At 63.3% G+C, this 115,343-nt stretch carries 88 protein-coding genes and 1 pseudogene (1 of these 89 running past the window's edge); 32 read left to right on the top strand and 57 right to left on the bottom strand.

From position 1 onward, the window contains the following. Positions 1-1,095, bottom strand: the 5' portion of a protein-coding gene (locus PCO31010_RS00435; RefSeq protein ID WP_150662503.1) for a mechanosensitive ion channel family protein. It extends 630 nt beyond the left edge of the window; only the first 1,095 of its 1,725 coding nucleotides appear in the window; the start codon lies at positions 1,093-1,095; its stop codon lies off the left edge, out of view. Between the two features lie 295 nt (positions 1,096-1,390). On the opposite strand from PCO31010_RS00435, the gene PCO31010_RS00430 reads away from it, so the two are divergent. Further along, on the top strand, positions 1,391-3,511 hold the full coding sequence (locus PCO31010_RS00430) for a putative bifunctional diguanylate cyclase/phosphodiesterase (RefSeq protein ID WP_150662502.1): 2,121 nt from the start codon (positions 1,391-1,393) through the stop codon (positions 3,509-3,511). A 25-nt stretch (positions 3,512-3,536) separates the two neighbouring features. Here PCO31010_RS00430 and PCO31010_RS00425 read toward each other — a convergent pair whose 3' ends face one another. The 3 genes from PCO31010_RS00425 to PCO31010_RS00415 form a co-directional block, all read right to left on the bottom strand. Beyond that, positions 3,537-4,097 (bottom strand): winged helix-turn-helix transcriptional regulator, encoded by a 561-nt coding sequence (locus PCO31010_RS00425; RefSeq protein ID WP_150662501.1) that lies wholly within the window; start codon positions 4,095-4,097, stop codon positions 3,537-3,539. A 221-nt stretch (positions 4,098-4,318) separates the two neighbouring features. Further along, complete coding sequence (locus PCO31010_RS00420; protein ID WP_150663421.1) at positions 4,319-5,863, bottom strand: DHA2 family efflux MFS transporter permease subunit; 1,545 nt, start codon at positions 5,861-5,863, stop codon at positions 4,319-4,321. Positions 5,864-6,009: 146 nt separating this feature from the next. Continuing rightward, positions 6,010-7,155: an HlyD family secretion protein gene (locus PCO31010_RS00415; RefSeq protein WP_150662500.1), complete on the bottom strand. Its 1,146-nt coding sequence runs from the start codon at positions 7,153-7,155 to the stop codon at positions 6,010-6,012. Between the two features lie 131 nt (positions 7,156-7,286). Here PCO31010_RS00415 and PCO31010_RS00410 point away from each other — a divergent pair, with 131 nt between their 5' ends. Beyond that, a complete protein-coding gene (locus PCO31010_RS00410; protein WP_150662499.1) occupies positions 7,287-8,828 on the top strand; it encodes an efflux transporter outer membrane subunit in 1,542 nt (513 codons plus the stop codon). An 18-nt stretch (positions 8,829-8,846) separates the two neighbouring features. On the opposite strand, the gene PCO31010_RS00405 is transcribed toward PCO31010_RS00410, so the two are convergent. Continuing rightward, positions 8,847-9,887, bottom strand: a complete 1,041-nt coding sequence (locus PCO31010_RS00405; protein ID WP_150662498.1) for a DNA-binding protein — start codon at positions 9,885-9,887, stop codon at positions 8,847-8,849. Between the two features lie 149 nt (positions 9,888-10,036). On the opposite strand from PCO31010_RS00405, the gene PCO31010_RS00400 reads away from it, so the two are divergent. From PCO31010_RS00400 to acuI, 4 genes are all read left to right on the top strand, one after another. After that, complete coding sequence (locus tag PCO31010_RS00400; protein WP_150662497.1) at positions 10,037-11,149, top strand: site-specific integrase; 1,113 nt, start codon at positions 10,037-10,039, stop codon at positions 11,147-11,149. Positions 11,150-11,349: 200 nt separating this feature from the next. Then, positions 11,350-12,483, top strand: coding sequence for an NAD(P)H-dependent flavin oxidoreductase (locus tag PCO31010_RS00395; protein ID WP_150662496.1), 1,134 nt, complete (start codon positions 11,350-11,352; stop codon positions 12,481-12,483). A gap of 14 nt (positions 12,484-12,497) precedes the next feature. Continuing rightward, complete coding sequence (locus tag PCO31010_RS00390) at positions 12,498-13,610, top strand: NAD(P)H-dependent flavin oxidoreductase (protein ID WP_150662495.1); 1,113 nt, start codon at positions 12,498-12,500, stop codon at positions 13,608-13,610. Between the two features lie 90 nt (positions 13,611-13,700). Next, positions 13,701-14,687, top strand: a complete 987-nt coding sequence (acuI, locus tag PCO31010_RS00385; protein ID WP_150662494.1) for an acrylyl-CoA reductase (NADPH) — start codon at positions 13,701-13,703, stop codon at positions 14,685-14,687. A 72-nt stretch (positions 14,688-14,759) separates the two neighbouring features. Here the strand turns inward: acuI and PCO31010_RS00380 are convergent, their stop codons facing one another. The 8 genes from PCO31010_RS00380 to PCO31010_RS00345 all read right to left on the bottom strand — a co-directional run bounded on the left by PCO31010_RS00380 (position 14,760) and on the right by PCO31010_RS00345 (position 30,039). Next, complete coding sequence (locus tag PCO31010_RS00380; protein WP_150573976.1) at positions 14,760-15,482, bottom strand: ABC transporter ATP-binding protein; 723 nt, start codon at positions 15,480-15,482, stop codon at positions 14,760-14,762. 28 nt (positions 15,483-15,510) lie between these two features. Next, on the bottom strand, positions 15,511-17,499 hold the full coding sequence (locus PCO31010_RS00375; protein WP_246184367.1) for a branched-chain amino acid ABC transporter ATP-binding protein/permease: 1,989 nt from the start codon (positions 17,497-17,499) through the stop codon (positions 15,511-15,513). 2 nt (positions 17,500-17,501) lie between these two features. Next, complete coding sequence (locus PCO31010_RS00370) at positions 17,502-18,380, bottom strand: branched-chain amino acid ABC transporter permease (protein ID WP_150662493.1); 879 nt, start codon at positions 18,378-18,380, stop codon at positions 17,502-17,504. A gap of 229 nt (positions 18,381-18,609) precedes the next feature. After that, entirely contained in the window at positions 18,610-19,836 is a 1,227-nt protein-coding gene (locus PCO31010_RS00365; RefSeq protein WP_150662492.1) for an ABC transporter substrate-binding protein, read from the bottom strand. A gap of 436 nt (positions 19,837-20,272) precedes the next feature. Beyond that, the gene (locus PCO31010_RS00360) at positions 20,273-24,097 is read right to left on the bottom strand and encodes an FtsK/SpoIIIE family DNA translocase (RefSeq protein ID WP_246184366.1); all 3,825 of its coding nucleotides are present in this window, start codon (positions 24,095-24,097) and stop codon (positions 20,273-20,275) included. 279 nt (positions 24,098-24,376) lie between these two features. Next, entirely contained in the window at positions 24,377-25,399 is a 1,023-nt protein-coding gene (locus PCO31010_RS00355) for a hypothetical protein (protein ID WP_150662490.1), read from the bottom strand. Between the two features lie 508 nt (positions 25,400-25,907). Continuing rightward, positions 25,908-28,922, bottom strand: a complete 3,015-nt coding sequence (locus PCO31010_RS00350) for a putative bifunctional diguanylate cyclase/phosphodiesterase (RefSeq protein WP_150662489.1) — start codon at positions 28,920-28,922, stop codon at positions 25,908-25,910. A gap of 217 nt (positions 28,923-29,139) precedes the next feature. Then, positions 29,140-30,039 (bottom strand): hypothetical protein, encoded by a 900-nt coding sequence (locus PCO31010_RS00345; RefSeq protein ID WP_174984125.1) that lies wholly within the window; start codon positions 30,037-30,039, stop codon positions 29,140-29,142. Between the two features lie 390 nt (positions 30,040-30,429). Here PCO31010_RS00345 and PCO31010_RS00340 point away from each other — a divergent pair, with 390 nt between their 5' ends. Both PCO31010_RS00340 and PCO31010_RS00335 read left to right on the top strand, forming a co-directional pair. Next, the gene (locus PCO31010_RS00340; protein ID WP_150662488.1) at positions 30,430-30,927 is read left to right on the top strand and encodes a MarR family winged helix-turn-helix transcriptional regulator; all 498 of its coding nucleotides are present in this window, start codon (positions 30,430-30,432) and stop codon (positions 30,925-30,927) included. A gap of 112 nt (positions 30,928-31,039) precedes the next feature. Beyond that, entirely contained in the window at positions 31,040-32,584 is a 1,545-nt protein-coding gene (locus tag PCO31010_RS00335) for an MDR family MFS transporter (protein ID WP_150662487.1), read from the top strand. A 45-nt stretch (positions 32,585-32,629) separates the two neighbouring features. On the opposite strand, the gene PCO31010_RS00330 is transcribed toward PCO31010_RS00335, so the two are convergent. Beyond that, complete coding sequence (locus PCO31010_RS00330) at positions 32,630-33,019, bottom strand: hypothetical protein (RefSeq protein ID WP_150662486.1); 390 nt, start codon at positions 33,017-33,019, stop codon at positions 32,630-32,632. 168 nt (positions 33,020-33,187) lie between these two features. On the opposite strand from PCO31010_RS00330, the gene PCO31010_RS00325 reads away from it, so the two are divergent. Beyond that, positions 33,188-35,893, top strand: coding sequence for an autotransporter family protein (locus PCO31010_RS00325; protein WP_150662485.1), 2,706 nt, complete (start codon positions 33,188-33,190; stop codon positions 35,891-35,893). An 82-nt stretch (positions 35,894-35,975) separates the two neighbouring features. On the opposite strand, the gene PCO31010_RS00320 is transcribed toward PCO31010_RS00325, so the two are convergent. The 11 genes from PCO31010_RS00320 to PCO31010_RS00270 form a co-directional block, all read right to left on the bottom strand. Next, entirely contained in the window at positions 35,976-37,241 is a 1,266-nt protein-coding gene (locus tag PCO31010_RS00320) for a GGDEF domain-containing protein (RefSeq protein WP_150662484.1), read from the bottom strand. Between the two features lie 409 nt (positions 37,242-37,650). Then, complete coding sequence (locus PCO31010_RS00315) at positions 37,651-38,511, bottom strand: IclR family transcriptional regulator (RefSeq protein ID WP_425494992.1); 861 nt, start codon at positions 38,509-38,511, stop codon at positions 37,651-37,653. Between the two features lie 108 nt (positions 38,512-38,619). Next, positions 38,620-40,218 (bottom strand): AMP-binding protein, encoded by a 1,599-nt coding sequence (locus tag PCO31010_RS00310; RefSeq protein ID WP_246184365.1) that lies wholly within the window; start codon positions 40,216-40,218, stop codon positions 38,620-38,622. Between the two features lie 98 nt (positions 40,219-40,316). Continuing rightward, entirely contained in the window at positions 40,317-42,068 is a 1,752-nt protein-coding gene (locus PCO31010_RS00305; RefSeq protein ID WP_150662482.1) for an ABC transporter permease subunit, read from the bottom strand. A 41-nt stretch (positions 42,069-42,109) separates the two neighbouring features. After that, entirely contained in the window at positions 42,110-43,198 is a 1,089-nt protein-coding gene (locus PCO31010_RS00300) for an ABC transporter ATP-binding protein (RefSeq protein WP_150662481.1), read from the bottom strand. A gap of 46 nt (positions 43,199-43,244) precedes the next feature. Further along, entirely contained in the window at positions 43,245-44,327 is a 1,083-nt protein-coding gene (locus tag PCO31010_RS00295; protein WP_150662480.1) for an ABC transporter substrate-binding protein, read from the bottom strand. A 155-nt stretch (positions 44,328-44,482) separates the two neighbouring features. Continuing rightward, the gene (locus PCO31010_RS00290; protein ID WP_039398566.1) at positions 44,483-45,283 is read right to left on the bottom strand and encodes an enoyl-CoA hydratase/isomerase family protein; all 801 of its coding nucleotides are present in this window, start codon (positions 45,281-45,283) and stop codon (positions 44,483-44,485) included. Between the two features lie 397 nt (positions 45,284-45,680). Continuing rightward, positions 45,681-46,115 (bottom strand): F0F1 ATP synthase subunit epsilon, encoded by a 435-nt coding sequence (locus PCO31010_RS00285; RefSeq protein ID WP_150662479.1) that lies wholly within the window; start codon positions 46,113-46,115, stop codon positions 45,681-45,683. 128 nt (positions 46,116-46,243) lie between these two features. Further along, the gene (locus PCO31010_RS00280) at positions 46,244-47,296 is read right to left on the bottom strand and encodes an Ldh family oxidoreductase (RefSeq protein WP_150662478.1); all 1,053 of its coding nucleotides are present in this window, start codon (positions 47,294-47,296) and stop codon (positions 46,244-46,246) included. Between the two features lie 36 nt (positions 47,297-47,332). Further along, the gene (locus tag PCO31010_RS00275) at positions 47,333-48,823 is read right to left on the bottom strand and encodes a DASS family sodium-coupled anion symporter (RefSeq protein WP_150662477.1); all 1,491 of its coding nucleotides are present in this window, start codon (positions 48,821-48,823) and stop codon (positions 47,333-47,335) included. Between the two features lie 400 nt (positions 48,824-49,223). Then, positions 49,224-49,748 (bottom strand): hypothetical protein, encoded by a 525-nt coding sequence (locus tag PCO31010_RS00270; RefSeq protein WP_150662476.1) that lies wholly within the window; start codon positions 49,746-49,748, stop codon positions 49,224-49,226. Between the two features lie 533 nt (positions 49,749-50,281). Between PCO31010_RS00270 and gor the strand changes: the two genes are divergently transcribed. Then, positions 50,282-51,643, top strand: a complete 1,362-nt coding sequence (gene gor / locus PCO31010_RS00265) for a glutathione-disulfide reductase (protein WP_150662475.1) — start codon at positions 50,282-50,284, stop codon at positions 51,641-51,643. 83 nt (positions 51,644-51,726) lie between these two features. On the opposite strand, the gene PCO31010_RS00260 is transcribed toward gor, so the two are convergent. From PCO31010_RS00260 to PCO31010_RS00215, 10 genes are all read right to left on the bottom strand, one after another. Further along, complete coding sequence (locus PCO31010_RS00260) at positions 51,727-53,115, bottom strand: sodium-dependent transporter (RefSeq protein ID WP_150662474.1); 1,389 nt, start codon at positions 53,113-53,115, stop codon at positions 51,727-51,729. 231 nt (positions 53,116-53,346) lie between these two features. Further along, a complete protein-coding gene (locus PCO31010_RS00255; RefSeq protein WP_150662473.1) occupies positions 53,347-54,108 on the bottom strand; it encodes a phytanoyl-CoA dioxygenase family protein in 762 nt (253 codons plus the stop codon). 151 nt (positions 54,109-54,259) lie between these two features. Then, entirely contained in the window at positions 54,260-54,628 is a 369-nt protein-coding gene (locus PCO31010_RS00250; RefSeq protein ID WP_039398577.1) for a hypothetical protein, read from the bottom strand. 183 nt (positions 54,629-54,811) lie between these two features. Continuing rightward, positions 54,812-55,063, bottom strand: coding sequence for a hypothetical protein (locus PCO31010_RS00245; protein WP_039398579.1), 252 nt, complete (start codon positions 55,061-55,063; stop codon positions 54,812-54,814). A gap of 84 nt (positions 55,064-55,147) precedes the next feature. Continuing rightward, positions 55,148-55,381, bottom strand: a complete 234-nt coding sequence (locus tag PCO31010_RS00240; RefSeq protein WP_150662472.1) for a formate dehydrogenase subunit delta — start codon at positions 55,379-55,381, stop codon at positions 55,148-55,150. 33 nt (positions 55,382-55,414) lie between these two features. Further along, positions 55,415-56,347 carry a formate dehydrogenase accessory sulfurtransferase FdhD gene (fdhD, locus tag PCO31010_RS00235; RefSeq protein WP_246184462.1) on the bottom strand — a complete coding sequence of 311 codons (933 nt, stop codon included), beginning with the start codon at positions 56,345-56,347 and terminating at the stop codon, positions 55,415-55,417. 41 nt (positions 56,348-56,388) lie between these two features. Then, the gene (gene fdhF, locus PCO31010_RS00230; protein WP_150662471.1) at positions 56,389-59,274 is read right to left on the bottom strand and encodes a formate dehydrogenase subunit alpha; all 2,886 of its coding nucleotides are present in this window, start codon (positions 59,272-59,274) and stop codon (positions 56,389-56,391) included. 60 nt (positions 59,275-59,334) lie between these two features. Then, entirely contained in the window at positions 59,335-60,969 is a 1,635-nt protein-coding gene (locus PCO31010_RS00225; RefSeq protein ID WP_150662470.1) for a formate dehydrogenase beta subunit, read from the bottom strand. Continuing rightward, positions 60,962-61,444: an NAD(P)H-dependent oxidoreductase subunit E gene (locus tag PCO31010_RS00220; RefSeq protein WP_150662469.1), complete on the bottom strand. Its 483-nt coding sequence runs from the start codon at positions 61,442-61,444 to the stop codon at positions 60,962-60,964. Before PCO31010_RS00220 ends, PCO31010_RS00225 begins: the two co-directional genes overlap by 8 nt. A gap of 258 nt (positions 61,445-61,702) precedes the next feature. Then, entirely contained in the window at positions 61,703-62,776 is a 1,074-nt protein-coding gene (locus tag PCO31010_RS00215; RefSeq protein ID WP_150662468.1) for a substrate-binding domain-containing protein, read from the bottom strand. A gap of 235 nt (positions 62,777-63,011) precedes the next feature. On the opposite strand from PCO31010_RS00215, the pseudogene PCO31010_RS00210 reads away from it, so the two are divergent. The 7 genes and pseudogenes from PCO31010_RS00210 (at position 63,012) to PCO31010_RS00180 (ending at position 71,663) form a co-directional block, all read left to right on the top strand. Beyond that, positions 63,012-65,325: pseudogene (locus PCO31010_RS00210) on the top strand (FdhF/YdeP family oxidoreductase). Next, positions 65,318-65,605, top strand: coding sequence for a helix-turn-helix domain-containing protein (locus tag PCO31010_RS00205; RefSeq protein ID WP_246184364.1), 288 nt, complete (start codon positions 65,318-65,320; stop codon positions 65,603-65,605). The pseudogene PCO31010_RS00210 and the gene PCO31010_RS00205 overlap by 8 nt, the downstream one beginning before the upstream one ends. Before the next feature lie 252 nt (positions 65,606-65,857). After that, a complete protein-coding gene (locus PCO31010_RS00200; RefSeq protein ID WP_174984121.1) occupies positions 65,858-66,910 on the top strand; it encodes a fatty acid desaturase family protein in 1,053 nt (350 codons plus the stop codon). Positions 66,911-67,245: 335 nt separating this feature from the next. Next, positions 67,246-67,524, top strand: coding sequence for a hypothetical protein (locus tag PCO31010_RS00195; RefSeq protein WP_150662466.1), 279 nt, complete (start codon positions 67,246-67,248; stop codon positions 67,522-67,524). Next, positions 67,514-67,768, top strand: coding sequence for a hypothetical protein (locus PCO31010_RS00190; protein ID WP_150573939.1), 255 nt, complete (start codon positions 67,514-67,516; stop codon positions 67,766-67,768). The genes PCO31010_RS00195 and PCO31010_RS00190 overlap by 11 nt, the downstream gene beginning before the upstream one ends. A 10-nt stretch (positions 67,769-67,778) precedes the next feature. Further along, positions 67,779-69,359, top strand: a complete 1,581-nt coding sequence (locus tag PCO31010_RS00185; protein ID WP_174984119.1) for a PepSY-associated TM helix domain-containing protein — start codon at positions 67,779-67,781, stop codon at positions 69,357-69,359. Between the two features lie 60 nt (positions 69,360-69,419). Next, entirely contained in the window at positions 69,420-71,663 is a 2,244-nt protein-coding gene (locus tag PCO31010_RS00180; protein ID WP_150662464.1) for a TonB-dependent siderophore receptor, read from the top strand. Positions 71,664-71,791: 128 nt separating this feature from the next. Here PCO31010_RS00180 and PCO31010_RS00175 read toward each other — a convergent pair whose 3' ends face one another. The 6 genes from PCO31010_RS00175 to PCO31010_RS00150 all read right to left on the bottom strand — a co-directional run bounded on the left by PCO31010_RS00175 (position 71,792) and on the right by PCO31010_RS00150 (position 79,591). Then, complete coding sequence (locus PCO31010_RS00175) at positions 71,792-72,562, bottom strand: ferredoxin--NADP reductase (protein WP_150662463.1); 771 nt, start codon at positions 72,560-72,562, stop codon at positions 71,792-71,794. A gap of 276 nt (positions 72,563-72,838) precedes the next feature. Next, positions 72,839-73,861, bottom strand: a complete 1,023-nt coding sequence (gene galE / locus PCO31010_RS00170; RefSeq protein ID WP_150662462.1) for a UDP-glucose 4-epimerase GalE — start codon at positions 73,859-73,861, stop codon at positions 72,839-72,841. A 139-nt stretch (positions 73,862-74,000) separates the two neighbouring features. After that, the gene (gene pelG, locus PCO31010_RS00165) at positions 74,001-75,377 is read right to left on the bottom strand and encodes an exopolysaccharide Pel transporter PelG (protein ID WP_150662461.1); all 1,377 of its coding nucleotides are present in this window, start codon (positions 75,375-75,377) and stop codon (positions 74,001-74,003) included. Next, positions 75,377-77,143, bottom strand: coding sequence for a GT4 family glycosyltransferase PelF (gene pelF / locus PCO31010_RS00160; RefSeq protein ID WP_425494991.1), 1,767 nt, complete (start codon positions 77,141-77,143; stop codon positions 75,377-75,379). The genes pelG and pelF overlap by 1 nt, the downstream gene beginning before the upstream one ends. Positions 77,144-77,148: 5 nt before the next feature. After that, complete coding sequence (locus PCO31010_RS00155; protein WP_150662460.1) at positions 77,149-78,300, bottom strand: tetratricopeptide repeat protein; 1,152 nt, start codon at positions 78,298-78,300, stop codon at positions 77,149-77,151. Beyond that, complete coding sequence (locus PCO31010_RS00150) at positions 78,293-79,591, bottom strand: PelD GGDEF domain-containing protein (RefSeq protein ID WP_246184363.1); 1,299 nt, start codon at positions 79,589-79,591, stop codon at positions 78,293-78,295. Before PCO31010_RS00150 ends, PCO31010_RS00155 begins: the two co-directional genes overlap by 8 nt. Between PCO31010_RS00150 and PCO31010_RS26815 the strand changes: the two genes are divergently transcribed. Further along, on the top strand, positions 79,590-79,853 hold the full coding sequence (locus tag PCO31010_RS26815; RefSeq protein WP_246184362.1) for a hypothetical protein: 264 nt from the start codon (positions 79,590-79,592) through the stop codon (positions 79,851-79,853). The two genes, PCO31010_RS00150 and PCO31010_RS26815, sit on opposite strands and share 2 nt — an antisense overlap. A gap of 180 nt (positions 79,854-80,033) precedes the next feature. Here the strand turns inward: PCO31010_RS26815 and PCO31010_RS00145 are convergent, their stop codons facing one another. Beyond that, on the bottom strand, positions 80,034-80,858 hold the full coding sequence (locus PCO31010_RS00145) for a phosphodiesterase (RefSeq protein WP_150662458.1): 825 nt from the start codon (positions 80,856-80,858) through the stop codon (positions 80,034-80,036). Positions 80,859-81,331: 473 nt separating this feature from the next. Between PCO31010_RS00145 and PCO31010_RS00140 the strand changes: the two genes are divergently transcribed. Beyond that, positions 81,332-81,610: an HU family DNA-binding protein gene (locus PCO31010_RS00140; protein WP_039398613.1), complete on the top strand. Its 279-nt coding sequence runs from the start codon at positions 81,332-81,334 to the stop codon at positions 81,608-81,610. A gap of 412 nt (positions 81,611-82,022) precedes the next feature. Further along, positions 82,023-82,934: a CHAD domain-containing protein gene (locus PCO31010_RS00135; RefSeq protein ID WP_174984118.1), complete on the top strand. Its 912-nt coding sequence runs from the start codon at positions 82,023-82,025 to the stop codon at positions 82,932-82,934. Between the two features lie 27 nt (positions 82,935-82,961). Here PCO31010_RS00135 and PCO31010_RS00130 read toward each other — a convergent pair whose 3' ends face one another. After that, the gene (locus tag PCO31010_RS00130) at positions 82,962-85,112 is read right to left on the bottom strand and encodes a heavy metal translocating P-type ATPase (protein ID WP_246184461.1); all 2,151 of its coding nucleotides are present in this window, start codon (positions 85,110-85,112) and stop codon (positions 82,962-82,964) included. Between the two features lie 383 nt (positions 85,113-85,495). Between PCO31010_RS00130 and PCO31010_RS00125 the strand changes: the two genes are divergently transcribed. The 6 genes from PCO31010_RS00125 (at position 85,496) to PCO31010_RS00105 (ending at position 92,377) form a co-directional block, all read left to right on the top strand. Beyond that, positions 85,496-85,984 carry a Cd(II)/Pb(II)-responsive transcriptional regulator gene (locus tag PCO31010_RS00125; RefSeq protein ID WP_150662456.1) on the top strand — a complete coding sequence of 163 codons (489 nt, stop codon included), beginning with the start codon at positions 85,496-85,498 and terminating at the stop codon, positions 85,982-85,984. A 421-nt stretch (positions 85,985-86,405) separates the two neighbouring features. Further along, complete coding sequence (locus tag PCO31010_RS00120; RefSeq protein ID WP_150662455.1) at positions 86,406-87,656, top strand: NAD(P)/FAD-dependent oxidoreductase; 1,251 nt, start codon at positions 86,406-86,408, stop codon at positions 87,654-87,656. Positions 87,657-87,855: 199 nt separating this feature from the next. Beyond that, positions 87,856-87,999: a hypothetical protein gene (locus PCO31010_RS26525; protein WP_174984116.1), complete on the top strand. Its 144-nt coding sequence runs from the start codon at positions 87,856-87,858 to the stop codon at positions 87,997-87,999. Then, positions 87,996-89,330, top strand: coding sequence for a putative bifunctional diguanylate cyclase/phosphodiesterase (locus PCO31010_RS00115; protein WP_052252903.1), 1,335 nt, complete (start codon positions 87,996-87,998; stop codon positions 89,328-89,330). The genes PCO31010_RS26525 and PCO31010_RS00115 overlap by 4 nt, the downstream gene beginning before the upstream one ends. 141 nt (positions 89,331-89,471) lie before the next feature. After that, positions 89,472-91,031: a sensor domain-containing diguanylate cyclase gene (locus tag PCO31010_RS00110; protein WP_150662454.1), complete on the top strand. Its 1,560-nt coding sequence runs from the start codon at positions 89,472-89,474 to the stop codon at positions 91,029-91,031. Between the two features lie 47 nt (positions 91,032-91,078). Beyond that, positions 91,079-92,377: a phospholipase A gene (locus PCO31010_RS00105; RefSeq protein WP_150662453.1), complete on the top strand. Its 1,299-nt coding sequence runs from the start codon at positions 91,079-91,081 to the stop codon at positions 92,375-92,377. Positions 92,378-92,381: 4 nt separating this feature from the next. Here PCO31010_RS00105 and PCO31010_RS00100 read toward each other — a convergent pair whose 3' ends face one another. After that, positions 92,382-92,804, bottom strand: a complete 423-nt coding sequence (locus tag PCO31010_RS00100) for an EamA family transporter (protein WP_174984390.1) — start codon at positions 92,802-92,804, stop codon at positions 92,382-92,384. A gap of 161 nt (positions 92,805-92,965) precedes the next feature. Between PCO31010_RS00100 and PCO31010_RS00095 the strand changes: the two genes are divergently transcribed. Next, the gene (locus tag PCO31010_RS00095; protein ID WP_150662452.1) at positions 92,966-93,181 is read left to right on the top strand and encodes a DUF1289 domain-containing protein; all 216 of its coding nucleotides are present in this window, start codon (positions 92,966-92,968) and stop codon (positions 93,179-93,181) included. Here the strand turns inward: PCO31010_RS00095 and PCO31010_RS00090 are convergent. Continuing rightward, positions 93,162-94,595 carry an aldehyde dehydrogenase family protein gene (locus PCO31010_RS00090; protein WP_150662451.1) on the bottom strand — a complete coding sequence of 478 codons (1,434 nt, stop codon included), beginning with the start codon at positions 94,593-94,595 and terminating at the stop codon, positions 93,162-93,164. The two genes, PCO31010_RS00095 and PCO31010_RS00090, sit on opposite strands and share 20 nt — an antisense overlap. 151 nt (positions 94,596-94,746) lie before the next feature. Further along, positions 94,747-96,342: an ABC-F family ATPase gene (locus PCO31010_RS00085; protein ID WP_150662450.1), complete on the bottom strand. Its 1,596-nt coding sequence runs from the start codon at positions 96,340-96,342 to the stop codon at positions 94,747-94,749. Positions 96,343-96,543: 201 nt separating this feature from the next. On the opposite strand from PCO31010_RS00085, the gene PCO31010_RS00080 reads away from it, so the two are divergent. Further along, positions 96,544-97,068: a cupin domain-containing protein gene (locus tag PCO31010_RS00080; protein WP_150662449.1), complete on the top strand. Its 525-nt coding sequence runs from the start codon at positions 96,544-96,546 to the stop codon at positions 97,066-97,068. Positions 97,069-97,148: 80 nt separating this feature from the next. Here the strand turns inward: PCO31010_RS00080 and PCO31010_RS00075 are convergent, their stop codons facing one another. From PCO31010_RS00075 to PCO31010_RS00060, 4 genes are all read right to left on the bottom strand, one after another. Further along, positions 97,149-98,297 carry a BMP family ABC transporter substrate-binding protein gene (locus tag PCO31010_RS00075; protein WP_150662448.1) on the bottom strand — a complete coding sequence of 383 codons (1,149 nt, stop codon included), beginning with the start codon at positions 98,295-98,297 and terminating at the stop codon, positions 97,149-97,151. Positions 98,298-98,386: 89 nt separating this feature from the next. Further along, the gene (locus tag PCO31010_RS00070; RefSeq protein ID WP_150662447.1) at positions 98,387-99,316 is read right to left on the bottom strand and encodes an ABC transporter permease; all 930 of its coding nucleotides are present in this window, start codon (positions 99,314-99,316) and stop codon (positions 98,387-98,389) included. A 10-nt stretch (positions 99,317-99,326) separates the two neighbouring features. Then, complete coding sequence (locus tag PCO31010_RS00065) at positions 99,327-100,433, bottom strand: ABC transporter permease (protein ID WP_150662446.1); 1,107 nt, start codon at positions 100,431-100,433, stop codon at positions 99,327-99,329. A gap of 113 nt (positions 100,434-100,546) precedes the next feature. After that, a complete protein-coding gene (locus PCO31010_RS00060; protein WP_150662445.1) occupies positions 100,547-102,094 on the bottom strand; it encodes an ABC transporter ATP-binding protein in 1,548 nt (515 codons plus the stop codon). 239 nt (positions 102,095-102,333) lie between these two features. On the opposite strand from PCO31010_RS00060, the gene PCO31010_RS00055 reads away from it, so the two are divergent. Continuing rightward, complete coding sequence (locus PCO31010_RS00055; protein WP_039398644.1) at positions 102,334-103,272, top strand: LysR substrate-binding domain-containing protein; 939 nt, start codon at positions 102,334-102,336, stop codon at positions 103,270-103,272. A gap of 215 nt (positions 103,273-103,487) precedes the next feature. On the opposite strand, the gene PCO31010_RS00050 is transcribed toward PCO31010_RS00055, so the two are convergent. Together PCO31010_RS00050 and PCO31010_RS00045 are read right to left on the bottom strand one after the other, a co-directional pair. Beyond that, positions 103,488-104,846 carry an 8-oxoguanine deaminase gene (locus tag PCO31010_RS00050; protein ID WP_150662444.1) on the bottom strand — a complete coding sequence of 453 codons (1,359 nt, stop codon included), beginning with the start codon at positions 104,844-104,846 and terminating at the stop codon, positions 103,488-103,490. Continuing rightward, a complete protein-coding gene (locus PCO31010_RS00045; RefSeq protein WP_039398648.1) occupies positions 104,846-106,219 on the bottom strand; it encodes a nucleobase:cation symporter-2 family protein in 1,374 nt (457 codons plus the stop codon). Before PCO31010_RS00045 ends, PCO31010_RS00050 begins: the two co-directional genes overlap by 1 nt. A gap of 437 nt (positions 106,220-106,656) precedes the next feature. Here PCO31010_RS00045 and uraH point away from each other — a divergent pair, with 437 nt between their 5' ends. The 3 genes from uraH (at position 106,657) to PCO31010_RS00030 (ending at position 110,071) form a co-directional block, all read left to right on the top strand. After that, entirely contained in the window at positions 106,657-107,007 is a 351-nt protein-coding gene (uraH, locus tag PCO31010_RS00040; RefSeq protein ID WP_039398651.1) for a hydroxyisourate hydrolase, read from the top strand. Between the two features lie 40 nt (positions 107,008-107,047). Then, the gene (locus tag PCO31010_RS00035) at positions 107,048-108,253 is read left to right on the top strand and encodes a urate hydroxylase PuuD (protein ID WP_150662443.1); all 1,206 of its coding nucleotides are present in this window, start codon (positions 107,048-107,050) and stop codon (positions 108,251-108,253) included. Between the two features lie 447 nt (positions 108,254-108,700). Beyond that, positions 108,701-110,071: an MATE family efflux transporter gene (locus tag PCO31010_RS00030; RefSeq protein ID WP_150662442.1), complete on the top strand. Its 1,371-nt coding sequence runs from the start codon at positions 108,701-108,703 to the stop codon at positions 110,069-110,071. A 54-nt stretch (positions 110,072-110,125) separates the two neighbouring features. Here PCO31010_RS00030 and PCO31010_RS00025 read toward each other — a convergent pair whose 3' ends face one another. The 5 genes from PCO31010_RS00025 to PCO31010_RS00005 form a co-directional block, all read right to left on the bottom strand. Further along, positions 110,126-110,974 (bottom strand): proteasome-type protease, encoded by an 849-nt coding sequence (locus tag PCO31010_RS00025; RefSeq protein ID WP_150662441.1) that lies wholly within the window; start codon positions 110,972-110,974, stop codon positions 110,126-110,128. A 56-nt stretch (positions 110,975-111,030) separates the two neighbouring features. Further along, positions 111,031-111,831 carry a transglutaminase family protein gene (locus PCO31010_RS00020; protein ID WP_150662440.1) on the bottom strand — a complete coding sequence of 267 codons (801 nt, stop codon included), beginning with the start codon at positions 111,829-111,831 and terminating at the stop codon, positions 111,031-111,033. A gap of 4 nt (positions 111,832-111,835) precedes the next feature. Further along, on the bottom strand, positions 111,836-112,834 hold the full coding sequence (locus PCO31010_RS00015) for an alpha-E domain-containing protein (protein ID WP_150662439.1): 999 nt from the start codon (positions 112,832-112,834) through the stop codon (positions 111,836-111,838). Between the two features lie 22 nt (positions 112,835-112,856). Next, positions 112,857-114,281: a circularly permuted type 2 ATP-grasp protein gene (locus tag PCO31010_RS00010; protein ID WP_174984114.1), complete on the bottom strand. Its 1,425-nt coding sequence runs from the start codon at positions 114,279-114,281 to the stop codon at positions 112,857-112,859. Between the two features lie 579 nt (positions 114,282-114,860). Then, a partial coding sequence (locus PCO31010_RS00005; protein ID WP_150662438.1) for an ureidoglycolate lyase occupies positions 114,861-115,343 on the bottom strand: 483 nt, incomplete at its 5' end.

Genomic DNA, 115,343 nt, shown 5'->3' with positions numbered 1-115,343 from the left:
GCTCGATCCCAGCGTCACCATCAGACCGAGCAGGACCGACAGACCTTTGAAGACGTCGCTCTGCGCGCCCGGCATGTAGGGGTAGGCAAATGTCAGCGCCAGCCCCCAGACCACAACCGAGACCAACCGCCGTGTTGCACCGGCGGTCTCGGGGTGCATGCCGGGAATGGACAGACGTCCGCTTTGCACCGCGTCGAAGACATTGTTGACGAGGCTCTGCAACGCGCGCGTGAGAAGAAAGATCACGATGACGGTGAGGATGCCCGGGATGGCAGCGGCCACCCCGATGCCGAAACGGTCGACAAGCGTCCACAGGAAGTCCGACAGGCGACCGGCCAGCGGCTGACTGGCCGGGAACTGCATCAGCACGAAGATGAGGTAGAGGTAAGCGACGGCCAGCGCGAGACATACAGCCCCGATCTGCACGATCTGGTGCACAAGGTGGACGGCCGACCCTGTCCAGTCGAAGGTGCGGGCCGTGCGTTGCAGGACACGCTTTTCGAAGGCGGTCTGAAGGCGGGTCTCAAGTCGGGTCCGCATGCGCCCGATGCCGATCACGAACATCGCCAGCACCACGGCACCGAGCGCACTGAGCGCGATGCCGCGCAAAATTGTCGGCCAGTGAAGCTGCTCGCGTCGCGCGGCGAAGGCCGCCTGAAGATTCGTCTGCACCTCGGCTACGACGGCGTCGAACGGACGCGGGTCGCCCGGCGCGAGGTCGTCGGTCGTGAGTGCAAAGAGGATTCGGTCGCGCACGCGAAATGCCACGCCGGACACGCCGCCGAGCGATGCGTGCAGCACGTCGACAGGCAAATCGAAGGCGCGCCCGGGCAGACTGTCGAGTACCGCCTGCGCCCGAGCCACCCGCACTTCGGGGGTTGCGCCACCCAGCGTGCCACGGAACGTGGCGACCGGCCGGTCCATGAAGCGAAGCTCGGCCCCGTCGCTCGGGGCGTTGGCGGATGCGGCCGCAGCCCCCGAAGAGGCCTCCGGCGAAGCGGCAACCGCAGATGTCGCTGATACCGCAGCCGTGAACGGCGCGACGGCTATTCCAACTACCACCAGCACTTGCAACAGCCCCATGCGAATGCGCATATCACGGCTCCTGCGGGCACGTTGGCCACCAAGATTGCACTCAGTGAGAGGAAATCCCAAGGAAATCAGGCAAAATCTAGGGCTGCTGTATTTCGCCCCGCGCGGGCGGGTATGGACGGATTATTCACTATGGCATCGGCACTGTCGAGCATCGACGCCGCAGGCGCGAAGACGCGCGCGCGGGATGTGGGCAGTCGCAGGTTCCCAGATTCTCGGAAATATTCCACCGCAATCCTCAACTATTGGCGATGCGTGCCGATAACCAGTTAAGCGGGACTTTTCGGTCGGTTTTCATATGTCCAGTTCGTACAGTGGTTGGCTTGTTGCGCTATCGCTCGCAGTGGCAGTACTGGCGTCGTTCACGGCGCTCGACCTCTCAGGTCGCATCTATCTTATGACCCACCGTGGCATGCGCCACGCGTGGCTTGCCGTGGGCGCGACCGCCATGGGCATCGGCATCTGGTCGATGCACTTCATCGGCATGCTCGCCCTGTCGCTGTCACCTTCGTGGTCGCCGCTCGACTCGAAAGCCACGCTTGCGCTCGGTTACGACCCGGCCATCACGGCGGCGTCGCTCGGTATTGCAATCGCGATTTCATGGGCGGCGCTCTGGCTCGTCGCCAGCGAACGCTTCACTCGGTGGCGCCTCGGATGCGCGGGCGTCACGCTGGGCATCGGCATCGCCGCCATGCATTACTCAGGCATGGCCGCCATGAAGATGGACCCGGACATCAGCTACGATCCGTTGCTCTTCGCCGCGTCGATCGCCATTGCCATTGCGGCCGCCACGGCGGCGTTGTGGATCGCCCGGACGTTGCGCGACGGCAGCCTGCGCTTTGTCATGGCCAAGCGCGTGGGCGCCGCCATCGTCATGGGGCTCGCCATCACGGCGATGCACTACACGGGCATGTCGGCCGCCACGTTCGCCGCAGGCGCCGTCTGTGGCGCCGCCAACGGCGTGAGTTCGCCGTGGCTGGTCACGACCGTGAGCCTGTTCACCTTCCTGATTCTGGTCACCACCCTGCTCGTCTCCCGTCTGGATGCACGCACGAGCTTCCTGGCCAACTCCGTCCTGCAACTGAACACCCAGATCGCCCGCATGGCGACGTACGACGCGCTGACGGATCTGCCTAACCGCCGCGCCCTGCATGACGCCGCCGCGCGCATGCTGATCAACTCGCGTCGCGACCAGCGCCGGTTTGCGGTGCTGTTCATGGATCTGGACGGCTTCAAGACGATTAACGATTCGCTGGGCCATAACGTGGGCGACGACGTGCTGCGCGCCTTCGCCAAGCGACTGCGCAAGAACGTGAACGGCGACGACGTAGTGGCCCGACTGGGCGGCGACGAGTTCGTGGTGCTGCTCGGTTCGCTGTCGTCACCCGAAGTTGCGGGACGCGTGGCGCAGCGACTGCTCGACGACATGCGAGACGGCCTGAAGGTCGGCTCCCAGTCGCTGCACGTCATGCCCAGCATTGGCGTGGCACTCTTCCCGGACGACGGCGACAGCATCGACCTGCTGCTCAAGCACGCCGACACCGCCATGTACGAAGCCAAGCGCGCGGGCCGGGGCATCTTCCGGTACTTCGAGCCGCGCATGAACGCGGCAGCCCAGCGCACCTGGGAGATCCAGCAAGCGCTGCACGACGCCGAGAGCGAACAGTACTTTTCGCTGCATTTTCAGCCGAAGTATCGCGGCGACACGGAGGCGCTGGCAGGTGCCGAGGCCCTGCTACGCCTCACACACCCGACCTTCGGCGAGTTGCAGCCGGCCGACTTCATCCCGGTCGCCGAGCGCACGGGTCAGATCGTGCAGATCGGTTACTGGGTGGTGCGTGCCACCTGCAAGCACATCAAGGAGTGGGATGCGGCCGGGTTGCCGCCGGTGAAGGTTGCGATCAATCTGTCGCCGCGCCAGATGGCGCAGTCGCAACTCGTAGAGAACATCGTGGAAATCGTGCAGGACGCTGGCATCGCTTGCACGCGCCTGATGTTCGAGATTACGGAGACGGTGGCGATGTTCGATGCACAGCACACGATCGATGTGATCCGCGCCTTCCAGGATCACGGTTTCGAGGTGGCAATCGACGATTTTGGGACGGGCTATTCGAGTCTGGCGTACTTGCAACGCTTCCGCGTCAAGCAACTGAAGATGGACCGCTTCTTCACCAACGGACTGGATACTTGTGGACGCGAAGGCAGTGCCGTGGTGTCTGCGATCATTGCGCTGGCGCACTCGCTCGACATGGACGTGGTTGCCGAAGGCGTCGAGACGGCTTCCCAACGCGAGGCACTGAAGACACTCGATTGCGACGAGTTGCAAGGCTTCCTGCTGGGCAAACCGCTCACCGGTGACGCCTTTGCGCGCCTGCTTGCGTCGCTTCCGGGCATCCCCGGCGCCCCCATGATGGCGTGAGCCGCCATCACAATACCAAGCAAAATCAACGATCAGCCGCCGCTTCCTCAGAACCGACTTCCGCTTTTCCTTCTGCGCCCGCCACAGGCTGTCCCGTCGCAAACGCCGCGGCGCGCGCCAGGCGCGCACGCATGCTCTCGGTCGCCACCGGCCCTGCGGTCGGCACGTGTCGCTTCGGGTCCAGACGCACCCCCGTCACCGCATCGACCACGACTGGCTCGACCACTTGCCCTGTCTCCCGGTCCACCAACTGAGCCGCAATGCCTTCCGGCGCAAAGTGACGGTTGCCCCACGCGAGCAAGGCCCACAGCACCGGACGGAAATCCCGACCGGCGTCGGTGAGCACATATTCGAAGCGCGGCGGGCGGTCGCAGTACTGACGACGCGCAAGCAAGCCTTCTTCCACCAACGCATTCAGACGTCGGGTCAGCATGTTCGGCGCGATATCCAGACGACGCTGAAAATCGTCGAAGCGCGTGGTGCCGTAGCCTGCCTCGCGCAAGATCAGAATGCTCCACCATTCGCCCACACGCTCAAGGCTGCGGGCGATGGGGCACTGCATATCGCGGAATGTCTTTCGTTGCATACGGATTCCTCCTGTTCAGCGCCGTCGATGACGACAGCGCTGCCTATTACCATGCAAGTGAGCATAAGCGCGTCGACACCGACGGGCAAGCCGCTCGTGCCTCGAGCACTTCACATTTCACTTTAACAACGAGGCGCCATCGCCACCCATCATTTAAAATCAATGACTTACGAACGATTTACAACGCAAATAGTTTGAAGTGAATTCTCTGACCGATATCCTCAATGCGCATCTGCGCTCGGCGCTTTGGGCGGTGCAACCCGTCGCATGAGCGGCACCATTAGCGTCACGCCCAGGAAGATCAACCCCAACCCGCCGAAGATGTCGCCGAACGTAATCGTCTGTGCTTCACGCAACGTCAACAGCCAAAGTTGACGAAGCGCCGCCGTCTGCGCATCCACCACATCGAGTCCAGTCGCGCCCAGCCGGGCGCCCACGCTCGCCAGCCACTGACCGACCGCCGGATTGCCCTCACCCATGTGCTCGGCCAGCCGGAAGAAATGCAGATTCGTCCGGTCGTTAAGGACGGTCGTGCAGACGGCAATCCCGATAGCGCCGCCGAGGTTGCGCATCAGATTGAAAAGCCCCGACGCCAGACGCAATCGTGCAGGCGGAAGGCTGCCCAGCGTCAGCGTGACAATCGGCGCCACCGCGAATTGTTGCGACGCACCGCGCAGCGCCTGCGGAAGCATCAGTTGCAACGATCCCCAATCATGCGTGATGGGCGCGAACTGCCACATCGACAAGGCAAAACCGCCAATTCCGAGCATCATCAAGATGCGCAAATCGATCCGGTTGGCCAACATTGCGTAGATAGGAATCGACAACAACTGGAAGACACCCGTGGAGAACACAGCCATCCCGATCTCGAACGCCGAAAATCCACGCACGCGCCCAAGAAACAGCGGCGTGAGGTAAATCGTCGCGAAGATGCCGATGCCCGTTGCAAACGAGAAGAAGCACCCGAGCGCGAAGTTCCTCTGCTTGAGCGCTCGCAGATCCACAATCGGCTGCGAATACACCAGACTGCGCCAGATGAACGCCACGCCGCACAGCCCCGCGAGCCATGCCGTCGCACGGATGGTGTCGTCACCGAACCAGTCCCAGCGCGGCCCCTCTTCCAGCGTGTATTCGAGACACCCAAGGCTGACCGCCATCAGGACCATGCCGAGGTAGTCCGCACCACGCAGCAGCGAGAAGTCGGGCCGGTCGATGCGTACCATCAGCGGCACCATTACCGTCACGAAGATGCCCGGCACGATGTTGATGAAAAACAGCCAGTGCCACGAGTAGTTATCCGTGATCCACCCGCCGATGGTCGGCCCGAGTGTCGGCGCGAGTGACGAGAGACCGCCGATTACCGCCGCTGCTACCACGCGCTGCGGCCCACTGAAGAAGGCGAACGCCGTGGTGAAGACCAGTGGAATCATCGAACCGCCGAGAAACCCTTGCAGCGCACGGAACGCGATCATGCTCTGGATGTTCCACGCCGCGCCGCACAGCAAGCTCGCCACGGTAAAGCCCGCCGCCGAAGCAGCAAAGATCCAGCGCGTCGACATCACGCGAGACAGCCAGCCCGAGAGCGGGATCACGATGATCTCGGCAATCAGGTAGCTGGTCTGCACCCAGGCCGTTTCGTCCGCACCCGCCGAGAGCCCACCGCCGATATCGCGCAACGATGCCGACACGATCTGAATGTCGAGCAACGCGATAAACATGCCGACGACCATCGTGCCGAAGGCAATGATCTTGGCGGGCGTCGACATGGCGTCGACCGAGAAGCCGCCACCCGCCGCTGCCGGTGCCGGGGCCGCCGTCAATCGCGGTCGTTCGTCGTTCGCGGAGTGACCCGGCGATCCGCCGCTGTCACCACTGGCAGGTAGCGGTTGCGCTGCCCCCGAGTTCGCGGCGCTCATCGTGCGGCTACCTTGGCGGGTGCCGGGGCCGACGACTTGTCGCCACTGCCATCGCCACGCGCATCCACCTCGGCCGTCACCGAGAGGCCGGGGCGCAGCGTCCCCAGACGTGCGTCCGCATCGTCAAGCTGCACCCGCACCGGCACGCGCTGCACGATCTTGGTGAAGTTGCCCGTCGCGTTTTCCGGCGGCAACACGCTGAATTGCGCGCCCGTCGCAGGGGCAAGACTCGCCACGCGACCGTGGAAGACGCGACCGGGCAACACATCTGCCTCGATCTTCACCGGCATGCCGGGACGCAGATGCGCCACCTGCCCCTCCTTGAAGTTCGCGTCAACCCAAAGACCGTGCGCGGGCACGACGGCCAGCAGTTGCGTGCCCGCCTGTGCATACGCGCCCGGACGCGCCCGGCGGTTACCGATCGTGCCGTCGACCGGCGCGCGCAGCACCGTGTATTCGACGTTGAGTTTGGCGATGTCGCGCTCGGCAACGGCCTGTGCCAGTGCCGCCTGCGCCTGCTGCTTCTGCGTGGCGATCACGTCCAGTTGACGCTCGGCTGCCACAGCCCCCGCCTCCGCCCGCTCGCGATTCGCGGCAATCTGCTTGTAATCGGCGTCCGCCTTCTGCGCACTCTGCACCGACACCGCCGCCTTGGCGACGAGATCCTGATAGCGCACTTGATCATCGTGTGCGCGCCGCGCGTCGGCGGTCACCGCCACCACACTGGCGCGCGCCTGTGCAATGACCGCTGCCTGCAACTTCGTCGTCGCATCGAGATTCGCGATCAGCGCCTGTTGCGCGGCAACAGCCCCTTCGGCCTTTGCCAACGCGGCCCGGTAATCGCGGTCGTCCAGCCGCACCAGCACGTCGCCCGCATGCACCATCTGGTTATCCGTCACCAGGACTTCTGCGATGTACCCCGGCACTTTGGGGCCGAGCACGGTGACGTCGCCACCCACATAGGCATCGTCCGTCGATTCGAGATAGCGCGCCGTCGTCCACCAGTAAGTCCCGTAGCCGAGCACCGCAATCGCCGCGACGACAATCGCGCCACGCATGGCGAAGCGGCGCGGGAACTTGCGCTTCTCAGAGGGACCGTCCGGTTGGCTGGCGTGTTGGGCGGGAGTGCTTGGGGATGTCATGGGTCGATCCTTCTTCGCGCTTAAGGCGGTGATGAGACAGAGAACGGGAAATCGCAACCCGGGGGTTGCTTTCATAATGGAAGTGAGTATAGAGTTGCAACTATCATCTTGCAAGTAACTCGTTAAATTCCATGAATGCAACCCTGCTCTCGGTGTCCAGCGTTACCCCGTCGATTCTGCGCAATGCCTTACTGGCGCTATCTGTCAGCGCGATGGCCGGGTGCGCCGTCGGCCCCGATTACGTCGCACCGAAGGCCGATTTGCCGACGCATTTCCAGGGCAGCGCAGCCCTTGCGCAACGCGATGCGAGACACGGGCTGGCGGGCACGCCGCCAGAAAACAGCGTGGCATTGGATCGCTGGTGGACGAGCTTTCGTGACCCGGTACTGACGGAGATCGTCGAACAGGCGCTCGCCCAGAACCTCGATTTGCAGGCCGCCATGGCACGCGTCGAACAGGCCCGGGCGCAAGCGCGTGCGGCCGGGGCGCAACGACTGCCCTCGCTCACACTGGACGGCAGCGTGACGCGCGAGCACCAGTCGCTGGAAAGCCCGCTTGGTGTCGTGGCGCGCAACCTCCCCGGCTACAACCGCAACATGACGATCTACGACATCGGCGCGGGCGCAAGCTGGGAACTGGATCTGTTTGGTGGACTGCAACGCTCGGCGCAGGCCGCAGGTGCGTTGGCACAGGCGGCGCAAGCACAGCGTGACGGCGTGCGTGTGAGCATCGTGGCCGAAGCCGCCGATGCCTATTTCCGCGTCAGGGCCGCCCAGCGGCGACTGGCCATTGCGCAGGACCAGATCGACACAGACGCCCGGTTGATGGAAATCGTCCGATTACGGCTGAAGGATGGCCTGGCGACGGCGCGCGAACTGGCGCAATCGGAAGCGTTGCTTGCACAAGCACGCACGACGCTGCCGCCGCTGCGTATCGAGCGCGAGACGCAACTCAATCGGCTCGATGTGCTGATGGGCGCCGCACCGGGAACGTATGCACGACGCATGAGCGTGGCAACGCAGGATGACGACCTGAAGGCGCGTGCGCTGACGATTCCCGCTATCGGTGACGCCAGCGCCCCCACCGATTTGCTGCGACGCCGACCGGATGTCATCGCCGCCGAACGCAAACTGGCGGCGTCGAACGAACGGATTGGCGTATCGCTCGCGGAGTATTACCCCAAGCTGTCGCTCTCGGGGGTGCTGGGATTCGACACGCTCGCTGGCGCACGCGTACCGAGCGTCGCAACGTTCCAGCCGCTCGCCGCGCTGGGCCTGCGCTGGCGCCTGTTCGATTTCGGACGCATCGACGCCGAAGTCGCGCAGGCGCGCGGTGCAAATGCACAAGCTTTAGCGGAGTACCGGCTGTCGATGCTGCACGCCACGGACGATGTCGAAAACGCCATCGTCACACTGGTGGAATTGGAGCAGCAACGCAAGGATCTGGCGAGCGCCGTCGACGCACAGACACGCGCGCGCGACAGCGCGCAGGAGGCGTACACGGGCGGGACCGTCAGTCTTTACGAAGTGCTCGACGCCGACCGCCAGTTATTGACAGTGCGTGACGCCGATGCCCGTGCACAGGCAGACAACGCGCGGGCGGCCGTTGCGACGTTCCGCGCGCTCGGCGGTGGATGGGAGGCAGATGCGCCGACAGTGGCGCAGGTGAAGTGAAGGTCGGCGTCACACCGATCAAGGACGTCGCGCCCGACGCAACACTGAAGCCGTCGGCGCGACGGCGCTGCTCAGACGCCGCTTGACGCCCTGCGTCATGCCGCGTCCAGCAACCGAACCCGACACCGCCGGTGCCGCCAACATCGACTGATAAGTCGAGGCCAATGCTTCCTGCGTACTGACCTGCTCGCGCAGTCGGGCGATCACTGCATCCTGCAACGCTTTGGCCGAGCGCATTTCGTGCTGCGCTTCGGTCATCGTCGCGAGACTCGCCTCAGCCTCCTGCATTTGACGTTGCGCCTGCTTGCGCTCCTGCTGCAACGACTTGATGGATTCGCGCGCCGCATCCAGCTCCAGCATCAATCGGCGCTCGTTGGCATCGGCACGCTCCGCAAGCTTCGACCGCTCGGCATCCCAGTCCGCACGATGCGAGGCATGCGCCTCCTGCATCGCTTGCGCCGCGTCGCGTGCCGAGGCAAGCGACTGACGTGAGGCAACGGCATCCGCCTGCGCATCGATGAGCAACGCTTCGGCACGACGTGCCTGTGCCTGCGCTTCATCGCGCGCCTGACGCGCATCCGCCGCCGCCGTCTCCGCCGAAGCAATCCGCTCGTGCAACACGGCGCGGGCTTGCTCCAGCGCTTCGCGATCTGCCGCCAATTCGGCCGCCCGCGCATCGAGCGCCGCTCGCTGTACAGCGGCCTCCTCGGCCAGCGCCGTGCGGGCTTCGTGGATCGCCAACGCCCACAAATCCAATGCAGCGCGGGCCACCGGCTCCGGCATTGGCACACCGTCCGGCAAACTCGCTAAACCGCCATTGGCACCGCCCCCACCGTTCAGACGCGCCCCCAATCCCGCAAACCACGCATCCAGATACGGACTTACGGTGTTCGGCGATCCGCGCCCCAATTGCTGGCGAATCCGCTCAATCGTCGGACGCTGCCCCGACATCAATAACGTGTCGGCGGCCGTCCACACGTCGTGCTCGGAAATGCCGCGACCGCCCTGTCGAGGCGACGGTGCGAGCGTGACGGATTTGGGGGTTTGGGACGCAGTCATCGCGAACACTCCTTGAAATCGACGGCATTGCCAAATAAGTCACGATAATGGAAGATTATCGATACTTATTTATGACATACGTTATATTTACTACATATTACATATGAATTCATATGTTCGGTAGGATAATTACGTTTCAAGGCGATTCAATGCGCAAAAGCAACGCTGGCGATATCGTGAAAATCGTGGACGCCTCCCACCTCCCCGCGCCGCTGAACCCGGCAACACTGGATGCCGATGCCCGGGAAGCCGCACAGGCGCTCGTTCATGAAGGCGACTCGGCAAATACGCGTCAGAGTTATCAGTCGGCCATGCGTTACTGGATGGGTTGGTATCGGTTGCGCTACGGTGCGCCGCTGATCCCGCCGCTATCGGCCGCCGTGATCGTGCAGTTCGTCGTCGATCACGCACAGCGTCAGGGCAAGCATGGGCTGACGACGGAGATGCCCGAGGTACTCGATGCGGCGCTGGTCGCACAAGGGCTCAAAGCGCGCGCCGGTCCGCCCGCGCTCGCGACGCTGCTTCACCGGATGAGCGTCATCGCCAAGCTGCATACGTCGCGCGATCTGCCTAATCCCTGTGCGGAACCGGCGGTAAGGGAGTTGCTCGCGAAGACACGTCGCGCCTATGCGAAACGCGGCGTGCGGACCGCCAAGAAAGATGCCCTCACCCGCGAACCGTTGCGCGCGCTGCTGGCCACCTGCGACGACACGCTGCGCGGCAAGCGTGACCGGGCATTACTGCTCTTTGCATGGGCGAGCGGCGGACGCCGACGCTCCGAAGTCGTTCGCGCAACGTGCGAGAACGTGCGACGCAGCGGACCGGAACATTACGTCTATACGCTGGGCTGGTCGAAGACGAACCAGCAAGGGGCCGACCGTCCGGAGAATGAAAAGCCGGTGACGGGTGCAGCCGCCGCCGCGCTCACCGACTGGCTGGCGGCGTCCGGCATCGAAGACGGTCCGATCTTCCGGCGTGTGCGGCGCGGGGGCCATATCGGAGAAGCGCTTTCGGAGGCCGCAGTGCGCGATATCGTGCGCGACCGCTGCGCACTGGCAGGCCTCGACGGCGATTTCTCTGCGCACTCGTTGCGCGCAGGCTTCGTGACGGAAGCGGCACTTCAGCAAGTGCCACTGGCGGAAACGATGTCGATGACCGGACACACCAGCGTGGCCACCGTTGTCGGATACTTCCGTCGGGCAGACATGCAACGCTCGCGTGCCGCCGATCTGATGGGCGCCGACGACGGCGCGCAAGAATAGGCATTACGTGAGCGATGCTCAGTTATCGCCTTGACTCCCGAGCACCACCGCAAGATGCCCCGACAGCACCAAAGGTGGCTGGCATAAAGATGCATTTCAGTGGTATCTTTTGTCGCCATAGGCGTATGCCATAGTGAACATACCGCCTGCTGTGACTGCCGCTGTTCCCCCCCATTGAACACTCTTAGGTGCAGATCGTCATGCCTAGCTCCCTCGCTTCCCAATCCCGTAATCGCGCGCTCATCGAGCGACTCGGCCTGCTCACGCCAATCATTCAGGCACCGATGGCGGGCACGTCCACACCGGCGCTTGCGGCTGCCGTCTCCAACGCAGGCGGGCTCGGCTCCATTGGCGTAGCGGCGGTAAATGCGGAAGCGGCTCGTAAAGCCATTCACGAGACGCGCGCCCTCACGCGCAAACCGTTCAACGTCAACGTGTTCTGCCACGCACCGGCCAAACTCGACGCCGCGCGCGATGCCGCCTGGCTTGCCTATCTGGCGCCGGAATTCGCACGCTTCGACGCCACGCCGCCCGCCACGCTCAGCGAGATTTACAAGAGCTTTGTCGCCGACGACGCGATGTACGCGATGCTGCTCGAAGAGCGTCCGGCCGTCGTCAGCTTCCATTTCGGTTTGCCGTCGCAAGAGAAGATCGACGCGCTGCACGCCGCTGGCATCATGCTGTTCGCCACGGCGACGAACCTCAACGAAGCGCGCGCCATCGAAGCGGCCGGTGTGGACGCCATCGTCGCGCAGGGATATGAGGCCGGTGGCCATCGCGGACGCTTCGAAGATCTCGGCGACCGCGTGCCGACCGACGACGAGCAGCTCGGCACCCTCGCCCTCGTGCGGTTGATCGTGACGCACACGTCCGTTCCCGTGATCGCCGCTGGCGGCATCATGGACGGCGCGGGTATCGCTGCGGTGCTCGCGCTCGGCGCGCAGGCCGCACAACTCGGCACGGCCTTCGTCGCATGCCCGGAATCGTCGGCCGACGCTGCTTACCGGGAACGACTCACCGGCCCGAATCCGCCGCGCACCGCCCTCATTCGCGCCATCTCCGGGCGCCCCGCTCGCGGCTTCGTCAATCGGCTCTATGCGCTTGAACAAACCGCCGAGCGTCCTGACTTGCCTGCCTATCCTGTGACGTACGACGCAGGAAAGGCCATCAACGCCGCAGCCAAGGCCAAGGGCAACAGCGACTACGCCGCACAATGGGCCGGTCAGGCCGCACCGCTCGCGCGTGCGATGCCAGCCAGTGAGCTCGTGGGCGTGCTGCGCGCGGAAGTGCACGAGACGTTCGACGCGCTGCGCGATCTCGCCGCCAGCTTCTGAGACGGGGCCAGACCATGACTACGAAAGTCTCCGCCTCGACCCGCATCACTCAACGTCTCGGTATGACGACGCCGATCATTCAGGCACCGATGGCTGTTGCATCGACACCGGCGCTTGTCGCGGCCGTCTCCAACGCTGGCGGGCTCGGCTCGCTCGCCGTCGGCAATATGGATGCCAGCGCCGCGCGCGATGTGATCCGCCAAACCCGCGCGCTGACCTCCCGTCCGTTCAACGTCAATGTCTTCACGCACATGCCCGCGCAAGCCGACGCCGCGCGTGAAGCGGCGTGGCTCGCCTATCTCGCACCGGAATTCGCGCGCTATGGCGCAAAGCCACCGGAGGCGCTGCGCGAGATCTATCTGAGCTTTGTCGAAGACGTCGCGATGTATCAGATGTTCCTCGAGGAGCGCCCGGCTGTCGTGAGCTTTCATTTCGGCCTTCCGTCGCAGGACTGGATCGACGCATTGAAGACCGCAGGCATCGTGCTCTTCGCTTCAGCCACGAATGAAGCGGAGGCCGATGCCATCGAAGCTGCGGGTATCGACGCTATCGTGGCGCAGGGCTGGGAAGCCGGTGGGCATCGCGGACGCTTCAACGACGAAGGCGACCGCCGGGCGAGCGAAGACGAGCAACTCGGCACCTTCGCGCTGGTGCGGCGTCTGGTGGCACGCACGTCGCTGCCAGTGATTGCAGCGGGCGGCATTATGGATGGAGCAGGCATCGCCGCCGTCCTCGCCCTCGGTGCGCAAGCGGCCCAAATGGGAACGGCGTTCGTCACCTGCCCGGAGTCGGGTGCCGACGCGGCTTATCGAGACGCGCTGCTCAGCGGACATCCACCGCGCACGGCGCTCATTCGCGCCATCTCGGGACGCCCGGCACGCGGACTCGCCAATCGCTTCTGGGCATTGGAGCAAGTGCCCGGACGGCCCGCCATTCCGGACTATCCCATCACCTACGACGCGGGCAAAACGCTCAACGCGGCCGCAAAGGCACACAAGGAAAGCGGCTATGCGGCACAATGGGCCGGTCAGGCGGCACCGCTTGCGCGTGCACTTCCCGCAGCGGAACTAATCGACTTTCTCACGCGAGAAACACGCGACGCCATCGCAGAGGCCATCTCTGGCTGACGCAACTTCGTAGCGACGGTTGTCTCGCATCCGGTGAGGACCGTCGCTTGCGCCTGCCCCACAGCCCACCCGCTTCGGAGACTTCAAGGCATGTTCAATGCAATCCTGTTGACGCAGTCGGACGGTGTCACCCACGCTCAGGTGACCGAACTGCAAGACGATGCACTGCCTGCCGATGGCGACGTACTCGTCGGCGTCGATTACTCGACCATCAATTACAAGGACGGCCTCGCCATCACCGGCAAAGCGCCCGTCGTACGCTCGTGGCCGATGGTCGCTGGCATCGATGGGGCAGGCACTGTGCTCGAATCGTCGCACCCCTCGTGGCGTAAGGGGGATCGCGTGGTGCTCAATGGCTACGGTGTGGGTGAAACACACTGGGGATGTCTCGCGCAGAAGGCCCGACTGCGCGGCGACTGGCTCGTGCGGTTGCCCGAACGCTTCACTCCGCGCGACGCCATGATCATCGGCACGGCGGGCTACACGGCTATGCTCTCGGTCATGGCACTTGAGCGCGGCGGTGTGCTGCCGCATCACGGCGATGTGCTCGTGACAGGCGCTTCGGGCGGGGTCGGGTCGGTGGCCATCGCGCTCCTCAGCTCGCTCGGCTATCGCGTCGTGGCGTCCACCGGCAAATTGCATGAGACGGAGTATTTGCAGGCGCTCGGCGCCTCGGAGGTCATCGACCGTCGTCTGTTGTCGGACCCGGGTAAGCCGATGCAGAAGGAACGTTGGGCGGCGGTGGTCGATTCCGTCGGCTCGCACACGCTGGTCAATGCCATCGCACAATTGCGTTATGGCGGTGTCGCGACGGCATGTGGTCTCGCGCAAGGCATGGACTTTCCGGCCAACATGGCGCCGTTCATTCTTCGCGGTGTGACGTTACACGGTATCGACAGCGTGATGGCGCCGCGCGAGTTGCGCGAGGAAGCGTGGCAACGGCTTGCGCGCGATCTCGAACCGCAAAAGCTCGGCGGCATTTCCCATGACGTCAGCCTTGCGGACGCCATCGCCATCGGTCAACGCATCGTCAAAGGCGAGATCCACGGCCGCGTGGTCGTGAATGTGAATCGCTGATATCTCCGCCGCAACGACAAAGGGCAGCCAACTGGCTGCCCTTCAAACTGACGTCCACCTGCAACGTTCGCGTCAGTGACTTCCTCCCAGATACGCCGCGCGCACCTTGTCGTCGTTGCGCAGACTCTCCGCCGGGCCGTGCACGGAAATGCTGCCGTTCTCCAACACGTAGCCATAGTCGGCCACAGCCAGTGCGGCGGCCGCGAACTGCTCCACGAGCAGCATCGTCACACCTTCCGCTTTCAGGTTGCTGATGATGCGGAAGACCTCGTCGACCAGAATCGGCGCCAGACCCATTGACGGCTCGTCGAGCAGCACGATGTCCGGGCGCAGCATGACCGCGCGCGCCATCGCCAGCATTTGCTGCTCACCGCCCGAAAGCGTCCCCGCCAATTGATTGCGACGCTCCTTCAGGCGCGGGAACAAGTCCATTGCGCGGTCCAGATCCGCCGCCACATCGCCGCGCGGGCGGCTGCCCGTCAGACGCGGAAACGCGCCCAGACGCAGATTGTCCGTCACCGACATCGTGGCGAACACACGGCGGCCCTCCGGCGAATGCGCCAGACCGAGCTTCGCAATGCGATGTGAGTCGAGTCCGTCGATACGCTTCTCGCCGAGCGTGATTTCTCCCGACGACGGTTTGATCATGCCGGACACGGCACGCATGGTGGTTGTCTTGCCCGCGCCGTTCGAGCCGATGAGCGTGACGACCTGACCGCCCGGCACATCGATATCGATGCCGTGCAGCACCTGCACCTTGCCGTATCCCGCTTGCAGATTACGAATGGAAAGCATAGTGGTCCCGTTTGTCCGTCTATCCCGGTCAGTGCGCGGTCGATGCGCCGCCCAGATACGCCTCGATCACCTTCTCGTCGGCCTGAATCTGCGCGGGCAGCCCTTCGGCAATCTTCTGCCCGAAGTCCAGCACCGACACCGTCTGGCAGGTGCTCATCACCACGTCCATGTGGTGCTCGATCAGAATCACCGTGATGCCATGATCGCGAATCTTGCGGATGATGGCGAGCAACTCGCGAATGTCGGGGGCCGTCAGACCGGCCGCCGGTTCGTCGAGCAACAGCAGACGCGGATCGAGCGCGAGCGCACGGGCGATTTCGAGCAGACGCTGTTTGCCGTACGGCAGGTTGCGCGCCTCCTCGTCGGCCAGCGAAGCCAGCCCCACGAACTCCAGCAGACGCATGGCACGCGCACGCGCGCCGTCTTCTTCGCGCTTGTATCGCGGCAGACGCAGCGAGACGTCCACCAGCGTCGAATGGAACGTGTGGTGCAGACCGACCAGCACGTTTTCGAGCGCCGTCATTTCACCGAAAAGCTGCACGTTCTGGAACGTACGCGCCACGCCCGAGAGCGCAATGTCGGCGGACGTGCGTCCGGCCAGCGACTCACCGGCAAACTCGATGCTGCCGGCCGTGGGCACGTAGATGCCCGTCAGCACGTTCATCATCGTGCTCTTGCCCGAGCCGTTCGGGCCGATCAGGCCGTGAATCGTGCCACGCTTGACCGTCAGGTCCACCTGGTTGAGTGCCTTCAGACCGTCGAACTGCATCAGCAACTGGCGCACTTTCAGCAACTCTTCCGGACCGCTAGCCGCAGCCATGAGCACCGGGTCGTTGCTGCTGGCGGCCGCTTCGTCCACCTGCGTGGCCGACGCCGTGAGCGTGCGACGGCGATGCAGAACGCGCGAGCGCAGAAAACCGATAATGCCGTCCGGCAGGTAGTACACGACGAACAGAATCATCAGACCGAAGATCGTCAGACGCCAGTCGGTGATGCTGTCGCGCCACCAGGTCACACCGGCCAATGCGATGGTGCCGATCACCGGCACGGCGGCCTTGGCGAGTGTGGTCCGTCCGCGTGCGACCGCAGCGATCGCTGCCACCGTCGTGACGGCAGCGATGGCCGACGCGACAATGCGGAAGATGTTGATGTCGTCGAGCAACTGCGGCAGCAACACGATAATCGCCGCGCCCAGCAACGAGCCGCTGCGCGTCTTGCGTCCGCCCATGATGACGGCCAGCAGGAACAGAATCGTCAGCTCGAAGTTGTACGTGTTCGGCGAGATGTACTGCTCGGAATAGGCATACAGGCTACCGGCCAGACCGGCAAACCCGGCGCTGATCACGAACGCATACACCTTATAGCGGTACACCGACACACCCATACAATCCGACGCCACCGGTGAATCGCGCAACGCTTCGAAGGCGCGACCGAGGTGCGACTTCAGAATGCGATGGGCGACGAGCATGCTCACCAGCAGCAGCACGGCGACGATCCAGTAGTACTCGACTTCATCGATCGGATGACCGCCGATGACCGGCTTCGTGAGCTTGATACCCATTGGACCGGACGTCAGGAAGTCCATCTCGTTGATCAGGATCTGGATGATCGTGCCGAAGGCCAGCGTCACCATCGCCAGATACGGCCCGATCACGCGCAAGGCGGGCAACGCGAGCACGGCACCGAAGGCGGCGGTGACGAGCACTGCGGCAGGCAGTGCGAGCCAGAGCGAGAGTCCCAGCTTGGTGAAGAACACACCCGCAACGTAAGCGCCGATGCCGAACAGGCCCGCGTGGCCGAGCGACACCTGCCCCGTATAACCCACCACGATATCCAGCCCGAAGAGCAGGATCGCGTAGATCATGATCGTCTCGATCATGTGGATGTAATACGGGTTGCCGATGGCCAGAGGAAAGCCGAATAGCGCGACGATGCCGAGCACGGCAGCGATCTTGGTCAACGCGCGCGTGCCGCCGAGATCGCCGGCTCCGCGTGCAGTGGAGGTCTGTGCGGTCATGGTTACACCTTCTTGATGGCGGTCTTGCCGAACAGGCCTGCCGGCTTCACAGCCAGCACGAGCAGCAGCAGTACGAGACCCGGCACATCTTTGTAGCCGGTCGAGATGTAGAACGCAGTCGTGGTTTCGGCCACACCGAGGATCACGCCGCCAACGAGTACCCCCATGCCGCTCGACAGACCGCCGATGATCGCCACGGCGAATGCCTTGAGGCCAAGCACGGCACCCATCGTGGCGCCAGTCAGCGTGAGCGGTGCGACCAGCACACCGGCAAACGCTGCGGCCATCGACGACAGCGCGTACGAGAACGTAATCACCAGACTGGTGTTGATACCCATGAGCCCTGCGGCGTCGCGATCGTTCGCGGTGGCCACCACGGCCTTGCCGTAGATCGAGCGACGGTTGAAGAACTCGACAGCGGCCATCATGAGCAGCGCGCCCACGACCACGAGCAGCTCCATCGGCAGCACGTTCGCGCCTAACAGACTGATCGGGGCTTCGGGCAGCGGCGACGGAAATTTGAGGTCGTCACGGCCCCAGAGGTTTTCCGCAACGTTCTTGAAGATGATGCCCAGCGCAATCGTGGACATGATCCAGCCGAATTCCGACTTGATCCGCAAGGCGGGTTTCACACCGATGCGTTCGACGAACGCGCCTTGCAGGAGACCGAACAGGCAGACGATGGGAATCATCAGCCAGTAGTTCAGCCCGAGGGTGTCGACGAGCGTCAGGCCGACCAGTGCGCCGAGCATCAGCGCTTCGCCCTGGCCGAAGTTCAGGGTGCCGGACGTCGCAAACGTCAGTTGGTAACCGAAGGCGATCACGGCGTAGATCATCCCCAGCGCGATACCGCTGTAGATGAGTTGAATCAGGATGGTCATGCGGTCCTCTCTCGCGAGTGCGAGCCTACGAGCGATGCTCGGGAGGCATTCGGTACTTGTGCCGCGCACCGGTCCCGAGTGCCGGCGGCAGGCGACAGTTGCGTGAAGACGGCACGCGCGCCTCGCCCGGAGGCCCCGAAGCCGATGGCTCGGGGCGCAGGCGTGAGAGGCAACGCGCGCCGTCGTTCACCCGTCATGGCTGCAACGGCAGCCCAGGCAGAGGTGCGGCTTACTTGGAGGCCGTCGTGCCCGCCTTCTCGCGGACCTTGCTGCCCGCCTTCAGGTCGCTGTCGTAGGCATACACGACACGACCGCCCTTCACTTCGCCGAACACCGGAATGTTGGCCGTGATGGCGTCGTGATCGTCATGCGTGAACGGGCGATCGTACGTCGTGACCACGCCTTCGACCGGCGTCTTCAGGTCTTCCAGTGCTGCGCGCACCTTCGGGCCGTCCGTGCTATTGGCCTGCTTCATGGCCGCCGCCAGCAGGTAGATCGAGTCGTAGCCTTGCGCAGCCGACACCGCCGAGTCGATGCGGTTGTTCTTCGGCTTGAACATGGCCAGATAGCCGTCGATGAAGGCTTTGCGCTTGGGCGTGTTGGGTTCCTGAATGAACGTCTGCGGCATGCGTGCCCCTTCGCCGTTCGCGCCCGAGTTGTCGATGTAGTTCGCCATCGCGAGCGTCCAGCTACCGACGATCGGCAGCTTCCAGCCGAGCTTGCCCATGCCGTTGGCGATCTGTGCCAGTTCCGGGCCGATACCGTACGTGAGGATCACGTCGGCGCCAGCCTGCTTGGCCTTGAGCAACTGGGCCGTCATGTCGACGTCCTTGATGTTGAACTTCTCGACGGCCACCGGCGTGATGCCCTTGGCCTTGAGCGCTTTTTCGAGGTCTTCACGACCGAGCTGACCGTAGTTGGTCGAGTCGGCGAGAATCGCGGGTTTCTTGAAGCCGCGACGCGTAATGGCTTCTTCCACGATCATCGGCGCCTGAATGCTGTCCTTGGCCGAGTTGCGGAAGACGTAGTTGTCCGGGTACTGAGGCGGTTTGAACTGGTCGGTAATGACCGTGCCCGTGGCCACGTTGTTGAACACCGGAATTTTGGCGTCCTGATAGAAGCGCTGCGACGCGAGCGCCACGCCGGTATTGATGAACCCGACGGTGGCCACCACCTTTTCCTTGTTGATCAGTTCCTGAGCGACTTGCACGCCGCGCTCGTTCTTGGCTTCCTCGTCGCGCTCGACGAGCTGGATCTGACGGCCGAGCACACCGCCCGACTTGTTGATCTCCGCAGCGGCGAGACGCACGCCGTCGCGCATGGAAACGCCCATCGACGACGAGCCGCCGGTGAACGGGCCGGACACGCCGATCTTGATCGGATCGGCCGCGATGGCCATCGAGGCGGACAGGGCGAACGCGACAGCGCCAGCCATGAGCTTGAATCGGAATTGCATAAGGGTCTCCTTCGGTGCGATGCGTTTCGATATGACGCTTTTTTGCTGCGATTTCCTTGGTGTCGCAGGCCCTGCCGTGGATGCGCGAATCCCGGGATGTCTCCCCCCCGTCGCACCGCCCCGGTCCTTGTAATTCGTATCAGGGCGATACCGTCAAGCACGCGTCGAACGACCAACCTAGCGCGCCGATTATGTGATCGCTGAGTTTCGCCCGCAAAGGCGGGAATACCCCTACGGGGACGCGGGTTTGCGCCCCGTTATCGCCATTTGGCGCGGGTTTCCAAGGGGTTTTGTGTCACGCGCCCATGTACGGCGCGTGTCAGGAGAACGGCACGGAGTGCCAAAGAGTTCGACTCGTATGACGGGTCGTAAGGGAGTTGTAAGCGAAAGCGATTATTCAGCGCGCAAGCGACGAGCGATCTGCGCGCCAGACGCGCTATTCGCCCGGCGCGACCACTTCGCGCGTGCCGTTGCGCCCCATCGGCGTGACGAGTCCGGCCGCTTCCATCTGCTCGATCAGACGCGCCGCCCGGTTGTACCCGATGCGCAATTGCCGCTGCACGGCGGAAATCGACGCGCGCCGCGAATTCAGCACGAAGGCCGCAGCCTCGTCGTACAGCGGGTCGGCTTCGACGTCCCCCGTCGTGTCGCCGAACAGATCGGCGGACGCCGCATCGGCCGGATCGCCCGCGAGGATGGCCTCGTCGTAGTCCGGCTCGCCGTACTGCTGCCAGTGCTGCACCACGCGGTGCACCTCGTCGTCGGCGACGAACGCGCCGTGCACGCGCTGCGGATACCCTGTACCCGGCGGCAGGAACAGCATGTCGCCCTGCCCCAGCAACGACTCTGCCCCCATTTGATCGAGGATCGTACGCGAGTCGATTTTCGACGATACCTGGAAGGCAACCCGCGTAGGAATGTTCGCCTTGATGAGACCCGTGATGACGTCGACTGACGGGCGCTGCGTCGCCAGAATCAGGTGGATACCGGCAGCACGCGCCTTCTGGGCCAGACGCGCGATCAGTTCTTCGATCTTCTTGCCCGCCACCATCATCAGATCCGCCAGTTCGTCGATGACTACGACGATGAACGGCAAACGGTCCAGCGGCTCGGGAGCGTCCGGCGTCAGCGAAAACGGGTTGCTGACCTTCTCGCCAGCGGCACGCGCAGCATCGATCTTGTCGTTGTAGCCCGCCAGATTACGCACGCCGAGCGCCGACATCAGGCGGTAGCGCTTCTCCATTTCCCCAACGCACCAATTCAGCGCATGGGCAGCTTGCTTCATGTCGGTGACGACCGGGGCAAGCAGATGCGGAATGCCGCCGTAGACGGACAGTTCCAGCATCTTCGGATCGATCATGATGAGGCGAACGTCGTCCGGCGTCGCTTTGTAGAGCAGCGACAGGATCATGGCATTCACCGCCACCGATTTGCCCGAGCCCGTCGTACCGGCCACGAGCAAGTGCGGCGCACGTGCCAGATCGGCCACGATCGGCTCGCCCGTGATGTCCTTGCCCATCGCCAGCGCGAGGCGCGAGCGATGCGCATCGAAGACCGGCGCGTTCAGAATTTCCGAAAGGCGGATCATCTGACGCTGTGCATTCGGCAACTCAAGCCCCATGCACGTCTTGCCGGGAATCGTCTCGACCACGCGGATGGACGTGACGCCCAGCGCGCGCGCCAGATCCTTCATGAGACCGACGACCTGCGCGCCGCGCACACCGACGGCTGGCTCCACTTCGAAGCGCGTGATGACCGGACCGGCAGATGCGCCGACGACCGTCACCGGCACCTTGAATTCGGCAAGGCGCTGCTCGATCAGTTGGCTTACTGCGGCAAGCGCCTCGTCCGAAACGACGTTGGCATGGTCGCTGGCCGTGGCCGGTGCCAGCAGGTCCAGCGCAGGCAGATCGTAGTCGATGGCAACACGCGGCGGCGGTAGCTCGTAAGGCGTGTCTGCGGTGAAGCTTGCCGTTTGCGACGCAGCGGAAGGCGCTGCACCGAAGGGTGCTGACGGTGCCACGGATGTGGCACCGAACGACGGGATCGCGGGGATTACCGGCGTGACGGGCGGCAGGTGTTCGGGCGTGGGCTGTGCGAGCGATGTCGTATCGTCGTCCGACGTCAGCGGCAACCCGTCCGCCCTCGCCCACGTGCCATCGGCGCGCAGAACGTAATGCGGCTTAGCGGAAGGCTCAAGACCTTCGTCGATGTCCATTGGGACGACGCGCTCGGAGACTTCGAAAGTCTCCGCCCCGTCGGCCAATGTCGACGCTGCTTCATGGACGAACGGCGCAAACGCAGGAGCAGGAACGTCAGCAACGTCGACAACATCGGTGGCACCCGAAACGTCGAAAGGCGGAAGTGCATCGTCTTCATCCGATGCTTTGGCGGCAATCTCCGCCGACGCGACAGCGGTTTCTGCGGTGACGGTTTGCGTTGCGGGTGCCGTGACGGTAGCGTCATACGCTTCAACGCTCGCCAGCACGTCGGCGAAGACAAACGGACGCGGCGGTACAGCGAAGGGCATCGCTGCGCCGGATGCCGCAGCGACCGGCTGCCGAATTTGCATCAGCGGCGGTAAATTAAGGACTTCCGCAGGCGTGAGCGGCGCAACGGGCGGCGGCATTAGCGGCTCAGCCACGACGATCTCGGGTGACGTCGTCGGTGCAGGAATCTCGGGGACCACGATGTCGACATTGCTATCGAGCGGCGTCGGGATGAGGTCGTGCGTATCTACAGCGACCGCTTCGGACGGTTGCGCCAATGTCGGCGCACCACTGACGTCTGACGACACGGGCGACGCCCAGTCTCGCAGGTCGCGCAACAATGCCTCCGCTTCCTGACGCAGCGCAATCATCGCGTCGATCCTTGCCTGCTCGGCCGCGCTCGCAGCTGCTCGCGCAGCTTCCTGTCCGGCCAGCGCCTCAGGGCTCGGGCCTTCGGGCGCCGGCTCGGCGAACGGTTCCACGACGTCGTTGACCGACCAGTCGATGGGCGAAAACTCGGCAATGTCGGACGCCAGCGGGACAGCGGCATCCGCAGCCGACCACGAGGCCGCACCACGCATGACCGGCGTTGCTTGCGATGCAGGAGCGGCAGGTGCGGCAGGTGCGGAAAGTGCCGACGCAGCGGCATTCGTTGCACTCTGCGTCGAGGCCTCTTCGCCAGCCACAGAAGCCGTCTGCGATGTCGGTGCTTGCGCACGCGGCGGTGCGCCACGCGGCGGAATATCTTCGAGACCCAGCTGCGGCTTGCGGAACGGACTGTGCACGACCGTGCCGCGCAAGTGCGCCGGGGCCATGCCCACAGGGCGACGATAGCCGGTCGCGCCCGGCATCGATGTGGGATCCGGCGGTTCGGCGTGCGAAGCGGTATTCGGCGCGGGGATTGCGTTCGTCGATACCGAGGCCGCGCGCTGCACGACCGGCGACTGCGACGACGCGGCCGGTCGCGGCTCGCGAGGTGTCAGGCCCGGCTCGGCACGCACGAATTCCGTCGTCCGCAGCGCTTCGCCACGGCTCAGTTTTGCGGCATATGCACCACGCGGCAGGACGGTTCGCGTGGTCGCAGCAGCAGCGCTACCCGATGACGCGACCGCACCGGCAGCACCCACTGCCGCCGCAACCACCGGCGTTGTGCGTCCGACCGAAGTCCCCTTCCCTGCCGGACGCGTCGCCGCACTCGCGCCAAACGACGGCTCGGCGCGCGGCGCACCGCGCGTGGTCAGCGGCGGAGGTTGCATGGCATCCAGACGCGCACGCTCTTCGTCAGACAGCTTCCAGCGCGGTTGCGCCGCCAGGCCGCGACGACGCGGCACCGGCTCTTCGATCAGACTGCCGACGTTGTGGTGACCTTGTCCGACCGTCGGCGTGTAACTGCCGCGCTCGCCACGATCCCCCGTGTCGAACGACATCTGGGACAGACCACGGACCGGCTCACGCACGCCGGTGTCGAAACGGGATTCGCGGGATTCGCGGGATTCCCGTGCATCGCGCGGCTCGAACGCAGGTGCATCGTCCTCGTCGTCGGCCGATGGGCGACGCGAGAACATGCCCCACCAAGTGGTGCCGAACACAAGCGGGAGAGAAAAGAGGAGGACGAAACCGGAGAGGCCCATGGCCAGCGTGCCGCCGAGCGCGACACTCAAACCGTGGGAGAGCGACTGGCCGATGCTGCCACCGGCGGTGTTGCTGTCACCGCCCGTCAGCGCAGCCAGCGTGGCGCTGGACACCATCGCCAGCGGAACGCCAAGCAGCATACGGAGCGTGCCGGGGCCGAAGATTCGTATCTCACCGCCAAGCAGACCCCGTACGCCAGGCCAGCACAGTGCCAGCAACCAAAACGTCGACAGTCCGAACCAGCCAAACCCCATAATCGCTCATTGCTTCAGGAAAACCCGGAGAGCGATTGTAGCAGGTAGGCCACCGCGCGGCGGCCCTGCGCACGGACTTTTGCGCATCATGCGTGCCATGGCGTGGCGTGTGCCGCGTCGCGCGCATGATGTGTCCGGCACACTCAGACGTGAATCAGACGTGAATCAGGCGTGACCGTGCGTTCCCGTCGGACGCAGGGACGGCGCGCCATCGGCCGCCACGCTGTCGAGCGTTGCGACCGGCAGCGCCTCGTCGGGTACGACCAGACTCAGATTCCGGCGACGCAGCGAACGCCAGTCGACCTTGGCGAAAATGTCCTCGCCCAGTGCGCTCGTACTAGAGAGGTTCTCGACGCGCACGCCACGTGCACGCAATACGTTGGCAGCCAGGCGGAACGACGGCTCGATCAACGTTGAGAACTCGGCGTCCAGACGCGTCGGCGCACGGGTTTGCATCGTCTCGTAAAAGCGCGGGGTCGCTGCGGCGTCGCGCAGGTCCAACCCGTGCATGTACATCTCGGTGAAACCCAGCCATGTTGCGACTTGCAGCGCAAAGTACGCGACCGTGCCGCCGTGGAAAAAGCCGTTGTCGATATCGAAGCTGAAACCCAGCCGGCTCTCGTCCCCGAAGAACGCCGCACTGGCCGAGACCTGCGCGTCTGCGCGCAGCGTCTGCGTCGTGCGGGCCGCTTCAAGCCCGCGCTTGAAAATATCGTCGACGAGATAGAAGCGGCAGCCGAAGGCGGACATCGGGAACATGTCCAGCAAGCGGGCAAGCACGACCGGCGTGACGAACAGCACCAGATCGCGCGCCACGATACGGCGCGCCAGATCGGGACGCTGGCGCACGAAGCCGGCGTCGAGAATGCAGTAGTAGTTGAATTTGACCGGTGCGCGCTCGGTCAGCGCAATGGCCCCGTTTACGCCCATCACGTGATGCATCGGCAGCGCGTCGTAGTCGATGTCGGCGACGGAAGGACCGCTGGCGATGATGTGGCAAGGCAGTCGGCGCAGGCGTTGCAGCTCGGCACGACGCGCGAGCGGCACGTTGCGTCCGCGCCAGGTGAATCGTTCGATCGCCCCCATCGCATCTCGCGCAATCTGCGCGTGCGGCCACAGGCGTTCGTTGTGCCGCCACTTCGCCGAATGGCTGAAGCGGTAGGCAAGTTTGAGGAATGTCGAAAGCATTGTCGTTGTTCTGGTTAGGTGTTCTGGTTGCGCCGCGCTCACCTCACAGTGGTACGGTCCTAACCCCGTTCATATCGCGTGTCGATCGATTGCCGAGCACCTGTGAGCCGACTGCAACCCCGCGACTCCCCTGTCTCGCGGTATAGCTCACGATGGCATGGAGACCTGACTCCATCACGTCGATGCGCAAATTCTGCCATTCGAACTTAATGGCGGACAAGATTTATTCCAGTTGGAAATCTTACGTCGGGTTACCTTTGCGCGTCGTTTTCGAACGACGTACTTGACAGCGAAATCCCCTATTTATGAGGGTTTTCGTTGGATTGGATGTGACAAAACAGGGAAGGAAAGGAAATTTGCAGAGAAATAGAGCATTGCGAAAAATGCAGACAATACGCAATGCCATTCGACGATTAATGCGTCGTCCGTAAGCGTCTATGCGGGGAATGTGGAAGGCATTGGCGGGCCACTCGCGCGCTCGCGAATGGCCCGGCTTTCATCGAACCGATCAGTGCAGCGCCGAGCGGTTACCCTGGGAGCGATAGAAAGACTGCTCCAGTTCGCCGAGCAAAGTCGCCAGTTGCGGATCGCGAATAAAGCTTGCGGCCGAGTCGGCGGCGAGGATCGCTTCAGGCGTTTGCGGCCGGGCAATGAGAAAGCCCTGCACGTAGTCGACGCCAAGCTCGGAGAGCGCTTCCAGCGTTGCGGCGTCTTCGACCCACTCCGCCACGCTGCGGATACCGAGGTTCTTGGCGAGCGCCACGATGGCCTCGACAATAGCCAGATTGGCCGGGTGCGCCGCCATGCTCTTGACGAACGCGCCGTCGATCTTGATCGCGTCGACCGCGAGGTCCTTAAGATAGGAAAACGAACTGAAGCCCGCGCCGAAGTCGTCCAGCGCGATGCGCCCGCCCAACTGGTGGATGCGGTCGACGAAGCGTCGCGTGTTGTCGAGATCGTGCAACGCGACCGTCTCGGTGATTTCGATGCACAGCAGTCCCACCGAACGCTCATGCGCGGCCAGCGTCGCAAAGATATCCCGCACGAAATGCTCGTCGTTGAGCGACGCCCCCGAGAGGTTGACGCAAACGAAGCGTGTCTTGGACAACTGATCCCGATGCGCATCGATCCACGCCAACGTATTCGTGAGCACCCATTTGTCGATCATGCCGATCGTGCCGTTCTCTTCGGCAGCACTGATGATGCGCGACGCCGGCACGATATTGCCGTCCGAATCGCGCATGCGTAGCAGCACCTCGAAGTTCAGCGAGTCGCCCGGCGACGCCATCTCCATGATCGGCTGCATTTCCAGGAACAACGTGTTGGGCGTGAGACCAGCGTCGAGCGCGTCGATCAGACGCAACTCCGCCAGACGCTCCCGGAACGCCGCTGCCCCGCGTTCGTAGACGACCAGTTCGCGACGGCTCTTCTTTGCCTCACGGCAGGCCCGGTCGGCGGACGAAATCGCGTCGGGCACACGCATGTCGGTCGTCAGCTCGATGACACCGGCCGACGCGCGTACCTGAAACGCCCGCTCGCCGATCTGATACGGCTCTCCGGCGATAGCGTCCACCAGGCGTCGCGCCACCGCCGCTGCTTCCTTGATGGTGGCGTCGCGGAAGACCACGATGAACTCGTCGCCACCGGTGCGTCCCACGCTCTGTTCCGTCGACAACCGCGCGCGCATCCGGTCGCAGGCCTGACGCAGCACCTCGTCACCCGCGGCATGCCCGAACAGGTCGTTGACGAGTTTGAAGCGATCCAGATCGAGATACGCCAGCGCCGCCGGACGCGAATCCGAGAGCGTGCGGATGGCTTCGCCCAGCGATTTTTCGATGCCACGCCGGTTCGAGACGCCCGTGAGCGGGTCGTTCTCCGCCAGATAACGCAGTTGCTCCATCGTGCGGGCGCGTTCCGTAATGTCCTGCAAAGACCCTTCGATACGTCCGTCGGAGAAAATCGCTTTGACGAGGTAACGGCTGATGCGCCCGTCGTCGCGAGGCAGCGAGAGGATTTCGAGCTCGGACTCGTCGCTGTGCTGAGCAACGTCGAGCAGCATGCGCCATGTGCTCTGACCGAAATACTGGTCCCAGCGGAACGTGCGTCCCTCAGTGTTGGGAATGCCGAGCATGGTGTGCAGCGCCGCGTTGCCCCGGACGAACACCCCCTGATCGTTCAGCGTGAAGAGGCCGACCGGCGTCACGTCGTAGGCGTTGCGCAATTCGGTCTGGGCTTCGAGTTTGCCCTTGTGCTCCAGACGCATCTGCTCCGCAATCGCCAACGCGGCCATCAGGCTCGAGAACAACGCCGCCGTCACGCTGTTGAGCGCCGACGACAACGCGCGCGCATTGAAGGCGGCGGCGATGACCTCGGAGAATGTCGCGAACAGAACGATGGCCAGCGATGCGCTGTACCAGACCGCCACGCGAGAGCGCGTGAGCACCAGAATGCGCACGAGCAGCACCAGCACGATCACGATGCCCAAGGCCGCCACGGCCCACAGCACCGGAATGAAGTGCGCATACGGCAACGCGATGGCGGCGCAGCACAGCACCACGCCGGCCCATTGCAACACCATCACCATCCAGCGCAAGCCGATCAGGCGCAGTTCCTTCTTGAATAGCTGCGTGAACAGCGAATAGGTCAGCACGTAATAGATGGCGAACGTCGCCTTGCGGACCAGTGCGTCCCATTCCATCGGAATGGCGCGCTCCAGCCACTGCGTGTCTGCGCCGAGCGAGTTGGCGGCGAGTCGCAGGTTGCCGATCAGCCAGGCGGCGAACAGCACATACAACCATTCCTTGTTGATGATGGCGGTGACGAGCACGAACGCCGAGAGCGTCAGCAGACCGCCTTCGAGCAAACCGTTGCTGCGATGAAATTCCCTCTCGGAGATGCGTAACTCAGGCCCGGGCCAGGCGACGAGCGACAGATGCGCCGGGCCGGAGAACGTGCCCTGGCACAGCAACGTGACCGGCTCGACCAGATGTCCGAGGTCGATCGAGAAGCCCGCCTTCGACACGCGAATCGCGCCGCTGACATCACCCCGGTCGGCGCGGCCGATGGCCGGCGTGTCGGGGCTTCGCCAGCAGGCAAGCGTCTGCGCGTGTCGCGAGGGAAACTCGATGACGGTTCGCTCCTGCCCGCCCACCGGCGGCACCGAGAAGCGGAACCACACGGGCGCTTCGGACAGATGCGTGCTGAATTGCTGGACCAGCGGCGCGCGCTCCAGCGCTCCCTGTGCCATCGGCGGATTGAACGTCGCAGGAAGATCACCCTGCGCCTGAAAGCTCACCGGGGTGGCGCCGCGCACGGCGTACTGACTTTCCTGGAACATGAGCACGATGCCGGAGAGCAGCATGATCGCTGCGGGCACCGCGTAAAGGGAAATGCTGCGAAAGAGTTCGTCGAGCCGGGCCGTGATGCGCCAACGGCGCCGCGTGCCGGTGAGTTCGCTCAACTCATCGGAAAAATCGTTCGAATTACGGCCGTCGTCGCGCTCGTTGCCGAGTTCCCCCGCCATATGACTTTTGTGCCCTTATCTCGTTGGTCGCCCCCGTGTTGATCCCCGGATAAGGCGAGCATCGAAGCCCGCCTCCCCGGCCGGGCCGGCCCTGTCCCGTGCGGCCGCCTTCCGGCCGACACGGGCAGGTGTCTCTCGCCCGTCCTACGCGTTACCGCCGTCGTGCAAAATACTGCCTGTTGCAAACGACGGGATAACGTTATTTCGAATAACGGCATTACACCGCCAGGCTGTAGCCTGCTGCTACGCATCGTACCTCGTCGGCAGCAAAAGATAAATCCCGCAAATGCGCGCCAACACTGGCTTCAACCGACACTGACCCGTCGCCGCTCCGTACCTCCGCAAGCGCCCCTTCGCTCGGCATGCCGAGACGCAAGTCGGGGTGATGGGTGAGGCACATATAGGCAAACAAAGGGTGACCGGCCGATTGCCAGCGCGTGCGTGCCTGCGCCACATCCAGCGCCAGCACCCGATGCCCGATTCCGCCGACGTGCGCCATCGGGATCAGACCCTGTGACGGGAAGACGTCCGTAAACATCAGCGCTTCGTACTGCCGATGCAGCGGCGGGCGGGCCGTAATCACCATCCAGTCGATGCCCGAGACCAGGCAGTACTGATAGAACGCCTTGAAAAGCGCCGTCTTGACGACGCGTCCCACTGGCCCCGCCACCACGCCAAGACGCGTGGCTTCCGCAAGCGCTGCGCTGTCGAGCCATTCGGGCAACGGTGCGGAATCCTCAAGATGCAAGGCCTGATAACGATTGGTCTGGATCCGCATCGTGCCGAGCACCGCACCGTCGAGCCGGGCGCGCGCCACCAGCACAACGGCGCCCGCCTCCCGGTCGCTGATCTCCGGCTCGCTCAGCGTTGCCGCAAGCTCGGGCAAATGACGGCCATAGGCCGCCTGACGCATTGCAACGGCGTCGCGCAAAGACGATTCGTCGCTCGCGATGGTGACGACAAACGGCAGACGTTCTTCGCGCAGCGCACCAACGCCGGACGTGGCTGACGCCGAGGCCCGGGCAACTGCGGGTGATGACGCAGGACGGAGGTTTCCAGCCGGCCGGTCTGCATGGGAAATCGAGAGGACATCCGAAACTTGTGCAAGGTCAAACATGATTGACACTCCTTAAGGTCAATGAAAGGGCGGGTGCCGTGCACGGGCGTTAGCGCCGGTGCATCGCACAATTCCTTTCTTGACCCGCCGAGGCGAAGTGTCAAGTGCTTATTTTCGTTAGGTTTTTCACAGTTTGACGGCACGGCTACGCCCGCCCGTCGGTTCGTCGTGCCAACCGCCCGGGAACCCCCGTCGCGCCGTATGAAACGCCCAAAACCGCGACGTCCCCGCCCCTTCCTTCCCATCCCTTTGTCACCTATTTGCGACAGTTGCCGTCCGAAGAAAGACTCTGGCAAAATGCTAAACCTGTTTACTAATTTGCCGAACCGACGCGACGTGCAACTGTTCCGTTCAACGCTGGTCCGGTGATCGACCACGACATTCCAAGACATGCCGAAAATCGACTGGTCTTCCCGGTTCGGCACGCTGGTGCACGACACGGCACGGGTCTACTCGCGCCTGTTCGACCGCCGCGCGCGGGGTAATTTCGATCTGACACGCGCCCAATGCCGCGTCCTGGTGATGTTGCACCGCTACGGCGTGCAGACGCAGGCCGAACTCGCCGAGCGCATGGAACTCACGCCGATGGCGCTCGTCCGCCTGCTGGATCGTCTACGGGAAAAGGGGCTGGTGCGCCGCGAACGTGATCCGAAGGACAAACGCGCCCATCTGCTCTATCTGACGGACGCCTCCGAAGCCAAGATCGACACGATCGTCGCCTTCGCGAACGTCACGGAACGTGAGGCGCTGGCCGATCTCACGCCAGCGGAGCGCGCCGAACTATCCCGACTGCTCGGCAAAGTGCTGGCCAATCTGACGCGCGCCGAGGCGGAATGCCCGGTGCCGGTGCGTCGACGTGAGGAGGCAGATCCGGAGCCAACGGAGTAAAGAGCGGAGTAAAGATCGGAGAACACGGCAACAGGAGGAGACGAGCGCCATTCCAGCGCTTAGCGACACATAACAACGTCGGGCGCGACCAGAACGACGATCTACCAGAGGAATTACCGTGGCATCCCCAAAATTGGCTGACGATCCGGGCAAACACCGGGCGCTCGTCAGCGTGTCCGTCATGCTGGCAACGGTGTTGCAGACGCTCGACAGCACCATCGCCAACGTTGCATTGCCCCACATGCAAGGCAGTCTGGCGGCATCGCAGGACTCGATCACGTGGGTTCTGACGTCCTATATCGTGGCCGCCGCCATCGCCACGCCGCTCACCGGCACGCTGTGCGCGCGCTTTGGACGCCGACGCGTCTTCCTGTGGTCGGTCGCAGGCTTCACCATCGCCTCTGCGCTGTGCGGCATGGCGCACTCGCTCACGGAGATTGTGGCAGCGCGTCTGTTCCAGGGTATCTGCGGCGCAGCATTGGTGCCGCTCTCGCAGGCGACCATGCTCGATATCAACCCGCCGAGCAAGCACGGCTCGGCGATGGCCGTCTTCGGGATGGGTGTGATGGTGGGCCCGATTCTCGGACCATCGCTCGGCGGCTGGCTCACCGACAGCTATAACTGGCGCTGGGTGTTCTACATCAACCTGCCCATCGGGCTGATTGCCTTCCTCGGCATCGCCGCTTATCTGAAGGAACCGCCGGAACAGAAAGCGGGCAAGTTCGATGCGCTGGGCTTCGTCACACTGGGTCTTGCCATCGGTCTGCTGCAGCTCCTGCTCGACCGCGGCGAACAGCAGGACTGGCTGAATTCGACGGAAATCTGGCTGGAGATGCTGGGCGCAATCATCTGCTTCGCGTACTTCATCGTCCATACATGGACGGCGGGCGAACATTCGTTCTTCAACCGTGCACTGCTGCGCGACCGGAATTTCAATACGGGCGTCGTCTATATTTTCGTGGTCGGCATCATTCTCTATGCCACGCGGGCCCTACTCCCGCCGATGCTGCAAAGCCTGTTCGGCTACCCCGCGATCCTGACCGGGCTCGTCACGGCACCTTCCGGCGCGGGCACGATGGCCGCCATGCTGATCGTCGGGCGACTGGTCGGCAAGGTCGACGTCCGCTACCTGCTGGGTTTCGGCTTCGCGCTGACCGCCTATTCGCTCCACATGATGGCCGGCTACTCGCTGACGCTGAGTCCGTCGGACATCGTCTGGCCGGGCGTGATTCAGGGCTTTGGGCTGGGTTTCGTGTTCGTGCCGCTGACTACCGTCACGTTCGCCACGCTTCCGGGCCAATTCCGTGCGGACGGTGCCGCAATCTACAGTCTGTCTCGCAACATCGGCAGCAGTATCGGCATTTCGGTCGTGCAGACACTCCTCACGCAGAATACGCAGGTCAACCACGCGGTACTTTCCGAGCGCATTACGCCATTCACACAAGGCGTCGAGACTTACGTGCAGACGTACGGGGCCGCCGCGATGGCCGCGCTCAACGCGGAGGTGACACGTCAGGCGGCGATGATTGCTTACCTCGACGATTTCCGTCTCATGCTGTTCCTGACGATTATCGTCATGCCGCTATTGCTGTTCATCCGCATGAAGAAAAAGGCACCCGGCGAAACCGAAGAGATGGTTCACGTCGCTGCCGACTAAAGCGATATCGGCAATACCGAAGCGCGCGAGTTATCAATAAATCGTTTATAGAGACGACGCGCGCTTCTTTACGGATTTACGTGGTTTCCTGGGTTTTGGCTCAATGCCAATACGTGAATCTCCGGCAAGCACCAATTTCGTCACGCGCTCGACAACCGCCTCGAATTCAATTTCCGATTGCGGGATATAAAGCCATTTCCCCAGAACCGGATGCGGGCGCAACGCCGGCATCTCCTCAATGAGCGACGCATGGTGTTCACGCGACGTGCACACCAGAAGCCCATCCCACGGTGGATCCCGGTCGATCACGGCAACGCATTGCCGCCCGTTCAGATACGCCGCTTCCGCACCGAACATCCGCTTGTGCATGAAGGTGTCGTCACGTTCGAACACGTCGAAAATCCAGAGAAGCGAATTACGAATAGAGGATGGCATACGCTGATCGACTCAATAACCTTTAGAAAATCGAGATAACGGTAACAACTTATTACAACTCACCAAAATACAACGCCGACATTTGTAATTGTCGAGCGGAACACCTAATTTGAACTCACTCGAATTGCGCACGATGAAATAAAAACTCGTCACCCTCAGGAGTGCGATATGACAATCTCGCCACGTGCAGTTGAGTTCGTCCGGCATGCGCCGTGCCAGTCGCCACCCCTGCCTCTGAAGCCCCTCATTATCGCGCTGGCGCTATGCATCACCGCTCAGGCGCGTGCCGCATGCGATAACGTCGCCCCCGCCAGTGGCACAACCGTGACCTGCACGGGCACCGACGGCGTGGTTGCCGCGCAAGCTGGCAGCACAGGCGTCAACGTGAACGTACAGCAAGGGGCCAGCATCAGTTCGGTTCGGACTACCGCCGACGTCGCCACCATCACAGTCGATACATCGAGCACGATCACCAACAGCGGCACCGTCAGCATCACCGGGGCCAACGCTCCTCAGCCCGGGCGCGGCGCTGCCATTCTCGGTGCACACGACAACAATGTGCTGGTCAACACATCGACCGGCATCATTTCGACATCGGGCTACGAAAACGACGGCATGGCCGTCAACGGCAACAATGGTTCGCTGACCAACAACGGGACGATTACCGTCAATGGCCCGAACGCCTACGGCATGACAGCGGCCTGGGGACAATCGTCCGGCCTCGGCCTGAACAGCACCTTCGTCAACACTGGCACGATCACCGCCAATGGCGGCGGCAGCCGCGCGATCAGCGTCGTAGGCGGACAAAGTACCGTGACGAACAGTGGCACGCTTATCACCACGGGCGGCACGGCGTCGAACCGGTCATTCACCGTCTTCATGCAAGGCAACAACAATAACCTCACGAACAGCGGCTACATCGAAGCGCGCGGCGTCAACAGCGACGCCATCGTGTCGAACACCGCATCGGGATTCACGTCGTCCATCGTGAACCAGTCGGGCGGCCAGATCATCAGTCGGCAAGGCTTCGGCGTTCGCACGGTCAATGGCACGATCACGATCACCAACGCAGGCCTCATCGAGAGCGATGTCGGTACCGCCATCGCCATGAACGCGGCGGCGAAATCCAATACCCTCACGCTGCAAACCGGTTCGCAGATTATCGGCACGGCGGATGGTGGCAACAGTGCGGTCAGTCGCGTCAACTTGCAGGGCACGGGTACGGCGAGCAACGCCTTCGTGAACTTCGGCACGCTCAACATGCAGGGCGACAATTGGACGTGGACCGGAAGCGGCAACTTCACGACCGCGCAGTTTCAAAGCGGCGTGTTCAATCTGAACAGCACGCTCGGCGGAGCGACGTCTCAAGTCGCCGCAGGGGCCACACTCGCAGGTACGGGGACGCTCACGGGCAACCTGACCAACGCCGGGACCGTGCACCCGGGCGACGGCAGCGGAAATGGCACGCTGACCGTTACCGGCAACTACACCGGTAGCGGCGGCAAGCTCGCCATCGATACGGTGCTGGGCGACGACGCGTCCAAAGTCGCTCCGCTGACGGTTAGCGGCGGCACCATCGGCGGCAGCACGACGATTGCCGTCAACAATATGGGCGGTGCGGGCGGACTCACAACCGGTAACGGCATTCCGATGGTCAACGCCGTGGGCGGCGCGACGTCGAGCGCCAGTGCGTTCGCCCTCGGCGGCACGGTCAGCCAGGGGGCATACACCTACTACCTGTATCGCGGGGGTACGACCCCCGGCTCGGAAAACAGCTGGTTCCTGCGCTCGACAGTGCCGGTGGCCACCGCCGTGACCTACGTCGACCCGGTCACCGGCCAGACCGTCACCACAGTGCTCTCGCCTGTCGGCGCAGCGGGCAGCCCACCGACGGCCGCCGTAGGTTCGACGCCCATGCCCATCTATCGCGTGGAAGTCCCCGTCTATTCGGCGATGCCGGAAATCGCACGCGTCGCGGGCTTTGCGCAGATGGGCACGTTTCACGAGCGACAGGGGCAACAGGGTTTGCTGACGGAGAACGGTGTACTACCGGCGGGTTGGGCACGCGTCTGGGGACAAACCGAACAGTTCCGCGCCAAGGGCGACGTGTCGCCACAGTTCGACGGCAACATCGGCGGCGTGCAGGTCGGCCACGATCTCTTCTCGCGCAGCACGGACAGCGGGCATCACGACCACATCGGGATCATTGCAGGATGGACGCGTGCCTACGGCGACACGCAGGGCAGCGCACTGGGGTCGATGGACACGCACACCGGATCGCTGGGGCTGGATATGTACAGCGCGGGGCTGTACTGGACCCATGTGATGCCCAACCTCGCCTACGTCGACGCGGTCGTACTCGGCTCTGCGCTCCAATATGAATCGAAGCCCGTGAGCGGAATGAACACAAGCACGCATGGCAAGGCGGTGGCTGCGTCGCTCGAAGCTGGCTGGCCGATTCGGCTAACGCCCGGCCTCATGCTCGAACCGCAGGCGCAGATCGTCTACCAGCATCAGTCGCTCAACGATCTGACGGACGCCGTCTCGTCGGTGGCGTTCGCCAACACCAATAGCTGGCTTGCGCGCATCGGCGCACGTCTGGAAGGCAATTACGACGGCGCACGCGGATTGCTGCGACCTTACCTTCTGTTCAACCTGCTGCATACGTTCGGCAACGACGGCCGCGCCATCTTCGGCGGCACCACACCGATCGTCAGCAGCGCGAACACCACGGCGGCACAGTTCGGCATCGGCGTCGCCGGACGCTTCAACAAGCACGCGAGCGTGTACGCCACGCTCGCTTACCTCACGCAAATCGACGATACCCGCCAGCAGAGCGTGTCGGCAACACTGGGCTTGCGCTGGAGCTGGTAAGCACCGCCGCAGGGGCGAGCGAGCACGTTCGGCAGCACGGGTAACACGCAGTGCTTATCGCTCCAGCACGGCGAACCGGTTCTCAGCCGCCAGCCGCGACGTGCAAAGGTGGCGTCGCTACGTCGGGTACCTCTGTACGGTCGACACGCGGATCGACGACGGGCATGGCCGTCTCCGGCGTATAGCGCACACAACGATTGCGTCCGGCAGCCTTGGCCTGATACAACGCACGATCCGCGCGTTGCACGAGCGAGGACAGCTCACCACGTGAGCGTTCGTCGCACGCGATGCCGATACTCACGGTTGCGGCGACCGTCTCGCCCTGCACCATCCGTGCCGAACGCTCGAACGCTTCACGCACGCGCTCTGCGATGGTCTGCGCTTCGTTGGCCCCCACGCCCGGCAGGAACAACGCAAACTCCTCGCCACCGTAGCGTCCGAAGATATCGTCTGCCCGAAGCTGTTGCGACGCCGTGCGGGCGAACAGCAGCAGTACCGTGTCGCCGAACGGATGGCCGTACGTGTCATTGATGCGTTTGAAGTGATCCAGATCAAGGAGAAGCAATGCGACGGGGGCACGAGCAGCGCCATGACGTCGCAACTGCTCACGTGCGAGTCGAGTGAACTCAGGGCGGTTGAATGCCTGCGTTAACCCATCGCGCGTCGCCGCGCGGTGCAGCGCAATTTCCGAGCGCTCCTTTCCCAGCGACACCATCAGAAAACTGGCGACGACGATCAGCACGAGCATCTCGGTCGTAGAGACCTGCGGTCCGAACCACGCGAGGAATTGCGAATCGGTCGGACCGAGCCATACGAGCGCGACGGCCCGCGCCGTGTAAAACGATCCATGCAGCACGGCGACGACCGCCAGCACGATGCTGCTCGGCAGCCGCAGCCCCGAAGCCTGCCAGAACTCCCTGGCCGCCATCAGGCTGTAGAGCGCCAGCAATGAGAAGAACAGCACGCCGCCGCTCCAGGCGTCGAGCGGGCGCGCGAACAACCACGTCCCCCAAAGCAGCACTGCCGGGCCGCCAAAGACCGCAACCCACTGGACGCTTCGACCGTAAAAGCGCCGCGCACCGCTCCACACCATGGCGAACGCCAGCGTGGCGACGGCGTTGCCCAGCGGATAGAGCACCGCGAGCTGAGCACTTCGGGAGGCCAACAGATAAAGCACGGGAGAGAACGTCGCGAGCAGAAAAGCCAGACTCCACCATCGTGGCGATTCGGCTTCGTCGCGGCGTAAGGCGTCGAGCATGAACAGGATGCCTGTCGCAATGCTCAACAAGAAGGTCACAAACTGTAGCGTCGGCAGGTCTAACGCCGGCAGCGACAAACCAAGAGCCATGGCTCCGTCCCCCGTACGCACGGCCGACGGGCGGTCATCACCGTCCCGGGCGCATGCGCAGTTTGAAATACGGGGGATAAAACCTGACTGAATGATCAGCGGTTCGTTATTTTGGAGATGGCAAAACGCGGCAGCCGCTTGCGCGCCGTATGCGGCGCACCGTCTGGCCGCCCCGGTCCGGCCATCGGTTTCTCTAAGGAGTGTCCGTCGTCGCTGGCGTGTCTCGCGCTTCCCTGAAGCCCACTCGGTCGTGGGCCCGCTATGTCTTTTGACGCGCGACGCCGGAATTCCCTGAATTCAGCACTGCTCCATGTCCATGCGGCGGGATTCTAGCACGTCAAAATGAGACGGCAAGGGACGCTCAGCCCCACCAGACAACGACGTCTCAACCTTCCTTACACTACCTTTCTCACATTTCCTGACGCCGCCGCGCCGACAATGCGCCTGCCGTCTGAATCACCAGATCGGCAAATCGGCGTTCATCGCGCTCCGCATTCCAACGCACACGCGGCACAGCAATGTTGATCGCGCCGATGGCCCGGCCATCCTGATTGACGACGGCCGCCGCCGTCGAGATGTCGCCCATGAAAAACTCGTCTTCGGTGTGGGCGTACCCCTGCTTGCGGATGCGGGCGAGCCGCTCCTTGATCTTGCGCGGCTGCGACACTGTTGACGGCGTGAACTGGACGAGGTTGGTGCGCGCCAGAATATCGTCGATCTCGGCGTCGTCGAGCGTGGCGAGCATCGCCAGCCCCGGTGCCGTGCAGTACGCGGGCAGACGCGAGCCGACGATGACATTGGCGTTGAACACACTCCGGCTGACGATACGCAACACGAAAACGATGTCCGTATCGAGGCGCACGGTCAGATTGGTCGCCTCCTCCGTCTCCGCCGCCAACTGCTGCAAATAGGGTGCCGCGCGACTGACCAGTTCGTTCGAGACGAGATAGTGATACGTGAAGTCCAGCAGCTTGGGCGAGAGTTCGTACTTCTTGCTCTGCGGATCCTTGAGCAGATAACCCAGTGCCGAGAGCGTGAACGTGAAACGCTGTGCGGCGCTGATGTCGAGGCCGGTCGCCGCCGCAATTTCGGACAGAGACAGATGACGCTTCGAGCCATCGAACGCGGTGAGCACCTTCATCGCTTTTTCGACGGAATTGACATACAGCGTAGACTCCGTCGACGAGGCTGCCGAAGATGTCTCTGCCGCGACGGATGTGACGGCGGTCTTGTCTTTCGCGCGGCTGCGCGGGGTTTTGGTGGTGGCCACAGTCAGATGGGTGTTTTGACGGATTTGGCTGGATTATCGCATAAAAATAGCATTCTATCTTTATGCGATAACTCTAGATCCACGTTCGACCCTCACGCACGTGCTGCCTCATTTCGTTGCGACCCACTCCCACGCGCCTTGTGTGTCTCGCGACAACAAGTGCTTACGGATTCGCTCCGATGGCGTCGTCTCGAACTGCGCGGTCTCGCGATAGTAGCGCGGCCGCTGATAGCTGGCGAGACGCTCCGCCGCCCAGGTCGACAACGCCACCCAGTCGACGGCCGATTCGCGGAACTGCACGTACAGCATGACGTCCTGCTCGCCGATCTCGCTCGCCACGCCAATCGCCGCACACGCCGCCACCGCCGGATGCCGCGCAAATACCCGCTCGATTTCCCATGCCGAAACGTTCTCGCCCCGCACGCGCATGCTGTCGGTGCGACGCCCGATGAAAACCAGACTGCCGTCGGCACTGCGGCGCGCGCTGTCGCCCGTGTAGAGCTTGCCATCGCGCAACGCTTTCGCCGTGGCGTCGGGATTATCGAGATACCCCGGCAAGAACACACCGTCGACATCGCTCGACAGGACAATCTCCCCAGGCTCCCCATCGGCCACCGGCTGGCCCGCGTCATCGAGCAATTCCAGCGTCAACCACGGCAACGCATGGCCGATGGAGCCGGGTTGATCTGCGTCGTTGAGCGTAGCGAAGCTTGAGCACTCGGTCATGCCGTAACACTCGCGCAGCACACAACCCAGACGCTCGCGCGTTGCCTGCCAGGCACTGGCCGAGACACCCGCGCCCCATGCCACACGCAGGGAATTCGTCGCCGGTTGCGCGTCGCGCGGCAACTGCATGAGGATGTCCAGAATGCCACCAAGGTAGTGAAGATGCGTAGCCTGCGACTGCTCGCATTGCTGCCAGAAGCGGCTCGCCGAGAAGCGCTCGACCACGTGCATCTCGACATCCACGAGAAACGGGATCAACAACATTTGCGCGCCGCCAATGTGGCACAACGGCTCCCACAGGAACAAGCGGTCGCCCTCGCCTGCATCGGCCACGCGCAACGCTGCCTCGCTGGCAATACGCATCATGCGATGCGTGAACAAGACCCCCTTGGGCGCCCCAGTCGTCCCCGACGTGTAGATGATGCAAAGCACCGATGCCGGGGTGACGGCTGCCGCAACCGGTGCCTTCCCCGCATGCGCGGCGGCCTGCGCCATGACGTCCGACAGCCAGTAGCGCACCACCTGTGTGCCGTGATGTCCCGGCTGCCCGGCGGCCAGCGCGACGCCAGCGTCGAGTACGTCGGCGAACGACGGTTCTGAGATGAGCAACTTCGGTTTGGCGTGCCCCAGCAGATACTCGATGCCGTCGCCTTTCAGGCGCGTATTGACCGGCACCCACACGAGGCCCGAGAGCATGAGCGCATAGATCAGGGCGACTTGCGCGGCACTGTTGCCCAGCATGACCGCCACGCGATCGCCCGGCACGAGTCCCTGCGCGGCAAACCACGCCTGCATCGCACCGACCCGCGCGGCCATCTGCGCACGGTCGATGGCCTCACCCTCGAACACGACGACCGGCTTCGCTGAAGCCCTCTCAGCCCCCTCACGCCGATGAAGCCCCGCCATGAGCAGCGGCACGACATCGAGCGAATCGCCCTCGGCCCGCTGCGGGAAGTACTGAAGATAAGGATGCGACGACATGGGTGATGCGTGTGACGATTCCGACGCCGAAGACGTCTGCGCACTCACCGGCGCAACTCGGGCAACGTTAGACATGGACATACGAGAATCCGCGGGTATCAGTAGCTCTTGCGTTTGAAGATAGAAGACAACCAGACGACGAACACCATCAGGAAGACCAGCGACGTGGCGACAGCGGCCAATGTCGGCGTGACAGCCAGTTGGATGTCGTCCCACATCTGCTTGGGCAGCGTGGTGTTGATCCCGCCGGAGACGAAGATGGCAATCGTCAGGTCGTCGAACGACACGATGAAAGCGAACAGGAACGCCGAGCCGAGGCTTGCAGCGAGCAACGGCAGCAGCACGGTGCGCACGCGGGTGAAGGCCGACGCGCCGAGCATCTTGGCCGCGTCGTCGAGTCGCCAGTCGAAGCGCTTGAAGCTCGCCGACAAGGTGACGACCACGTACGGAATTGCCAGCACGGTGTGGCCGATGACAAGCCCCGCATTGGTGCCCGCCAGTTCCCACCGCGCAAACAGATACAGCAGGCCGACGGCGACGACGATGCGTGGCACGATCAACGGCGCGATGAACACGGCGAACAGCGGCTTGCGCCAGCGCGACGGCAACCGGACGAGCGCCAGACTCGCGCCGAAGCCCAGCACGAGCGCGAGCGCGGCCGTCGCGAAGCCCACGCCCAGCGAGCGCCACAACGCCGCCTGCCAGACGCTCGACTCAAGAAATGCCACGAACCACTTGATGGTGAACAGCTCCGGCGGGAACGACACGAACGATTGCTTCGTGAACGCCAGCGGCACGACGAATGCAATGGGCAACACCAGCGCGAGCACGACCGCCCACGTATAGGCCTTCAGGCCCAGACCGCCACCCGCCCGCTCGCCGCCTTGCGAGAACGACAGCTTGCCCGCGAGACGTCCGACGGTCATCAGCACAGGCAGCATGCGCCCGCCTGCCCCTGCGCGTCGTTCCGGCGCTTCTCCGGCCAGCGACGACAGGCCGACCACCCGGTCGTACACGAAGAACACGACGATGGAGCACAGCAGCAGGACCGTCGACAGTGCGCCCGCAAACCGCAGGTCGAACAACTCCAGCACCGACGAAATGACCAGTTGTGCCACCATCGACTCACGCGGCGAGCCAAGCAGTGCGGGCACGATAAAGAAGCCAAGACTGGTGATGAAGACAAGCAACCCGGCGGCCGCCGCACCCGGTCCGGACAACGGCAGAAACACGGTGAAGAAGCCCGTCGAGCGATCCGCGCCGAGCGTTTGCGCCGCCTGCACGAGCTGCATATTGATGCCGCGCATGATCGGCAGCATCGTCATGACGGCGAGCGGCAGCATCGCGTGCACCATGCCGATCAGCACGCCCGTCATCGACGGCGCGAGCGTGCCCGCGCTGTCGAGCAGACCGAGGTGCGTGGCGAGCGTCGTGAGCAGGCCCGTCTTCGAGAGCAGCAACATCCAGGCGTACGTCTTGACGAGATAGCTCGTCCAGAACGGCAGCACGATCCACAACAGCCAGCGCTCACGCGAGCGCGCCGACAGGCGGGCCAGCAAATACGCGACCGGATAGCCCAGCAGCACCGACAACGCGGCCGTCAGGAAAGCAATCCAGAAGGTCGAGCCGAGTACCTTGATATAGACGGCCGAGTGCGTCATGCGCGCGAATTGCGCGACGGACAGCACGCCGTCGGCATCGTAAAGGCCGCCTTGCAATATCTCGACGACCGGCACGATGAAGAACACAGCGAGGAACAGCAACGCGGGCAGCGCGGGCAACCACCGGGCCACGTGTTTCGGCCAGGCAATACGGGACCCCGCCTGGGGCAGGCGTTGAACAAGCCACATGGCAAATACTCCTGAAGCGGATGACTCGGGCGAAAGAAGACTCAGCGCGTGAGCAACGTGGCGCGGCCGTGATCCCACGCGAGCCCGACGCGATCGCCCACGCGTGGCGTCAGCTCACGCGGACAGCGCACGGTGAAATGCGCGCGCTCGGCATCGGCGGCAGAGCCGGGTTCACCGCCCTGCCCCAGCGATACGATGGCGCGCGTGTCGGCGCCGAGAAACACGACTTCGCGAATCGTCCCGGCAAGCGCACCGTCTTCCGGCGTCGTCAGCCGTGCCGCCTCGGGGCGCACGAGCAGGCTCGCCGCACCGGCCGCAGGCAGATCGGGGCTCGGACCGATGGGCACCAGACGCTCACCCACGCGCAGTGCGACGCGCCCGTCCGCCAGTCGCTCCACCACGCCATCGAGCAGATTCGAATGCCCGAGGAAGTCGGCGGCAAAGCGCGTAGCCGGACGGTCGTACAACTGCGCCGGCGTACCGATCTGTTCGATGCGCGCCTGATTCATCAGACAGATACGGTCGGACAGCGTCAGTGCCTCATCCTGATCGTGCGTCACATAGATGAACGTTGCGCCCAGCTCCTGATGCAGACGCCGGATTTCCAGTTGCATGTGCTCGCGCAACTTCTTGTCGAGCGCGCCAAGCGGTTCGTCGAGCAGAATGATCGACGGACGAAACGCGAAGCAGCGCGCCAGCGCGATACGTTGCTGCTGACCGCCCGACAACTCCGAAGGCAGACGTTGCGCAAACGCCTGCATCTTCACCATGGCGAGCGCCGAGTCGACGGCCGGTCCCAGCTCGGCGCGCGGCAGCTTGCGCATGCGCAAGCCATACGCCACGTTCTCCCAGACAGTCATGTGCGGAAAGAGCGCATAGCTCTGGAACACCATCCCGATGCCACGTTTGCCCGGTGCGTCGTGCGTGGCGTCGCGCCCGTCGATGAGCAACTGGCCCGCACTGGGCTCGACCAGCCCCGAGATCATTTGCAGCAGCGTGGTCTTGCCCGAGCCAGACGGCCCGAGCAACGTGAGAAATTCCCCTGCCGCGACGCGCAGATCCGTCGGCAGAAGCGCGGGCGTCTCGCGGTACGTCTTGGCAAGACCGATGGTTTCCAGTTTGGTACTCATATTCGTGCTCATCCTGCTCCGGTATTCACAACACTTGCATCGACGCTTACGACAACAGCCACGCGTTGAAACGCTCAGTGGCCTTCGTACGGTTCTCGGCCCACCACTGTGGGCTCGGCAAACGCATGCCCTTGAGGTTGGCGGGTGCGGTCGGCAGCAGCGGCGCGCGCTCCTTGGGAATGCCGTCGAATGCCTTGAGGTTGGTCGGACCATAGGCGAGGTCTTGCGTGATGAGCGCCTGTCGGGCCGGATCGCCGCAGAAGCGCACGAACTGCTTCGCGAACTCGGCGCGCGGCGTGCCCTTCGGAATCCCCCACCCTTCGATGGAATACAACCCCTGATTCCAGACGATCTTCACCGGCGCCTTGTTGTCGATGGCCGCCTGCGCGCGCCCGTTCCACGTCGACATCATGTCGACGTCGCCGCTCTGGATCGCCTGCATGGCCTGCGCCCCCGACGTCCACCAGAGGTTGATGTGCGGCTTGATCTTGTCGAGCGACTTGAAGGCACGGTCGAGATCGAGCGGATACAGCTTGTCGATGGGCACGCCGTCGGCCATGAGCGCCTGTTCCAGCGTGTCGAGCGGGCTGCGGCGCAGCGAACGGCGGCCCGGGAAACGCTTCACGTCCCAGAAGTCGGCCCACGTCTGCGGCGCTTCCTTCTGGAACTTGTCGGTGCGATACGCCAGCACGGTCGAGTAGACGTCGACACCCAACCAGTCGGCCGTCACGGCCTCGGGCATGATGCCGGGGAAGTCGGCAGCCTTCATGCCGACCGGCTCGAGAAAGCCCTTCGATTCGAGATACGGAATGTCCGCCGACAGCGTGAGCGTAGTGACGTCCCACACGAAGTTCTTCGTCTGCACCATCGCCGCGAACTGCGCCACCGGCTGTGAATCGCGCGCCACGCTCACGACCTTGATGCCTGTCGCCTTCTCGAACGGGTCGTAGAACGCCCGGCGATAAGCGACGGTGTACGGGCCGCCCGGATCGGAGACGATCAATTGCTTGGCCTGAGCGAACGCCGAGTGCGACGCGAGCATCGGCACCGAGCCAGCCAAAGCGGTGACACCGGCCATTTGAAGCAAACGGCGGCGGGACGGATTTTGCGGGTCGTGCGAGTGAGACATAAGGAACTCCGCTTGTGCGATGGACAGACGCAACACGCCTGCCCTGTGTGGGTTGCCGCCCGTCGCGCCGTTGTGACTGGGTGAGCGCAGGCAGCGACGGGGGGTAACGCTTCGGTCGATGGCGATCTCTTACGGATCGGCCGGGTGTGGCAGCGTCAGGCTTTTGCCGTTTCCGCCTTCGCGGCGCGCTTGGCAAAGAACGCGGCCATCATGCGCGCCGGTTCACCCGACTCGTACGACTCGCGCTGAATGCGCATGCCTGCTTCGATAGCGTCCTGGAAGGTGCCTTCGGTCATCTCGCGAAAGCGCTGCTTATCCAGACGCATCGCCACCGGCGGCTTCTCGGCGAGTTCCGTCGCGATTTCCAGCGCTTTGTCGAACACCTTGTCTTCCGGCACGAGGTGATGGATCAGGCCAAGACGATGGCTCTCGTCCGCGTCCATCAGACGGCCGGTGAGCGTCAACTCGATCGTGCGCGACAGCCCCAGCATGTGATTCATGATCCACGGACCGGTCGTGCTCGCGATACCGGCGTTGATCTCCGGTTGTCCCATGCGCACGCCCGGATGGCCGACGCGAATGTCGCCCAGCAGCGACACCTGGAAGGCCGAACCTGCGGCCGTGCCGTTCAACGCCATGACCAGCGGCTTCTTCAGACTACGGATCACGTCGTAGTAATGCTCCCAGCCCTTGATCCACTCGATAGCCGTGTCGCCGTCGAAATGCTTGGCTTCGGCCAGATCCTGTCCGGCGGAGAACGCGCGACCGGCACCCGTCATGATTACGGCCGCCACGTTGTCGTCGGCATTGAAACGCTGGAGCGCGTCGATGATCAGTTCGCGCATGGCGATGGTCCAGGCGTTGAGCGCCTGCGGACGATTCAAGGTGATTACCGCCACCTTGCCAACCTGCGTGAAGAGAACTTCCTGCTCCGTTTGCTTTGCTGTCTCGCTCATTTGAACTCCAAGGGCACCGACGCGTGGACATCACGCGTGCATTGAGATGGCGACAATGCGATCAACGCATTTCTCGCTAAACAGTTATCTCAGTGCAATAACTGTTATCTGAAAGCAATATAGTTATTCCAAAAAAATGGCGCAAGCGGAATCGTTACAGGGTTTACCTCAGGCGGTTGCACCTTGGGGATCGACGGCGGAACTCGATACGGAATCGTCGAGCGTCGACGGGAAGTGGCGCACGCCTGCGCAGCGCCATCTGACGAGGGCGCTCAGGCGATGTCCATTGAGGGATCGGGGAGAAAAACGCAGTGATCGGCCCGGCAAGGGCCGACCGGCTTTGAGCGGCTGGAGGTCAGCCGGGGTGAAGGTCGCCCACGGGCGACCCTAACTACGGTTAATCGCCTTGCACCCGCGACTTTTGTTTGCGGAGACGGCGAATGGCTTGCAGTTGCGCCACGGCTTCGGCCAGTTCGGCCTGCGCCTTGGCGTAATCGATGTCGCCGGTCTGTTGCTCCAGCAATGCGGCCGCCGCTTCGCGGGCACGCTCGGCGCGCGCCTGATCGAGACTGTCGGCACGCATGGCCGTGTCGGCGAGCACCGTCACCCGGTCGGGCTGGATCTCGACGAAGCCGCCAGCGATGTACAGGAATGTCTCGGTACCGTCGACGCCTTCGACGCGCACCGTTCCCGGACGCACGCCCGAGAGCAGCGGCGTGTGCCCCGGCAACACCCCCAACTCACCTGCCGAGCCGGGAATTTCCACGAAGCGCGCCTCGCCCGAGAAAATCGCGCGCTCGGTACTGACCACGTCTACCTTGAGTAATGCCATGTATTTCACTTCTCCCTGCGGCACGACGGCGCTCGTTTGCGGCGATACGGTCGTCGGGCCGTGTCCTTCTTAAGGTCTGGTGAACTCGGACGCATATACCTTTGCGCGCGCCGAGTCCGCCATGAACATCACAACGTTCGTGGCGTCGCGACACCGAGATCCGTCGACATCTTCAGTAGCGACTCCCAAATCGGTGTCGTGAGGTCGATGTGATCATGGTGCTTCTTGCGGTTGTCGGCCTCATATTCGCCGGGATACTGCACGCGGTCGAAGCCAGGCTGCGGCGGGCATGACGTCAGATAGTCGATGAACGCCTCCACCTCGTGCGAGCGCCACGTCGCGGCGAAGTCGACCTGCGGATTGAGGACGATGGCGAACATGTTGTTCGTCGCCACACCCGCACGCGGGTGTTCCGGCTGTATCGTGCCGCCTCCCGAGAGCACGCCCGCCAGCAACTCCGTCACGATGCCCAGCGCGTAGCCTTTGTGACCACCGAACGGCAGCAACGCACCGAACGGCTCGGTGAAGAGCGCGTTCGGATCGGTCGACGGATTACCGTAACCGTCGATCAGCGAGCCCGGCGGCGCCTGTTTGCCTTCGGCCGCGAGCACACGTGCCTTGTTGATGGCGATGGCGCTCGTCGCCATGTCCACCACCAGCGGCGGACGGTTGTTCGGCAACGGCCCCGCAAAGCACAACGGATTGGTCGTCAGGCGCGGCTCGCTGCCGCCAAACGGTGCAACCATCGGCTGACGGTTCGTCACATTCGTGAACGCCATGAACACCAGTCCTTGATGCGCCGCCATCTCGCCATACTGGCCCATGCGGCCCAGATGGTGGCTGTTGCGCAGCGTCAGAATCGCCACGCCCTTGTCGAAGGCGCGCGCAATCGCATGCTCCACCACGAACTTGCCGACGTGCTGACCAAAGCCGCGATTGCCCTCGAACAACAACAGATTGCCGTGATCGGTGAGCACGCTCGGACGTCCGCTCGGATTGACCTGTCCGTCCTCAAGCACTTTGCGATAGGTCGGCAGAATCGACAGGCCGTGACTCGCATAACCCACGCGGTCCGATTCCACGAGATGCTCGGCGACGTCGAGCGCGATGTCGTCGGGCACGCCCTGCGCGAGCAGCAGTTGTTTGCCGAAGTCGACGGCGTCTTTCAGAGGGATTCGCATAGTCACTCCTTGTTCATCGAACGCAGCAGGCGCGCATTACAACCAGCCCAGCCAGCGCCAGTACGTCGCGGCGAACACCAGCAGCAAGGCATAACCCACGACCGTGACGATGATCCCCACCTTGGCGAATTGTTTGGCGGTGAACGTGTCGGTGCCCAGACACACCATGTTCTGCGGTGCGTTAATCGGCAGGATGAAACCGAAGCTGACCGTGAAGCCGAGCAACATGGTCATGCCCAGCCGGTTGAAGTCGCCCGGCAAGGTTTGCAGCACGGCAATCAGAATCGGCAGCATGGCCGAGGTCAGCGCCGTGGCGCTCGCGAAACCCAGGTGAATGAGAATGAGGAATGCAGCCAGTATCGCGAAAATCGACAACGTCGGCAGCGAATCGAGGCCCGTTGCGGCGACCACGTGATTGCCCAGCCACTGCCCTGCCTGCGTCGTGAGCAATGCGGTACCGAGACTGATACCGACCCCGAACACGATCACGGTGCCCCAGGGAATACGCGACTGCACGTCCTTCCAGGTCATCACGCCAAAGCGCGGCAGCATCAGCACGACCAGACCGACGTAGGTGACCGAGGTCGTATCGAAGCGGTGCAGCTTGCCCTCCGTCGCCCAGAACAGCAGCAGTCCGATCGACACGGCGAGCAAACGCTTTTGCGAACTCGTCATCGGCCCCATTTCGCGCAGTTGCGCTTCCACGGCTTCTTTGCCACCGGCAATGGCGTCGGCCTCGGGCGGCATCAGCTTGAGTACGAGCACCACGAGCACCACCGACATGATGATCGCCCACGGTGCGCCAGCGACAAGCCACTCAGCCCACGTAATGCGGTCGCCGAGCATCTTGTCCATGAAGCCCACAGTCAGGAGGTTCTGTGCAGCCGCCGTCTGAATACCGACGTTCCAGATACTGGTCGCCTGCGCCACGATGATCATGATGCCTGCGGCAATGTTCGAGCGCTTATCGACACCGAACGCGGCAATCACACCCATCATGATCGGCACCACACAGGCGCTGCGGGCGGTGGCGCTGGGCACGACAAGCGAGAGCAGGATGGTCACAGCAACGGCGCCGATCATCACGCGGCGCGTGCTGGTCCCGATCTTGGAGAGGGTCACGAGGGCGATGCGGCGGTCGAGCCCGGTGAGGGTCATCGCCGCAGCGATGAAGAGCGCACCGGCCACCAGCGCGAGGGCCGAGTTGGAGAACCCGGCAAGCGCCATACTGATAGCGCGCGACGTGCCGTACTCGACACTCGGGTCCTGCACCGTGGGCGCGGTGCCCACGAGAAACGCCATCAGCGAAGTGATGATGATGGCGCTGGCCTCGTACGAGACGGCCTCGGTAATCCACACCACCACGGCAAAGGCGAGAATGGCCAGCATGCGATGGCCTGCGACCGGCAGATCGTCGGGCATCGGGATAAAGAGCACGGCAATCATCACGATCACACCGGCAATCAGCCCGATGGGTATTGCTTTCTTCTGGGGAGGGCTTTGCACAGAAATGTCAGGCGTGCTCATAAGGGGGCTCCAGAGCGGAATGGCATGCCGGCAGTCGGCATGTCTTGAGGAAATGCCACGCTTGAACTGCGGGTCAATCCTACCTGCATTGAACTTGGCGAGGCAAGCGCGGGGCGTAGGCGTGCACCGTTGGCCGCAGGCCCCAACGTAACGTGGGGCAAGACGGGCACGGCATAGGCAAGCGTGGCGGGGAATGGGCGAAGTCCGGCAGTCCCGCGTGCTTTCAGACGCACGGGACAGCGATCAACGCGGCGGTGAATGCGGCAGGCGAGGCATTCGGGGTGTACCAGACCCTCAGAGGTCCGGAAGCCCCGGTCGACGGAAATGCATCGCAAATGAAACGATGACGCAATCGACGCAGGCGGTACGGACGATACGGTTCGCCGTGAGGTGCGCGCGGCTAAAAATGCAGTCCGAAGTATTCCGGTGCACCGGCGAACAGTTGGGTATTGAGGACGGGATTGGTCAACGCGCGATGCCAGAGCGTCTGATACAGCCCTGTGAGTCCGGCGCGCGGTCCGGTCACCATACCGTCCGCGCCCGACGTCAGCCCGGCATTGCCGAGCGTTCCGCTTAACGTGCGACCGCTGACGATGACCGGGTCTGCCGCCCATGCTCCCGCGTCCGCGAACACGTCGTGCCACGGCGCGGGCGCCGCCCCCACGAGTGCAGCTGGCGGCGAACCCGGCGGCGTATGGGACGGCCCCCGGGCCGACGCCCGGGCCGCACGCTTCGAACGTGCGGCCCGTGTCGGCCGGGCGCCAGATTTGGCTTGCGCCGTTGCGGTCTTCGTCGCCGCCTGCGCACCGGTGGAGTTCACGGTATGCGGCGGATTGGCGGCATGTGCCGATGCCACCATCCAGAAGCAACACAACAACGCCAGCGCCGAGATGGCGCCCATCAGGCGGGTAAGCGACTTCGTCATGACGTCCTCTTGTATCGGCGGTGATCCCCGCCTGTCTTGAGAGAGTCATAGCAAATTTCGGACCATGAGAGACAACTATATGATTCTTATGCACTTCTTATTTCACCATTCGCAGACGTCCGAAGAATTCCCGAGATTTGTTTCACTTCAGAAACATCCGGCAGCCGCGATTGATCATCGACGATACGTTTTCACCCCCGTGTCGGCGGGTGTCTGCGCTCGCCGGTGAAGCATTAATCGACTTTCGACGCTTCGATTGTCGTCCCGCGTTTCGTCTGACGCATTGACGTGGATCAACGAAAGCGCACGACCGTGCGAAAACCCGAATTGACGGACGATGTGCGTTATGGCGAGGCATTGCGACGTTTTAACGGTGATCAATGAGGCGTTGACTGACCCTGGACTCGGACGCCTCCGAAAATGTCGGCGCCTCCCGATGTAGGGAGCATGTCTCTGGCACAATCGCTCAACGCAAGCAGCACGGGGCCATCGACCGACTGTCCGGTGTGCCCAATGACATAAAGGAGTCAGCAATGTCGCAGTTCGATGTGGATCTGTTCGTGATCGGTGCCGGTTCGGGCGGCGTGCGGGCCGCACGTGTCGCCGCGCAATACGGCGCGCGCGTGAAAGTCGCGGAAGAGTTTCGCGTGGGTGGCACGTGCGTCATTCGCGGTTGTGTGCCGAAGAAGCTGTTGGTCTACGCCAGCCGGTTTGCCGACGAATTCGAAGATGCCGCGGGTTTCGGCTGGGAAGTCCCCTCCCCCAAGTTCGACTGGAAAACGCTGATCGCCCGCAAGGACACCGAGATTGCGCGGCTCGAAGGCATCTACACGACCAACCTCGAACGCGCGGGGGCTGAACTCATCGCCGCGCGCGCCGTGGTCGAAGGCCCGCATACGGTCGTGCTGCCCGCCACTGGTGAGCGCATCACCGCGCGCAACATCCTGATCGCGACAGGCGGCCGTCCGGCAGATCAGCCACACTTCGTCGGACGCGAGCACGCCATTTCGTCAAACGAAGTGTTTCATCTCGAATCGCTCCCCGAGCGGATTACGATCATCGGTGGCGGTTACATTGCACTGGAATTCGCAGGCGTTTTCGCCGGGCTGGGCTCGAAGGTGACCGTCGTGCATCGCGGGCCGCATTTGCTGCGTGGCTTCGACGAGGAAGTCCGGACGTCGCTCGAAGCCGCATATCGCGAGCGAGGCATCGAGATCCTGCTTGAGCGCACAATCGAGCGTGCAGAGAAGACTCAGGACGGCTTGCGCATTACGCTGTCGGACGGCAGCGCGCACGAAGCGGATGTGCTGCTGAGCGCTGCGGGGCGCGTGCCGTACACGCAAGGACTCGGGCTGGCGGCCAGTGGCGTGGCACTCAACGACAAGGGGGCGGTGATCGTCGACGAGTTTTCGCGCACGAATGTGCCGTCGATCTTCGCCGTTGGCGACGTCACCGATCGCGTCAACCTCACGCCGATGGCAATTCGCGAAGGTCAGGCGTTCGCGGATACGGTGTTCGGGGAGCGCACCACGCGCGTCGACCACAAACTGATTCCGACCGCCGTGTTCAGTACGCCGGAGATCGGTGTGGTGGGACTGACCGAGAGTGAAGCCCGCGCGCAGTACGCACAGCTCAAGGTGTACAAGGCCACCTTCCGTCCGCTCAAGGCGACGCTGTCGGGCCGTCAGGAAAAGATGCTGATGAAGTTGCTCGTCGATGGTGCGACCGACAAGATTGTCGGCGCGCATATGGTCGGGGATCACGCAGGAGAACAGGTGCAGTTGCTGGGCGTCGCGCTGTCGATGGGCGCAACGAAGGCCGACTTCGATCGCACGCTGGCGGTGCACCCGACGGCCGCAGAAGAGTGGGTGACGATGCGTACGCCGGTGGCGTAAAGCGGCGCCATCCGACGCGGGTGCTGACGCCACTGTCGTGGTCAGTGCCCGCGTTCACTTATCCCAATCGAAGCCTTAGCACCTTAGAACGTCTGATACCAGACACCGAAGATGGCGATCGGCGTGAGCACCAACAGCAGTGCGCGCCAGACCGGTACAAACCACTGCGCGCGCGAACCTTCCAGCACAGTACGCGCCTTGGGCCAGATGCACGCACCGACGAAGATCGCGATGCAAAGCCCGCCCACCGGCATCAGCAGATTGACCGTGACATAGTCCATCAGATCGAAGATCGTCCGGTCAAACAAACGCACATCCGACCAGACGCCGAACGACAGTGCCGCCGGTGCACCGAACAGGAATGTCGCGACGAACACGGCGAGGACCGCCTGACCTCGCCGCCATTGATATTCGTCGATCAGAAAGGCCGTGACCGGCTCGAACAGCGAGACGGCCGAAGTCAGCGCGGCGAACAGCAACAGCAGGAAGAATGCGATAGCAATCGCGTGACCAAACGGCATCTGCGCGAAGATGGCCGGCATGGTGATGAATGTGAGGCCGGGACCGGCGTCGGGCGGCACACCGAACGCAAAAACGGCGGGGAGGATCATCAGACCGGCAAGGCAGCACGCCAGCGTCGCAAGCGTCGCCACCCAGACGGCCGAACCGGCGAGCCGTGCGTCGCGCGGCAGATACGAGCCGTAGACCACAATCATCCCCGCCCCCAGCGACAGCGAGAAGAACGCCAGCCCCAGTGCTTCGAGCAACGTGTCGCCGGAGATCATCGAAAAGTCGGGCGTAAGGAACCAGGCCACACCCGCCATCGCGCCGGGCAGCGTGAGCGCCCGGGCAATGACCATCAACATCAGCAGGAACAGCGCGGGCATGAGCCACTTGCCTGCCCGCTCGATGCCTTTCTGTACACCGGCCGCGACGATCAACGCCGTCAGCCCGAGAAACACCCCCATGCTCGCGAGTGACGCTACCGGATTTGCGGTGAACGCCGAGAACTCGGCGACCAGCCGATGCGTATCGTTCGCGAGGACCGAGCCGGTGAACGCGCGCATCAGGTACGTCACGGTCCAGCCTCCGACCACGACGTAGAACGAGAGAATCGCGAACGCATTGAACGTGGCGATGCGGCCGACCCAGGCCCAGGCACGTCCGCCGAGCGTGCGCAATGCGGTCGTGATGGACTGCCCCGTCAAGCGGCCAACCGTCATCTCTGCCAGCAACAGGGCGACACCGAGCGTCAGCACACAGACCAGATAGACGGCGAGGAACGCACCGCCGCCGTGCTGCCCGACGACGTACGGAAATTTCCAGACCGCGCCGAGGCCGACGGCAGAGCCAGCGGCGGCGAGCACAAAACCCAGCCGCGATCCCCAGGTGGCACGGCTCGCTTCACCCGAAGCATCGGTTGCAGCGGGCGATGCCGCCGGGGCAGCAGGTGAGATAGGTAAATGGGACACGTGTCTCCTCCGGAAACGGACGTGCAGCCACTCGTTCCACGCGGCTTTGCACCGCGCGGGAGCGACACGTCACTGGTTCATGGAATGGCGTCAGGCAGATTACTGGCGCGGCACGGCATCGATATCGGAACGATGCGGCTCACTTGCGCCAGCGCGCGACACCATAAGGGTGGCCGGAGAGTCTACGCGGGAAAAGGTGCCTACCGGTTTAGGAAAGCACCCAAATTGGCATCAATGGCCGAGTTCGACCTCGCCTGCCGAGGCAGAACGCGTCCCCGGTTTCGGTGGATTGCTCTCGCCCCGGTATGCGAACACGACCGAGAATTTGGTAGCGTCGCCTTCATTGCGGCCAGCCGCGTGGAACAGGCCGCTGTGGAACAGCACGACGTCGCCTTGGGCAAGTTCCACCTGCTTGCCGCGCGCCACGAGCGGCTGATTGTCCGGCTCGTCGGGACGCAGGAAGTCCAGTGAATCAAGCTGATGCGGCTGAAGCTGCTCACGGTGCGAACCCGGAATGAAGCGAAGCGCACCGTTGTCGCGCGTCTCCGGCCCCAGCGCCAGCCAGACCGACACAAGTGAGTTCTCGGGGAACGACCAGTAACGGATATCGCGATGCCAGCCGGTTGCCGTACCGAAGTGCGGATGTTTCGTCATCACGCAATTGTGGTGCGCGAGCGTCAGCACCACGTCTTCGCCAAAGATCTGGGCAAGCGATTCGATCAGGTCCGGGCGCGTGGCCCAGTTGCGCAGTGCATCGCCGCGATCGTAAGCCTTGAGCAGACGGCGAACCGTCTGGCCACCCTCGGCGTCGCGCGATTGCGGCGCGCCCTCATACCCCACGTCGGCTTCGAACTCGAGCGGTAGCGTGGCCGCCGCCAACTGCGCTCGCACATCGGCCAGAATCGCCTCGCAGTCGGCCTGCGCGACGTAGCGCGGAAGGATCAGATAACCGTCGTTACGGAAGGTTTCGAGTTGCGATGCGGTAAGCGCCATGATGGTCGGCGAAGCGGGCAATAAGCTGGCTGTTAATGGGAAATGACGAGAACTTGGAGTTTTGCTGTAACCGGATGAATCGGGAGGACTTGCAGGGTCATGGCCGTTGACGTCGTTGCTGCATCACATGACGTCGTGACGGCAATGGCGCTCAGGCGGCGCGTTTACGTCGTCGGGGCGGTAGATCGCCGGCCGTCTTGCGTTCGAGCTTGGGTTCGGGCTGTGGCACGTCGGTGCCAGGCAGCGACGCCTGCGGATTACCGGCGGGACGCGGCGTATCGACTACGCTGCGCAGACGGTCGAGCTCACGCGTGAGCTTCGCCAATTGGTATTCGAGCTGGCAGTTACGGCGATACAGCGTGCGCATCTTCTGGCTGAGCGCCTGCGTCTGTGTCCAGTATTCCGGATACATGACGAAACGCCCATCCGGGCGCTCGACGACGCCAAGCCCGCTCTGCCCCATCACGTCGATGGTTTCCAGCGCGTAGCGTCGAACTTTTTTTACCGTACCTGCCGCCATTTATTTCCTACAGTCCCAGCCTGAGAGAGTCAGGCGCGGCATTTTGCCACGAATTCGGCCCGCCCGGGCGGCAAACCCGCGTCGGACCGGAGATTTATTTTTCTGCTGCGGCCCCGCCGGACGGGGCTGCGAGCAAGTTGTGGACGCATCGGGACACAATCTCCCGGCAATGCACAGCAATTGTTACGGCTTCGGCGTCTTACCCGTGTCGATGGAAACCGGATCGCTTGCCGGGAAGGTTTCCTCCAGCCCCTTGTCAAGACGCTTCGTCTCGCTGGGTCGCGATGCGGGAACCCGCTTCGGTTTGTCGACTTCGATGGACACGGGATCGCTCGCCGGAAACGTCTCCTCAAGCGCTTCGTCGAGGTCGCGTTCCACCGCGTCCTCCTTGTGAGGATGCTGTGGGCCGGGCTTGCGCGTGGGGGTATCGCTCATCAAGTCCTCCGCTGATAGGGCCGCGCCGGTGCGCGACCGTCACCCTTACTATACCGCGAGCTGCGTAGGCTCGCGTCCATTCAGTCAGGCGGCGGGCGTCAGGCGCGCACGGTGGCGCGTCAGCGCTTCGCGCACGAGCGAGTGCATTTCCTCACCGTCCGGGGTGTCGACGAGTGCCAGAATCTGCGAACGCATGCGGGGATCCCAGAACTTATGCAGATGCGTCGCGACCTGATCCAGCGCTTCGTCGCGATCGGGCAATGAGTCGAAGAAGTCTGCAATGCGATTGGCCATACGCACGAGGTTGTTGCCGTCCATCGAAAGTCTCCCGCTCCTTCAGGGTCAAGGCCGTCAGACGCGCTCGTCGAGCGCGGCCCCGCCGGTATAGATCACACACTGTTCGCCGCGCACGAAGCCCACGAGCGCCACGCCTGCCGCTTGTGCCGTACGCACCGCCAGCGCCGTCGCCGCCGAGACGGCCGCCACCATCGGAATGCCGACTTGCGCCGCTTTCTGCACGATCTCGACGCTGGCGCGACTGGTCATCAGCACAAAGCCGCTATCGAACGCACGCCCCTCGCGCGCCAGCGCGCCGATGAGTTTGTCGAGCGCGTTATGACGGCCGACGTCTTCCCTCAGACAAACGATCTCGCCCTGCGCCGAGCACCAGGCCGCGCCGTGCACCGCACCGGTCACACCGTTGAGCGCCTGATGCGCCGCAAGCCCCGCATGCGCCGCCGCAAGCGCCGCATGGGTCACACGCAACGGCTCGCCAGCGGACGGTAACGGCCGCAACACCTGATCGAGACTCTCCGTGCCGCAAAGCCCGCAACCGGTGCGACCCGTCAGGTTGCGACGCCGCTCCTTGAGTCCGGCGAACGCGCGCGACGACACTTCGAGGTGCGCCGTAATCCCCAGTGAGGTCGCCGAAACGTCCACGCCATAACACTCGCGCCGGTCGTTCAGAATGCCTTCCGACAACGCGAACCCCAGCGCAAAATCTTCGATATCGGCGGGTGTCGCGAGCATCACCACGTGCGAAATGCCGTTGAACTCCAACGCGACGGGCACTTCTTCGGCGAGTTCGTCGCTCGCCGCCTGCCACGCGCCATGACGGAATCGCCGCACACCGAATGTCGCGTGCGGCGAGAGGCTTTCGGGGTCGATGGCTGTCGGCGCGACGTCACACACGGGGGCCGCGATGCCATCGATCTCATTGCTGGCATCGCCGACCAATTCACCGGCTTCGCGCCCTTCAGCCACTTCACGTAACGGGTTGGACATCGTCAAACACTGACTCCAGGTCATTCCAGGGGTTCGCGCCCCTACTTCGCCGACACCGGTTCGGCAGGGTTGCGGGCCGCATCGAGCAATTCGAGCTGCGTGCGGTTGAAGGACGAATACTTGGCCTGCCATGCCGACGGCTGCACCACCGGCAGCACCTGCACGGCCGTCACCTTGTATTCCGGGCAATTCGTTGCCCAGTCCGAGTTATCCGTCGTGATGACGTTCGCGCCCGATTCCGGGAAATGGAACGTCGTATAAACCACGCCGGGTTGCATACGTTCGCTGAGCACCGCGCGCAGCACCGTCTCGCCTGCCCGACTCCGGATGCCGACCCAGTCGTCATCCTTGATCCCCCGCTCCTGCGCGTCGTGCGGGTGAATTTCGAGCCGGTCTTCGTCGTGCCAGTGAACGTTGTGCGTGCGGCGCGTCTGCGCTCCGACATTGTATTGCGAGAGGATACGCCCCGTGGTGAGCAGCAACGGATAGCGCGGCGTGACCTTCTCGTCCGTCGGCACATAACGCGTGATGATGAAGCGTCCCTTACCGCGCACAAAGGCGTCGACGTGCATGATCGGCGTGCCGTCGGGGGCCTCGTCGTTGCACGGCCATTGCAGGCTGCCCGCTTCGTCCAGACGCGCATAACTCACACCATGGAACGTCGGCGTGAGCCGCGCGATCTCGTCCATGATCTCGGACGGATGCGCGTACGGCATCTCGTAGCCCAGCCGCTTGGCCAGCTCGATGGTGACTTCCCAGTCGGCCATGCCCGGCAACGGCGCCATCACCCGGCGCACGCGAGAAATACGTCGCTCGGCGTTGGTGAACGTGCCGTCCTTTTCGAGGAACGTCGTGCCCGGCAGCAGCACGTGGGCATACTTGGCTGTCTCGTTCAGGAAGATGTCCTGCACGACGATGCACTCCATTGCCTCCATCGCCGCTGCCACGTGCTGCGTGTTGGGGTCGGACTGCACGATGTCCTCGCCCTGGCAGTAAAGTCCCTTGAAGCTGCCGTGGATGGCCGCGTCGAACATGTTCGGGATACGCAACCCCGGCTCGGCCTGCAACGTCACGCCCCACGCGGCTTCGAACTCCTCGCGCACCAGCGTATCGGACACATGCCGGTAGCCCGGCAACTCGTGCGGGAACGAGCCCATGTCGCACGAGCCCTGCACGTTGTTCTGTCCGCGCAAGGGGTTCACGCCGACACCTTCGCGCCCGACGTTGCCCGTCGCCATCGCCAGGTTCGCGATGCCCATGACCGTGGTCGAGCCCTGCGCGTGCTCCGTGACGCCCAGCCCGTAGTAAATCGCTGCGTTGCCGCCCGTCGCATACAGACGCGCAGCGCCGCGAATATCCTCGGCAGGTACGCCCGTCACGACGGACACCGCCTCGGGCGAATTCTCCGGCAGCGCCACGAAATCGCGCCACTGTGCAAATGCCCGGTCCTCGCACCGCTCGGCAATGAACGCTTGCGCCAACAGCCCCTCGGTGACGATCACGTGCGCCAGCGCGTTGACCATCGCCACGTTGGTGCCGGGGCGCAGCGGCAGATGGAACGTCGCCTTCACGTGCGGTCCGTCGACGATATCGATGCGACGCGGATCGATCACGATAAGCTTCGCCCCCTCGCGCACACGACGCTTGAGTCGCGAGGCGAAGACAGGATGCCCGTCCGTCGGGTTCGCGCCCATCACGAGAATGACGTCGGCGTGTTCGATCGACTTGAAGGTCTGCGTACCGGCGGACTCGCCGAGCGTCTGCTTCAACCCGTAACCGGTCGGCGAATGACAGACGCGCGCGCAGGTATCCACGTTGTTATTGCCGAACGCGGCACGCACGAGCTTCTGCACGAGATACGTCTCTTCATTCGTGCAGCGCGACGACGTAATGCCGCCAATAGCGTCGACACCGTACTTCGCCTGCAACCGACGGAACTCCGATGCCGCGTAATCGAGCGCCTCGTCCCACGACACTTCGCGCCACGGATCGGTGATCTTGCTGCGGATCATCGGCTTGGTGATGCGCTCCTTGTGCGTGGCGTAGCCCCAGGCGAAGCGTCCCTTGACGCAGGCATGGCCTTCGTTCGCGAGACCGTCCTTGTACGGGGTCATGCGCACGACTTCGCCGCCCTTCATTTCCGCCTTGAACGCACAGCCGACGCCGCAATACGCGCACGTCGTCACGACCGCGTGCTCGGGCTGCCCCATCTCGACGATGCTCTTTTCCTGCAATGTGGCCGTCGGGCATGCCGCCACGCAGGCGCCGCACGACACGCACTCCGAGTCCATGAACGGCTGGTCCTGCCCGGCTGAGACGCGCGCCTCGAAACCTCGCCCGGAGATCGTCAGAGCGAAGGTGCCCTGCGTCTCCTCGCAAGCCCGTACGCACCGGTTACACACAATGCATTTCGACGGGTCATACGTGAAGTACGGATTGGACTCGTCCTTGGCGCTGTGAATGTGGTTATCGCCGTCGAAGCCGTAGCGGACTTCGCGCAGTCCGGTCACACCGGCCATGTCCTGCAACTCGCAATCGCCGTTGGCCGCGCACGTCAGGCAGTCCAGCGGGTGATCGGAGATGTAAAGCTCCATTACGTTGCGCCGCAAGTCTTGCAACTTCGGTGATTGCGTGCGCACCTTCATGCCCGGCTCGACGGGCGTCGTGCACGAGGCCGGGAATCCGCGCCGCCCCTCGATCTCGACCAGACACAGGCGGCACGACCCGAACGGTTCGAGGGAATCCGTCGCACAGAGCTTGGGGATGTTGACGTCGTTGCCCGCTGCGGCGCGCATGATCGACGTGCCCGCCGGGACCGTCACGCTCAGACCGTCGATCTCCAGCGTGACCTCGACTTCGCTTTCACGCCGCGGCGTGCCCATGTCGGGGCCGTGGCCCGGCGAAACTTGTGCATTCGGATGGATCATGTGTCGTTCTCCCATTCAGACGTGCAGGCTTTGGACGTTGAAGTCTTAGATGTGAATACATCAAGCAGCTTCGGCGCATCCGGCGCCGTCGGGCAGACCGAAGTCCGCTGGGAAATGTTCAAGCGCAGAGCGCACGGGGAACGGCGTCATGCCGCCCATCGCGCAGAGCGAGCCGGACACCATCGTGTCGCAGAGGTCGTGCAGCAACTGCACCTGACGCGTGGACGTGTCCCCACGCCGGATCCGCTCGATCACCTCGACACCACGCGTCGACCCGATCCGGCACGGCGTGCATTTGCCGCACGATTCGAGCGCGCAGAATTCCATTGCGTAGCTCGCCAGTCCGGCCATGTCGGCGGTGTCGTCGTGAACCACGACACCGCCGTGCCCCACCACAGCGCCTAACGCCGCGTAGGCCTCGTAGTCCATCGGCACATCCCATTGCGCCTCCGGCAAATAGGCGCCGAGCGGCCCACCGACCTGGATGGCCTTCGCAGGACGCCCGCTCGCCGTACCACCACCGAAGTCGTCGAGCAGCGTGCGCAACGTCACACCGAATGCCAGCTCCACCAGCCCGCCGCGACGGATGTTGCCCGCCAGTTGCACCGGCAGCGTGCCCTGCGACCGGCCCATGCCGTACTCACGATAGGCCTGCGCCCCATGTGCAAAGATGTACGGCACGCTCGCCAGCGTGATTACGTTGTTGATGAGTGTGGGTTTCCCGAAAAGACCGGACAGCGCGGGAATCGGCGGCTTGGCACGCACCACGCCGCGCTTGCCTTCAAGGCTTTCGAGCAGCGCCGTTTCCTCGCCGCAGATATAAGCGCCAGCGGCCCTCGCCACGCGCAATTCGCAGGCGCGCCCGGAACCGAGGACATCCGGCCCGAGCCAGCCCTCACGACGTGCCACAGCCATCGCCGCCTCCAGCGCCGCGATTGCGTGGGGATATTCGCTGCGCACGTAGACGATGCCTTCGCTCGCGCCCACGCTCAGCGCTGCAATCACCATCCCTTCGATGAGCACGAACGGATCGCTTTCCATGATGAGGCGGTCGGCGAACGTACCGGAGTCGCCTTCGTCTGCATTGCAGACGACGTACTTCTGCGCGGATTCCGCACGACTTACCGTGCGCCACTTGATGCCTGCCGGGAATGCCGCACCACCGCGTCCGCGTAGTCCTGAGTCGAGCACCGTCTCACAGGCGGCCTCCGCGTCGAGCGCGAGACAGGCGCGAAGCCCAGCGAGGCCACCGTGCGTCAGATAGTCAGCCGGGTCCAGCGGATCGGTCACACCCACGCGAGCGAACGTCAATCGTTGCTGACGCGCCAGATACGGAATCGTCTCTACCTGCCCCACACAGGCGGGCATGGCGGCATCCCAGCTTCCGTCGGGATCCGCTGACGAGACGTCGCGCTCAGCGTCCTTCGCTGCGCACGCGGGCCAACCGCTGTCGAACAGGGCTGCGACCTGCGACGGCTGCACGTTGCTGTATCCCACACGCCCCGCAGGCGTCGCCACCTCGACGAGCGGCTCCAGCCAGAACAGGCCCCGCGAACCATTACGAACGATATCGATAGCAACGCCACGCCGGGTCGCCTCGGCGGCCACCGCCGCCGCAACCCTGTCAGCACCGAGCGCAAGCGCGGCAGAGTCACGCGGAATGTAGATGCGGAAAGACTTCGACGCCTCAGTCATGACGACCCTCCTTGCTGACGACGGCATCGGCGAGCAGCGCGTCGAAGCGCGCCGGACTGACACGCGCATGCAATTCGCCGTTGATCGTCACGGCAGGCGACAACGCACATTGACCAAGGCAGTAGACCGATTCGACGCCCACGCCATTGCATGCGTCGCCATCGATGTGCGCACCGGTACAGGCTTCGACATGGGCGACGAGCGCTTCCCCGTCGCGACTGCGACAAGCCTCTGCACGGCAGACCTGTACGACAGTCGACGGGGGCGGCGCGCTGCGAAAGTGGTGATAGAAGGTGATGACGCCGTGGACTTCTGCGCGCGAGAGATTCAGCGCGGCAGCGATGGCAGGCACGTGGGCGGGATCGACGTAGCCGTCGGCGTCTTGCAAGGCATGCAGCAGCGGCAACAACTCGTGTGCGCGGCCGGCGTGGCGAGCCAGCAGCGGCGCGAGCGTCGCATGAGGTGTGGGCACCATCTCGAATTGTCTCCTGGGGCAAGACCGCGTTTCATATGTTCTTAATTGCATATGATGACGACAGATCTTTTGGGGGCTCAGTCCTTATGACAGTAGACCAAACGCCCCGTCCCAACAAGCCTCGTGCAAATACCGATACCCTCGCACGACCGTTCGCGCTGCATAGCAACATGATGCAGACATCCAGCCCATGCGGGCCGGGCGTCGGTCATTGAAAAACGTCCCGCATTACATATGCATGCGATTACATATGAAACATCACCCTAGCGACGGGAATGCCTCGGACAACGACGTCACTCGCCCCGTCGCCCCTTCGCTGTAGCCGGGGATGGCGTGAACGGTCTGCCGGTATTCGCCACTCTGGAGAATCTCAAGCAAAGCCTGAAGATGCGGGGACTCGCTGCCACTCTCCGGGAACATCAGGCAGTAACGCTCCGTGAGGATCGGGATGAAATCGAGGCCGAACTGACTCGCGGCGGCTTCGATGGCGAGGCCCGCGTCGGCGCGTCCGCTGGCGATATACGCAGCAACGGCGGCGTGCGTGAATTCGATGTTCTCTGCACCGGCCACCGTGGTGGGATCGATGCCGTCCTGCGCCAGCAGCAGGTCGTAAATGATGCGCGTGCCGGACCCGCGCTCGCGGTTCGCGAAGCGCGCGCCCGTGCGCGGCAGATCGGCCAGCGTCCGGATGCCGAGCGGGTTGCCGCGCGCCACGAGCAGACCGAGACGCCGCGACGCCACGTCCGCCACACGATACGACTTCCCCTTCAGTAGCGGCATGTACTGATCGAGCACCGGCTCGGCGAGCGCGCCAATCGGCACGTGAAAGCTCGCAACTTCGCATTCATGCTTGGCCAGCGCGGCAATCGCTTCAATGCTGCCGCGATAGCTGACGTCGATGGGCAAACCGGCGCGTCCCGCGAAATCGACCAGCGCCGCCACCGCCAGGCCGTGACTCGCGAAGAGCCGCAACTGGTCGGTTTCCTGAAGCAGCAAATCGTCGAGTTCGGTCTGCAATTCCGACGCCATCGTCTCCAGCAACGGCCCGAGCCGCGCCTGCAAGCGCTTCTGCCCCCAGAGCAATCGCTGCGCGAGCGGCGTAAGGACAGCGCCGCGCCCGCGCGCCATTGTGAGCAACGGCGCCCCCATCAGCGACTCCACTTCCTTCACGTGCCCCCATGCGCCACGGTACGACTGCCCCAGCACCTGGCTGGCGGCCTGCAGGTTGCCGTGCGCCTGCACTTCCGTGAGCAGCGACAACACCTTGTCGAGCGGCAGGTCGTTGCCGTCGTGGCGAAAACGAAGTTGCGGGGCAATGGAGATACGCTTCATGGGGTTCACCTTATATGCTATTCATTGCATAAATCAATTTATGCAAAATCCTGATAACATGCCTACAAACGTCGATTTAACGGGCATTTCCCGCTCGACATTCGCACGAAGTTACGGGCGCAATGTTTCTCAATTATGCATCAATTTGCCTATTTGACGTCAACCATTTCCTCCGGATATTGCGCTCCCCCGAAGTTGGCGCAATGCGCCGGTCACTCTTGCCCGAACACGCGTCATGTCTGCCCCGAAAATTGCCCCGTACGACCGCCCCGCTGGCGGCTGGGGCGCGCTCAAGAACGTCGCCATCCAACTCGTCACGCAAGGCATCCCGCTCAAAGGCGCGCGAACGCTGCTCAGCGCGAACCAGCCCAGCGGTTTCGATTGCCCCGGCTGCGCCTGGCCGGACCGCGAACACGCGTCGACCTTCGAATTCTGTGAGAACGGTGCGAAGGCCGTCGCCGCCGAGGCGACCAAACGCCGGGTGACGCCCGAGTTCTTCGCCGGACGCACCGTCACCGAGTTGCTCGAACTCGACGACTACACGCTCGAAGGTTACGGCCGTCTCACGCACCCGATGCGCTACGACGCTGCCACCGACCGCTATCTGCCCATCGCCTGGGATGCCGCGTTCGCCATGATCGGCGAGCATCTGCGTGCGTTGCCCGACCCCGATCGGGCGGCGTTCTACACCTCGGGACGCACGAGCAACGAAGCGGCATTCCTCTATCAGCTGTTTGTCCGTCAGTACGGCACGAACAACTTCCCCGATTGCTCGAATATGTGCCACGAGCCGACCAGCGTGGGGTTGCCGCCGGTCGTCGGCCTGGGCAAAGGCACGGTCACACTCGAAGACTTCGAACAGGCCGATACGCTCCTGTTGTTCGGGCAGAACCCGGGCACCAACCATCCTCGCATGCTCGGAGAGTTGCGCGAAGCGGCCAAACGCGGCGCGACCATCGTCTCGATCAACCTGTTGCACGAGCGCGGTCTCGAGCGCTTCGCCGACCCGCAGAGTCCGGGCGAAATGCTGAGCATGGGCGGCACGGCCATCAGCGCTCACTATGTGACGCCAGCGAGCGGCGGCGACTTCGCTTTCGTGAAGGGCGTCATCAAACATGTGCTGGAGAGTGACGCCGAGGCGCGCACCAACGGCGAACCCGCCCTGCTCGACGACGCCTTCATCGCCGAACATACGCACGGCTTCGACGACTTCGCCGCCGACGTGCGCGCCGAGCGCTGGGACGATCTGGAGCGCGCGTGCGGCGTGTCGCAGGCGCAGATGTGCCAGATTGCCGACGTCTATCTGCGCGGCGAGCGGGTCATCGCGACCTGGGGCATGGGCATCACGCAGCATAAGCAGGCGGTGGCAACGATCCAGATGATCGTCAACCTCATGCTCCTGCGAGGCAACATCGGCCGTCCGGGCGCCGGGCTTTGCCCCGTGCGTGGCCATAGCAACGTGCAGGGCGACCGCACCGTTGGCATCAACGAGAAGCCGACGGCTGCGTTCCTCGACCGGATCGGGCAGGTCTTCGACTTCACGCCGCCGCGCCGCGAAGGCCTCGGTGTCGTCGACACGATCTCGGCGATGCTCGCCGGGCAGATCCGGGTCTTCATCGGGCTGGGCGGCAATTTCGCGATGGCTACGCCCGATACGCCACGCACGTGGGAGGGGCTGCGCCAGTGCGACCTGACCGTGCATGTGGCGACGAAACTCAACCGCAGCCATCTGGTGCACGGTCGCGACGCACTGATTCTGCCGTGCCTCGGCCGCACGGAAATCGACATGCAGAACGGTGCGGTTGCAAGGCGTGACCGTCGAAGATTCGATGAGCATGGTGCACCTCTCGTACGGCATCAACACCCCGGCGTCGGAGCATCTGCGCTCGGAGCCCGCGATTGTCGCGGGCATGGCGCAGGCGACAATGGGCCGCGCCGTCGGCGGCCATGACGACTGGCACTGGTACACCGAAGACTACGACCGCATTCGCGACGCCATTGCCGCCACGTTCGACGACTTTGCCGAATTCAACCGTCGCGTGCGTCATCCGGGCGGCTTCCGCCTGCCGGTGCCGCCGTCGGAACGCCAATGGCTTACCGCCAACGGACGTGCCAACTTCACCACGCACCCGCTACCCGTCGAGTTGCCCATCGACGTCGCCCGCAAACAGGCGGGAAATCGCGGCGCAGAGGTGCTGCAACTCGCCACCATCCGATCGCACGATCAGTACAACACCACGATCTACGGGCTGAACGACCGGTATCGCGGCGTGTTCGGGCAGCGTCGCGTCGTCTTCGCGAACATCGAGGATCTGGATGCGCTCGGTCTGCGCGCAGGCGAGCGCATCGACCTCGTCGGCGTGTGGAACGACGGCATCGCCCGTCGCGCCGACGACTTCCTGCTGGTCGCTTACGACATTCCGCGCGGCAGCATCGCCGCGTACTACCCGGAGACGAACGGTCTCGTACCGCTCGACGCCGTTGCCGACGGCGCAGGCACCCCGACCTCCAAGTCTGTTCCGGTATTGCTGGAGCGCCGCCTTGGCTGACCTCCCCACCGCCGCCGACGGTGAACTGGCGCAGGCGGAGCAAGAACTCGTCCGTCTGCTGCAAACGCTCGCCGACGGGCGTCGCGAAGGCCGCGAGTCGATGTCGCTCGCGCGTCTTGCCAAGCGCAGCGCATTGCCCATGAGCACGTTGCTGCGCTACCTCAGCGTGCTCACGGAGGCCGGATGGGTCTCGCTCGAAGACGGCGAGCGCGGCCTGCAACTTGCCCGACTGACGGCGGCCGGGGCCGAGCAGCTGGATAGCCTTGGCAGTCCTCAGTAACGTCTCAGTATCGTGCCCGTCCGTTGAAAAAACGACCGCGTATGACGGAAATGCGACGAAAGTAAGGCGCTGCAATACGACTGACATATTTCCATCCCGGCGCCCGACATACACTCTCGTCGCTACGGGGCGGGTCACCGCCCCGGGCGCTTACGTTGCCCGATGCGACCCGCGTGATCCATGCGATCCATGCGATCGATTCGACATCGGCGACGTCAGGCCACGTCATGTCCGCCATGCCCCGGAGACTTCATGGAGAACGTCGTTGCGCGCCCGGTCGAGATCGACGCCGCTACGCCCTGTGTCAGCGCCACCGTCGAGAGCGTCGCGACGCCCTCGCCCGCGCTATGGCGTCACGCCAGACCGTCGCGCTGGAACCCTGCACTGATCGGCCTGACGACGCTCGCCGGACTTTGGCAGTGGCTGGGGCTGGGATGGGCGCTGCGCCATTGGGGTGAAATGGCGTTGCTGACGCTGCTGCCCGTGCTACTGCTCACGCCGATGCACTGGGGGCTGATCCACGAGTCCATCCACGGCCAGTTGCGCCTCAAGCCGCGCGCCAACGAACGCACCGGCCGCTCGCTCTCCCTTTTGCTCGGACTGCCCTTCGAGATCATGCGATTCGGGCATCTGATGCATCACCGATTCACGCGCCAGCCCTACGAACGCCCCGACATCTCCAACCTGCCCGCCGATGCCTCGTTCGCTGCGCGTGCCAAACGCTGGCTCGGCTATCAGTCGCGCCTGCTCGGCGGCATGTGGTTCACGGAACTGCTCGCACCGCTCATCGCCTGGCTGCCGGTCAAGCGCCTGCCCGCGCTGGCCGTAAGTGCACTGGGTGCCGATCCGCAGGACGACGATGTGCGTCGTCGTGTGGTGATGTTCGCGTCCGATCCGGTGCGACGCCGCCGTATTCAGCGCGATTTCCTCCTGATGCTCCTCGCACTCGGTGCGGCGGTGTGTACGTACGGTCGCTGGTGGCCCGTGTTCGCGGTGACGTTCGTCGCGCGCGGCATCTGGCTATCCATCGCGGATAACCTGCCGCATTACGGCGTGGCGATGGACGAACCCGCACGCTCGCGCAACTTCCGTTCGCCCGCTTGGGGGCGTCTTCTCATGCTCAATCACCATCTGCACCGCGTTCACCATCAGTACCCCACTGCGCCCTGGCACCTGCTGCCGGAAATCAACGCCGCGCAACCTTCATCCGGCCCCGTCATTCCTTACTGGCGGGCCATCCTTCGCCAGTTCCGCGGACCGTTGCCAGCCAGTAGCCTGACGGCCAACGTCCCGGCCGCGCATTAGCGCCTTCGCACCTCAACGACAACGACGCCCCGTGCGTCGTTGTCTGCGCGCCACGCAAGACACACCGTCTACTGTGGATTTCGGACCGATTCTTTCAGGATTTGTCCGAATCATGATATAAATGCGAATCGTTTTCGTTAACGTTTACATCATCATTCCACTGAATGCTTGATCGTAACGAGCGACCGACACCGTCTGTGGATTTGCGCTGCCAGCCACGTCGCCTCAGGGCGGCGTTTTCGTTTCCGTTGGCGCAGCGTGATAGCAGACGCAAGACGCTCGGCTTGACGTTTGCATTCCCGCTTTTTGCGCTCACTTATCAGTCACTCGCGAGCATGTTGATTGCATTGGCCATTGCACTGGCATGGTTGACAGGCGCTGCCTGCTACCTCACTTCGGAACACCAGCGATTGCGCGCGCAACGTCTGGCGGCACAGCCCGCGCGCGCGATAGCCCTGGTCGCGGCGATCGCGAGCCTCGTGTGTTGGTGGATGGCCGCTGGCCCGTCGGCCGGTATCGCGTCCGCGTTCATGTCGCTGTGCTTTGGCCTGCTGTTCTGGCCGTATGCGGCGGGCGGCTGGCACTGGCTGCGCGGAGACGCTCATGTGGAGTAGAACCTTCGCGGGCCTTGTGCTCGGCTTCTTCGCGGCCATCGCCTTGTGCGGTGCCATCGCCTATATGACACCGGCTGGCTGGCAAACCGCCGCGATCCCCGTCATCGCCCTCTTCCCGCTTGTATGGCTGGGCCTGTTCGCCGTCGTCTATGCGAGCCGCACGGCGGCGCGCGCATGGATCGGCATTGGCGCGACCACTGTCGTCGCGTGGGCTGCGCTGCTGTTGGCGCGCACTGTCTGGTAAGGATCGCTCGATGCGCGCCCAAACCCTTCGTCAATATCTGAGTGTCCATACGTGGGCCGGCATCGTGGCCGGTTTCGCGTTGTTCGTCGCCATGCTCGGCGGCGCGCTGACCGTCTTTCATCACGAAATCGAACGCTGGGAGCAACCGGCGACGCGTCACGCACCGCTCTCGCTCGCGCAGACGGAGCAACTCGCCGAGATGGTCCGCGTGCAGTACCCTGCCGCCCGCGAGCAAATGGGTGTGGTGCTGCCCAGCCATTCGCCCATGCCTTTCGCTTACTGGCAACAGCCCGACGGGGAATGGATGCAGGCGCGACTGCGTCTGAATGCGGACGGCACCGCATCGTCGCTCATCACGGGCGATGCGCGCCCCGGTCTGTCGAACACGGTCAATTCGCTGCATTACTCGCTCTCGATCCCGACCTACGGCTTGTACCTGATGGGCGTGGTGTCGCTGTTCTACGGCATGGCGCTGATTTCCGGCGTGATCGTGCACCTGCCGCGCGTGACGCGCGACATCTTCGCGCTGCGCCCGGGACGCAATCTGAAGCGCTTCTGGCAAGACGCGCACAACGCCATCGGCGTACTGAGCTTGCCGTTTCATATCGTCTTTGCGTTGACGGGTGCGCTGCTGTGCCTGAGCCTGCCGCTGATGATGGCGTTCAACGTGCTGACGTTCGAGAACAAGCTCGCCCCGCAGTTCTTGCAGATGACGGGCGCCGTGCCTGCCAAAATCGCACCGGTCGACGGCAAGCCGCTCGACCTTCAGGCAGTGCTGGCGCGCGCCGAACACGCAGCCCCCGATCTGGAGACGACGGCCGTTGCATGGTCGCGCTACGGCAAGCCGGACGCCGTGGCCGAAGTCTATGGCGAGGCGAACGACTCGCTGGGCGTCTTCGGTGCAGTGGCGGTCCGTCTGAACGACGGCGAGATCGTCGGCCAGCACAGCCCCGGCGTGCGCGACACGAATCATGCCGTACTCAGCATGATCTATGGCGCGCACTTCGGAAATTTCGCGGGCGACGTCATGCGCTGGGTGTATTTCATCCTCGGCCTGATGGGTGCCTTGCTGGTGTATAGCGGCAATCTGCTCTGGCTCGAATCGCGCCGCAAGCGCAATGCGGCCATTCAGCCCGCCAACCTGCGATGGATGGCGAAGGCAACGGCTGGTGTATTCCTTGGCACGTGCCTCGGCATCGCTGTGGCGTTTGTCGCTGCCGTGGTCGCGCCGAATGCCACGTCGCTGTCGATCTTTGTCGTCACGATCGTGCTATCGATGCTCTTCGCCGCGCTGAGCCCGCCTGCGGTGGCCGCGACCGGATTGCTCGTGGCGACTGCGCTCGCCTGCCTCGCAATTCCCGCCGTCGATGCGATGTTCACGCCCGACAATCTCGTGCGGACGCTCGCCAATGGCGACTGGGTGCTCGCGGGCGTCGATCTTATCGCCCTCGCCGGTGCCGCAATCTTCGCGTTGTTCGCGCGTGCGACTTGGCGTCGTGCACGACTCGGCGATCCGAACAGCGTCTGGGCACGCCCGACTGCGACAGCCCAAACCACGGCACAAGTCATGCCGCAAACGCCCCACAAATAAAAGATCGATTCACGACGGACGCGCTGGCACACGGCGCGTCAACTACAGGGAGATGTACCGATGTTGCAACACCGCCCGCTCGCAGGGCGCGGATTCGCTCGTCCTCGCGCCGCGCACGACCTGACGCCTCACCACGTTCCCGCCCCCTCGCCCATCACACGCGCCATCGCGGGCGTGTTCGCGATCTGCGCCGCATCGTTGACCTTCGTGTCCGGCACGGCTTACGCGCAACAAGCGCCGCAGGCTTCGCAAGCGTCGGACGGGCAACCCGCAGCGAAAGACACGGCGGCGTTGCCCACGACGACCGTGTCGAGCAATCGCGATGAAGACGTCAAGGTCGAGCGGGTAACGAGCGGCGCACTCGGCACGCGACGTGCCGTGAACACGCCGTTCTCGGTCGTCGGCGTGAACAGCGAGCAGATCAAGAATCAAATGGCGCAGACGGCGACGGATGCCTTCAAGTGGGACCCGGCCGTCACCACGCTCTCGGAAAACAAGCGCAACGAAAACTCGTACTTTGCGGTGCGCGGTATGCGCGTCGACATGCTCGACGGCACCAAGATCGACGGTCAGAACTTCGTCTCGTGGCAGGCCGACATTCCGCTCGAACCGTTCGAACAGGTCGAGCTGCTTAAGGGGCTGTCCGGCTTCATGTACGGGTTCGGTGCGCCGGGCGGCATCGTCAACTACGTGTTGAAGCGCCCCACGGACGAGCCGCTGCGTCAGTTCTCGGTCGGCTACGAAGCCAACAACGTGTGGAGCCAGAAGCTCGATCTGGGCGGACGCTTCGGCCCCGACAACCGCTTCGGCTATCGCCTGAACCTCGTCAACGAGGAAGGCAACACCGCCGAGCCGAACAATCACGTGCGTCGCAAGACGATCTCGTTCGCGACCGACTTCCGCATCACCCCCGATCTGACGTGGTCGGCCGACATCGCCTACTGGAAGCGTCAGACGACAGGCACGCTGTTCGGCATGAGCTTCGGCGGCGCGACCGCAGTCCCCGACGCCAACAAGGTCGCACGCAATCTCGCCCAACCGTTCACGTACTACGAAACCGATGCGCTGACGGCAGGCACTGCCCTCGACTACCGCATCAACGATCAGTGGAAGGCGAACTTCAAGTATCGCTTCGCCCGTCAGAATCGTCTGAACGGCGACAGTTTCCTCTACGTGATGAACTCGGCCGGTGACTACAGCGACACGCAGTACAAGTGGAAGACGGCGTACTACTACCAGGCGTGGGACGCCATGGTCGAAGGCAAGTTTGCGACCGGTCCGTTCAAGCACAACGTGGTGTTCGGTGTGTCTTACCAAACGCAGGTGAAGCTCAACGACAACGGTCTGGGCGGTAACGGCATTTCGCTCGGCACGAGCAACATCTACAACCCGTCGCTGCTGCCGAATCAGGACATCGGCATGGATTACCAGCCGTATCGCAGCGAAAAGATCTCGCAACGCGCGATTTTCGCGAGCGACACCGTCGACATCACGTCGCGCATTTCGGCACTGGTCGGCCTGCGCTACACGCAGTTCAACGACGACCTGTACGACATCTATGGGCAAACCGGCACGTCGTACAAAGCCAAGCCCGTCACGCCGACGCTGGCGTTGATGTACAAGACGGACAACGATTCGACCGCTTACGCGAGCTACGTCGAATCGCTGGAACCGGGCGGCTCGGCCTCCATCACCGACAACAACTATCCGACGACCTACGGGCCGCTCAAGAGCAAGCAATACGAAGTGGGCTGGAAGGCGGACAAGCAGTCATGGGGCGCGAATCTGGCGCTGTTCCGTGTCGAGCGCGGCTACGCGTACACGAACGCGTCGAACTTTTTCGTGCAGGACGGCACGCAGCGCTTCCAGGGGCTCGACGCCAGCGGCTGGGTGCGTCTGGCGCGTGACTGGCGTGTGATGGGCGGCGTGCTGCTGCTCAACACGAAGGCCGTGAACGTCGACGATCCGAACGTCGCAGGTAAGCGCATCTTTGCGGCACCCCGCTATGTCGTGACCGGTCGTGTCGAGTACGACACGCCGATCGTGCGCGGCCTGACCGTGGCGGCGGGCGTGAAGGTGACCGGACAGCAGGAAGTCGACGCCGCCAACACGTTGTCGATTCCGGCATTCACGACAATCGACGTGTCAGCCAAGTACGCCACGCGTGTGGCCGGTAAGTCCGTGGTGTTGCGTGCCGCCATCAACAACCTGACGGACAAGCATTACTGGACGACCACGTACAACGGGTTCGTGCTGCCCGGCTCGACCCTCACGTTCCTCGCCAGCGCCACGATGGACTTCTGATCCATGGCGAAGAGGTTCGTGGAATGAAAAAAGGCCGCTCAATGAGCGGCCCTTCTTTGGGCGACGGGATGACTGGCGATGGCTAACGCTACGCCCAGCCCATCCCGATTGCCTGCTGCAATCGTCGATTAACCGACGAAGGCGCGCTCGACCAGATAATGCCCCGGCGCGTGGTTGTGACCTTCCACGAAACCGCGCTTTTCGAGCAGCTCGCGGGTGTCCTTGAGCATGGCCGGGCTGCCGCACAGCATGACGCGGTCGTTTTCGGGCGAAAACTCCGGCAGACCGATGTCCGAGAAGATCTTGCCCGACTCGACCAGCTCCGTAATACGGCCCTGGTTTTCGAACTCTTCACGCGTCACCGTCGGGTAGTAGATCAGCTTGTCGCGGATATACTCGCCCAGATACTCGTGCTCCGGCAGATGCTGGGTAATCAGATCGCGGTAGGCCAGCTCGCTGGTGAAGCGGCAGCCGTGCACCAGAATGATGTGCTCGTAGCGATCGTAGACTTCCGGGTCACGGATGATGCTCATGAACGGCGCGAGGCCCGTGCCCGTCGAGAGCAGATACAGGTTCTTGCCCGGCAGGAGGTTGTCGTCGATGAGCGTGCCCGTCGGCTTGCGGCCAACGATCACCTTGTCGCCCGGCTTGATGTTTTGCAGGCGCGAGGTGAGCGGACCGTCCTGCACCTTGATGCTCAGGAACTCCAGCTCTTCCTCGTAATTGGCGCTCGCCATGCTATAGGCGCGCAGCAGCGGCTTGCCATCCACTTCCAGGCCGATCATCGTGAACTGGCCATTGACGTAACGGAACGAAGCGTCGCGAGTGGTCTTGAAGCTGAACAACGTGTCGGTCCAGTGGTGGACTTCCAGCACGGTCTGTTGATTCTGAATGCTCATATTGACTTGACGTTTAACGGAGGCGGCGGCACAGCGCTTCGGCACGGCTGCACGGGTGATTGCCCCACACAGCCAGACTTGCCGGAATCACGCTTTCGCAGGCCATCCTTGACGGCCCTGATGCCCGAACTCCAGGCGCATCAGGTGTACGCACTATCGGTTATGGACGGGAAAACCCGACTATTTTACCCCAATTGGGAATTGCTTTCATTTGTCCCCAACGTCATTTAAGACATATCCATATGCCTGAGAGGCATATCGCACGGGGCTGCCCGATCAGCGATAGCCGTTCGGGTTTAGATGTTGCCAGCGCCAGTGGTCGGCGCACATGCGCGCAAGATCGTACTCGGTGCGCCAGCCCAGCAGTGCCTGCGCCCGCGCCGGATTGGCGTAGGACACGCCGATATCGCCCGAGCGGCGCTCGACGATCTGGAACGGCACCTCACGGCCGCTGGCGGCCTCGAAGGCGTGCACGACTTCCAGCACGCTGCGCCCTTCCCCCGTGCCAAGATTGACGGTGAACCCGGCGTCGAGCTTGCTCAGCCCGGCCAGCGCCGCCAGATGGCCGCGCGCCAGATCCACGACGTGGATGTAATCGCGGATACCGGTGCCGTCCGGCGTGGGCCAATCGCCCCCGTAGACCTTGAGGACCGGCTGCTTGCCAACGGCGACCTGCGCCACGAACGGCATCAGATTATTGGGCGTGCCGCCCGGATCTTCGCCGATCAGCCCGCTTTCGTGCGCGCCCACCGGGTTGAAGTACCGCAACACGCCGATACGCCAGCGCGGATCCGAATTGGCCGTGTCGGTCAGCATCTGTTCGGCCATCAGCTTGGTATGGCCGTACGGATTGGCCGTGGACAGTGCCGCCGTCTCCTCGACCGGGACGGACACCTGATTGCCGTACACCGCCGCCGACGAGCTGAACACCAGATGTCGCACGTCGTGACGGTCCATCGTCTCGATGAGCGTCAGCAGGCTGCCGAGGTTGTTCTTGTAGTACAGGAAAGGCTTCTGAAGCGACTCGCCGATGGACTTGAGTGCTGCGAAGTGAATCACGCCGTCGATGCGGTGACGGGTGAATACGTCTTCCATGCCCCCCGCCGAGCAGGCATCGCCCTCGACGAGCACGGGCGCACGCCCGGCAATGCGTTCGATGCGCGCCACGGCGTCGCGGTGGCTGTTGCACAGGTTATCGAGAATGACGACGTCGTAGCCCGCCGTCAGAAGCTCGACACACGTATGCGAGCCGATGTAACCGGCGCCGCCGGTAACGAGAATGGTGCCCAGATGGTTCATGAAGATGCCTTGGCAACGCCCGTGTGGCGTGGCCGATTCGCACAAATGTGCACGACGATTGCAATCGCGAGACCCGGCATCTTACTCCAGCCGTCCGCGCCATGCCACTGATGGGCGATGCGCCGGGCCCCATAGACGCTCAGACGTTCGGCCCCATGTAAGTATCGTATTCGAGCGCCGCGAGTCGGCGCGTCAGCCGATGCGCGCCGAGCGCCAGCACGCACACCAGTGCAAGCGCAAAACCGTAGCCGTACAGCGCGGGCCCGCAGACCAGACTGACCCCGGTGAACAAGGCGTTCAAACACACCAGCAGGGCCGTCAGGATGAGCACGTCGCGACGCCGGTCGAGGTAGAAGAGCACGTTGAGCACGCCGAGCAGGAGAACCTGCATACCGGCTGAGACGACGTCGATACGCAGCAGCGTCTGCCACCCGCCAGGCACACCGACGAGCCGCAGCATATCTTCACCGAACGCGAAGACGAGCAATGTCACGACGGCCTGCACCTTCAGAATTTCGTACAAGCCGGTACGCACAGCACGTACCATCAGCGCCCGCGACGCCGAAATCTGGCGCAGTGTGCCGCCGTGCCGCACCGCGTCGAAAAAGGCCGTGTACGCCTCAGCGAAGTCGGTTTCGATGCGCAGCAGGAACACCGCCATTCCCGGGATCACGCAAAGATAGGACAGGAAGACCGGCAGATCGTAGAGGGGCGCGGCCCGTAGCGGGCCGATCACCGTCATGCCGGTCGCAGGCCACGCCCAGAACATCAGCTTGTCGATCCACACGCCCAGCCCGAAGCAAACGCCGACCCCCACGAGCGAGAGCCGCAGATTGCGCGGCACGAACACCGCCCAGGAAAGCCACGTGGACGTACGATAGTTGCGCGCGACGATGACCGTGAACCCGAGCAGCAGCGCCGTATGACCGATGACGAAGCCGCCCAGCAGGCCCGTCAGACCGAACCGTCCCAGCAGCACGGCGCAGACGACGGTCAGACTGTAGCCCGCGCAGAACACGCCGAGAATCGCCCGGTACTGCTTCACGCTCGTCAGAAACAGGACCACGATCCAGAGGTTGCCCAGCAACACGAAGCCGATCCACATCAGCCAGCGATAGGTCAGCGGCTGGTCGACGAAGAGCGTTTGCGACAGCAAAAGGCCAACGCTACCGAGCACAACTGTCGTGACCAGCGACACGGCGTTGAAGGACGGCATCACTGCCTGCGGCTCTCCGGCGAAAAGCCGGTCGCTCAGGTAACGCGTGAACGCGAGCTGGATCAGCCCGGTCACGATCACGCTCGACGCTATCAGGTACGTCACCGATACCTGAAACTGCGTGAGAACGACCTGCGGATGCACTTGCGCAAGACTCATCAGCCCGACAAGCACCACACCGACCATCGACAACACCAGCGGCCCCGCACTGATGATCCCGGCGTAGCTATAGGCCGCAAACGTGCCCGACAGCGTATCGCTGCGCAGCAGACGCCGAAGTTCGAACCCGATCCCGGCCATCAGCGCTCGCCTCCCGGGGTGCCCGGCGTACCATCTTCGTCCATCCATCTCCGGTACAGCGTGCGATAGGCATCGCGAACGGTGTCGAGGCGATAGTGCCGCTCGACGCGCGCGATACCGGCAACGCTTGCGGCCTGCCATGCCGACGGCTCCATCACGTCGACGATTGCGGCGGCCAGCGCTTCGGGGTCGGCCATCGGCACAATACGCCCCGACCGCCCGAGCGCGCGGTCTTCCGGATCGCCGCCTTCGATCAGTTGACGACATGCACCGACGTCCGTTGCCACTACCGGCACCCCGGCGGCCGCCGCTTCGAGCATCACCAGCGGTAACGCCTCGGACACCGAGGACAGCGCCAGCACGCCGATCTGCGGCAACACCGACTCGACGGCGCGATAGCCCATGAACCTCACCTGATACTCCATCCCCAGACTCGCCGCGAGGTCGCGGCATTCTTGCGCGTAGGCCCGGTCTTCGGTGTCCGGTCCGACGATCCACCCCTGCACGTCGGGCCGCGCCCGGTATGCGATGAAGAGCGCGCGCAGGAAGGTCTTGATGTCCTTGACCGGTACGACGCGCCCGATCAGCGCAACGACGGGCGGGATGTCGTCGTCCGCCACGCCCCCTCCACCTTTGCGGCGTTTCTCCCGAAGCGCCGCAAAGCGCGCGATGTCGACCCCGTTGGCGATGCAGCGCGTCTTGTGCGCAGGCGCGCCATCGCCGATCTGCCGCAGCCGGTTGCCCTCGTAGAGCGACACGATCTCGTTCGCCGTGTCGTAGCAGATCCGCCCGATGGCTTCGAAGAACCGCATCCAGAGATTCTGGAAGTAGCCCACACGCGAGATGTCGCGCTCGAAGGGCCCCCGGTTGTCCCGCAACCACTCGCTTTGCAGCAGATCGAGCTTGCGCTCCTTCGTGTAGCTGCCGTGTTCGGTCACCAGCAGTGCCCGCCCGTTCGCCATGCGCAGCATTGCGCCGAGCAACCCCGCGTAGCCCGTCGACACCGTGTGATACATGCGAGCAGGCGGCAAAGCGTTGGCGATGCGCGCAAGTTGCCAGATCGGACGATGCATCGCGCGAATCGTCCAGAAGTAGTCCGTGAACGACGGGTCATGGCAAAACCTTTCGTAGCGTTCGGTGATGAATTCCCAGGACCGTTCGCTGTGCAGGAACGCCGAGGGCGACAGCGGCTGCCCGTCGCGCAGCAGCGGCAGCAGGTGCTCGAGCATGCTACGCAGGCCATCGACTTTCATGTACCCCGCAACGTCCGCCCCCTCTGCGTTACCCGCGTTACCCGCGTTACCCGCGTTACCCGCATTACCCGCATTACCCGCGTCAGCCGCCCCACCCGACCGGCTCTCGTACCGCTGACGAAACAGATCGTGCATCCGGGCGATGCGGGCAAAAACGTCGGCGTCGCCCGCACTTCTCCGGGATGCGGCGCGCGCGTCCTCGACGTCTGTCGGCGTTGCGGACGAGACGTCGGTCTCGTAAAGGTAATGCGCCTCGAAATGCGTGACGTTCGCGGGCAACGGGTAGACCGGCGCACCGTAATCCTCACGGCGGCTGCCGATGAACACGACGGAGAACGTCAGGTCGGGAAACGCCCGGATCAGTTGGTCGACCCAGGACGATACGCCACCACGCACGTAGGGAAAGGTGCCTTCGAGCAAGAGCGCCACATCTGCCATCGCGGGCGTCGTTGCGATGTCAGCCCCTGTGCGGGACGACGGTTTGGGCGTCGCGTGGAACGTGGACGAAGCCATGGGCGTCAGCGCGTCCAGAAGCGCACGGCAGGTTGAACGACCGGCGAGGCGGTGACATTGGACACGCCCGTAGCACCGGTCACACCCGCGCCCAGCCCGCCGAGCAACAGCGAAACGCGGTCATAGCGACGCCGCTGGAACGCAGCTTCCGCCAGCCACGGCAACAGGCGTTCGGTCGGAAAGTTGTGGAACTGCGCCTGACGCAAGTGCATTTCGGCCACGTCGGGGTTCTCGCGCATCAGGGCACAGCGGCCCAGCAGATACCACATGGACGCATCGTCTTCGTGCTGCTCAAGTGCGTCGCGCGCGAACTTCTCTACGCGCTCCAGCGTGAAGCGCAAGACTTCGCCACGCACGAGGTTCTGGTAAATCAGTTCCCAGTAGAGTTGCGCGAGACAAACACAGGCATGTGCGCGCTCATCGTCGTCCTCGGCCGCCTCGTGCCGGTCGCGCATCACGAAGATCTGCTGCATGATCCGCTTCTCCATTCCGTCGAGAATGCCGTACGCGAGCAGGCGCACCTCCTCCACCGGGTCCGCCAGCAGGTCGCGCGCAATCTCGCTCGTGACCCGCGAGGGCAGCGCCTGCACGGAGATGAGAGCGGCAACGCGGTCGTCGCGCTCGCCCTGCACGTTGCGCAGCCGTGCCCGCAGACGCATTCCCGCACCGTGACGCACACGCGCCACCAGGTGCGAGACGAAACCCGGTGTCTCCACGCGGCCCGCCGGCACCGACTCACGCGGCGGTGGGAACAGATACCCCATCAGCAGCACGCCCATTACGACGACCATGCCCGCCACCGGCAGGAAAAAGGTCGCCAGCGCGATATGCCCGAACACGCCACGACGATCGCGATAGCTCGCAGGCAGCGCGCACGTCACGAACCCGCCCGCCAGCAGTGCAGCGATCGCTTGCCATGCCAGCACGACGGGCATGGCATCGGGAACCAGGCCGGTGACGGCCGGCGCGATGAACGGTGTGTCCCACGTTGCCGTTCGCAAAACGAGTCGCAGCACGTGCCACTGCGCCGCGACGGCGAGCACCGCCAAGGCCAGCGTCAGCGCCCAGCGGATGACCCGCACACCACGCGCCGCGCCCCGTTGCCGGAGTCGCCAGACAGCGCTTGCGGATCCGCGTGACGAATGGCGCTCAGGCATGATCGACGCAGCGCTCCATCAGCTTGAGCAGACCATCGCCCGGGGCGTCGGCATCGACGTGTGCAGTGTGCACGGCAATATGGCCGCTCTGAAAGTCGACGTCGTACTGCTGACGCAGCAATGTCTCCACTCGCATCAGATAACCGTCGATGCCATGCTCGTCCGTGATGGGCATGAGTGCGATGGCGATTTGCCGTCGCGGCGTGCCGATCGTCCACATGGCGTCGAGTGCCCGGCGCTGGCGCACCGTCTGCTCGAACAACGAGTCGCCTCGTGCACCGCGCGGAAACGCCAGCGCGACCAGCGACGACTCGATGCCGCTCGCACGCTTGAGGCGCGCGAGCCGTCCGAGTTCTAACGCGAAGTCATACGGGGCTTGCGGCACCAATGCTCTGACGCTCGACACGAGCGGCTGATGCACGACGCCGTCGGCGTAGTACGCGAGCAACACGAGCAACAGTTGCAGATTGTCGTGATTAAGCGCGAGGAATGGCATGCGTCGCACGATCAATACGCTGGTCAGCGACCCTTCAGCGTCAAGCAGCGGCACGCAGGCCAGATAGGGGCTGCCGTCGCTGGCGGCATCGTCGGCCTTCACATGCGCCAGCGTGCCCTCGCCCAGACAGTGCCGCACCAACGGGTCATCGACGTCCGGCTCGAACCCTTCCCCGACCCGTGCGATGGGCGTCGTCGTAAGCCGGTCGCCACGCACCGCGAACAAGGCGGCGACTTCGATCTGGCAGGTCAGCGCAGCGAATTCGAGCATCGGTTGTGCGTTGGGCAGGCCGCCGGGCGCACCATGAACATCACCCGAACGCCGTACGGTGAGGTCGCGCAGACGCGTCAATGCATCGCGCAACGTGACAGGACGCGCAAGCAGATCACGCTCCAGCCGCTCATGCGACACGCGCAGCAAATAGTGATTGTGAGTAATCGCGACGAGGCGGTCGCTGTAGTAAGCGTTGATGCCCTGCGATCTGAGTGCGCGATGGGACCAGATGTCACAGAAGTGACCGGCGACGAGCGCCATCGTCATACCACCCGCAAAGTGCGCCATCGGAAACGGCGCGCCGGAAGGGCCGCACAGGACATGCCACGCCGCCATGAGCAACGCCCCGCTCGCCGCCCCGGCCAGCGAGCCGTAGCGCAAGGCGCCAATGAGCGAAACGAGCCAGAGCCACGGGAATTGCGTGGTGAGCAGCAGAGGATCGTCGGGACGCAGCCGCCAGGCCACCACCACCGCGATCAGCGTGGCGATCAAAACCTCCAGCAGCGCAAAGGAACGCGACATGGCCGGTGCAACCCGCCGCCCCCAGCGTCCCAGATTTCCGAGCGGCTGCGATCGGCGTACGCGCGTCGTCGATGACGATGGCGACGATGATGACGTCGATGCGCCGGAAGCCGAAGAAGCGGAAGGAGATGACGAAGCACCGGCGCGATGGGCGCTCGCCGGTTCGGCGTCGGTATGCATGATTCCCCGTTATCAGAAAGCGCCCTGCCCGGCCTTTTCATTCATGCCTGGGTCATGGGCCACGGATCGACAGTTCCTGTGAAAGACCCGTCGCTCCCGTCCCGCGAATCTTGCGCACCGGGACGGCCTTTGACTGCTGATCCGAACTGATCTCGTATGTTTGATGGAGAAGCACTTTACACACGCGCAGTCCTACTTTCGTCCCCATTCTTTCTCGCTGCCAACCCGCATGAATGCTCAGGATACCGACGCAAGCCGCCCCTTACCGGGGTTCGCCGTCGAACGAAAACGGCCCCTCGTGCGGACCGACGTAAGCAAGATGCGTACGCACGCCCGCGCCCGGTTGCCACAGGTGCATGGCGAAGCCGGGTGGCTCAAGCGTGACCGACCCCGGCGCCCCCGCAGCCAGCCCGAGCGTGATCTGGTGCGCGGTCGACACACACGTACTCGCCATGATCCCCGGCGCACCGTCCACACTCGCATGAATGCTGCGATGCAGATGCCCGCAGATCACCCGTTCGATGTGACGATGCTGCGCTATCACCTGCGCGAACCCTGCTCGACCCTGCACGGAAAGGCCGTAGCCGTCCATGAACTCGATGCCCGTATCGAACGGCGGATGGTGCATTGCAATGATCGTCGGGCGTCCCTCGCAGGCGTGGAGCTGCTCATCGAGCCATGCGAGTCGCGCGTCGCACAAATGGCCGCCCGCGCTCGGCGGGTCTTGCGTATCGAGGGTCAAAACAGTGAGCGGACCGAGATCGACGCGGTATTGCACGAACGTTTCGTTCGTATGCAGATAGGCATGCTCCGGAAAAGCGTCACGCAGCCCTTCACGATGATCGTGATTGCCGACCACCAGATAGAGCGGTATTTCGAGGTCCGCCAGGCACTCACGAAGTACTTCGTATTCCGATAGATGCGGTGTGTCGATCAGGTCGCCGGTTGCGATGACGGCGTCAGGTCGTGGCGTCCAGCGATTGATGGTGGCGATCGCATTGCGCAAGGCGCGCGCGGTGTCGACGCGTCCGCAAGCGAGCATGCCAGGGCGCGTGATGTGGAGGTCGGTGATCTGACAGAGCAGCATGAAGCGGTTCCTCAATGTCGATTGGCGGCGTCACGCTAGCCATCGCAAATGACACCCGAATGACCAACCAAAAGACGCCCGTCCGCGCAAGCCCTAAAACGCTAGGGAAACCCCCAAAGCCCGCCCAGCAAGGGATTGCGCGGGGGCATGACCGGAGATGCCCGCAGATACCGGGGTTTTGCCATCAAGAACGAGAAAGTACGCGGCATTGCACAACAAAATCGCCGCAAACCGTTGTCAGGACTGGCCCACAGCCCGCCGAAGGCTCTATAATGCGGCTGCCCGGCCAGTGCCGGCGCCCTCACGATGCGTGACGCAACCGGTCTTCGGATCAGGTTCGCGTGACGTGCCGCGAAGGCGACATTCTGGCGTATGCCGCGTGCCTTATGGCGCGGATACAACACCGACACTCGTCAAATGGCGAAAGTGTTAGAGTTGTCGCCGGTATTCACCACCTCTCAAGGGAAACACACATGAACAAACAGGAACTGATCGACGCCGTCGCTGGTGTTACGGGTGCAAGCAAGGCTCAAACTGGCGAAACCATCGACGCTCTGCTCGAGACCGTCAAGAAGGCAGTCGCCAAGGGTGACTCGGTTCAGTTGATCGGCTTCGGCTCGTTCGGTTCGGGCAAGCGCGCTGCGCGTACCGGCCGCAACCCGAAGACTGGCGAAGCGATCAAGATCCCGGCAGCCAAGACCGTGAAGTTCACGGCTGGCAAGGCGTTCAAGGACGCTGTGAACAAGAAGTAAAACCAGTTGCGCGCAGGCCGGCCTCCGTGCCGGCCTATCTTTTTTGCTCGCATTCGGCCGTCGATTTCGACAGCGGGTTCGACAGGTTTCCTGCTGGATTCCGCAGTAGAATCCCGATGTGCCATGCGCAGCAATGAGAAGGCGTCACGTCATCCTCTCGCGAGGTCCACGACTGATGTGACGCTGCGTGCCGCGCGGGTGGCCTGTGCCCCGCTCTGCGCAAAGCAGAGGCGCCCGCGACAAAGTGCTGCACCCGCTTTGCCGCGTCATGCGCTCAGGCAACTATGCTATGTTGCGTAACATGACACGCGCGCCGTTAGCGGCTTCCGCCGCCTCTTCCGAAAGTTTCTCCGCTACCGGCTCTCGTCAGGCCGAGGAAGGCGCACTACCGTCGTCTGCCCAAATGCGGCGTATGTCGGCATCCCGTCTGCTGGTCATGCACGTGGCGTCTGCATTGACGCAATGGCCAACGCTGCCCGATGCGGCAGAAGACGCGGCCAACGTCGACACCATTCCCCCTGAAGCCGTTCATCAGTTGCGCATCGCGACGCGTCGCCTTCGTGCGCTGATCGACATCTACTCGCCGTGGCTAAAACCGCGCTGGCATCGTCAACTCGTCGCCGAGCTGAGTTGGCTCGGGCATTCGATGGGGCCCGTGCGCGACGCAGATGTTTTGACCACCGAGACACTTCCGGTCTTACGCCTCGAATATCCGGATGTCGACTGGATTGCGGTCGATGCGCATCTGTCGAAGGTTCGCAGCGACGCTCGGGCGCAAGCCGCCACCGCGCTGACGAGCGATCGCCAACGCGCGTTGCATGGGCTGTTGCGCGATGCCTTTGGCGTTCACAACGGCAGGGCCGATGCGCGCGCAGCCAAAGCCTTACGACGCCCGTCGCGTACGCCCGGCAAGCGGCCACGCGCACTGGCGAAACACGCGCATAACGTGCTTCGCGAACGATACATTGGGCTATTTCCTGATTGTCGCCAGTTGGCGATGCTCGATACCGAGCAGTTGCACGCGTTGCGCGTCAAGCTCAAGAAGGCGCGTTATAGCGCCGAGGCGCTCACGCCGTGGCTGCGCAAGTCGCTTCGCTTGCCGTATCACGAAACATTGCGCACCGCGCAAACGTTGCTCGGGCATATCAACGATGCTGCGGTCGCGCAACGTGCGCTGGAAGACATGCCCATCTCGACGGAACACCGCGAGACGCTGACGGCACGCCTTGACGCGATCATCGTCAACGCCACCAGCCGCGCCGCGCACGCGCTATGCCAATTGCCCGACGCCCATCGCCTTGAGCGCGGCATGCGCAAGGCGTAGGCATCAGGCAACCCAACGTCACACGACTCAGACGACCTTGGTACGAAGCAGACGCATGCCGTTTGCGATCACCAGCAGGCTCGCTCCCACGTCCGCAAATACCGCCATCCACAGCGACGCGAGGCCCATCACTGCGAGTGCGAAAAACACGGCCTTGATCCCAAGGGCGACAGCGATGTTTTGCTGGAGCACCGTCGCCGAACGCTGCGAAAGCGCCAGAAACGCTGGCAATTTGCGCAAATCGTCGTCCATCAGCGTGACATCGGCGGTCTCGAGCGCGCTGTCCGTGCCCGTCACCCCCATTGCGAAACCGACGTCGGCTGCCGCCAGCGCAGGCGCATCGTTAATGCCATCGCCCACCATCCCTACGTGACCGTACTTTTCGCGCAGTGACGACACGGCTTGCCACTTATCTTCCGGCAGCATCTCGGCACGCACATCGCTCACGCCCGATTGCTCACCGATGACCTGAGCGGTAGCCCTGTTGTCGCCCGTGAGCATGACGGTGCGCACACCCATCTTCGTCAATTGGGCAATGGCCTCACGGCTTTCCTCACGCAGCGTATCGGCCACGGCCAGCACCGCCAGCGCCTGCGTTTCGCTTGCCAGCACGATAGCGGTACGTGCCTGCGCCTCGAGACGCGTCAGTTCGGCCTCCACCTCGGCATTGCACACCCCCAACGATTCAATCAGACGATGGTTGCCGAGGTAGTAAAGCGTTTCACCGACACGCCCCTTCACCCCCATCCCCACCAGCGCCTCGAAGTCGGTCACGGACGGCAACGCCCCAAGCCCCGCCTGCGCATGACCTTCGACGACGGCGCGCGCGATCGGGTGAGTCGTCTGAGCGTCCAGTGCGGCGGCGAGCGTCAGGGCTTCGTCGCGAGATGTGCCGCGCAACGGCACGACATCGGTCAGGCGCGGTTCGCCACGCGTGAGCGTGCCCGTCTTGTCGAGTGCGACCGCACGGATCAGGCGGCCACTCTCCAGAAACGCCCCGCCCTTGATCAGAATCCCGGCGCGCGCGGCGGCCGTCAGCCCGCTCACGACCGTGACCGGCGTGGAAATCACCAACGCGCAGGGGCATGCGATGACCAGCATCACCAGCGCCTTGTAGATCCACGGCGACCAGGCCAGGCCGAACGCCAGCGGCGGCACAATTGCGACCAGCAGCGCGCAAAGCACCACGACCGGCGTGTAAATGCGTGAGAACTTGTCGACGAAGCGTTGCGTCGGCGAGCGTTGCTGCTGGGCCGTCTCGACAATACGCACGATGCGCGCGAGCGTCGTATCGCCGGGGGCGACCGTCGTGCGATACACGAGCAGACCGCTTTCGTTGATGCTGCCTGCGTAGACGTCATCCCCAACCGTCTTGTCGACAGGCACGCTCTCACCGGTAATCGACGCTTGATTCAGCGCTGACGCACCCTCCTCGATCACGCCATCGATGGCAATGCGCTCACCCGGACGCGCCCGCACCCGCGCCCCCACAGCAAGCGTTGCTGCAGGGACATCCGCCCAGGTGCCGTCGGCCTGCTGCACCGACGCCTGATCCGGCGCGAGACGCATCAACGCCTCGACGGCGCGACGCGCTCGGGTCAACGATGCCGCCTCAAGCTTTTCGGACAACGCAAACAGTACGATCACCATGGCCGCTTCGGGCCACTGACCGATGAGCATCGCGCCGATCACGGCAAGCGACATCAGGAAGTGGATGTTCAGTGTGAAGTGCCGCAGCGCGATCCAGCCCTTCTTGAGCGTCGGCAAGCCACACGCAAGAATGGCGGCGACAACCATCGCACCCACCCACGGGCTGTGCTCAGGCACGCCGGACCAGACCGCGACCTCGCTCGCGGCAGCCAGCACACCACCGGCGACGAGCCGGACAACGTCGCTTGTCCGCTTGGCGGGCGGCGGTGCGGCTGCGCCAGCGTTCTCGCCGGAAAGCGGCACGGGCGTCATCCCCAGTTTGCGCAGGGTGTCCGCCACGGCATCGCGCTCTCGATCGACATCGGACGCCGACGCGCGCTTGTCGAAAACGACCGTCAGTTCACGCTTGAGCAGGTTGAAGTACAACGTGTCGACGCTGGGACGACGCTCAAGCTGATCTCGAATCAGACGCTCCTCTGTCGGACAGTCCATCTGATCGATACGGAAGCGCACCTGCGGCGCATCCATTGCGGGTGCCGGTGCCGACGGCGCAAAACTCGCGCCGCCCGAACAGCACGAGGCGTCGTCATGCGTGTGGGCGGCGGTTACGCCGTGGCTGCCATGGTCATGGTCATGCTCGTGAGCATGACCGTCGTGACGATGGCCGTGATCGTGGGCATGCCGATGCCCCTGTGACGGTGGCGTGTGCTCATGCGAATGCCCGTGACAGGTCTCGTGATCATGCCCTTGCGCTGGACCATTTCCATGGCCGGGCATCTCCCGATTCGCCGTCGCCGCAGTGGTCAGACCCGCCAAACGGCCCGATTCCGAAGGGTTGGACATGTGAACTCCTGGTTACATGATTCGTGTTACCCTTTATTCAAAACCCTGTAGTGACTACGGAGTCAAGTATGAAAATCGGAGAACTGGCCCGAGCGGCGGGCACCGATGTCGAAACCATCCGCTATTACGAGCGCGCGGGCCTGCTGCCGCCGCCGCCGCGAACCGACGCTGGTTATCGCACCTACGGCGACGAACACCTGGACGCCCTGCGCTTCATCCGTCACTGCCGTTCGCTCGACATGCCGCTCGCCGATGCCAAACGACTCGGCGAACTGGCGCACGACACCCATGTGACGTGCGAAGATGCCAACCAACTGATCGAGGCACATCTGGCACGCGTGCATACGCGCATCCACGAATTGCAGGCGTTGGAGCAGCAGCTTCTGCATCTGCAAGCGCAATGCCGTAGCCGTCATGAGACGAGCGACTGCGGCATCCTGCGCGCACTCATGCAAGGCGCACAGGGCGAGGCCTGCGCTTGTCACAACGAGACGGACCCCATCGAAGTCGCTTGCGAGCACGACCACAAGCACGGTCACGCGCACGCGCACGCGTAAATTGCAAACGTTCCCGTTTTTTTCGCGTCGCATGACCGGCGGCGCAAACCGATTCTGCACATTACACAAACATTCCCGGGCATCACATCCGTGATGCCCGCGTCAACATCCGCTGTCCGCTCCGGCACTCGCCGCATCCACCCTCACGCAAGACAAAACACGTCGCACGAGGTGCGTCACGATCTGCGCATTGGCCAACGCAGCGTCGTCACGCAGATGGCACACGCCCTAAACGTTCTCCAGTTGATCAAAACGTAAAAATTGTGAGAAATCGCCCTGTTTCCCGCGAAATTGGGGGCAAGTGAACGTAGAATGTCCCGCACGCTTCGTAACCGCCTCACACGGCGTGTTGCGTGACGCTTGGGATACGCATCGATATGTCGTAATCCGTTTCAATTTTTGATCACTTGTCGGAGACCTTATGTCCAGCGATGTATCCGCGACGCCAGCACCCGCGACGGAGAGCAACGCCGACATCGTCATCATGGGTGCGGGGGCGGCCGGTATTTCGGTTGCCGCAAGTCTGCGCCGCCGCCGTCCGACGCTCTCGATCACGATCGTAGATCCGGCCGACACGCATTACTATCAGCCCGCCTGGACGCTTGTCGGCGCCGGTGAATTCGACGCCGCCCGCACGGCCCGCCCGATGTCGAGCGTGATTCCCGAAGGCGTGAACTGGATCCAGGCTGCGGTCACGGCTTTCGCGCCGGAGCGCCAGCAAGTGCTGCTCTCGGACGGGCGTCGCCTCGGCTACCGCTTCCTCATTGTGGCGCCCGGGCTGCAACTGAATTGGGAAGCCATCGACGGCTTGAGCGAAACGCTCGGCCGCAATGGCGTGACCTCCAATTACCGCTTCGATCTCGCCCCGTACACGTGGTCGCTGGTTCGCGAATTCAAGGGCGGCAATGCCCTGTTCACGCAGCCGCCGATGCCGATCAAGTGCGCGGGCGCCCCGCAAAAAGCCATGTATCTCTCGGCCGATACGTGGCGTCAACGCGGTCTGCTGGACAAGACGAAGATCGAGTTTCATCTCGTGGCACCCGCCCTGTTCGGCGTCAAAGACTACATCCCGGCGCTGATGGAGTACGTCCAGCGATATCGCATCTCGCTCAATCATCTCTCGCATCTGCGTGCGGTGGATGGCGAGCGCCGTGTGGCGCGTTTCGAGATTTTCGATGCTGACGGGCAATCGCAGTTCGTCGACAAGCCGTTCGATCTGCTGCACGTGGTGCCGCCGCAAAGTGCGCCGGACGTCTTGCGAGCGAGCCCGCTGGCCGACGCTGCGGGTTGGTGTGAAGTCGACCCGGCGACGCTGCGCCACGCGCGCTATGCCAACGTGTTCGGTCTCGGCGACGCGATTTCCGCACCCAACGCCAAAACCGCCGCCGCAGCGCGCAAACAGGCCATTGTCGTCGCCGAAAACTTGCTCGCCTCGATGGATGGCCGCCCCCTTTCACTGCATTACGACGGGTACGGTGCTTGTCCACTTACCGTGGAGCACGGCAAGATCGTGCTTGCGGAATTCGGCTATGGCGGGAAACTTCTCCCTACATTGCCTATCGACGGTACGCACGCGAACCGTTTTGCGTGGGTCCTGAAAAAATACGTGCTGCCAAAGGTTTATTGGGACTTTATGCTTCGGGGCCGCGAATGGCTGGCGCGCCCACGCTGAGTTGACCGTAGGTGAAACCCGCACTCAATTTTCAAATTTGGGTGCCGTTAAATGTCAAAGGACCCGGTCTCGCGATCGGGAACGAGCTTCTAGTCGGGCCACGCCTTGCGCGCGGTCTGCCGGAACGCGAAGGAAACGGCGCACCGGACGGTGCGCCCGATTCACCCCTCGCACGACGGCCGACACATTTACGCGTCTTATGCAGAACATGATTCAAGGGTTTTCTGGCGGCACGACCTGTTCGACGCGTGGGCTTTTCCTGCTGGATGGCCTCGCCAGCATTGAACGCGCCGATGACAATCGCTCAACCGTTCAGGCGATGTTTGCCTGCCTGCCGAGATGAACGATACGAACGCGCTGCGACGGCAAGTCGTCCTCGCCGATTTGCTGCTGGATCGCCAGCGGCTTTTGCGCGCCCTCAGTCTCGAGCTGAGGACCCCGAGCCCGCCCAACAGCCACAGCGCGCTAGTCGTGCTGCACGTGGGTCGGGGCCAGCGCAAGGCGTCCAGTCAACAGGCAATCTCCGACGCGGATCTGCTCGCGACGGTGGCTTTTCGCATCGGCTCGCGCATTCGACGTCGCGACCTCATCGGCCGCGTTTCGGATCAGCAGGTGGCGATTCTGCTACGCGACCTGAGCAGCCGCGAGGCCGCCGTACAGATCACGCGCCGCTTCATTCGGGCGGGCGAATCGCCGGTGCCGTGCGGCAACGGGCTGCTCTACCCGATCGTCTCGGCGGGCATCACGCATCTGCCGCAGGTTCCCGTGTGGCCGGCCACCCTACTTGAACATACGTCCGACGTCGCCGATCAGGCCATTCGCGAGAGCGCGTCGCGCTTTCTCGTCACCGAAGCCCCTGCCGCGCCGACCGAGGGTATTGCCCCGCCGGACGATGCAGGCAACGAGCATTATTGGCGCAGCGCCATCGGACGCGCGCTCTCGGACTCGGAATTCCGCCTGCACTATCAGCCGCAGATCGACATGCGTACGCATCGGTTGACGGGCCTCGAAGCCCTGATCCGCTGGCAACGGGACGACGAACTCATCATGCCGGGTGAGTTCATTCCGGCGGCCGAGCGGTGCGACGTAATCGGTCCCATTGGCGACTGGACACTGCACGAAGCGTGTCGTCAGCTCGACAAGTGGCATACGGACGGTGAAGAGTACCCTCGCGTGGCCGTGAATCTCTCCGCGCAGCAAATGCGCGTGCAGACGCTGGAGACGGTTCGCTACGCCCTCAAACACCACCGCGTGCCGCCGGACAAGCTGGAGATCGAGATCACCGAGTCGTCGCTGATCTCGCATCTCGACGAAGCCGCCACGCTGATGAACGAACTCGTCGCGATGGGCGTGCGCTTGTCGCTCGACGACTTCGGCACCGGCTATTCGAGCTTCGTGCGGCTCAAACGGTGGCCGTTCGGCACCGTCAAGATCGACTATCAGTTCGTGGCCGGGGTGCTGCTCGGCGGCTATGACACCGAACTGATCCGCGCGATCATCGCCATCGCCCGCAAGCTCGAAATCGAAACGGTGGCCGAAGGCGTGGAGACCAGTGCGCAACGCGATGCGCTTGCATCGCTGGGCTGTCACGCGTGGCAGGGGTATCATTGCACGCGTCCCTTACCGCCCGGGCACATCGAAACGTTCATTCGAGACTGGCACGGGCGCCTGTAAACGCGTCAGCAACCGCCTTTGCCGTTGGTCAACGCTCCTCTTTCCCGTCGACATGCCGCTTTCGCCTTTTTGTGCGGCGTCGTCGTTCTGCTGTGTGTCCTTGTCGCCTGGGGTCTGGCGCGTTTCGCTGCCGACCAACTCGTGGCGAACCGTGCCGCGCGCCTGCTTTACGAGGAGCGCAGCATCGCCACGAGGCTGGCGCATGGCACCGTTCATACGGTCAATCAGGATCTGATGCTCATTCGCGGCATCCCGCAGGTCCTCGCGCAAATCGAGCAGATTCAGTCCGCCGCGAATTCGATTGCCACCCATCCTCTGACACATGTTCCGCAGGACAAAGCGCGACAGATACTGCTGGCGAATCCCGTCCTGAAGCCCGTCAATGAGCTGCTGCGCGTCGCGCAGCTGTATTTCGGCGCGGATCTCGTCTGGTTAGGAACGCCCGACGGCATCACCATCGCGTCCAGCGACTTCAGTTCGACGAACCCGCTGATCGGCGACCGCTACGGCGACCGCGACTACTTCAACACGGCAGTCCTTGGCGGCGCGGGGCAGCAATACGTCACCGGACGCAAGACGGGAATGCCTGGCATGTACTTCACCGCGCCGGTCTATCACGACGGCATTCTGGTCGGCGTCGTTGTCGTCAAGCTCGGCATTCGTCGGTTGTCGCACTGGGTCGACAGCGGCGCTTCGTTCATCACGGACAAAAATGGCGTGATCGTGCTCGCCAACGACCCGACCTTCACCGGACTGGCGGTGCCGGGTGCAGCGGTGTTCAATCTCTCACGCCCGGAGCGCCGCCATCTGTATATGCAGGAAGACTTCACTGTCGTCCCCATCGAAAACTACGATCTGACACCCAGCACGCCCAACTTTCTCAAAATGGGACCGGACGACGAGGACAACAAACACAGTGCGCGGCTGGTACGCGTGCGCCCTGACAATCAGCCGTATTTGTTGGATGTCGAACCGTCGTCGGACGGCGACATGGTGATTTACACCATGAGCGAAGCGCCAACGCTCGGCAGCCTCTCGGTCGAACGACGACGTTATGCCTTACTGGTGTTCGCGTTGCTGCTCAGCTCGGCTGGCGCGCTCTATCTGCTCGTGCGCTACCTGCGCCGCGAAAAGCTCCAGTTGACGGACACGCTGGCAAAAAATGCAGCCCTCGAACACGAGGTGAAGTACGACGCACTGACCGGCGCGCTTTCACGCGGCCACTTCCTCAAGCGCCTGCGTGCCGAAGTCATGCAGGCGGATTCCGCAGACGTGCCGACAAGTGTCATCCTTGTCGACCTGGACCATTTCAAGCAGATCAACGACACCTGGGGACATGCGCTGGGCGACACGGTATTGGCCACCTTTGTCCGGCTTTGTCACGAATCGTTACGCGAAGATGACATCTGCGGTCGTTTGGGGGGCGAAGAATTCGCTATTATCCTGAGTGGCGCCACAGAAGCACGGGCGTTCGACGCCGCTGAACGGCTGCGCGAAGCCGTTCGCGAATCACGCATCAACGTCGACGGTCGATCGCTTCAGTTCACGATAAGTGCCGGCGTAGCCCAATGGCACACGGGTGACGACGACAACGCCTGGCTGCAACGCGCCGACGCAGCGCTGTACCTTGCCAAATCTCGTGGACGCGATCGCTGCGCCCGCGAATCCGACCTCCGGGTACTCACCCGAGGCGGTTCTTAACCGGCTTCAGGCATCCCGGCCTGAAGTCGCCAACTCAGACCGGATCGATGCTCAAGACGAATCTCGCCACATTCGCCCCATCGCCGCTTCGCGCCGTTCAGGTCGGCGCAGCCGCCCTCTGCCTGGCCCTGAGTAGCGCCGCACATGCGGATCTCTCGCTACTGCAACCGCCGCGCGCCCTTACAGGCGGTGCGCCGTTGCAGCTCATGCTGTTGGCTACACAGGACTCGCCAGGCCGCAAGACCATCCATTTGCCGGAAGAAATCGTCGTTCGCATCTCTAACGACGACTTCAAACCGACACTGCTGCATCTGAAGCGGGCCGCGATCGTCCCCGCTCAGCTCACCCTGTCCAACGGACAGTTCCGTCGCGTCTCTTATTCAGCAGTCCTGCCCAAAGAGTTACGCGGGTCCGTACGCATCGAGCCGGTCGACTGGGACGCCTCGATCACCACCGTGGTGCTGGATCGCGCCGCACCTGCCGAACCGATGGTCGCCGCAGCGCCGATCCCTGCGGAAAGCGGCGCGACCTCGGGCACTGGCAACGGCACAGCAGCGCCAGCGTCTGCCGCAGTCGCGGCGGCACCGGCCGCCACATCGCCCGAGGCGATCGCCCCGACAGCCGACGCCGAGTTCGCCCGTATTTCGTCGAATGAGCCGATGTACATTGGGTTCGGCAAGAACGGCGACGCTAACGCGCGCTTTCAGCTCAGCTTCAAGTTCCACATTCTGAAGCCCGACAACCCCACGTCGAAATCCTTCCTCGACAATCTGTACTTCGGCTACACCCAGTTGTCGACGTGGGATCTGGAAGCCGAATCCGCACCGTTCCGCGACTCGAATTACCGTCCGAGTTTCTTCTACTACGTCCCCGACACGGGGGTGCGTGCTGGCTGGTTCTCGTCGCTGGGTGTCGCCGCCGGTATCGAACACGAGTCCAACGGCAAAGCAGGCGACGACTCGCGCAGCATCAACACCGTCTTCGTGAAACCGATCCTCACGTTCGGCAACCCGTCCGAGTATCACTGGACGATCGCGCCGAAGCTCTATGCCTATCTGGAGAAGAAGGACAACCCCGATATTCAGGACTATCGGGGCTACATGGACTTGCTCGTGTTGTGGGGCAAACCCAATGGCTGGCAGATCGGTGCAACGCTTCGCAAGGGCATGAAGCGCAACTACGGCAGTGTGGATGTGCAGGTGACCTATCCACTCGGCAAGCTGATTCCGGGCACCGGCGGCTATATCTGGCTCGGCTATTTCACGGGTTACGGCGAAGATATGCTCGACTACAACCGTCACTCGCGGTCGCAGGTGCGCATCGGCTACAGCGTGTTCCGTTGGTGAGGCGTCACAACACCAGCACGAGGGCGCCGGCGACGATCAACGCGCCGCCGAGTGCCTCCTTCAGCGAAAACGGCTCACCAAGCACCACCCACCCGATCAGCATCGCCATCGCCACGCTGAGCTTGTCGAGTGGCGCGACACCCGACACCGGCCCCAGTTGCAACGCCCGGAAGTAGCAGAGCCACGACAGCCCCGTGGCGACCCCGGAGAGGACAAGGAAGACCCACGTGTTGGCGCTCAGGCTTGTCGGCCTTTGCCACTCCCCACGCATGCCGACGATGGCCAGCGTCACCCCGAAAATGATGACGGTACGAATCAACGTAGCCATGTTCGAGTTGACCTGCGCCACCCCGAGTTTGCCGAATATCGCTGTCAGTGCAGCGAAAAACGCCGAGCCCAGCGCAAAAAGTTGCCAGCTACGCAGCATAACGATCGTCACCTATCAATCAATACCCTCGCCAACCTGAAACGGACGCAAATGTCCACCGTCCGCCTCCACCCGTAGGGGAATCGAAACCGCCCCGGCCATCGATGCGATAATGGCAACATCTTGTGTCACCCCCGCCAGACCTGGCCGAATTCTCCCCTATGTCCGAATTGCACGACCGCCCCGACAGCCCTTGCATTGGCGTTTGCTCGACACTTTTCGACGACGTCTGCAAAGGTTGCGGCCGCACCGCCTACGAAGTCTCCAACTGGGTGTTTTTCACCGAGGAAGAGAAGGCAGCGGTGTGGGAGCGCATCACCCGCGAAGGCACGGGGATGCGCTTTTGCGACAGCAGTTCTACGACTTCGCAGACTTGAACTGAAGCGACTTGTACTCGAGGAACTCCTCGAAGCCGTACACGCCGTTCTCCCGCCCGTGGCCCGATTGCTTGAACCCACCGAACGGGGCCTGCACATTGAACTCCCCGCCGTTGATGTCAACCTGTCCGGTGCGAATCTGACGGGCCACACGCACCGCGCGCGCCTCATCGCCTGACCAGACGCCGCCGCCCAACCCGTAGATCGAATCGTTAGCGATACGCACTGCGTCGGCTTCGTCCTGATACGTGATGATCGACAGCACGGGGCCGAAGATCTCTTCCTGCGCCACCGTGGCGTCCGGTGTCACACGTCCGAGCACCGTCGGCTGCACGAAGAAGCCCTCCTCGAAGCCCTCGGGCACCGTATCCCCACCCGAAATCAACTCCGCACCTTCAGACAAACCCTTGCGGATGTACGTCTGCACGCGCTCGCGTTGCGCAGATGACGCAAGCGGCCCGAGGCGCGTCGTTTCCTCGCGCGGATCGCCCAACGTAAAACGTGTCACAGCCTCTTTCGCCAATGCCTTGACCTCGTCATAGCGCGACGCTGGCACCAGCATGCGCGTGTGCGCAGAACATGTCTGCCCCGAATTCAGATAGCAGGCATTGAGCGTTCCTTTGACGGCTGCGGCAAGGTCCGCATCGTCTAGCACCACCGAGGCCGACTTTCCACCCAACTCCAGCGCGACACGCTTGACGGTTTGCGACGCTACCTCCGACACGCGTTTTCCCGCGCGCGTCGATCCGGTGAAAGACACCATGTCGACATCCGGATGCCTTGCCAGCACCTCGCCGACGACTGGACCGAGGCCCGTCACCAGATTGAACACGCCCGGCGGCAGTCCAGCCTCTTCGATCACTTCGGCCAGAATGAAAGCGTTGAACGGCGCCACTTCCGATGGCTTCAACACCACCGTGCAACCAGCAGCCAGCGCCGGTGCGACCTTGAGCGTGATCTGGTTCAGCGGGTAATTCCACGGCGTGATCGCGCCCACAACGCCGACCGGTTCGCGCACCACCAACGAATTGCCGACGCGTGCCTCGAACTCGAACGACTCGGCCAGCTCGGCGTACTTGTTCCAGTGATACACGGGACCGCCAACCTGAATGGCACGCACGAGTTTGATCGGCATGCCCGTCTCGCCCGTCATGACTTGCGCCAGCTCGTCGGTGTGCGCTTTCAGGCCCGCCGCAATCTTACGCAGATAACCGGCACGCTCGGCAGCCGGTGTAGCCGCCCATGCGTCACGCGCTTTGCGCGCAGCGGCAATCGCAGCTTCCGTGTCTTCCGACGCCCCCTCGGGAATGCGGCCCATGAGCTTCGCGTCGGCGGAATGGAACACGTCCAGCGTGCCGCGCCCGACCGGCGTCACCCACTGTCCGTCGATGAAAAACTTGTCGTACGTCTTCATGCATTGCCTCCTGCTGGCGTTGAGCAACGAATGGCCATTGTAGTCCGCCCGTCGCAATGCATTTCGCTGTAAACGCAAACAGGGCGCCTGCGATGCAAGCGCCCTGCCCTTGATACGACGTAACGGCGTATCTATCGAACGTTCGTGAACGTCAGACTTCCACGCCCTGGCTAGCCAGATACTCTTCATAAGTCCCGGCGTAATCGACCAGCGTGCCGTCGTTCTTCACTTCGATGATGCGCGTGGCCAGGCCCGACACGAATTCTCGGTCATGCGACACGAAGATCAGGGTGCCCGGATACTTGTCGAGCGCGATCTGAAGCGATTCGATCGATTCCATGTCCATGTGGTTGGTCGGCTCGTCCATCATCATGACGTTGTGACGGCCCAGCATCAGCTTGCCCCAGATCATGCGGCCCTTTTCGCCACCGGACAGCACGCGCACCGACTTGCCCACATCGTCGCCACCGAACAGCAGACGGCCGAGCGAGCCACGGATCACCTGATCGTCATCGCCTTCCTTGCCCCACTGCGTCATCCAGTCGGTGAGCGTCTGGTCTTCCGGGAATGCTTCGGACGTATCCTGCGGGAAATAGCCGATATTCGCGTTTTCTGCCCACTTCACATTGCCGCCGTCGACCGGCAGATCGGCCATCAGGCTGCGCAGCAACGTGGTCTTACCGGCACCGTTCTCGCCAATGATCGCAACACGTTCGCCCGCGCGCACTGCACCGGTGAAGTTCTTGAAAATCTGACGGTCGTAGGCTTTCGAAATGCCCTCGAATTCGAACGCGAGGTTGTGCAGCTTCTTCTCGAACTCGAAACGAATGAACGGGTTCTGACGCGACGACGGCTTGATGTCTTCCACCTTGATCTTGTCGATCTGCTTGAGACGGCTCGTCGCCTGACGGGCCTTCGACTTGTTCGCCGAGAAGCGGCGCACGAAGTCTTGCAGGTCGGTGATGCGTTCCTTCGCCTTGGTGTTCGCCGCCATCTGACGCTCACGAGCCTGTGCCGACGCCAGCATGTAGTCGTCGTAGTTGCCCGGGTAAATCTTGAGCGTGCCGTAGTCCATGTCGGCCATGTGCGTGCACACGGCGTTCAGGAAGTGGCGATCGTGCGAAATGATGATCATGGTGGAGTTGCGCTCGTTGAGCACGTCTTCCAGCCAGCGGATCGTGTTGATGTCCAGGTTGTTGGTCGGTTCGTCGAGCAACAGCACGTCCGGATTCGAGAACAGCGCCTGCGCCAGCAGCACACGCAGCTTCCAGCCCGGCGCGACGTTGCTCATCGGGCCTTGATGCTGATCCGTCGGAATGCCCACGCCCAGCAGCAGCTCGCCCGCACGCGCTTCGGCGGTGTAACCGTCGTACTCGGCGAACTTCGCTTCGAGTTCGGCGGCGTGCATGTAGTCGTCGTCGGTGGCTTCCGGATTCGCGTAGATCGCGTCGCGCTCGCTCATGGCCGCCCACATTTCGGTGTGGCCCATCATCACGACGTCGAGCACGCGCATGTCTTCATACGCGAACTGATCCTGCTTGAGCTTGCCAAGACGCACGTTCGGCTCGAGCATGACGTTGCCGGCGCTCGGCTCCAGGTCGCTGCCGAGGATCTTCATGAACGTCGATTTGCCGCAACCGTTGGCACCGATCAGGCCATAGCGGTTGCCCCCGCCAAACTTGACGGAGATGTTCTCGAAGAGCGGCTTGGCGCCGAATTGCATCGTGATATTGGCAGTAGACAGCACAGGCGGTATCCGGGGTGATGAGTTGCGGCGGCACGAAATTGCGCCACGAAACCTGACATTTTAACACCGATACGTGTCACGCGCCCCGGGGGTGGCATGACCACTTGTGAATGCTCCTATTTGTGACGCACCGAGCGGTGATGGGATTTTGGCCACCTTAGGCTGCAAGTCCCCATACCTTCTCTCGAACGAGACCTTCCCATGACGGTCAACATTGCCCAGCCTTATAACGTATACGTCCGACAACGCACCCTCCGAAAGCGCACCGCTGCCGCCACCGCATTAACTGCGGCATTTTTCCTATGCGGGCCAACGCCAGGTCTCGCCGATGGCCACCCCAAAGCCACACAGGTCAGCAATACCCAGACGGGCGTCGCGACCGAAACGCTCCTGATGACCAACACCGCCTGGGACGGCACGCCATACCGGCCCTACGCGGTGGGCGCGCCGGCCCCGACGCTGATGCGCATCACCCTCGCCCCGCATACTGTGATGGATTGGCACACGCATCCCGCGCCTATCGTTGGGCATCTCGTGGCGGGTACGCTGATCATCGCGCGCGCAGAGGGCGGCGCGACCCGGACGTTCACTGCCGGAGATACGATCGCCGAGCTGGTCGATGTCCCCCATCGTGGCCGCACGGGGGATACCGGCGCAGAACTGCTCGTTTTCTACGCGCGTGACGCCCAGCAACCGCTCTCGACGCCCGCAGCCGTCCAGCCATAAAAAAACCGCCGGTGTGATCCGGCGGTTTTTCGTTCTCAGCATGATCCCGCCGCACGGCGGGATCGAACAAGATCAACCATTTACTGCTTGGGCAGCGAGCCCTCGACGCCTTCCACGAACCAGTTGATCTGGTGCTTTTCGTCGTCGTTGAGCGTCTTGCCCGCAGGCACGATTTCCTTGCCGTCCTGCCCCTTGAGCGGGCCGGTGAACGGGTCGTACTTGCCATCGCGGATCGCGTCGTGGCGTGCGGTCACCGCCTTGCGGGCGGCTTCCGACACGGCCTTGTCGTTGATGGAGACGAGGTTGATTTCGTCTTCCTTGATGCCACCCCATACCGGCGTGTTCTTCCACGTGCCCTGCATGACTTCGTCGACCGTGCGGATGTAGTACTTGCTCCAGTCGATGGCGGCCGATGCCAGATGCGCGTTAGGGCCGAACTTGCTCATGTCCGAATCCCAGCCAAAGGCGTGGATCTTCTTCTCTTCAGCCACTTGCATGACCACGGCCGAGTCGACGTTCTGCATCAGCACATCGGCGCCCTGACCCACCAGCGATTCTGCGGCCTGACGCTCCTTGCCCGGATCGAACCAGCTATTGATCCAGACGACCTTCACCTTGACCTTCGGATTGACTTCGCGCGCGGCGATGGTGAACGCATCGATATTGCGGATCACCTCAGGAATCGGCACCGACGCCACATAGCCGATCACATTCGACTTCGTGGTGTAACCGCCGACGACGCCTGCCAGATGCGCGCCTTCGTACGTGCGCACGTCGTACGTGCCCAGGTTCGGTGCCGACTTGAAGCCCGTGGCGTGCTCGAACGTCACGTCGGGGAAGTCGGCAGCCGTCTTGACCATCGAATCCATGTAACCGAACGACGTGCCGAAGATCAGCTTGTTGCCCTTGCTCGCCAGATCGCGGAACACGCGCTCCGAGTCCGCGCCTTCCGGCACGTTCTCCACGCGGGTCACGGTGACCTTGTCGCCGTACTTGGCTTCGACTGCCTTCGCGCCCTGCTCATGCGCAAAGGTCCAGCCTGCGTCGCCCGGGTTGCCGATGTAGACGAACGCCACACCCATCGGGCCCTTGCCCGCCGGTGCTGCGGATGCCTGCGCATCGGACGCGGCCGCCGGCGCGTTGGCGGTCGTGTTCTCCTGCTTGCCGCAGGCGGAAACCAGCATGGCGGCCGCCAGGCTTGCCATTGTGATCAGGACTTTACGTCGCATCGATTTTCTCCTCGTCATCGATTGTTTCAGTGAAATGCTTGTATCGCTTACTGCGTGCACGCCGTCGTCAACCCGGCGTCACCCCGGCCTCAGGACCCGGCAAAGAACGGCTTGCCCAGCGACGCCGGCGCGTTCAGCCGAATCGTCTGACGATTGCGGGAAATGATCACCAGCACCACGATGGTCGCCAGATACGGCAGGCTTGCGAGCGCTTGCGAAGGAATACGAATGCCCATCGCCTGTGCCTGAAATTGCAGCGCCATCACAACGCCGAACAGCAGCGCGCCGAGCGCCGTGCGCCCGGGCCGCCATGTGGCGAAGACCACCAGCGCGAGCGCAATCCAGCCGCGTCCTGCCGTCAGGTTCTCCTGCCACAGACGCAGATAGCCGACGGAGTAATAGGCACCGGCGAGCCCCGACATGGCACCACCGAACAGCGTCGCCAAATAGCGAATCCGCACCACCGGATAGCCGATGGCATGGGCGACCGAAGGCGCTTCGCCAATCGAGCGCAGCACCAGACCGGCGCGGGTACGGTAAAGGAACCATGCAATCGCCGCGAGCAGTGCGACCGATAGATACCCCAGCGGATTGAGCGAGAAGATCGAAGCGCCCAGCACGGGAATCGACGACAGCCCGGGAATCGGCATATCGCGCAGCATCGGAATCGTTGCGTCGGTGTACGGACGGCCGACATACGCCGACAGGCCGATGCCGAAGATCGTCAGCGCCAGACCTGTCGCGACCTGATTGGCCATGAGCGAGAGCGTGAGCCATGCGAATACGGCCGACATGACGACGCCCGATGCAATACCGGCGATGACGCCCAGCCAAAGACTGCCTGTCTGCACGGTAACAGCGAACGCGCCAATGGCGCCCATGAGCATCGTGCCTTCCACGCCGAGATTGAGCACGCCCGATTTTTCGGTCACCAGTTCGCCCAGCGCAGCGAGCATCAGGGGGATGGCGGCGATCACCGCGCTTGCGGCCAGCGGCGTCAGCAGATTGATCCAGTCCATGCTGCGCTCCTCAGGCGTCGCGCGTGAGCGCACGAGCGCGCCGACGCAGTCGGTAGTTCACAAACACGTCGCAGCCCAGCAGACTGAACAGCAGCAGCCCCTGGAACACGCCGCTGATGGCTTTGGGCAACTGGAGCGACGTCTGCACCGCTTCGCCGCCGAGATACAGCAGCGCCATGAGCAGACTCGCCAGCACAATCCCCACCGGATGCAACCGGCCGACGAACGCGACGATGATGGCTGTGAAGCCGTACCCGGGTGCCCACGTCGCCTGCAACTGCCCCACCGGCCCGGCCACTTCGCCCGTTCCGGCAAGCCCGGCCGCCGCGCCACCGATCAGCAACGCGAGCCAGACGGCACGCGGTTCCGAATAACCGGCATAGCGTGCAGCGAGCGGTGCGAGCCCACCGACTTCCATGCGGTATCCCGCGAAGCTCTTGCGCATAAAGAACCACGCAAGCGGCACCGCCGCCACGGCCATGAAGATCGAGGCATTCAGACGCGTGCCCCGCCATGTCGCCCAATGCCAGTCACCGAAGAAACGCGGGAAGAGTGCCTCGCGGCTGAAGTTGATGGACTGCGGGAAGTTCATCCCATGCGGGTCTTGCCACGGTCCGCTGACCAGATAGATCAGCAGTTGCGTAGCGACGTAGGTGAGCATCAGGCTCACGAGAATCTCGTTGGCGTTGAAGCGCACGCGCAGCAGCGCCGGAATCGCAGCCCACAGCATGCCACCGAGCGCACCGGCCACCATCATCAGCGGCAGCAGCCACGCACCGCCATGACCGTCGAAATGAATCGCCACGCCGGAGGCGAAGATCCCGCCGAGCAACAGCTGCCCTTCCGCGCCGATATTCCAGACGTTCGCGCGATAGCCGATGGCAAGCCCCAACGCGATCAGGCACAGCGGCGACGCCTTGAGCAGCAACTCCGACCAGCCGTTCAGGCTGCTGATCGGCGCAAGGAAGAATGCGGCCATCGCCTGCGCCGGATTCTTGCCGAGAAAGCTGAAGATAAGCACGCCGCCAGCCAACGTGATGAGCGTGGCCACTAACGGCATCGCGAGCCGCATGGTGCGGGAAGGACTTGGCCGTGGCTCAAGCGTGAGATCGAACATGATGTCTGATGAATCGATGAAAACATTACAGTGTTCCGGCTGGCGAGCAGTCGTTCGTCACGCACCGAAACACGTCGAAAAAGGAAAATGCTGCGTTTGCCCGTGTTTGCCCGTCAGGCCGCCACTGTGGTGCGTTCTCCCGGACCACCGGGGAACATCCCCGCCATCCACAGGCCGATCTCACGCGCGTCGGTCTGCTCGGGCTTACGCACGGGCGACAAACGTCCCTGCGCCAGCACGGTAATCCGGTCGCAAATCTCGAACAGCTCGTCGAGCTCTTCGGACAGCACCAGCACGGCCACGCCACGCGCCGATAAGTCCAGCAATTGCTGACGGATGAAGGCCGCAGCCCCGACATCCACGCCCCACGTCGGTTGCGCCACCACGAGCACCCGTGGCTCCTGCAAAATCTCGCGTCCGACGATGAACTTCTGCAAATTGCCGCCCGAGAGGCTTTGCGCGGCAGCGTCCGGGCCACCGGCCTTCACGTTGAAGCGCTCGATGCACAGCGTGGCGAACTTACGCAACGTGCCTCGACGAATCCATCCCCCGCGAAGCAAGCCCAGATGCGCCGTGCCCGACGCGCCCAGCAAGGCGTTATCCATGAGCGACATGCTCGGCACTGCGCCGCGCCCCAGACGCTCCTCCGGGACGAAGGCGAGTCCGAGCCTTCGCCGCGTGGCCGCGCCCATGCGACCGACCGCACGGTCGTGCAGTGCAATGGCCTCCGCTTGCGGCGCGCGAGCCTCGCCCGAGAGCGCTGCGAGCAGTTCGGCCTGCCCGTTGCCAGACACACCCGCGATCCCCACGATTTCGCCCGCATGCACGTCGAGATTGACGTCATGCAGCGAGGTCCCGAACGGATCTTCGCTCGCCATCGAAAGGTTCTTGAGAGACAGCAGCACGTCGCCCGGCTGATGCGCACGACGCTCGATCTGCGGCAACGCACGTCCGATCATCATCTGCGCCAGCGTCTCGGCGGTTTCCTCACGCGGCACGGCGTGCCCGGAGACGCGCCCACCACGCAACACGGTCGCGCGGTCGCAAAGATCGCGAATTTCGTCGAGCTTGTGACTGATATAGACGATGCTGCATCCCTCGGCGGCGAGGCGGCGCAACGTCGTGAAGAGTTTCTGGACGGCCTGGGGCGTGAGCACCGAGGTCGGTTCGTCCATGATGAGCAGACGTGGGTTCTGCAACAGGCAGCGCACGATCTCCACGCGCTGACGCTCGCCGACGGACAAGCTGTGCACGTGGCGCACCGGATCGACCTCAAGCCCGTACTGGGTCGAGACCTCGCGGATGCGTTTGGCCAGCGCTTTGAGGTCGCGGCCTGCGTCGTCGAGCGCAAGAGAAATATTCTCCGCGACGGTGAGCGTCTCGAACAATGAGAAGTGCTGGAAGACCATGCCAATGCCGAGCTTGCGTGCCGCGGCCGGGCTGTCGATGCGAACCGGTTGGCCTTCCCACAGGATTTCCCCGGCGTCGGGACGTACGGCGCCGTAGATGATCTTCATCAACGTGCTTTTACCTGCACCGTTCTCACCCAGTACAGCGTGGATCTCGCCGGGTAATACGCTCAACGCGATGTCGTCGTTGGCCACCACGCTCGGGTAGCGTTTGGTGATGCCGGTCAGCGCCAGACGTGGCGTCGATTGCATGGAAAGGGTCACTGGCGGAGTCTGACTGAGTCTGAGTTCGGGGCTTGGGCGGTCCGAAAATACCCAATTCGCGGTGAAATGTCGAGTCTGTGTCATTAACAGGGACATCTAAGGCCACCTTACGAACGACGGGCGTCTTGTGATAGGGACTTTCCGCTATAGAGGCCCCTCACCTTGTCCTTCATAATGATTTACTTATGCACTACAGGGTCCGACATATCCGGATCGTTATATTCCTCATGAGCCAAAACCGCGAACCGATTGACACCTATTTGCTGCGCGTTCTCCATACCCTGTTGATCGAGCGCAGCGTGACGCGTGCGGCCGTCAAACTGAATCAGTCGCAACCGGCGATCAGCGCTGCGCTGCGCCGGTTGCGCGACATTACTGGCGATCCGCTGCTGGTTCGCGGCAAATCGGGCATGGTGCCGACCGAATACGGTCAGTCGTTGCTGGAGCCGACGCAAAACGCATTGCGCGAAATCGAGCGCATTACGGTGCAGCAATCGAATTTCGACCCGGCCACGACGGTGCGCACGTTCCGCATCGGCTCGCCCGACTATCTGAATACGCTGTTCGTGCCGACGGTTGTCGAGCGCTTCCGCCAGCAAGCCCCCAACGCGCAACTGGAGCTGCACTCGCTCGGCCCCGCCTTCGACTACGAACATGCGCTCGAAGACGGCAAGGTGGATATCGTCATCGGCAACTGGCCGGAACCGCCCGAGCAGCTTCACCTCTCTAATCTGTTCGTCGACCAGATCGTGTGTCTGGTCCGTAATACGCATCCGTACGCCAAGCGCGGGCTCACGCTGGAGCAATACCTCGGCAGCCCGCACCTCGCGCCGACGCCCTACTCCGTCGCTCAGCGCGGTGCGATCGACATGCACCTCGCGCGCGAGCGTCTGAAGCGAAATGTGGTCGTCACGATTCCGTACTTCAATCTGGCGCCGTACGTTCTGCTGAAATCCGATCTGATTTTCACGACGACGCGCCTGTTTGCCGACCACTACGCGGAGTTCCTGCCGCTCACGGTGCTGGAGACGCCCATCGATTTCCCGCCGATGCAGTACTACCAGTTGTGGCACGAGCGCACGCACTACTCGGACGAGGTGCGCTGGCTGCGCAGTGTGATTTCCGACGCAACGCGCACCCTGCTGGAATCGCGTACGCCGTCCTGATATCGAGTCAATCAAAGGGGCTGTGCCGTTTTTACCGACGGAGCGGCCCCCACCGCCCCGCCGAACCGCACGGCAGCGTTCCCCATGCACGGGAACGCCACCCCGACTTCCCGCTTGCCCATCGCCACGCCGGAACCGGCTCACCCGAATCTGCCGATTGGGGTGAGCAGTCCCGCGACCTCACACCATGAATGTGCGGCCGGTGTGGCAACGCCTTATCGGGAAGCCTCGGCCAGTTGCCGCGCCAGCGCGTTGTGACGCGTGACGAGCGACGGCAGGTCGAGCGTCGTCAGACGCCCTTCGCGCACCACCACCCGTCCGTTCACCACGCTGTACGCGGCTTGTCCAGGATTACAGAAGACGAGCGCCGCCACGGGGTCGTGCAGACCGCCCGCCATGCCGACGCCACGTGTATCGAACGCGACGAAATCCGCCGCCATGCCCGCCGCGAGCACGCCGATGTCGTCGCGACCCAGCACGCGTGCGCCGCCGACCGTCGCGATCTCCAGCGCGTCGCGCGCCGTCATCGCGCTCGGGCCGAATCCGACCCGTTGCAGCAGCAGCGCCTGACGCGCTTCGTTGATCATGCTCGCCGCATCGTTGGACGCTGAGCCGTCCACACCGAGCCCGACGGGCACACCGGCGTCGCGCATCCGGCGAATCGGGGCGATACCTGACGCGAGCCGCATGTTCGAGCACGGGCAATGCGCCACGCCGGTGCCGGTTTTCGCGAAGAGCGCGATACCCGCGTCGTCGAGCTGAACACAGTGGGCGTGCCAGACATCGTGACCGACCCAGCCAAGATCCTGCGCGTACTCCGCTGGCGTCATGCCAAACTTCTCGCGGCTGTAGGCAATGTCGTTGACGTTCTCGGCCAGATGGGTGTGCAACGACACGCCGTAGTGGCGCGCCATCGTGGCCGACTCGCGCATCAGGTCACGACTTACCGAGAACGGTGAGCAAGGGGCGACGACCACGCGCAGCATCGCGTAACGGCCTTCGTCGTGGTACGTCTCGATGAGACGCTGCGTGTCTTTGAGAATGTCGTCTTCACGCTCGACCACACGGTCGGGCGGCAGTCCGCCCTGACTCTGGCCAACGCTCATGCTGCCCCGGCTCGCGTGGAAGCGCATGCCGATCTCGGCGGCGGCTTCGATGCTGTCGTCGAGCTTGCAGCCGTTCGGGTAGATATAGAGATGGTCGCTCGACGTGGTGCAGCCCGAGAGCAGCAGTTCGGCCATCGCCGTCTTCGTAGAGACGCGAATCATCTCCGGCGTGAGGTTGGCCCACACCGGATAGAGGTTCGTCAGCCAGTTGAACAGCTCGCCGTCTTGCGCGGCCGGGATGGCCCGCGTGAGGCTCTGGTACATGTGGTGGTGCGTGTTGACCAGCCCCGGAATGACGACGTGCCCCGTCAGATCGAGCACCTCGTCGGCACTCGCCGGCAGCGTATCGCTGGTGCCGACGGCCACGATCCGGTTGTCTTCGATGTACAGCCCGCCGCGCGCGATTTCGCGGCGACCGGCGTCCATCGTGACCAGCACTTCGGCATTCTTGACGAGCAACGTTTTCATCAATGCGCCTCCAGGCCCATACCCGATCCGTTCTTCTCGCCGTGGCCGTTGCCGTGCGTCACCGGCGCTTTGAAGCCGTTGAAGTAGGCGTTCAGGATCACGGCGGACAGCGTAGCGAGCAGAATCCCGCTATGCAGCAACGGCGCGAGCTGTTCCGGCATCTTCGCAAAGAACTTGTTCGACGCGACCGGAATCATCGCCATACCGATGCTGATAGCTACGATATACAGGTTGTAGCGGTTATGCGAGTAGTCGACCTTGGACAGGATCTTGATGCCCGTGGCGAGCACCATGCCGAACATCACGACGCCCGCGCCGCCCAGCACGAACTGGGGAATGGACGCCACGACGACCGACATCTTCGGAATCAGGCCGAACACGAGCAGGATGACGCCAGCCGAGGCACACACCCAGCGGCTCTTAACGCCCGTTACGCCAACGAGACCGATGTTCTGCGAGAACGAGGTATGCGGGAAGGTGTTGAACAGTCCGCCGATGACAGTGGCGACGCCATCGACACGCAAACCAGCGACCAGCGCCTTCTCATCCACCGGCTTGCCGACGATCTCGCCCAGCGCGAGGAACATGCCCGTCGACTCGATGAACGTAATCAGAATCACGATGGTGAGCGTCACAATGGCCCACGGATCGAACACCGGCATGCCGAAGTGGAACGGCAGCACGACGTCGAACCATTTCACCTGATCGAGACCGTCGAAATTCACTTTGTGCAGCAACAGTGCAATGCCGAATCCGAAAAGGATGCCGAGCAGCACGGCGATGTTCGAGAAGAAGCCCTTCACGAAGCGCGTGATCAGCAAGATGAAGATGAGCACCGCAAATGACACACCGAGGTAGACGGGGTCGCCGTAGTCGGGGTTGCCTACACCGCCAGCCGCCCAGTTGATGCCCACGCCGATGATGGTCAGACCGATGGACGTAATGACGATGCCGGTCACGATCGGCGGGAAGAAGCGCAGCAGCTTGCCGACGAGCGGCGCGATCAGCGTGCCGATGATGCCGGAGGCAATGGTCGCCCCGAAGATACCGGGCAAGCCTAGCGAGGGGTTCGTGCCGATGGCGAGCATCGGCCCGACGGCAGCAAATGTGACCGCCATGATGACGGGCATACGGATACCGAAGCGGCCCACACCGACGCTTTGAATCAGCGTGGCGATGCCGCAGCACATCAGATCGGCGGAGATCAGAAACGCAATCTGATCTTTGGGCAGGCCCAGCGCGCCGCCGATGATAAGCGGCACGGCGACCGCGCCCGCATACATCACCAGAACGTGTTGCAGGCCCAGCATGAACAATTTTCCGATCGGCAGTCGTTCATCGACCGGATCCACGGTATTGGTTGTCACACTCATTGCGTCTCCGTCCCTCGGGGGGCTGTTTAATGTCTATTTTTAGGGTGACTCAATGGTGCAGGTCGACGCACTTTGCGGCAAGACCATCGGAGGCTATAGTGTTTTTTTCATGGAACGTATGCATGAATGCTTATCTTGCGTCTCGGGTTTTCCCCAAGCATGCACGTAACCATTGGGCTTCCCGGGCGATCCGTCTCCTGTCGCGATAACGGCTCATACGTAACGCGTTATGCGCTGGATAACAAAATCCAATAGTCCTCCAAAAAATCCCAATTCCGGTGCACGCGGCGTACGCTTCAGACGTCGGGATGCCCTATTGAAGCGCGTCATCTTTTTATCCTGCATAACGGGGTATGTGCGCGTTTTTATCTTTGGTATTGCGCGCGTTGCCGGGCCGCCATCTCCCTACAATGCACCCATCCATCACAGGAGACATCATGGGACGACTGACTACCCACGTACTAGATACATCGCACGGCAAGCCAGGCGCGGGCATCCGTGTCGAGCTGTGGCGCGTGGACGGCGAGCGCCGTTCGCTGCGCGACGTGCAGACGAATGCCGACGGCCGCTGCGACAAGCCGCTGCTTGAAGGTGAGGAATTCGCCGCAGGCGAATACGAGCTGGTGTTCCACGCGGGCGATTATTTCGCCGCACAGGGCGTGGAAGTGCCGTCGCCGCGCTTCGTGGATCGCGTGGTGCTGCGTTTTGGCATCGCGGAGCCTTCCCAGCATTACCACGTGCCCCTTCTGGTGTCGCCGTGGAGCTTTTCAACGTATCGCGGTAGCTAAATCGCGAACGTGAACGTCAGGCAGTTGAGGAGAACATAAGATGGAAGCGTTTATTACCGACTGGGTCAATCTGTTGCTGCGCTGGCTGCATGTGGTGGCGGCCATTGCCTGGATTGGCGAGTCGTTCTATTTCGTGATGCTGGACAATGGTCTGAAGCCGCCCAAAGCGGCCGAGGACAAGCAGAAAGGCGTGTTCGGCGAAATGTGGTCGGTGCACGGCGGCGGTTTTTACCACGCCCAGAAGTATCTGAATTCGCCGCCGCAGATGCCGGAAGATCTGCACTGGTCGAAGTGGAAGTCGTACACGACGTGGCTCTCGGGCTTCGCCCTGTTCTGCGTGCTGTACCTGCTGCAACCGCAGACGTATCTGATCGACAAGAACGTGATGGATCTGCAACCGGGGCAGGCCGTGGGCCTCGCGGTCGCGTTCCTGATCGGCGGCTGGTTCGTCTATGACTTCCTGTGCCGCATTCTGGGCAAGAACGATCGTCTGCTGGGCATCGGTGTGGCCCTGTTCGTGGTGGCCGCAACGTATGCCACGACGCACATCTTCGCCGGTCGCGCCGCCTTCCTGATCGTTGGCGCAATGATGGCCACGTCGATGTCGGCGAACGTGTTCTTCTGGATCATTCCGGGCCAGCGCAAGAGCGTGGACGCGCTCTCGAAGGGCGAAGTCCCGAACCCGATCTGGGGCAAGCTCGGCAAGCAACGTTCGGTGCACAACACGTACTTCACGCTGCCGGTCGTGTTCATCATGATCAGCAACCACTACGCGTTCACGTACAGCAATCCGTACAACTGGGTGATCCTCACGATCATCATGGCCGCAGGCGCAATGATTCGTCAGTTCTTCGTGCTGCGTCACGCAGGCAAGAATCTGTACGCGTTGCCGGTTGCCGGTGCTGCACTCCTCGCCGGTGTTGCCGTGTTTGCCGCCCCGCGCCCCGCCCCGGCACCTGCCGCCGGCGCGCACGGTGAGGCCGCTGCCCCGGCCGTGAAGCTCTCGGAGATTCAGCCGATCCTGACGCAGCGTTGCGCCACCTGTCACTCGGCCAAGCCGACGATGATGGGCAGCGCTCCGGCCGGCGTGATGTTCGATACGCCCGCCGAGATCTCGCAGAACGCACAACGCATTTATCAGCAATCGGTCGCGCTCAAGTCGATGCCCCTGGGCAACGTGACGCAAATGACCGATGAAGAGCGCCAGAAGATTGCCGCGTGGTTTAACGGCGGCGCACAACAATAACGGCAATACCGTCTTTCTTGCTGGACCCATGTTGGGGCGCTTCGGCGCCCCTTTTTTTCATCGTGACATTCCCATGATGTTAGCCGTCGCTTGACGTCGCTTGTCCTCAAGCGCGGGAACTTCGGTGTGACACCGCTTGTCTGTCATACGCGCCCGGCTTTCCGGGCCGAACGATAAACATCATGAATTTCCTCCTCTTCTGTTCCTCCCGGCAAGGCGTCGTCTGGGTGCATCTGCACCAGGCGATGTTCCCTCCGTCCGTCTGACTGCCTCGCTGACGTCCACCCGCCCGGGTGTCACGCAGCGGGGCGGAGCGCTTACGCCATCGCTTGCGCGTGAGCGACAACCCTCTCCATCCCGAAGTCTCTGAAGTTCTGAAGCCTTTGATGTGCAAGCCACGGTGAGCCGCGTCCCGACACGACGCGGTGCGAAGTCATCGGGGGGACCATGTCTCTTTCCACGTCTACCAATCATTGCAATCATTCGCAGGGCGCCAGGACGTCCCTGCTCAAGGAATTTACGTCTCTCGCGATTCCAACGATCCTCTCCGGCTGGGTCTACACGATCTACACGCTGATCGACGGAATCTTCATCGGCCGCTACGTCGGCCAACAAGCGCTGGCCGCGCTGAACCTCGTGGTGCCGTTGCTCTATGTACCGTACGCGGTCAGCGTGATGGTGGGCGTCGGGGGTGCAACGCTCATCGCCCGTCTGTTGGGTGAGCAGCGCCATACCGAGGCGCGTCGCGCGTTCTCGCAGGTGCTATGGGTGATGCTCGTCTCGGGTGTTGTAATGAGTGCTGCGGTGCTCATCTTCAAGCATGAGATCGCTGCCGCCCTGGGTGCGCAAGGCGCAATCACGGCGGATGTCGTCGCCTATCTGTCCGGCTGGGGCTGGTTCGTACTGTTTGCCAATGGTCTCTACGCGATGGAGTTGTTCCTGCGCGTGGAAGGGGCACCCGCCGCCCGTTTCGGTTTGTATGCGATGTTCATGGGCGCACTCGCGAACGTGGCGCTCGACTATTGGTTCATCGCCGTTCGTGAGATGGGGATGCACGGTGCCGCACTGGCCACCGGGCTGTCGATGATGGTGTCGAGCAGCGTGATGTTCGCGTATCACCTCTTCCTGGCGAAGCGAGTGGTGCCCGCCCGTCGCGCCTTCGGTGGCGGCGAAACACACGTGTGGCGTGCGATGTACAACGGCGCGTCGGAGTTCCTCGGCGCGATCGCACCAGCGGTGACGGTGTTCGTCTTCAACCGCGTGATTCTGGTGAGCTTTGGTGAACCGGGGCTGGCCGCTTACGCCATCCTCGAATACATGACGCTCGGCGCCACGGTGACGATGGTCGCCCTCGTGCAGAGCATGCAGCCGATGATCAGCTTTTATCGCGGCGCACAGAATGCGAAGGCGCTTCAGGGGTCGTTCCGTCTGGGCGTGATTGCGGTGATGGGATTCTCGCTGCTGGTCGCGGTGGCGATGGCGACGCTGGCTCGTCCGCTGACGTTCCTCTTCCTGCCCGCCGGTGGCGACGCCTGGTCGATTCTGGAACACGCCGTCATCTGGTACGCGCTGGCGTTTCTGCCTGCGGCAGGCAATCTGATCGTGGCGGGCTATCTGACGGCGGTCGAAGCACCCGGCCCGTCGGCAGCCATTGCGATGCTGCGCAGCTGGATTCTGCTGCTGGGTATTCTCTGGCTGCTCGACGCACTCTTCGGCGGCGGCGCGATCTGGTACACGCTACTCGCCACGGAAGCGGCAACGCTCGCCGTCAGTGCATGGCTGTATCGGAAGCAGCACCGCAGTCTCGGGTTGGCGTGATCGCTGCGCAGATGCGCGTCGTGCAAAGGCCGACGCGCGTCTGCGCATTGAGCATCAGGACGGTATCTTGAGCGATACGGTCTGCGCGAGCGACTGAACGCTCCCCGGCTCATCTGCACCGGGCATGCCTTCGGGTGGCTCGGCCCGCGGCGGCAGTGACGCGGGCACGCTGGCCACGCTGGACGTCGCCCATTGCGGCTCAGGCAGTTCGTCGAACACCTGACGCAGACGCGAGCCCCACGTGTCGTGGATCATCTTGTAGTAGACGTTCTCGTCGTCGAGCGACGCGAAACGCGTCACGCGCAAACTATCTTCTTCGTAGACGAGCAGATCCAGCGGCAATCCGACGGAGACGTTCGAGCGCAGCGTGGAGTCCATTGAGATGAGGGCACATTTCGCGCCGTCGTCGAGCGACGTCGCGGGCGTGACCAGCCGGTCGATGATGGGCTTGCCGTATTTCGACTCGCCGATCTGGAAGTACGGATTGACGGAGGACGCCTCGATGAAGTTGCCCGCCGAGTACAACTGGAACAGACGGCTACGCGCACCGGCGATTTGCCCGCCCAGCAGGAAGCTGCAATTGAAGTCGACGCCGAACGCTTCGAGCGACTTGGCGTCACGGGTATAGACGTCGCGAATGGCCTGCCCGACGACACGCGCGACGTCGCTCATGGTCTTCGCGGTCCACAGCGTTTCGGTGTCTCGCGCTTCGACCAGTTGCTGACGCACCGCCTGCGTCAACGCGAGATTCCCCGCCGAGAGCAGCACGATGACGCGTTCGCCCGGACGCTCGAAGACGAGCATCTTGCGGAATGTGCTCACATGATCGACGCCCGCGTTTGTGCGGGTGTCGGAAAGAAAGACCAGCCCGGCATCGAGCTTCATGGCCACGCAATACGTCATGTCGTTCCTGTCTTGCCGTGCAAGGCGCGCTGCCTCGCTACGTTGAAAAGCTATTGTTATTGATCGATTGGTGCCGTATCGACACTGACCGATACGTGCAACTTCTCGGTCGCACCGCCGCTGCGCATTCCTCTGACGGGTGCCGCAGATTCGTAATCGCGTCCCACCGCCAGACGGCAGTAGTTGCCGCTGGCGAAGCAGGCATGGGTGACGTCGATGCTGACCCACCCTGCCCCCTCGACCCACACGTCGACCCAGGCATGGCTGGCCGCGTGCGGCACGTCGCCCGGATCGATGTACCCGCTGACGTAGCGCGCAGGCACGCCTCGCGCACGGCAGACGGCCAGCATGAGGTGGGCGTGGTCCTGACAGACGCCGCGTCCCAGTGCGAGCGCCTGTGCGGCGGTGCTGGTCACGGCGGTGATCCCCGACTCGTAATCGACCTGCTCGCAAATGGATGCCGCCAACGCCAGCAACTCACCCGGCGTGGCAACCCCGGCATCGCCCGCCAGTGCGTCGATGCCGTCGCTGCGCCCCGTCAACGGCGTAGGGCTGGCGAAGCATAACACTGGTACGGCGTGGCTCGTTTCCCCGAGCCTGCCGTCATTGAGCGGCGTCGTTTCGACCTCGCCTTCGGCCAGCAGATGGATCTCATCGTGCGGTTGATGCAGCACGAGCGTATGCATGTCGTTGCCAAAGGCGTCACGCGCGGGCGTGAGCTTGCCCGGCGCGCTCAGTCGCCATTGCACGATGCGCTGCACTTCCGACGCACTCGGCGTGAGCCGAAGCTGCTGGATGGTGTAGCGCACCGGCGTATCGTAGCGGTAGGTGGTTTCGTGTCGGATGGTCAGGCGCATGGCATCAGGCGGCGAGCGGGATCAGGAAGGTCTGACTGATCTTGTTGCCGAGCACGGAAACTCGCTCGAGGAATTCGGTCAGCACAGGGTGTAAGCCTTGCTGTCGAATTTGCTGGATGTCGGTGTATTTGAGTTCGGACTGAAGTTTGCCTGCATAGCGTTCGACGTCGCCGGACTGGGCATTGGAGAGCGTGGCGAGGTTCTCGCACACGCCGGTGAGCGATGCGAGCAATGAGCGCGGCATGTGTGCGTTGAGCATGAGCAGCTCGACCACACGCTCGGGTGTAATAACGTCGCGGTACACCTTCCGGTAGATCTCGAAACCGGAAACACTGCGCAGCACGGCCGACCAGTAGTAGAAGTCGGTCGGATGCGACGCATCCGGCCCTGCCTTGTCGGCACGCACCGCCTCGTGGAAACGGACGTCGAGAATGCGGGCGGTGTTGTCGGCACGCTCAAGGAACAGGCCGAGCCGGGTGAAGTAGAACGCGTCGTCCTGAAACAAGGTGCCGAAGCTCACGCCACGCGAGAGGTGCGAGCGCACTTTGACCCATTCGAACAGGTGCGCAGGGTCGCGCTCAAGCAGATCGAGGATGCGCGGGAAATCCAGCCAGGTACTGTTGACGGTCTCCCACAGTTCGGTCGTGAGTGTGCCGCGCACAGCACGGGCGTTCTCCCGCGCAGCGGCCAGACAGCAGGCGATGCTCGACGGGTTCTCGGGGTCGCGCACCACGAAGTCGAGCACGTTGGCTCGCGTCGCCCGCCCGTGTTTGCGGTTGAACGCAGGCTCCAGCTCGGAGATGCGCAAGGTAGCGCGCCAGCCCGCTTCATTGTCGATGCCACCGGCGAGGACTTGCGTCATGTCGGTGTCGTCTTCGTCGTCGACGGCATCTTGCGGAAGCAGGAGGTTTTGCAGGTTGACGTCGAGCAGGCGAGCAGTGTTTTCAGCCCGCTCCATATAGCGGGCCATCCAGAACAAGTGGTCGGCGGTACGGCTGAGCATGATCTCTTCCCGATAATTTCGCTTACTTTTCCAATACCCAGGTGTCCTTCGTTCCCCCGCCCTGCGAGGAGTTGACGACCAGCGAACCCTCCGTGAGCGCTACGCGCGTCAGACCACCCGGCACCATGGTCACGCCCTTGCCCGAGGACAACACGAACGGCCGCAAGTCGATGTGTCGCGGCGCGATACCGGCTTCTACAAACGTCGGGCATGCGGAGAGTGCCAGCGTGGGTTGCGCGATATAGCCGTCGGGTTTCGCGATAAGCCGCTGGCGGAAGGCTTCGATTTCAGCCTTGGTGGACGCCGGACCGACGAGCATGCCGTAGCCGCCCGCACCATGAACCTCCTTGACGACTAGCTCACCGAGGTTGTCGAGGGTGTACGCAAGGTCGTCGGGCCGACGGCACTGGTAGGTCGGCACGTTGTTCAGTATCGGCTTCTCTCCGAGGTAGAACTCGATCATGTCCGGGACGAACGGGTAGATGGATTTGTCGTCGGCGACACCCGTACCGATGGCATTGGCCAGCGTCACGCGTCCCGCACGATAGACGCTCAGCAACCCCGGCACGCCGAGCGTCGAGTCGGCACGGAAGGCCAATGGATCAAGGAAGTCGTCGTCAATGCGACGATAGATGACGTCGACACGCTTCGGACCATTGGTCGTGCGCATGTAGACGAGGTTGTCCTCGACGAACAGATCCTGCCCTTCGACCAGCTCGATACCCATCTGCTGCGCCAGGAACGCATGCTCGAAGTAAGCGGAGTTGTAGATGCCAGGCGTCATGACGACGACGGTCGGATCGTCCACGCCGATCGGCGCTACGGCGCGCAGGCTGTCGAGCAACAAGTCCGGGTAATGCTCCACCGGTGCGATGCGATTGCGTGCGAACAACTCCGGGAACAACCGCATCATCATCTTGCGATTCTCCAGCATGTACGACACGCCGGATGGCACCCGTAGGTTGTCCTCCAAGACGTAGAAGACGCCGTCGTCTCCCGTTCCCGCTCTGACGACATCGACGCCCGCAATGTGCGAGTAGATGTCGCCAGGAACGTCCACGCCCTGCATCTCCGGACGGTACTGCGCATTCTTCAACACCTGATCGGCCGGGATCACCCCCGCGCGCAGGATGTTCTGGTCATGGTAGACATCGTGAATGAACTTGTTGAGCGCCTCGACTCGCTGACGCAATCCCGTCTGCAAGGTCTGCCACTCATGCGCAGGAATGATCCGAGGGATCAGATCGAACGGAATCAAACGCTCCGTGCCCGCCTCGTTCCCATACACAGCAAAGGTAATCCCGACGCGCCTGAACGCCAGATCGGCCTCGGCTCGCTTATGGTGCAAGACATCGTCTGGCTGACACTTTAGCCAGTCGTCAAACCGACGGTAGTGCGAACGCGTCGCACCCGTGATGCTCGCCATCTCGTTATAGCTCTCGACCATACGCTTCTCCGCAGATTGCTGTGTCGAGATCGAGCAATATCCATGCCCGAGCTGTTTTTCCGCCCTTTTTCTATCCTTTTCCAACCTTTTAACGCTCTGCGCACGCTTTCGGTGCGCCCGCCCTCCTGCTCCACCTCCCTCGCACCAGATCGGTGTTTCGAAGTATAGGAGTTGGGTTTCGACTCAGACTGTTGTGTTTACCCCCGGCCCCTAAAACCTTCCCCCTAACGGACCGGGGCCCCTTTCCGCCGCTCAGACATAAACCCAACTCGCTGCAGAAAGGCGCCCCGGTCCGTCTCCCTCATTGCACCCAGTGCCTCAACCGACACCGCCCGCTTCCCGCTTCCTTTCTCGACGCCACCAGTCCCGTCGACACCGCTCTTCTCCAGCGTAGTCGCGACGCCACAACCGCCCCGCACGTGCTCCGCAACTGCTGCGCGACGGCCGTGTCGTCGCCCACACGTTTCCTGTCCCTCTACTCGCCTCACCACTTTCCTCGGCGCCTCACTCCGCTTTCTTTGGCCCAATAAAAAACGCCGAGCATCGCCCGGCGTCTTTTTGTCCCACTGACTTCATTCTTCACGCAGCCTTCTGCGCTCCCTGCACCGCATCCAACTCAGCCCGCGTCAGCAAATACACTCCCGGCAAGTCCAGCTCATCGCAGTTGTGTCCCTCTCCACCCCGGTCCACCACCACGAAGTCGCTCACCTCATCCAACGCCAACAACGGGTGATGCCACACGCCCTTCGCATAGTTCACACCCTGCCAGCCATCCGAGACGAACGCACGCATCTTGCTCACGTCCAATTCGCCCGCCGGAGCTACAACCACCAGATACGGCGTCGTCTTCAACGGAATGAACGCCTGACTGCCCAACGGGTGACGCTCCAACATCTTCACCTCGTACGGCAACTGTCTCGGCTGTCCACGGAAGACGTTCACCAACGTGCGCCCACCCTCCGGGCCCAGATCCACCGTCGCCAAATCATGGAATCGCTCAGTCGTCCCGCCATTGATCGCGAAATGCTTCGCACCCTCCAACTCGATCACATCGCCGAACGG

Origin of the sequence: Pandoraea commovens (assembly GCF_902459615.1) — a bacterium.
GTDB lineage: Bacteria > Pseudomonadota > Gammaproteobacteria > Burkholderiales > Burkholderiaceae > Pandoraea > Pandoraea commovens.
This window is presented reverse-complemented; position numbering and strand designations above follow the sequence as displayed.

Coding starts and splice junctions, on each gene's coding strand:
- PCO31010_RS00290 (WP_039398566.1), bottom strand. CDS start 45,283: ATGAGCGAGACAGCAAAGCAAACGGAGCAGGAAGTTCTCTTCACGCAG.
- PCO31010_RS00375 (WP_246184367.1), bottom strand. CDS start 17,499: ATGACCGCACAGACCTCCACTGCACGCGGAGCCGGCGATCTCGGCGGC.
- PCO31010_RS00325 (WP_150662485.1), top strand. CDS start 33,188: ATGACAATCTCGCCACGTGCAGTTGAGTTCGTCCGGCATGCGCCGTGC.
- PCO31010_RS00010 (WP_174984114.1), bottom strand. CDS start 114,281: ATGGTCGAGAGCTATAACGAGATGGCGAGCATCACGGGTGCGACGCGT.
- PCO31010_RS00345 (WP_174984125.1), bottom strand. CDS start 30,039: ATGTTTGACCTTGCACAAGTTTCGGATGTCCTCTCGATTTCCCATGCA.
- PCO31010_RS00370 (WP_150662493.1), bottom strand. CDS start 18,380: ATGACCATCCTGATTCAACTCATCTACAGCGGTATCGCGCTGGGGATG.
- PCO31010_RS00415 (WP_150662500.1), bottom strand. CDS start 7,155: ATGACATCCCCAAGCACTCCCGCCCAACACGCCAGCCAACCGGACGGT.
- PCO31010_RS00080 (WP_150662449.1), top strand. CDS start 96,544: ATGACGGTCAACATTGCCCAGCCTTATAACGTATACGTCCGACAACGC.
- PCO31010_RS00090 (WP_150662451.1), bottom strand. CDS start 94,595: ATGAAGACGTACGACAAGTTTTTCATCGACGGACAGTGGGTGACGCCG.
- PCO31010_RS00310 (WP_246184365.1), bottom strand. CDS start 40,218: ATGTCGTCGCATCCTTATCTTCAGTACTTCCCGCAGCGGGCCGAGGGC.
- galE (WP_150662462.1), bottom strand. CDS start 73,861: ATGAACCATCTGGGCACCATTCTCGTTACCGGCGGCGCCGGTTACATC.
- PCO31010_RS00355 (WP_150662490.1), bottom strand. CDS start 25,399: ATGCTTTCGACATTCCTCAAACTTGCCTACCGCTTCAGCCATTCGGCG.
- PCO31010_RS00095 (WP_150662452.1), top strand. CDS start 92,966: ATGTCCGAATTGCACGACCGCCCCGACAGCCCTTGCATTGGCGTTTGC.
- PCO31010_RS26815 (WP_246184362.1), top strand. CDS start 79,590: ATGGCCGGTGCAACCCGCCGCCCCCAGCGTCCCAGATTTCCGAGCGGC.
- PCO31010_RS00275 (WP_150662477.1), bottom strand. CDS start 48,823: ATGAGCACGCCTGACATTTCTGTGCAAAGCCCTCCCCAGAAGAAAGCA.
- PCO31010_RS00220 (WP_150662469.1), bottom strand. CDS start 61,444: ATGGTGCCCACACCTCATGCGACGCTCGCGCCGCTGCTGGCTCGCCAC.
- PCO31010_RS00295 (WP_150662480.1), bottom strand. CDS start 44,327: ATGTCTCACTCGCACGACCCGCAAAATCCGTCCCGCCGCCGTTTGCTT.
- pelF (WP_425494991.1), bottom strand. CDS start 77,143: ATGGCTTCGTCCACGTTCCACGCGACGCCCAAACCGTCGTCCCGCACA.
- PCO31010_RS00395 (WP_150662496.1), top strand. CDS start 11,350: ATGCCTAGCTCCCTCGCTTCCCAATCCCGTAATCGCGCGCTCATCGAG.
- PCO31010_RS00360 (WP_246184366.1), bottom strand. CDS start 24,097: ATGCTGCTTGGCGTTCCGCTGGCGATGGTGTCCAGCGCCACGCTGGCT.
- PCO31010_RS00350 (WP_150662489.1), bottom strand. CDS start 28,922: ATGGCGGGGGAACTCGGCAACGAGCGCGACGACGGCCGTAATTCGAAC.
- PCO31010_RS00120 (WP_150662455.1), top strand. CDS start 86,406: ATGTCCAGCGATGTATCCGCGACGCCAGCACCCGCGACGGAGAGCAAC.
- PCO31010_RS00135 (WP_174984118.1), top strand. CDS start 82,023: ATGTCGGCATCCCGTCTGCTGGTCATGCACGTGGCGTCTGCATTGACG.
- PCO31010_RS00400 (WP_150662497.1), top strand. CDS start 10,037: ATGCGCAAAAGCAACGCTGGCGATATCGTGAAAATCGTGGACGCCTCC.
- PCO31010_RS00015 (WP_150662439.1), bottom strand. CDS start 112,834: ATGCTCAGCCGTACCGCCGACCACTTGTTCTGGATGGCCCGCTATATG.
- PCO31010_RS00250 (WP_039398577.1), bottom strand. CDS start 54,628: ATGGCGGCAGGTACGGTAAAAAAAGTTCGACGCTACGCGCTGGAAACC.
- PCO31010_RS00190 (WP_150573939.1), top strand. CDS start 67,514: ATGTGGAGTAGAACCTTCGCGGGCCTTGTGCTCGGCTTCTTCGCGGCC.
- PCO31010_RS00050 (WP_150662444.1), bottom strand. CDS start 104,846: ATGAAAACGTTGCTCGTCAAGAATGCCGAAGTGCTGGTCACGATGGAC.
- PCO31010_RS00285 (WP_150662479.1), bottom strand. CDS start 46,115: ATGGCATTACTCAAGGTAGACGTGGTCAGTACCGAGCGCGCGATTTTC.
- PCO31010_RS00200 (WP_174984121.1), top strand. CDS start 65,858: ATGGAGAACGTCGTTGCGCGCCCGGTCGAGATCGACGCCGCTACGCCC.
- uraH (WP_039398651.1), top strand. CDS start 106,657: ATGGGACGACTGACTACCCACGTACTAGATACATCGCACGGCAAGCCA.
- fdhD (WP_246184462.1), bottom strand. CDS start 56,347: ATGTCCAACCCGTTACGTGAAGTGGCTGAAGGGCGCGAAGCCGGTGAA.
- PCO31010_RS00100 (WP_174984390.1), bottom strand. CDS start 92,804: ATGCTGCGTAGCTGGCAACTTTTTGCGCTGGGCTCGGCGTTTTTCGCT.
- PCO31010_RS00240 (WP_150662472.1), bottom strand. CDS start 55,381: ATGGACGGCAACAACCTCGTGCGTATGGCCAATCGCATTGCAGACTTC.
- PCO31010_RS00365 (WP_150662492.1), bottom strand. CDS start 19,836: ATGCAATTCCGATTCAAGCTCATGGCTGGCGCTGTCGCGTTCGCCCTG.
- PCO31010_RS00425 (WP_150662501.1), bottom strand. CDS start 4,097: ATGCAACGAAAGACATTCCGCGATATGCAGTGCCCCATCGCCCGCAGC.
- PCO31010_RS00145 (WP_150662458.1), bottom strand. CDS start 80,858: ATGCTGCTCTGTCAGATCACCGACCTCCACATCACGCGCCCTGGCATG.
- PCO31010_RS00155 (WP_150662460.1), bottom strand. CDS start 78,300: ATGCCTGAGCGCCATTCGTCACGCGGATCCGCAAGCGCTGTCTGGCGA.
- PCO31010_RS00125 (WP_150662456.1), top strand. CDS start 85,496: ATGAAAATCGGAGAACTGGCCCGAGCGGCGGGCACCGATGTCGAAACC.
- PCO31010_RS00255 (WP_150662473.1), bottom strand. CDS start 54,108: ATGGCGCTTACCGCATCGCAACTCGAAACCTTCCGTAACGACGGTTAT.
- PCO31010_RS00025 (WP_150662441.1), bottom strand. CDS start 110,974: ATGACGTATTGCGTGGCCATGAAGCTCGATGCCGGGCTGGTCTTTCTT.
- PCO31010_RS26525 (WP_174984116.1), top strand. CDS start 87,856: ATGCAGAACATGATTCAAGGGTTTTCTGGCGGCACGACCTGTTCGACG.
- PCO31010_RS00065 (WP_150662446.1), bottom strand. CDS start 100,433: ATGTTCGATCTCACGCTTGAGCCACGGCCAAGTCCTTCCCGCACCATG.
- PCO31010_RS00105 (WP_150662453.1), top strand. CDS start 91,079: ATGCTCAAGACGAATCTCGCCACATTCGCCCCATCGCCGCTTCGCGCC.
- PCO31010_RS00115 (WP_052252903.1), top strand. CDS start 87,996: ATGAACGATACGAACGCGCTGCGACGGCAAGTCGTCCTCGCCGATTTG.
- fdhF (WP_150662471.1), bottom strand. CDS start 59,274: ATGATCCATCCGAATGCACAAGTTTCGCCGGGCCACGGCCCCGACATG.
- PCO31010_RS00320 (WP_150662484.1), bottom strand. CDS start 37,241: ATGGCTCTTGGTTTGTCGCTGCCGGCGTTAGACCTGCCGACGCTACAG.
- PCO31010_RS00180 (WP_150662464.1), top strand. CDS start 69,420: ATGTTGCAACACCGCCCGCTCGCAGGGCGCGGATTCGCTCGTCCTCGC.
- pelG (WP_150662461.1), bottom strand. CDS start 75,377: ATGGCCGGGATCGGGTTCGAACTTCGGCGTCTGCTGCGCAGCGATACG.
- PCO31010_RS00140 (WP_039398613.1), top strand. CDS start 81,332: ATGAACAAACAGGAACTGATCGACGCCGTCGCTGGTGTTACGGGTGCA.
- PCO31010_RS00055 (WP_039398644.1), top strand. CDS start 102,334: ATGAGCCAAAACCGCGAACCGATTGACACCTATTTGCTGCGCGTTCTC.
- PCO31010_RS00020 (WP_150662440.1), bottom strand. CDS start 111,831: ATGCGCCTGACCATCCGACACGAAACCACCTACCGCTACGATACGCCG.
- PCO31010_RS00150 (WP_246184363.1), bottom strand. CDS start 79,591: ATGTCGCGTTCCTTTGCGCTGCTGGAGGTTTTGATCGCCACGCTGATC.
- PCO31010_RS00380 (WP_150573976.1), bottom strand. CDS start 15,482: ATGCTTTCCATTCGTAATCTGCAAGCGGGATACGGCAAGGTGCAGGTG.
- PCO31010_RS00175 (WP_150662463.1), bottom strand. CDS start 72,562: ATGAGCATTCAGAATCAACAGACCGTGCTGGAAGTCCACCACTGGACC.
- PCO31010_RS00405 (WP_150662498.1), bottom strand. CDS start 9,887: ATGACTGCGTCCCAAACCCCCAAATCCGTCACGCTCGCACCGTCGCCT.
- PCO31010_RS00075 (WP_150662448.1), bottom strand. CDS start 98,297: ATGCGACGTAAAGTCCTGATCACAATGGCAAGCCTGGCGGCCGCCATG.
- PCO31010_RS00280 (WP_150662478.1), bottom strand. CDS start 47,296: ATGCGAATCCCTCTGAAAGACGCCGTCGACTTCGGCAAACAACTGCTG.
- PCO31010_RS00215 (WP_150662468.1), bottom strand. CDS start 62,776: ATGAAGCGTATCTCCATTGCCCCGCAACTTCGTTTTCGCCACGACGGC.
- PCO31010_RS00330 (WP_150662486.1), bottom strand. CDS start 33,019: ATGCCATCCTCTATTCGTAATTCGCTTCTCTGGATTTTCGACGTGTTC.
- PCO31010_RS00195 (WP_150662466.1), top strand. CDS start 67,246: ATGTTGATTGCATTGGCCATTGCACTGGCATGGTTGACAGGCGCTGCC.
- gor (WP_150662475.1), top strand. CDS start 50,282: ATGTCGCAGTTCGATGTGGATCTGTTCGTGATCGGTGCCGGTTCGGGC.
- PCO31010_RS00060 (WP_150662445.1), bottom strand. CDS start 102,094: ATGCAATCGACGCCACGTCTGGCGCTGACCGGCATCACCAAACGCTAC.
- PCO31010_RS00390 (WP_150662495.1), top strand. CDS start 12,498: ATGACTACGAAAGTCTCCGCCTCGACCCGCATCACTCAACGTCTCGGT.
- PCO31010_RS00300 (WP_150662481.1), bottom strand. CDS start 43,198: ATGAGTACCAAACTGGAAACCATCGGTCTTGCCAAGACGTACCGCGAG.
- PCO31010_RS00185 (WP_174984119.1), top strand. CDS start 67,779: ATGCGCGCCCAAACCCTTCGTCAATATCTGAGTGTCCATACGTGGGCC.
- PCO31010_RS00070 (WP_150662447.1), bottom strand. CDS start 99,316: ATGGACTGGATCAATCTGCTGACGCCGCTGGCCGCAAGCGCGGTGATC.
- PCO31010_RS00420 (WP_150663421.1), bottom strand. CDS start 5,863: ATGTCGACGCCCGCCAAGATCATTGCCTTCGGCACGATGGTCGTCGGC.
- PCO31010_RS00035 (WP_150662443.1), top strand. CDS start 107,048: ATGGAAGCGTTTATTACCGACTGGGTCAATCTGTTGCTGCGCTGGCTG.
- PCO31010_RS00045 (WP_039398648.1), bottom strand. CDS start 106,219: ATGAGTGTGACAACCAATACCGTGGATCCGGTCGATGAACGACTGCCG.
- PCO31010_RS00270 (WP_150662476.1), bottom strand. CDS start 49,748: ATGACGAAGTCGCTTACCCGCCTGATGGGCGCCATCTCGGCGCTGGCG.
- PCO31010_RS00225 (WP_150662470.1), bottom strand. CDS start 60,969: ATGACTGAGGCGTCGAAGTCTTTCCGCATCTACATTCCGCGTGACTCT.
- acuI (WP_150662494.1), top strand. CDS start 13,701: ATGTTCAATGCAATCCTGTTGACGCAGTCGGACGGTGTCACCCACGCT.
- PCO31010_RS00340 (WP_150662488.1), top strand. CDS start 30,430: ATGCCGAAAATCGACTGGTCTTCCCGGTTCGGCACGCTGGTGCACGAC.
- PCO31010_RS00430 (WP_150662502.1), top strand. CDS start 1,391: ATGTCCAGTTCGTACAGTGGTTGGCTTGTTGCGCTATCGCTCGCAGTG.
- PCO31010_RS00030 (WP_150662442.1), top strand. CDS start 108,701: ATGTCTCTTTCCACGTCTACCAATCATTGCAATCATTCGCAGGGCGCC.
- PCO31010_RS00130 (WP_246184461.1), bottom strand. CDS start 85,112: ATGGATGCGCCGCAGGTGCGCTTCCGTATCGATCAGATGGACTGTCCG.
- PCO31010_RS00245 (WP_039398579.1), bottom strand. CDS start 55,063: ATGAGCGATACCCCCACGCGCAAGCCCGGCCCACAGCATCCTCACAAG.
- PCO31010_RS00410 (WP_150662499.1), top strand. CDS start 7,287: ATGAATGCAACCCTGCTCTCGGTGTCCAGCGTTACCCCGTCGATTCTG.
- PCO31010_RS00305 (WP_150662482.1), bottom strand. CDS start 42,068: ATGTGGCTTGTTCAACGCCTGCCCCAGGCGGGGTCCCGTATTGCCTGG.